This is a genomic window from Rhodococcus sp. GXMU-t2271 (assembly GCF_041414735.1).
Taxonomy (GTDB): domain Bacteria; phylum Actinomycetota; class Actinomycetes; order Mycobacteriales; family Mycobacteriaceae; genus Rhodococcus; species Rhodococcus indonesiensis.
The window spans coordinates 56,065-142,532 of record NZ_JAUIZP010000045.1 but is presented as its reverse complement, the minus strand read 5'-3'; the positions used below and the strand labels follow the sequence as shown (position 1 = coordinate 142,532).

89 protein-coding genes and 1 tRNA gene are annotated in these 86,468 nt (G+C 69.7%); 44 read left to right on the top strand and 46 right to left on the bottom strand.

What is annotated here, in order from left to right; all coding sequences use genetic code 11:
• The 4 genes from QYS60_RS18010 to QYS60_RS17995 form a co-directional block, all read right to left on the bottom strand.
• On the bottom strand, positions 1-309 hold a 309-nt coding region (locus QYS60_RS18010), incomplete at its 3' end, for a sigma factor (protein WP_371383821.1).
• 81 nt (positions 310-390) lie between these two features.
• Entirely contained in the window at positions 391-1,071 is a 681-nt protein-coding gene (locus tag QYS60_RS18005; protein ID WP_371383820.1) for a nitroreductase, read from the bottom strand.
• 37 nt (positions 1,072-1,108) lie between these two features.
• Positions 1,109-2,536 carry a flavin-containing monooxygenase gene (locus tag QYS60_RS18000; protein WP_371383819.1) on the bottom strand — a complete coding sequence of 476 codons (1,428 nt, stop codon included), beginning with the start codon at positions 2,534-2,536 and terminating at the stop codon, positions 1,109-1,111.
• Between the two features lie 90 nt (positions 2,537-2,626).
• The gene (locus tag QYS60_RS17995; protein WP_054373207.1) at positions 2,627-3,634 is read right to left on the bottom strand and encodes an NAD(P)H-dependent glycerol-3-phosphate dehydrogenase; all 1,008 of its coding nucleotides are present in this window, start codon (positions 3,632-3,634) and stop codon (positions 2,627-2,629) included.
• A gap of 188 nt (positions 3,635-3,822) precedes the next feature.
• Here QYS60_RS17995 and QYS60_RS17990 point away from each other — a divergent pair, with 188 nt between their 5' ends.
• A complete protein-coding gene (locus QYS60_RS17990; protein WP_003934535.1) occupies positions 3,823-3,993 on the top strand; it encodes a hypothetical protein in 171 nt (56 codons plus the stop codon).
• Positions 3,994-4,058: 65 nt separating this feature from the next.
• Here the strand turns inward: QYS60_RS17990 and QYS60_RS17985 are convergent, their stop codons facing one another.
• From QYS60_RS17985 to QYS60_RS17945, 9 genes are all read right to left on the bottom strand, one after another.
• Positions 4,059-5,315, bottom strand: a complete 1,257-nt coding sequence (locus tag QYS60_RS17985; protein WP_003934534.1) for a benzoate/H(+) symporter BenE family transporter — start codon at positions 5,313-5,315, stop codon at positions 4,059-4,061.
• 7 nt (positions 5,316-5,322) lie between these two features.
• Positions 5,323-8,007, bottom strand: coding sequence for an AAA family ATPase (locus QYS60_RS17980; RefSeq protein WP_371383825.1), 2,685 nt, complete (start codon positions 8,005-8,007; stop codon positions 5,323-5,325).
• Positions 8,008-8,018: 11 nt separating this feature from the next.
• Positions 8,019-9,365 (bottom strand): MFS transporter, encoded by a 1,347-nt coding sequence (locus QYS60_RS17975; protein WP_371383818.1) that lies wholly within the window; start codon positions 9,363-9,365, stop codon positions 8,019-8,021.
• Positions 9,366-9,474: 109 nt separating this feature from the next.
• On the bottom strand, positions 9,475-10,266 hold the full coding sequence (locus QYS60_RS17970; protein WP_289377464.1) for a 1,6-dihydroxycyclohexa-2,4-diene-1-carboxylate dehydrogenase: 792 nt from the start codon (positions 10,264-10,266) through the stop codon (positions 9,475-9,477).
• 14 nt (positions 10,267-10,280) lie between these two features.
• The gene (benC, locus tag QYS60_RS17965; RefSeq protein ID WP_003934530.1) at positions 10,281-11,888 is read right to left on the bottom strand and encodes a benzoate 1,2-dioxygenase electron transfer component BenC; all 1,608 of its coding nucleotides are present in this window, start codon (positions 11,886-11,888) and stop codon (positions 10,281-10,283) included.
• Between the two features lie 33 nt (positions 11,889-11,921).
• Entirely contained in the window at positions 11,922-12,425 is a 504-nt protein-coding gene (benB, locus tag QYS60_RS17960) for a benzoate 1,2-dioxygenase small subunit (protein WP_289377385.1), read from the bottom strand.
• 13 nt (positions 12,426-12,438) lie between these two features.
• Positions 12,439-13,818: a benzoate 1,2-dioxygenase large subunit gene (benA, locus tag QYS60_RS17955; protein WP_003934528.1), complete on the bottom strand. Its 1,380-nt coding sequence runs from the start codon at positions 13,816-13,818 to the stop codon at positions 12,439-12,441.
• 200 nt (positions 13,819-14,018) lie between these two features.
• Positions 14,019-15,017: a 2Fe-2S iron-sulfur cluster-binding protein gene (locus tag QYS60_RS17950; protein WP_289377386.1), complete on the bottom strand. Its 999-nt coding sequence runs from the start codon at positions 15,015-15,017 to the stop codon at positions 14,019-14,021.
• 26 nt (positions 15,018-15,043) lie between these two features.
• Positions 15,044-16,255, bottom strand: coding sequence for a cytochrome P450 (locus QYS60_RS17945; protein WP_371383817.1), 1,212 nt, complete (start codon positions 16,253-16,255; stop codon positions 15,044-15,046).
• A gap of 138 nt (positions 16,256-16,393) precedes the next feature.
• Here QYS60_RS17945 and QYS60_RS17940 point away from each other — a divergent pair, with 138 nt between their 5' ends.
• Entirely contained in the window at positions 16,394-17,359 is a 966-nt protein-coding gene (locus QYS60_RS17940) for an AraC family transcriptional regulator (protein WP_371383816.1), read from the top strand.
• Positions 17,360-17,424: 65 nt separating this feature from the next.
• On the opposite strand, the gene QYS60_RS17935 is transcribed toward QYS60_RS17940, so the two are convergent.
• The 3 genes from QYS60_RS17935 to QYS60_RS17925 all read right to left on the bottom strand — a co-directional run bounded on the left by QYS60_RS17935 (position 17,425) and on the right by QYS60_RS17925 (position 20,225).
• Positions 17,425-17,916 carry a hypothetical protein gene (locus QYS60_RS17935; protein WP_371383815.1) on the bottom strand — a complete coding sequence of 164 codons (492 nt, stop codon included), beginning with the start codon at positions 17,914-17,916 and terminating at the stop codon, positions 17,425-17,427.
• Positions 17,917-17,986: 70 nt separating this feature from the next.
• Positions 17,987-19,606: a 4-hydroxyphenylacetate 3-hydroxylase family protein gene (locus QYS60_RS17930; RefSeq protein WP_371383814.1), complete on the bottom strand. Its 1,620-nt coding sequence runs from the start codon at positions 19,604-19,606 to the stop codon at positions 17,987-17,989.
• A 55-nt stretch (positions 19,607-19,661) separates the two neighbouring features.
• Positions 19,662-20,225: a flavin reductase family protein gene (locus QYS60_RS17925; protein WP_371383813.1), complete on the bottom strand. Its 564-nt coding sequence runs from the start codon at positions 20,223-20,225 to the stop codon at positions 19,662-19,664.
• A 312-nt stretch (positions 20,226-20,537) separates the two neighbouring features.
• Between QYS60_RS17925 and QYS60_RS17920 the strand changes: the two genes are divergently transcribed.
• Positions 20,538-21,467: an AraC family transcriptional regulator gene (locus QYS60_RS17920; RefSeq protein WP_289377391.1), complete on the top strand. Its 930-nt coding sequence runs from the start codon at positions 20,538-20,540 to the stop codon at positions 21,465-21,467.
• 6 nt (positions 21,468-21,473) lie between these two features.
• Here QYS60_RS17920 and QYS60_RS17915 read toward each other — a convergent pair whose 3' ends face one another.
• On the bottom strand, positions 21,474-22,244 hold the full coding sequence (locus QYS60_RS17915) for an IclR family transcriptional regulator C-terminal domain-containing protein (RefSeq protein ID WP_371383812.1): 771 nt from the start codon (positions 22,242-22,244) through the stop codon (positions 21,474-21,476).
• A 197-nt stretch (positions 22,245-22,441) separates the two neighbouring features.
• On the opposite strand from QYS60_RS17915, the gene catA reads away from it, so the two are divergent.
• The 5 genes from catA (at position 22,442) to QYS60_RS17890 (ending at position 27,106) form a co-directional block, all read left to right on the top strand.
• Entirely contained in the window at positions 22,442-23,293 is an 852-nt protein-coding gene (gene catA / locus QYS60_RS17910; RefSeq protein WP_003934519.1) for a catechol 1,2-dioxygenase, read from the top strand.
• Between the two features lie 127 nt (positions 23,294-23,420).
• Complete coding sequence (locus tag QYS60_RS17905) at positions 23,421-24,548, top strand: muconate/chloromuconate family cycloisomerase (RefSeq protein WP_371383811.1); 1,128 nt, start codon at positions 23,421-23,423, stop codon at positions 24,546-24,548.
• A gap of 69 nt (positions 24,549-24,617) precedes the next feature.
• Positions 24,618-24,905, top strand: a complete 288-nt coding sequence (gene catC / locus QYS60_RS17900; RefSeq protein ID WP_010595761.1) for a muconolactone Delta-isomerase — start codon at positions 24,618-24,620, stop codon at positions 24,903-24,905.
• A gap of 24 nt (positions 24,906-24,929) precedes the next feature.
• Positions 24,930-26,063, top strand: coding sequence for an alkaline phosphatase family protein (locus QYS60_RS17895; protein ID WP_289377393.1), 1,134 nt, complete (start codon positions 24,930-24,932; stop codon positions 26,061-26,063).
• Positions 26,064-26,128: 65 nt separating this feature from the next.
• Positions 26,129-27,106, top strand: coding sequence for an alpha/beta hydrolase (locus QYS60_RS17890; protein WP_054373227.1), 978 nt, complete (start codon positions 26,129-26,131; stop codon positions 27,104-27,106).
• A gap of 134 nt (positions 27,107-27,240) precedes the next feature.
• On the opposite strand, the gene ygiD is transcribed toward QYS60_RS17890, so the two are convergent.
• The 3 genes from ygiD to QYS60_RS17875 all read right to left on the bottom strand — a co-directional run bounded on the left by ygiD (position 27,241) and on the right by QYS60_RS17875 (position 29,944).
• Positions 27,241-28,083 carry a 4,5-DOPA dioxygenase extradiol gene (gene ygiD / locus QYS60_RS17885; protein ID WP_289377465.1) on the bottom strand — a complete coding sequence of 281 codons (843 nt, stop codon included), beginning with the start codon at positions 28,081-28,083 and terminating at the stop codon, positions 27,241-27,243.
• 25 nt (positions 28,084-28,108) lie between these two features.
• Positions 28,109-28,945 (bottom strand): alpha/beta hydrolase, encoded by an 837-nt coding sequence (locus QYS60_RS17880; protein ID WP_054373219.1) that lies wholly within the window; start codon positions 28,943-28,945, stop codon positions 28,109-28,111.
• Positions 28,946-29,041: 96 nt separating this feature from the next.
• The gene (locus QYS60_RS17875; RefSeq protein ID WP_289377398.1) at positions 29,042-29,944 is read right to left on the bottom strand and encodes a LysR family transcriptional regulator; all 903 of its coding nucleotides are present in this window, start codon (positions 29,942-29,944) and stop codon (positions 29,042-29,044) included.
• A gap of 142 nt (positions 29,945-30,086) precedes the next feature.
• On the opposite strand from QYS60_RS17875, the gene QYS60_RS17870 reads away from it, so the two are divergent.
• From QYS60_RS17870 to QYS60_RS17785, 18 genes are all read left to right on the top strand, one after another.
• Positions 30,087-31,457, top strand: coding sequence for an NAD(P)/FAD-dependent oxidoreductase (locus tag QYS60_RS17870; RefSeq protein ID WP_003934510.1), 1,371 nt, complete (start codon positions 30,087-30,089; stop codon positions 31,455-31,457).
• Positions 31,458-31,580: 123 nt separating this feature from the next.
• Positions 31,581-32,333, top strand: coding sequence for an isocitrate lyase/phosphoenolpyruvate mutase family protein (locus tag QYS60_RS17865; protein ID WP_289377399.1), 753 nt, complete (start codon positions 31,581-31,583; stop codon positions 32,331-32,333).
• 79 nt (positions 32,334-32,412) lie between these two features.
• Complete coding sequence (locus QYS60_RS17860; protein WP_371383824.1) at positions 32,413-32,934, top strand: MarR family winged helix-turn-helix transcriptional regulator; 522 nt, start codon at positions 32,413-32,415, stop codon at positions 32,932-32,934.
• Between the two features lie 239 nt (positions 32,935-33,173).
• Complete coding sequence (locus QYS60_RS17855) at positions 33,174-34,733, top strand: aldehyde dehydrogenase (RefSeq protein WP_289377400.1); 1,560 nt, start codon at positions 33,174-33,176, stop codon at positions 34,731-34,733.
• Entirely contained in the window at positions 34,730-35,101 is a 372-nt protein-coding gene (locus tag QYS60_RS17850) for a RidA family protein (RefSeq protein ID WP_003934506.1), read from the top strand. Before QYS60_RS17855 ends, QYS60_RS17850 begins: the two co-directional genes overlap by 4 nt.
• 29 nt (positions 35,102-35,130) lie before the next feature.
• Positions 35,131-35,649 carry a cupin domain-containing protein gene (locus tag QYS60_RS17845; RefSeq protein WP_003934505.1) on the top strand — a complete coding sequence of 173 codons (519 nt, stop codon included), beginning with the start codon at positions 35,131-35,133 and terminating at the stop codon, positions 35,647-35,649.
• Positions 35,650-35,753: 104 nt separating this feature from the next.
• Positions 35,754-36,641 (top strand): PDR/VanB family oxidoreductase, encoded by an 888-nt coding sequence (locus QYS60_RS17840; protein ID WP_289377402.1) that lies wholly within the window; start codon positions 35,754-35,756, stop codon positions 36,639-36,641.
• 17 nt (positions 36,642-36,658) lie between these two features.
• Complete coding sequence (locus tag QYS60_RS17835; protein ID WP_371383810.1) at positions 36,659-37,657, top strand: VOC family protein; 999 nt, start codon at positions 36,659-36,661, stop codon at positions 37,655-37,657.
• Positions 37,654-38,421, top strand: a complete 768-nt coding sequence (locus QYS60_RS17830; protein ID WP_371383809.1) for an alpha/beta fold hydrolase — start codon at positions 37,654-37,656, stop codon at positions 38,419-38,421. Before QYS60_RS17835 ends, QYS60_RS17830 begins: the two co-directional genes overlap by 4 nt.
• A complete protein-coding gene (locus tag QYS60_RS17825) occupies positions 38,421-39,158 on the top strand; it encodes an SDR family oxidoreductase (protein ID WP_003934501.1) in 738 nt (245 codons plus the stop codon). Before QYS60_RS17830 ends, QYS60_RS17825 begins: the two co-directional genes overlap by 1 nt.
• 39 nt (positions 39,159-39,197) lie before the next feature.
• Entirely contained in the window at positions 39,198-39,983 is a 786-nt protein-coding gene (locus QYS60_RS17820; protein WP_371383808.1) for an SDR family oxidoreductase, read from the top strand.
• Between the two features lie 31 nt (positions 39,984-40,014).
• A complete protein-coding gene (locus tag QYS60_RS17815; RefSeq protein WP_371383807.1) occupies positions 40,015-41,700 on the top strand; it encodes a thiamine pyrophosphate-binding protein in 1,686 nt (561 codons plus the stop codon).
• On the top strand, positions 41,697-42,161 hold the full coding sequence (locus tag QYS60_RS17810) for an alpha/beta fold hydrolase (RefSeq protein ID WP_371383806.1): 465 nt from the start codon (positions 41,697-41,699) through the stop codon (positions 42,159-42,161). Before QYS60_RS17815 ends, QYS60_RS17810 begins: the two co-directional genes overlap by 4 nt.
• The gene (locus tag QYS60_RS17805) at positions 42,158-42,400 is read left to right on the top strand and encodes a recombinase-like helix-turn-helix domain-containing protein (protein ID WP_371383805.1); all 243 of its coding nucleotides are present in this window, start codon (positions 42,158-42,160) and stop codon (positions 42,398-42,400) included. Before QYS60_RS17810 ends, QYS60_RS17805 begins: the two co-directional genes overlap by 4 nt.
• Before the next feature lies 1 nt (position 42,401).
• Positions 42,402-43,496 (top strand): Rieske 2Fe-2S domain-containing protein, encoded by a 1,095-nt coding sequence (locus QYS60_RS17800; protein ID WP_054372036.1) that lies wholly within the window; start codon positions 42,402-42,404, stop codon positions 43,494-43,496.
• Positions 43,493-43,825: a hypothetical protein gene (locus QYS60_RS17795; protein ID WP_040781011.1), complete on the top strand. Its 333-nt coding sequence runs from the start codon at positions 43,493-43,495 to the stop codon at positions 43,823-43,825. Before QYS60_RS17800 ends, QYS60_RS17795 begins: the two co-directional genes overlap by 4 nt.
• Positions 43,822-44,226 carry a RidA family protein gene (locus QYS60_RS17790; RefSeq protein ID WP_371383804.1) on the top strand — a complete coding sequence of 135 codons (405 nt, stop codon included), beginning with the start codon at positions 43,822-43,824 and terminating at the stop codon, positions 44,224-44,226. The genes QYS60_RS17795 and QYS60_RS17790 overlap by 4 nt, the downstream gene beginning before the upstream one ends.
• A 52-nt stretch (positions 44,227-44,278) precedes the next feature.
• Entirely contained in the window at positions 44,279-45,562 is a 1,284-nt protein-coding gene (locus tag QYS60_RS17785) for an MFS transporter (protein WP_289377409.1), read from the top strand.
• A 53-nt stretch (positions 45,563-45,615) separates the two neighbouring features.
• Here the strand turns inward: QYS60_RS17785 and QYS60_RS17780 are convergent, their stop codons facing one another.
• From QYS60_RS17780 to pcaH, 6 genes are read right to left on the bottom strand one after another with little or no spacing between them, the layout of a single operon-like run.
• A complete protein-coding gene (locus QYS60_RS17780; protein ID WP_371383803.1) occupies positions 45,616-46,827 on the bottom strand; it encodes an acetyl-CoA C-acetyltransferase in 1,212 nt (403 codons plus the stop codon).
• Between the two features lie 28 nt (positions 46,828-46,855).
• Complete coding sequence (locus QYS60_RS17775) at positions 46,856-47,653, bottom strand: IclR family transcriptional regulator (protein ID WP_054372041.1); 798 nt, start codon at positions 47,651-47,653, stop codon at positions 46,856-46,858.
• Positions 47,650-48,816 (bottom strand): 3-oxoadipate enol-lactonase, encoded by a 1,167-nt coding sequence (pcaD, locus tag QYS60_RS17770; protein ID WP_371383802.1) that lies wholly within the window; start codon positions 48,814-48,816, stop codon positions 47,650-47,652. The genes QYS60_RS17775 and pcaD overlap by 4 nt, the downstream gene beginning before the upstream one ends.
• Complete coding sequence (locus QYS60_RS17765) at positions 48,813-50,153, bottom strand: lyase family protein (protein WP_371383801.1); 1,341 nt, start codon at positions 50,151-50,153, stop codon at positions 48,813-48,815. The genes pcaD and QYS60_RS17765 overlap by 4 nt, the downstream gene beginning before the upstream one ends.
• 13 nt (positions 50,154-50,166) lie before the next feature.
• Positions 50,167-50,763 carry a protocatechuate 3,4-dioxygenase subunit alpha gene (gene pcaG / locus QYS60_RS17760; RefSeq protein ID WP_371383800.1) on the bottom strand — a complete coding sequence of 199 codons (597 nt, stop codon included), beginning with the start codon at positions 50,761-50,763 and terminating at the stop codon, positions 50,167-50,169.
• The gene (pcaH, locus tag QYS60_RS17755; RefSeq protein ID WP_054372046.1) at positions 50,756-51,475 is read right to left on the bottom strand and encodes a protocatechuate 3,4-dioxygenase subunit beta; all 720 of its coding nucleotides are present in this window, start codon (positions 51,473-51,475) and stop codon (positions 50,756-50,758) included. Before pcaH ends, pcaG begins: the two co-directional genes overlap by 8 nt.
• A 169-nt stretch (positions 51,476-51,644) precedes the next feature.
• Between pcaH and QYS60_RS17750 the strand changes: the two genes are divergently transcribed.
• Together QYS60_RS17750 and QYS60_RS17745 are read left to right on the top strand one after the other, a co-directional pair.
• A complete protein-coding gene (locus QYS60_RS17750) occupies positions 51,645-52,391 on the top strand; it encodes a CoA transferase subunit A (protein WP_003934486.1) in 747 nt (248 codons plus the stop codon).
• Entirely contained in the window at positions 52,388-53,041 is a 654-nt protein-coding gene (locus tag QYS60_RS17745) for a CoA transferase subunit B (RefSeq protein ID WP_003934485.1), read from the top strand. The genes QYS60_RS17750 and QYS60_RS17745 overlap by 4 nt, the downstream gene beginning before the upstream one ends.
• An 81-nt stretch (positions 53,042-53,122) precedes the next feature.
• Here the strand turns inward: QYS60_RS17745 and QYS60_RS17740 are convergent, their stop codons facing one another.
• Positions 53,123-53,740, bottom strand: a complete 618-nt coding sequence (locus tag QYS60_RS17740; protein ID WP_238586263.1) for a carboxymuconolactone decarboxylase family protein — start codon at positions 53,738-53,740, stop codon at positions 53,123-53,125.
• Between the two features lie 26 nt (positions 53,741-53,766).
• On the opposite strand from QYS60_RS17740, the gene QYS60_RS17735 reads away from it, so the two are divergent.
• On the top strand, positions 53,767-54,270 hold the full coding sequence (locus tag QYS60_RS17735) for a MarR family winged helix-turn-helix transcriptional regulator (protein WP_371383799.1): 504 nt from the start codon (positions 53,767-53,769) through the stop codon (positions 54,268-54,270).
• Positions 54,271-54,376: 106 nt separating this feature from the next.
• Positions 54,377-54,928: a peroxidase-related enzyme gene (locus QYS60_RS17730; protein WP_371383823.1), complete on the top strand. Its 552-nt coding sequence runs from the start codon at positions 54,377-54,379 to the stop codon at positions 54,926-54,928.
• Between the two features lie 4 nt (positions 54,929-54,932).
• Here QYS60_RS17730 and QYS60_RS17725 read toward each other — a convergent pair whose 3' ends face one another.
• The 4 genes from QYS60_RS17725 to QYS60_RS17710 all read right to left on the bottom strand — a co-directional run bounded on the left by QYS60_RS17725 (position 54,933) and on the right by QYS60_RS17710 (position 58,917).
• A complete protein-coding gene (locus QYS60_RS17725) occupies positions 54,933-56,096 on the bottom strand; it encodes an AI-2E family transporter (RefSeq protein ID WP_371383798.1) in 1,164 nt (387 codons plus the stop codon).
• A gap of 204 nt (positions 56,097-56,300) precedes the next feature.
• Positions 56,301-56,377, bottom strand: a tRNA-Met gene (locus QYS60_RS17720).
• Positions 56,378-56,389: 12 nt separating this feature from the next.
• A complete protein-coding gene (locus tag QYS60_RS17715; RefSeq protein ID WP_371383797.1) occupies positions 56,390-57,142 on the bottom strand; it encodes a FadR/GntR family transcriptional regulator in 753 nt (250 codons plus the stop codon).
• A gap of 107 nt (positions 57,143-57,249) precedes the next feature.
• On the bottom strand, positions 57,250-58,917 hold the full coding sequence (locus QYS60_RS17710; RefSeq protein WP_003934479.1) for an L-lactate permease: 1,668 nt from the start codon (positions 58,915-58,917) through the stop codon (positions 57,250-57,252).
• Positions 58,918-59,104: 187 nt separating this feature from the next.
• Here QYS60_RS17710 and QYS60_RS17705 point away from each other — a divergent pair, with 187 nt between their 5' ends.
• The 4 genes from QYS60_RS17705 to QYS60_RS17690 are packed head-to-tail and all read left to right on the top strand — an operon-like array spanning position 59,105 to position 62,236.
• Positions 59,105-59,869, top strand: coding sequence for a (Fe-S)-binding protein (locus QYS60_RS17705; protein WP_003934478.1), 765 nt, complete (start codon positions 59,105-59,107; stop codon positions 59,867-59,869).
• Positions 59,866-61,368 carry a LutB/LldF family L-lactate oxidation iron-sulfur protein gene (locus tag QYS60_RS17700; RefSeq protein WP_371383796.1) on the top strand — a complete coding sequence of 501 codons (1,503 nt, stop codon included), beginning with the start codon at positions 59,866-59,868 and terminating at the stop codon, positions 61,366-61,368. Before QYS60_RS17705 ends, QYS60_RS17700 begins: the two co-directional genes overlap by 4 nt.
• Entirely contained in the window at positions 61,365-61,988 is a 624-nt protein-coding gene (locus tag QYS60_RS17695; protein ID WP_371383795.1) for a lactate utilization protein C, read from the top strand. Before QYS60_RS17700 ends, QYS60_RS17695 begins: the two co-directional genes overlap by 4 nt.
• Complete coding sequence (locus QYS60_RS17690; protein ID WP_289377419.1) at positions 61,985-62,236, top strand: WhiB family transcriptional regulator; 252 nt, start codon at positions 61,985-61,987, stop codon at positions 62,234-62,236. The genes QYS60_RS17695 and QYS60_RS17690 overlap by 4 nt, the downstream gene beginning before the upstream one ends.
• Before the next feature lie 70 nt (positions 62,237-62,306).
• On the opposite strand, the gene QYS60_RS17685 is transcribed toward QYS60_RS17690, so the two are convergent.
• Positions 62,307-63,932 (bottom strand): FAD-dependent monooxygenase, encoded by a 1,626-nt coding sequence (locus QYS60_RS17685; protein WP_371383794.1) that lies wholly within the window; start codon positions 63,930-63,932, stop codon positions 62,307-62,309.
• A gap of 28 nt (positions 63,933-63,960) precedes the next feature.
• Positions 63,961-64,923: an MBL fold metallo-hydrolase gene (locus tag QYS60_RS17680; RefSeq protein WP_289377421.1), complete on the bottom strand. Its 963-nt coding sequence runs from the start codon at positions 64,921-64,923 to the stop codon at positions 63,961-63,963.
• 125 nt (positions 64,924-65,048) lie between these two features.
• Between QYS60_RS17680 and QYS60_RS17675 the strand changes: the two genes are divergently transcribed.
• The 3 genes from QYS60_RS17675 (at position 65,049) to QYS60_RS17665 (ending at position 67,537) form a co-directional block, all read left to right on the top strand.
• Positions 65,049-65,588, top strand: coding sequence for a MarR family winged helix-turn-helix transcriptional regulator (locus QYS60_RS17675; protein WP_054372057.1), 540 nt, complete (start codon positions 65,049-65,051; stop codon positions 65,586-65,588).
• Positions 65,589-65,696: 108 nt separating this feature from the next.
• The gene (locus QYS60_RS17670) at positions 65,697-66,023 is read left to right on the top strand and encodes a DUF485 domain-containing protein (RefSeq protein WP_371383793.1); all 327 of its coding nucleotides are present in this window, start codon (positions 65,697-65,699) and stop codon (positions 66,021-66,023) included.
• Positions 66,024-66,028: 5 nt separating this feature from the next.
• A complete protein-coding gene (locus QYS60_RS17665) occupies positions 66,029-67,537 on the top strand; it encodes a cation acetate symporter (RefSeq protein WP_289377422.1) in 1,509 nt (502 codons plus the stop codon).
• Between the two features lie 59 nt (positions 67,538-67,596).
• On the opposite strand, the gene QYS60_RS17660 is transcribed toward QYS60_RS17665, so the two are convergent.
• The 8 genes from QYS60_RS17660 to QYS60_RS17625 all read right to left on the bottom strand — a co-directional run bounded on the left by QYS60_RS17660 (position 67,597) and on the right by QYS60_RS17625 (position 74,223).
• Positions 67,597-67,965 (bottom strand): hypothetical protein, encoded by a 369-nt coding sequence (locus QYS60_RS17660; RefSeq protein WP_040781050.1) that lies wholly within the window; start codon positions 67,963-67,965, stop codon positions 67,597-67,599.
• Complete coding sequence (locus QYS60_RS17655) at positions 67,962-69,182, bottom strand: WXG100 family type VII secretion target (RefSeq protein WP_371383792.1); 1,221 nt, start codon at positions 69,180-69,182, stop codon at positions 67,962-67,964. Before QYS60_RS17655 ends, QYS60_RS17660 begins: the two co-directional genes overlap by 4 nt.
• Entirely contained in the window at positions 69,182-69,967 is a 786-nt protein-coding gene (locus tag QYS60_RS17650; protein WP_371383791.1) for a hypothetical protein, read from the bottom strand. Before QYS60_RS17650 ends, QYS60_RS17655 begins: the two co-directional genes overlap by 1 nt.
• A gap of 163 nt (positions 69,968-70,130) precedes the next feature.
• Positions 70,131-70,751: an LON peptidase substrate-binding domain-containing protein gene (locus tag QYS60_RS17645; protein ID WP_371383790.1), complete on the bottom strand. Its 621-nt coding sequence runs from the start codon at positions 70,749-70,751 to the stop codon at positions 70,131-70,133.
• Complete coding sequence (locus QYS60_RS17640; RefSeq protein WP_003934465.1) at positions 70,751-71,224, bottom strand: DUF309 domain-containing protein; 474 nt, start codon at positions 71,222-71,224, stop codon at positions 70,751-70,753. The genes QYS60_RS17645 and QYS60_RS17640 overlap by 1 nt, the downstream gene beginning before the upstream one ends.
• Positions 71,217-71,975: an ESX secretion-associated protein EspG gene (locus QYS60_RS17635; protein ID WP_371383789.1), complete on the bottom strand. Its 759-nt coding sequence runs from the start codon at positions 71,973-71,975 to the stop codon at positions 71,217-71,219. Before QYS60_RS17635 ends, QYS60_RS17640 begins: the two co-directional genes overlap by 8 nt.
• Entirely contained in the window at positions 71,972-73,213 is a 1,242-nt protein-coding gene (locus QYS60_RS17630; protein WP_371383788.1) for a WXG100 family type VII secretion target, read from the bottom strand. The genes QYS60_RS17635 and QYS60_RS17630 overlap by 4 nt, the downstream gene beginning before the upstream one ends.
• A 407-nt stretch (positions 73,214-73,620) precedes the next feature.
• Positions 73,621-74,223 (bottom strand): TetR/AcrR family transcriptional regulator, encoded by a 603-nt coding sequence (locus tag QYS60_RS17625; protein WP_371383787.1) that lies wholly within the window; start codon positions 74,221-74,223, stop codon positions 73,621-73,623.
• A 109-nt stretch (positions 74,224-74,332) separates the two neighbouring features.
• On the opposite strand from QYS60_RS17625, the gene QYS60_RS17620 reads away from it, so the two are divergent.
• The 4 genes from QYS60_RS17620 to fabG all read left to right on the top strand — a co-directional run bounded on the left by QYS60_RS17620 (position 74,333) and on the right by fabG (position 78,431).
• Positions 74,333-75,478 carry an acyl-CoA dehydrogenase family protein gene (locus QYS60_RS17620; RefSeq protein ID WP_003934461.1) on the top strand — a complete coding sequence of 382 codons (1,146 nt, stop codon included), beginning with the start codon at positions 74,333-74,335 and terminating at the stop codon, positions 75,476-75,478.
• Positions 75,479-75,514: 36 nt separating this feature from the next.
• On the top strand, positions 75,515-76,732 hold the full coding sequence (locus tag QYS60_RS17615; protein ID WP_054372068.1) for an acetyl-CoA C-acetyltransferase: 1,218 nt from the start codon (positions 75,515-75,517) through the stop codon (positions 76,730-76,732).
• Positions 76,733-76,880: 148 nt separating this feature from the next.
• Positions 76,881-77,642, top strand: coding sequence for an SDR family NAD(P)-dependent oxidoreductase (locus QYS60_RS17610; protein WP_054372070.1), 762 nt, complete (start codon positions 76,881-76,883; stop codon positions 77,640-77,642).
• 27 nt (positions 77,643-77,669) lie between these two features.
• The gene (gene fabG / locus QYS60_RS17605; RefSeq protein ID WP_003934458.1) at positions 77,670-78,431 is read left to right on the top strand and encodes a 3-oxoacyl-ACP reductase FabG; all 762 of its coding nucleotides are present in this window, start codon (positions 77,670-77,672) and stop codon (positions 78,429-78,431) included.
• A gap of 81 nt (positions 78,432-78,512) precedes the next feature.
• Here the strand turns inward: fabG and QYS60_RS17600 are convergent, their stop codons facing one another.
• From QYS60_RS17600 to QYS60_RS17590, 3 genes are all read right to left on the bottom strand, one after another.
• Positions 78,513-79,922, bottom strand: coding sequence for an amino acid permease (locus QYS60_RS17600; RefSeq protein ID WP_040781002.1), 1,410 nt, complete (start codon positions 79,920-79,922; stop codon positions 78,513-78,515).
• On the bottom strand, positions 79,915-81,180 hold the full coding sequence (locus tag QYS60_RS17595) for a Glu/Leu/Phe/Val dehydrogenase dimerization domain-containing protein (protein WP_003934456.1): 1,266 nt from the start codon (positions 81,178-81,180) through the stop codon (positions 79,915-79,917). The genes QYS60_RS17600 and QYS60_RS17595 overlap by 8 nt, the downstream gene beginning before the upstream one ends.
• Before the next feature lie 208 nt (positions 81,181-81,388).
• Positions 81,389-81,898, bottom strand: a complete 510-nt coding sequence (locus QYS60_RS17590; protein WP_003934455.1) for an Lrp/AsnC family transcriptional regulator — start codon at positions 81,896-81,898, stop codon at positions 81,389-81,391.
• Positions 81,899-82,082: 184 nt separating this feature from the next.
• Here QYS60_RS17590 and hppD point away from each other — a divergent pair, with 184 nt between their 5' ends.
• On the top strand, positions 82,083-83,288 hold the full coding sequence (gene hppD / locus QYS60_RS17585; protein WP_003934454.1) for a 4-hydroxyphenylpyruvate dioxygenase: 1,206 nt from the start codon (positions 82,083-82,085) through the stop codon (positions 83,286-83,288).
• 18 nt (positions 83,289-83,306) lie between these two features.
• Here hppD and QYS60_RS17580 read toward each other — a convergent pair whose 3' ends face one another.
• The gene (locus QYS60_RS17580) at positions 83,307-83,750 is read right to left on the bottom strand and encodes an SRPBCC family protein (RefSeq protein ID WP_371383822.1); all 444 of its coding nucleotides are present in this window, start codon (positions 83,748-83,750) and stop codon (positions 83,307-83,309) included.
• 139 nt (positions 83,751-83,889) lie between these two features.
• Positions 83,890-84,333 carry an SRPBCC family protein gene (locus QYS60_RS17575; protein ID WP_054372077.1) on the bottom strand — a complete coding sequence of 148 codons (444 nt, stop codon included), beginning with the start codon at positions 84,331-84,333 and terminating at the stop codon, positions 83,890-83,892.
• A 142-nt stretch (positions 84,334-84,475) separates the two neighbouring features.
• On the opposite strand from QYS60_RS17575, the gene QYS60_RS17570 reads away from it, so the two are divergent.
• Positions 84,476-85,603 carry an NDMA-dependent alcohol dehydrogenase gene (locus QYS60_RS17570; protein WP_003934451.1) on the top strand — a complete coding sequence of 376 codons (1,128 nt, stop codon included), beginning with the start codon at positions 84,476-84,478 and terminating at the stop codon, positions 85,601-85,603.
• 108 nt (positions 85,604-85,711) lie between these two features.
• Entirely contained in the window at positions 85,712-86,332 is a 621-nt protein-coding gene (locus QYS60_RS17565) for a TetR/AcrR family transcriptional regulator (RefSeq protein ID WP_003934450.1), read from the top strand.
• Positions 86,333-86,468: the final 136 nt, after the last annotated feature.

Below are 86,468 nucleotides of genomic sequence, written 5' to 3'. Positions count from 1 at the left end.
TGTCACGGTGCGCGCGGCCTTGCGCCGGACGTCCGCGACCTTGTGCGTGGCGATGCCGAATGCGAAGCGCAGCAGCGACGCACCGCGATCCTGGTAGCGCGGGAGTGCCCGTGCCAGGGCGAGGCACACCTCCTGGGTGACGTCCTCGGCGGGGGTGTGCGCGCTGGTCCCCTCGTCCATGCGTGCGGCGCAGAAGTTCAGCACATGGGGGCGAACGGAACTCACCACCACGCCGACGGCGTGCGGTTCACCGGCGACGGCGCGCGGTACCCATCGGCGGAGCAGTTCCTCGGTTTCGACGCGGTGCACGGGGTGTCCTCTCGGGCGGCGGAAGGTGGGGAGTTCCACCATCCGTCGCCCGGGCGCCCCGGGCCAGGACCCCTGGGGTGGTTACTCCTCCACCCACCGCACGGTGTCGTCCAGGCTCGCGCGGTCGGTGCGGCAGGTGTTGGCGGGGTGGCTCTCGTCGGCGTATCCGAAGGAGATCGCGCACACGATGTCGCGCTCGGTGGAGATGCCGAGTTCGCGGCGGACGGCGCCGGCGGCCATCGCGACGGCGGCCTGCGGGACAGCGGCGATGCCGAGTGCCTGCGCGGCGAGGAGCAGGGTGGCGACGTACCCACCGCAGTCGACCGCGCCGTAGGTGCCGAGGGCCTTGTCGGTCGTGACGATCGCGATGTGCGGCGCTCCGAAGAAGCGGTAGTTCTCGAGCATCTGCTCGGTCCGGCGGGCGTAGTCGTCGCGGGCGATGCCGAGGCTGTTGTAGAGCGCGTACCCGGCGCCGCGACGACGCTCGGCGTACACCCCGCGGTACTCGGCCGGGCCGGGGATGTCCGGGTCGAGCCGGCCGGAGGCCGCCTGCTCGTACACCGCGGTCCGTAGCCGATCGACGGCGTCCCCGCCGACCAGGACGACCTCCCACGGCTGGGAGTTGCACCAGGACGGGGTGCGCTGCGCCATGCGCAGCATCGACTCGATGTCGTCGCGGGGTACCGGCTTGGACAGGAATGCCCGGCAGGAGTAGCGGGTGTCGAGCAGTGCCGAGAGCGAGGCGCGGTGGTCGATCGTCATGTGACCAGGGTCGCACAGGCGCTTGTATAGCGCTCGTTCAGGTCCGTCGTGCGGGACCGGCGGTGGTGTAGTTCTCCCGGTCGAACCGCCGGGTCCGGAGCCGGTATCCCCAGGACGAGGCCGGCCACAGCGACCGGTTGACCTCGCCGCGGTCCAGGTACCAGCTCCGGCACCCGCTGGTCCATACGGTGCCCGACGAGCGTCGGCGCATCTCGTCGGCGAACTCCCGCTGCGCGGCGGCCCGTACCTCGAGGGCGGCGCCCTCCCGGTCGGCGGCGTCCATCGCGGCAGCGACGTAGCGGAGCTGGCTCTCGATCATGAACAGCAGCGAGGTGTGACCGATCCCGGTGTTGGGACCGCCGAGCAGGAACGCATTGGGGAACCCGGCCACGGTCGTGCCCAGGTGCGCCGACGCACCGTCCCGGCCCCACCGCTCGAGCAGGGTGCAGCCGTCGCGACCGACCACGGGCAGTCCGGCGAGGGCGGCGGAGACCCGGAATCCCGTCGCGTACACCAGGACGTCGACCGCGTGGTCCCGGCCGTCGGCGGTGCGCACGCCGTGCGGGCGCAGTTCCGCGATCGGGCTGGTGACCACCGTGCTGGAGTCCCGGACGAGTGCGGGGTAGTAACTGTCGGAGAACAGGATTCGCTTGCAGCCGATTCGGTGCGGCGGGGTCAGGACGCGACGCAGGTCCGGGTCGGGCACCTGCCGGTGCAGGTGCCGCAGCGCCCGGGACTCCAGGCGAGCGAGTCGGCGGCCGGACCCGGTGAGCGCGGGGACGAGCGCTTCGCCGCGCCAGTACTCGACCGTCCGGCGCGCGCGGTGCGGCAGCGGCAGACGCTGTGCGCGCCGCGGCAGCACCCAGGCGGGCGTGCGCTGGAACAGGGTGAGGTGGTCGGCGACGTCGGCGAGGTGCGGAATCACCTGCGCGGCGCTCGCGCCGGTCCCGATCACGCCCACGCGCCGGCCGGTGAGGTGGGCGTCGTGGTCCCACCGGGCAGTGTGGAACGCGGGGCCGCCGAAGGAGCCGTCGAGGCGGGGGATCTGCGGGACGTTCAGGGCGCCGGTGGCCAGAACGAGGAAGCGGGCCGCGTAGACCGGGCCGTGGTCGGTGCGCACGTGCCAGCGGCCCGTCGACTCGTCCCACCGGCACGCGGCGGCGGCCGTGCGGTACACGATCCGGTCGTCGAGTCCGTTCTCTGCGGCGAACGCGTGCAGGTGCGCGAGGATCTCGGGCTGGGTCGCACGGCCGCGGGCCCAGGCGGCCTGGGGTGCGGACGAGTACGAGTACAGGGCGGGATGGATGTCGCACTCGCACCCCGGGTAGGTGTTGTCGCGCCACGTCCCGCCGAGGGCGGCACCGCGTTCGAGGACGAGCACGTCGCGGCCGCGTCGCCGCAGGTGTGCGGCGGCACCGAGCCCGGCGAAGCCGGCTCCGACCACGAGTGCTTCGACGTCGATCACTTGAACAGTGTGCAAGTTCGGGGCCCACCAGGCAAATCAGGAAATATAATGCTCTCTACCCCGTATCCGAGATTGCCGGATATCTTCCGATCAGACCACGTCTTCCTCGTTGCCCGGCGTGACCCGGCGCAGTCCCCGGTACGCGTCGGCGGGGGAGCGGCGGCCGGCCACGACGGCCTCGACCTCGGCGGCGATGGGCATCTCCACGTCGTACTCGCGCGCGAGTTCCATCACCGTCGGCGCGGTCTTCACGCCCTCCGCGACCTGGCCCAGCCGGGCCACCGCCTCGTCGAGGGTGAGCCCGCTCGCGAGGGCCTCGCCGATCCGGCGGTTGCGCGACGCGGGGCTCGTGCACGTCGCAATCAGGTCGCCCATCCCGGTCAGGCCCGCGAACGTCCGCGGGTTGGCTCCCATCACCTCGCCGAGCCGGGTCATCTCGGCGAGCCCCCGGGTGAGCACCATCGCCCGGGTGTTGTCGCCGACCCGCAGCCCCTCGGCCATGCCTGCCGCGATCGCGACGATGTTCTTCAGGACGCCGCCGAGTTCGCAGCCGAGGACGTCGGTGTTGCGGTACACGCGGAAGACCTTCGAGGCGAACAGCGGTTGCAGGGCCGCCGCGACGCGTTCGTCCGCGGTGGCCACCACTGCGGCCGCCGCCATCCCGTCGGCGACCTCGCCGGCGATGTTCGGTCCGGCCAGCAGTCCCACCGGGTGACCGGGCAGGCATTCGCCGATCACCTCGGTCGGCCGCAGGCGGGTGCCCGGTTCGAGTCCCTTCGCCAGCGAGAGGATCGGCACCCAGGCCCGCACCTCGTTCGATATCTCGGCGAGGGTGGCGCGGACGGCGTGGGACGGCACCCCGACCACCAGCACGTCGGCCTCGTGTGCGGCCTCGAGAAGGTCCGAGGTGGCGCGAAGATTGGCCGGCAGGGTTCGCTCGCCGAGGTACCGGGTGTTGCGGTGCTCCTCGTCGATCTCCCGGGCGGTGTCCGGGTTGCGGGACCAGAGCAGGGTCGGGGTGTTGCGGGCCGACAGTCCTGCGACGGTGGTACCCCACGAACCGGAACCGAGGACGACGACGCGAACCGGACGTGCCATGGGTTGGGGATCCTGTCTGCGAGGAGGAACGGTACGGCCTCAGGGTGTCAGTTCGCCCGTCCCGGCGCCGGATTTTCGCGGTATGTCCGTCCTCCGTCGCTGTCGTCCCGCATGTGCACACTGGCACGGTTAATACCCTAGGGGGTATATTGACCGCAGATTCCGATCATCCCCCGAGGAGGACGCCCATGTGTTACCCCGTCACCTGCTCCAAGTGCGGAAAGACCGGCTGGGGCGGCTGCGGCCAGCACGTCGACAGTGTGATGAAGTCCGTGCCGGTCGCCGAACGGTGCACCTGCGACCAGGACTCCGCTCCCCAGGCGAAGTCCGGCTTCTTCGCCTCGTTGTTCGGCCGCTGAGTTGTTCGGCCGCTGAGTTGTTCGGCCGCTGACGGCCGGCGGGTGCGCTCGCGCACCCGCCGGGGTCATCGGGCCCAGTCGCCGCGCTCGAGCAGCCGCGACACGAGCACCCCGGCCACCAGCCCCCAGAACGCCGCACCGATGTTCCAGAACGTCACGTTCGCGGCCGTGACGACGAACGCCACCAGCGCCCCCATCGTGTACTTCGAGGCGAACGCCGTCACGAACGCGCCCTGCAGCGCCCGCAGCATCGCCAGGCCGCCGAGGGTCGCGACGAACGCTGCCGGCGCAGCTGTCATCCACCGCACGAACAGCGGGGCGAACAACCCGAATACGATCGAGTAGAGCCCGAAGCACACGGCTGCCGTGTACTGACGGCTCCGCTCCCCGGACGCGGTGAGCAGTGCGTTCGTCGGGCCGGTCAGACACGTCGACACCGCACCCACGCAGGCCGCGCCCAGTGACCACACCCCGCACGCGATCGTGGTGACGTTGATCGGAGGCCGGTGCCCGGCCGCCGTGAGCACGGCGATGCCCTGCCCGTTCTGCACCACCAGCACGGTGATCGCCAAGGGAATCACCAACTCCAGCAACGCCGTCCAGGTGAACACGGGAGCGGTGAAGACGGGAGAGGCAAAAATGCCCGATCCGCCCGGCGCGGGCGAGAAACGCCCCGACGCGGACACCGCCACCGCCCCCGCGATCAGCGCCCCCAGGATCGGCGGCAACCACCGGCCGATCCGCCCGAACGCGCTCAATGCCAGGAACGTCAGCACCATGGGCGCCGCGATCGCGGCGTCCGCGCCGAGCGCGACCACCAGGTCCACGCCGAACTTCAGGAAGACACCCGCCACCATCGCCATGACGATCGGCATCGGCAGCGCCTCCATCACTCGCCGCACCAGTCCGGATGCTCCCAGCACCAGCACCAGCAGGCCGGTGACCAGGAACGCGCCGATCACCTCCGGCCAGGACAGGTGACCCAGCGACCCGCCGACGAGGATCGTGCCCGGAATCGTCCAGGCGAAGCCGAGCGGCTGCCGGTAGGCGACGCTCATCGCGACCGTCAGCACCCCGTTGAGAACGAAGATCCCGAAGATCCACGACGCGAGTTCGGCCGCGTCGAGCCCACCGGCCGCGCCGGCCGCGAGGACGACCGCGACCGGGCCCGTCGACGAGAACACCAGGCCGATCACGCCGTTCGCCGCATACTCGACGCCCAGATCCCGCAGCACCCGGCGGGGCCGGGTGAGAGGCCGCGCAGGCCGCTCGAGCAGGTCGGTATCGCCGGGGCCGGTGGTCTTCTCGTCGACTGCTGTCATCGCTTCCTCACTCGTCCTCGCGGAATCGGGCGGCGAGCTCGCTGCGTGAACGGATGCCGAGCTTCGCGTAGACCCGGGTCAGGTGGTACTGCACCGTCTTCACCGACAGGAACAGCTCACCCGCCACGTCCTTGTTGGTATTGCCCGCGGCCACCAGCGCGGCGACCGCCTTCTCCTGCGGCGTCAACGCCGCCAGGTCCATGTGTGTCCGGCGGGCACCGTCGCCGCTCGCCTTCAAGCCACCGGCCTTGAGTTCGCGGTCGCAGCGCTGCACGTACGACGTCGCGCCGAGCGTCGCATACAGTTCCCGGGCGGTGCGCATCACCGCGTCCGCCTCCCGCCGCCGACCGGCCCGCCGCAGCGTCTGGCCGTACGCGAAGTTCACCCGTGCCCGGTCGTACGGCAACGACAACGTCGCCAGGTTCTCGAGCGCGGCTTCGAACGTCTCGCGTGCGGCGTCGATGTCCCCGCGTGCCCCGTGGATCCGTCCGCGCACGTATCCGAGTCTCGCCCGCGCGGACAGGTGTCCCCGGGAGCCGGCCAGGTCCTCGAACGGACGGAGGAATTCGTCGGCCTCGTCGACGCGCCCCGTCATCACGAGGGCATTCGCATACAGGTCCGGCCACGGCCAGAAACCCGGCTCCACCAATGCCTGCCGTCGACGCGCGGTGAGCGGCGCCAGGTGCCGCAGGACGCCGTCGTAGTCGGCGGCGACCTCGGCGCACTGGGCGGCCGCGATGCAGGCCGGCACCACCATGACGGCATAGTCGGTGGCACCCGCGCGGCCACGTCGCAGGTGCTCGCGAGCCAGAGCCCAGTCGCCCCGCAGGGCGTGCACCTGGGCGCCGGTCCAATGCACCAGGGGCCGAAGCAGATCCAGACCCGCGGTGTCGAGCTGCGCGGCGGCCCGGTCGACCGTGCGGACAGCGTCGTCCCAGGCGCCCAGCGCGAACTCGGTGCGGGCCAGCCACGCCTGTGCCCACAGCGAGATCCGGATCGATCCCCCGCGGAAGACCGTCGGCTCCGCGCTCTCCAGTTCCGCTCGGGCCCGCTCCGGCTCGTCGAGCGCCAGCGCCAGCCAGCCCTCCGCCATGCGGATGCGCTGGCCCTGGGCGCCGAGCCGGACGTTCTCCGGCAGTGTGGCGTACGAGGCGCGGGCCTCGTCGACGTGGCCGGTCATGGCCAGGCCGAGTCCGCGGATCGCGGCCGACTCGACGGCGGCGGGGGTGTCTGCGGCCACGAGGGACGACGCGCGGTCGGCCCATTCGACCAGGCCTTCCCCGTCGAGCCGGGCCAGCGAGTGCAGCACCATGCGCTGGCAGATCATCGCCCCCAGGTCCGGGTCCCGGGCCGGGTCCGGGAGCAGTTGCCATGCGCGGGTGAGGAGCTGGGTGGCCTCGTCCTGCCGCCCGCGCTGGATGGCGAGATAGCCGAGCACCACGTCGCGCATGGCACCGTCGGGCGCGGTCTCGACGGCCGGAACGAACGTCAGCGCCTGGGGCAGATCCGCCGCGCCCGTGAGGGCGTCGACGCCGCGCATCAGCCGCTGCGCACGCTGGTCACGGTCGGGGCTGATGCCGCTCGCGACGATCAGGGCCTCGGCAGCATCAGACCACGCGCCGACGGCGGCGCGGCGCCGGCCGTACCGATCGAGGCGGTCCGCCAGGTCCGCGTCGGCGGTGGCGGTGGCGGAAACCAGGTGGGTGAGCGCAGCCCCCTCGTCGTCGACGAGTTCGGCGGCGCGGGCGTTCAGGTCGCGCCAGCGGGCGGGGCCGATGTCGTCGGCGACGGCGGCCCGGGTCATCGGGTCCGGGAAGACGAGGGTGACCGTGCCACGCTGCTCGCGTCGGCACAGCACTCCGGCGGTGTGTGCGGCGTCGAGCGCCGCGATCGGGTCCGCCAGACCGGCCAGTGCCGCCGCCTGGGTCAGTGTGCATTCCGAGCCGAGCACGGCCGCTGCCTCCACGAGTGCCCGGGTCTCGGCCGGACAGCGGTCCAGCGTGCGGCGCACGGCGCCCGCTCGTTCCTGCGGAGCCGGGAACCGGGCCCGCCAGTGCTGCCACTGGTCGCGGGGGATCTCGTCGAGCAGCTGCAGAACCGGACGGGGGGTGCCGTGGGTGTGCTCGAACAGCCGCCGCGCGGTCCACGGTGACAGGTCCACACCGATGCGGGCGAGGGCGAGCTGGGTGATGTCGTGGGGTCCGAGCGGCCCCACGTGCACGGCGAGGGCGCGGTGGTGATCGAGCACCTGCCGGGTGCTGTCGGGGATCGTGTCCGGCAGCGGATCCACGATCACCAGCAGGACGAGCAGCTGCCTGCCGTGGGCACGGCGGACGGTGGACGACAGGGCTTGCAGCGACTCGGAGTCGGCCCAGTGGGCGTCGTCGACGACGAGGACGGTGGGATCGTCCACCAGGGACAACAACTCGTGTGCCACTTCCACCGGATCACGTCCGGTGGCGGGGGCCTGCAGCAGTTGCTCGACGGTGCTCCACGCGCGCCGCGCCTCCCACGGGACGCCCGCGGACGTACGCACCTGCCAGCCGTCGAGCAGCTCGGTGAATCGTTGCACCAGAGCGGACTTGCCGATACCCGGCGGGCCCTCGACGAGGGCGAGCACGGGTGAATCGGCTCGCGCCTCGCCGAGGTGACGGTCGAGCTCGGAGAGCTCCCGGGTACGTCCGACCAACATGGTGGGCTGAGTCACACTTCCACGGTAGTGGGGCCGGCCGCCGCAGCCTCCGGGGTTCGGGCAACGTACTGCGCACCCCGCCGGACGGGGACGAACACCGTCACCAGGGCGCCGGCCACGGCGATGCCGGCGAAGATGTAGAAGCTCACGTCGTTGCTCAGCCCGGCGCCGATGAGCAGGCCGCCGATGATGGGGCCGAAGATGCCACCGAGCCGGCCGAATCCGGCGCACCAGGCGACGCCGGCGCCGCGCGCGGCCGTCTCGTAGTAGTTGGAGACGAACCCGTAGATGAGCACCTGGGTGCCGATCGTGCCGACCCCGGCGATCGCCACCGCGGTCAGCAGGACCGGCAGCGGGAAGCCGAAGGTGAGCAGGATCAGTGCCAGGCCGGCGAGGCCGAACGTGGTGGCGATGACCGGCTGGGGGCCGCGGCCGTCGGCGATCCGGGAGGCCAGGAGGCCACCGATGATCGCGCCGCCGTTGAGCACCAGCAGGAATGCGAGCGAACCCTTCGCGTCGTAGCCGGCGTCGGCCATGATCTTCGGCAGCCACGTGTTAAGCCCGTAGGTCAGCAGCAGCCCGGCGAAGCTCATCAGCCCGAGCAGGGTGGTGCCCAACGCGTAGCGGCGGGTGGCCAGTGCGGCGAAGCCGACCTTCTCGGCCGGGGCCGGAGCGGCCGTGGGCCGGGGGAGGCCGAACTTGTCGCAGACCGCGGCGGCCTCGTCCGTGCGTCCGCGCGCCTGCAGCCACATCGGGGATTCGGGCAGCTTGACCAGGGCCAGGGGCAGCAGGATCACCAGAGGCAGTGCACCGATCCAGAACAACCCCCGCCAGCCGATGGCGTCGCGCAGCACGATGGCGAGCAGGGAGGCGAGGACGCCGCCGGCGGGGACGCCGCTGTAGACGATCGCGTTGAACAGGTTCCGCTTTCCGGGCGGGGCGAACTCGGCCACCACGGCGCCCGCGGTGGCGACGAGACCGCCGACGCCGATGCCGGTGAAGAAGCGCAGGATGCCGAAGGAGGTGATGCTGGTGGCCATCGCGGCGGCGCCCATGCCGACGGAGAACCAGACGATGTTGATCAGCATCATCTTCCGGCGCCCGATCCGGTCGCCGAACGCGCCGCTGAGGAGGGCGCCGACCATGACGCCGATGAGGGCGTACGAGCCGAGCGCGCCGCCCTGCTGCGCGGAGATCGCGCCGATCTGGCTGGGGTCGGCCATCAATGTGGGCAGGATCGTCCCGTAGACGACGAGGTCGTAGCCGTCGAAGATGATCGCCAGCGTGGCGAGGGCGACGACCCAGATGACGCTGTTGCGGTGCCGGGGACTCGTCCAGGTAGTTGTGTTGTCGGCCATGTCGGCTCCGGTCTGTGAGTGCGGTCACAAGTGAAACGGGGCAGAAAGAGGGCCTCACCAGCAGGGGATCCCTGGCCTGCCGGTGAGGCCTGTGGCGGAGCTGGGGTGGTTATCCCAGGTCGCCGCCGGCGACGGGAAGGACCGTGCCGGTGATGTAGGAGGCCTCGTCCGAGGCCAGGAAGGTGATCGCGGCGGCCTGCTCGTCGAGCGTGCCGTACCGCTTGAGCAGTGAGGAGTCGACGGTCTGGTCCACGATCTGCTGGTACCAGGTCTTCTCCTGCTCGCTCTGCGCGGCGGGGCCGCGCGCCACCCGCCGGGCGGGGGCATCGGTGCCACCGGGAGCGGTGGCGACGACCCGGATCCCGTGCGGGGCGGCCTCGAGGGCGAGCGCGGCGGTGATCGCGTTGACCCCGCCCTTGGCGGCGGCGTACGGGACACGGTTGACGCCGCGGGTCGCCACGGAGGACACGTTGACGATCGTGCCCGACCGTTGCTCGATCAGATACGGCAGCACCGCGCGGCACGTCCACAGCGTCGGGAACAGCGAGCGCTGCACCTCCGCCTGGATCTGCTCGGGCGTGTAGTGCTCGTACGGCTTCGCCCAGATCGTCCCGCCGACGTTGTTGACGAGCACGTCGATGCGGCCGTGCTGCTGCCGGGCTTCGTCGATCGCGGACTGGGCTCCCTCGAACGTCTCGAGGTCGGCGGTGACGGAGTGTGCCTGGAAATCCTTCTCGCGCAGTTCCTTCGCCACCTCGTGCACCAGCTCGGAGCGGTCGACGAGGATCACGGATCCCCCTTCGGCCGCGATGCGGGTCGCGACCACGAGGCCGATGCCCTGCGCGGCGCCGGTGACGGTGACGACCCTGCCGTCGAAGCGGCCCGGGTACACGGTGCCCATCGGGAGGAGGACGCTCACGCGATCTCCGCCTTCGCGGAGTCCTCGATGGCGCGGCGCATCGTCGCCTTGGCGTGCTCGGCATGGCTGACGATGAGATCGCGCGCCGCCGCACGGTCCTTGCGTTCGAACGCCCGCACGATCTGCAGGTGGTCGTGCGGAACCTGCTCGTCCACCCACTGTGCGGTGCGCAGGACCTTGCGCATCAGCTGCGTCACCTCGAGACGGTTGTACGCCTCGAGCAGCACCGGGTTGCCGCAGCAGCGGAACAGGAACTCGTGGAAGGCGGCGTTGGTGTCGGTGAACGCGCCCGCATCGGTGAAGCGGTCGTGGTCGATCGACGCGGTCGACGCCTCGGCGAGGATCCGGAACTCCACGAGCTGCGCGTCGGTGAGCCGGCCGATGGTCAACTCCAGCGCGCCGAGCTCGAGCGCCATGCGCGCATCGAACTGGGCGTCGGACTCGGTGACGGGCGGGTGCTCCTCGCCGATCTCGTAGTTGTCCTGTGCCACGGCGTTCGCGGACCCGAGCGACACCGGCAGTCCGGTTTCGGCGGCGGCCTTCTCGGCCGCGATGCGCTCCGCCTCGGTCGGCTCGGGAGCCTGCTCGGCGGCGCCCGTCGCGGAGTTGTTGAACTTCTCGAAGAAGAAGTTGGCGGGCGTGAGGCCCTCGTTGTCGAAGTGCGTGCGCACCGCCTCGACCATCGGCGGCGGCCCGCACAGGTACACGTCGACGTCGCCGTCGTTGAGGTGCTTCGGCTCGAACAGCGACGTGACATAGCCCTTGTTCGCGGCCGAGGTGGCCGGGTCCGAGACGCAGTACTCGAACGTGAAGTTCGGCAGCGACCGCGTGTACTCCTCGAGCTTGTCGAGTTCGACGACGTCCTGATCGAACGAGGCGCCGTAGATCAGATGCACCGGCAGATCGCTGTCCTGCTCCTGCATCCTGGCGAGGATGGCCAGGATCGGGGCGAGTCCGGTGCCGCCGGCGAGCAGCAGCGCGGGCCGTGTGCGCTCGCGCAGGAAGAAGCTGCCGAGCGGACCGGTGAACTCGAGCGTGTCGCCGACCTGGGCGCGGTCGCGCAGGTACTCCGACATCAGACCACCCTCGGTGATCTTCACCAGGAACGACAGGTGCGGATCGTTGGGGCCGGTGCTGAACGAGTACGACCGGGTCTGCCCGGTGCCGGGCACCGTGATGTTGACGTACTGGCCGGGCAGGAACACCAGCTCGTCGCGGTTCGGGATCTCGACGGAGAACCCGACGGTGCTGTCGGAGAAGCGGCGGATGTCGGTGATCGTCGCCGTGTAGGTCGCGGCGGAGGTCTTCGCGACGTCGGAGGTCGTGGCGATCTGCAGCACCAGGTCCGACTCGGGCGTCATCTGGCACGGCAGGCAGTAGCCCTGCTCGGCCTCGTCGTCGGTCAGCGCCTCCTCGATGTAGTCGCCACCGTCGTAGGTGCCGGACTCGCAGAGTGCCTTGCAGGTACCGCACGCGCCGTCACGGCAGTCGAGAGGAATGTTGATGCGCGCCTTGTACGACGCGTCGGCGACCGTCTCGTTCGGTCCGCACTTGACGAAGCGGGTCACCCCGTCCTCGAAGCTCAATGCCACCTGGAAACTCACGGCACGGGCCTCCTTTCGTGAATCGGGGGTGGATCAGACGAGGTAGACGTCCACGATGTGGTGGATGTAGTCGTTCTTGAGCACGATCTTCTTCTTCTTGATCACCGGCTGGGCGCCCGAGACGTCGAGCGTGACGAAGGTCGTGCCGAAGTAGGTGTCGGTGGTGTTGTACCGGTAGTACAGCGAGAACCAGTTGTGGCGCAGGTCGATCTCGGTGCCGCGGCGCTCGAGGATCTCGACGTTGGTGATGTTGTGTCCGGTGCGCGGTTCGGGCAGCGACGTCGCGGACGAGCGGTCGGTGCGGATGCGGAACACCCGGTCCTCGAGGCCGCCCCGGTTGGGGTAGTAGATGAGCGAGATCTCGCGCTGCGGGTCCGTGGTGAGCTCACCGTTGTCGTCCCACGCCGGCATCCAGTACTCGGCCTGCGGGTGGTAGCACTCGAGCCACTTCTCGAACTCGCGGTCGTCGAGGAGACGGGCCTCGCGGTAGAGGAACTGCTCGATGTCGTTCTGGGTCAATTCCATTGCGGTGGTCATGTTCTCGTCTTCCTCAGCGCTCGTTCGCGGCGGTGGACTCGGCGGCGGCCTCGGCCGCGACGGCCTTGCGCATGCTGTCGAGCCAGAAGCCGTGCTGGATCGGGTACAGGCCCTCGTCCTCGGTCTTCACCCCGCTCGACAGCACGTTCTTCATGCCGAGATCGAGGGCGACCTGGTCCGGCCCGTTCAGCTGGTGGGTGGCGCCGCGGCTCAGGTCGTTCCACGGGGCTGCGGTGGCCAGGTAGGTCTTCTGGCAGGACCGGAACTCCTCGAGGTCGTCCGGGGTGGCCATGCCGGTGGCGTTGAAGAAGTCCTCGTACTGCCGGATGCGGTTGGCGCGGGACTCGGCGCTCTCACCCTTCGGCGCGATGCAGTAGATGGTGACCTCGGTCTTGTCCACCGAGATCGGCCGGAAGTGCCGGATCTGCGAGGAGAACTGGTCCATCAGGTACACGTTCGGGTACAGGCACAGGTTGCGCGACGCGCCGACCATGAACTCGGCCTTCTTCTCGCCGAATTCGGCGGCGAGTTCCTCCCGGCGCGGGTAGAGCGGACGGTCCTGCGGGTTGCCCCACCACATCCACAGCAGCAGATGACCGTTGTCGAACGAGTGGTAGCCGCCGCCCTGCTTGCCCCAGGTGCCGGCGTCCATCGCCTTGGTCTCGTTGGCCGACTCGCCGGCGGTACGGCGCGCGGTGGTGGCCGCGTAGTTCCAGTGCGTGGCCGACACGTGGTAGCCGTCGGCGCCGTTCTCGGCCTGCAGCTTCCAGTTTCCGTCGTAGGTGTAGGTGGACGAGCCGCGCAGCACCTCGAGGCCCTCGGGGGACTGGTCGACGATCATGTCGATGATCTTGGTGGTGTCACCGAGGTGCTCCTCGAGCGACTTGACGTCGGCGTTCAGGCTGCCGAAGAGGAACCCGCGGTAGCTTTCGAAGCGGGCGACCTTGGTCAGGTCGTGGCTGCCGTCCTTGTTGAACTGTTCCGGGTAGCCGGCGTCGCGCGGGTCCTTGACCTTGAGCAGCTTGCCGTTGTTGCGGAAGGTCCAGCCGTGGAAGGGGCACGTGAACGTCGTGCGGTTGTCGGTCTTGCGGCGGCACAACATGGCGCCGCGGTGGCTGCACGCGTTGATCAGGCAGTGCAGCTCGCCCTCCTTGTCGCGGCTGATCACGATGGGCTGGCGGCCGATGTAGGTGGTGAAGTAGTCCCCGTTGTTCGGGATCTGGCTCTCGTGCGCGAGGTAAACCCAGTTGCCTTCGAAGATGTGCTTCATCTCCAGCTCGAAGATCTCTTCGTCGGTGAAGATGTTGCGGCGCACCTGGTATCGGCCGGCCTCCGCGTCTTCGACGAGGGCGCCGTCGAGTTCGGCTCGCACGTGGTCCAGGGTCTCGGTCATGGGGATCCTCCAAAAGGGTGTCGGTCGGCCCCGGATGGCGAGCGGGGCTGTCTCCGCGTTGCATCCAGACTGCCAGCATGTGGCCGCAGTCACGCCAGGCAAATGCCTAGGCCTACCTAGGACCCTCGGCAGGAGGGTAAGAGGTCCTCAATCGCCCGGTGCGCCCTTCGGGCTGGGCAGCCCGAAGGACGCACCGGCGGCTATGCCGCCGAAGTGAACTTCTCCCGGCGGATCCGGCGCGGCGACATCCGTCGCCGCTTGAACGCCTTGACGGCGCTGTCGACGAACGCCTCGGACCCGCAGATGTAGCCGGTGTACTCCTTCGCCGACGCCACGTCCTCGACGAACGCGTCGGTCGCGTAGCCCTCGCGGTCGCCGCCGGTCGCGCGGCTCAGGCAGGTGACCAGCCGCAAGCCCGGGTGCTGGCCTTCCCATTCCCGCAGCAGCGCGACGTCGTACAGGTCCTCGGCCGTACGCACCCCGTGATAGACGGTGATCGCCCGGTGCGGGTCGAGCGCCAGGGCGTGCCGCACGATGCTCTTCATCGGGGCGAGTCCCGTCCCGCCCGCGAGGAGGACCATCGGTCCCGTCGATTCGGCATCGAAGGTGAAGTCGCCGAACGGTCCCGTGACGTCGACCCGGTCCCCGACCGAGACGGCCCCGAAGATCCATCCGTCGCTGGCCACCCCGCCGGGCCGGCGGCGGACGTGCAGTTCGAGCAGCTTCGGCTCGCTCGGCGGGTTCGCGAGGGAGTACTGCCGCCGGACATCCGTGCCGGGCACCGTGACCTCGACGTACTGCCCCGCCGAGAACTCGAGCGGGGCGTCCAGGGTGAGCAGGACGCGCCGGGTGTCGCGTGCGATGTCGCGGACCTCGGTCACCGTGGCGACGAGATCCCGCAACACGTGCGTGGCCGTGGTCTGCTCGCCCGCGGGAGGTTCGACGACGGTGTCCGCACAGACGGTCGCCTGGCAGGCCAGGGCGAATCCGTCGGCCCGCTCGGTCTGCGGCAGGGTGTCCTCGGGCGAGGCGTTGTGCTCGACCGAGCCGGAACGGACGCGGATCTTGCACGTGCCGCACGTGCCCTGGTTGCAGGAATTGGGCATCCACACGCCGCCGCGGAGGAGGGCGTCGAGGACGGTCTGATCGGGTCCGCACGGCACGGTGGTGGTGCCGACGGTGACGGTGTGCTGGGTCATGGCAGTTTCCTGATCGCTCGGCGAGGTCAGATTTCCCACGTGACGTGCAGCGCGGTGGGGCCGCGGAAACCCCAGCCCCAGAACTCCACATCGGCGTCGGTGTCACGCTCCAGGTTGGGGATGGTCTCGAGCAGCTCCTCGAGTCCGATGCGGCACACGTGGTTGGCGAAGTAGATGCCGGCGCACGCGTGCTTGCCGGCGCCGAACGCCAGGTGCGGCAGCGGGGGACGGGTCATGTCGTACGCGGTGGGGGCGTCGTACTTGCGGGTGTCGTGGTTGGCCGAGCCGTACGACAGGATCACCACGGTGCCCTCGGCGATGTCGATGCCGGCCACCGTCGTGTCGCGGGTTGCGATGCGCGCGGTCGCGGACCAGATCGGCGACGTCCAGCGCATGCCCTCGGCGATCGCGCGGGGAATCAGATCCGGGTCGTCGACGACGGCCTCGAACTGCTCGGGCCGGGTGAACAGGCCGGCGAGGGTCGAGCCCATCGCGTGGCCCGGTTCCTGCATGGCGCCGAGCAGGAACACGTACAGCGTCGGATAGATGTAGTCCCGGCCGCGGGTCTGTCCTTCCGGCATGCCGTCGTGCAGCCAGTGCGAGATCGCGCTGTCGTCCGGGTGCTCGATCCAATGGTCGATCAGCGGGTCCACGACGGCCTGGATCTCGGCCTTCGCACGGTCGCCGTCCGCGAACCGCTCCTGGTTGGCGAACCCGCCGTTCTCGTCGACCTCCGCATTGGTGAACGACAGCGACAGCCGGTGGAACCAGTCGCGCAGCGTGTCGGAGGAGACGTCCTTCAGGCCGAGCAGGTCGCCGAGCGCGCGGACGCTGACCGGCTCGCAGAACTGGGCCATGAGGTCGGCTCTGCCGTCGGACTCGAAGGCCTCGACGTACCGGCGGGCGATCGGTCGGACCAGGTCGTCGATCCACCGGTCCACCTCGGCCGGCTGCAGCGCCGGCTCGACCATCGAGCGCAGATCCTGGTGGATCTCGCCGTTGACGCCGATGATCGCGGGATGCCCGAAGGTGCGGCCCCCGGCCGGGGTGATGATCGCCTCGAAGTCGTCGCTGGTCGCGATGGCATGGCAGGCCTCGGTGGTCGAGGCGACGTAGGCGCCGAGCACCGGCACGTAGGCGATGGGTGCCTCGGCGCGCAGCCGCTCGTACACGGCGTACGGGTTGCGCTCGAGCTGGGTCATGGTGATCTCGTCGATCCACGAGAGGGTGCTCGTCATGGGTTCTGCTCCTGGATGTGTCGTCGGCCGGGACGCACGCCCGGGTGGGTCGTCGTCGTGTGACCTGGAACATATGACGGGGGTCACGCCGACGCCGAGACGATGTGCGCGGCGGCTGGACACATCGCGCGACTTTGTGTGATCGGGGTCTCGGATCCGTACCCTCGTGGTGTGAGCACGGCCGAGATCGGAGACTGGGACGCCGCGTCCCGGGCGGTGGCGGACGCGTACTTCCCGCACGAGCTGACCGATCTGTCGGGTACGGACCGGCCCGCGCTGTCGTTGCGGACGGTCGACCTGGGCGGGGTGACCCTCGGGCGCCTGCACTGGGGTGCCGACGTCGCGATCGCCTGCGACTACCCCGGCGCGTACGAGGTGAACATCCCGATCACCGGCCGGCTCGAGTCGCGTGGCAGCCACGGCGAGGTCGTGTCGGCGCCCGGTCAGGCCACCGTGTTCCGGGCCGACACGCCGAGCATGATCACCCGTTGGGGTGCAACGTGTTCCGTTCTCGGCGTCAAGTTCGACCGGGACCATCTGGAGCGGGAGGCCGACCGGATCCTCGGTTCGCCGGTGCGCACGAAGCTGGTGCTGCCCGACCAGCTGGACCTGTCCGGTCCGGCGAGCGAATGGCACGGGCTGGTACGGGCGCTGTCCGAACAGCTCGACGGTGGCCTGGAGATGGTGAGCAACCCGATCGTCGGTGCCCAGCTCGCCGGGGCGGTCACCGCGGCGTTCGTCCTCGCCGTCTCGCCGCAGGACGGGCCGGTCGCTCCGGCGCGGCCGGGCATGGTCCGTCGCGTCCTCGACGCCCTGAACGACGACCCCGCGCAGGCGTGGACCGCGGCCGACATGGCCGAGCTGGCCGGGACCAGCGTCCGGCGCCTGCAGGAGGCGTTCGCCGAGTACGTCGGGGCCAGTCCGTCGGCGTGCCTGCTCGACATCCGGCTCAGCCGTGCGCACGACGACCTGGTTGCCGGAGTCGGTGCCGGCACCGTCGCCGACGTGGCGTACCGGTGGGGGTTCGGTCACCCCGGACGGTTCGCCACGGCGTTCAAGCGGCGCTACGGGACGACGCCGGCGCAGGTACTGCGCGGCCGGTGACACACAGCGGACATCGACAACCGCCGAGACGGTTGTCGATGTCCGGGACCTGTGTCGCTGTGGGCCTACTCGACCCAGAACTGCGGGGTGGGCCGGTCGAACGACAACTCCGGGAAGTCGTCGTCGCAGATCGGTATCCGGGCGCGGCGCTCGACGTAGTCGTGGCCGAAGTCGCGCATGTAACCGAGGCACGCGACGGTGTATCCGACCGGATCGGGGTGGGCGGCGGTGAGCGGCCGGAAGAGATTGGGAAAACCGTTCTCCGTCAAGGTGGTCGATGTGCATCCTGCACCGTCGCGGCCGTACAGCGGGAGGGTGCCGTCCCCGTCGACGACGAACTTGGCCCGCGCGACGACGGTCGTTCCGTCGACGATCTCCCAGCGGTGGTCGACCTCGTCGTAGCGGGCGGCGGTGGCCTCGTCCGCCTCCAGCACGGCCAGGCGCACCTCGTCGCGCAGGCGGGTGGCCGCCCGCCGGGAGGCGAAGGAGTGCCCGAGGACCACGGCGTCGAACTCCGGTACCGGGGCGGGGACGACGAACTTCGAGGCAGTGGTCATCGGGGCACTCCTTCGCGGGTGGAACGCCGCGCGCGGGCGGCAGGGGATCGTCCGCGCGCGGCAGCTGGGGTTACTTGCGGTAGTAGGCGCTGACGTCGTCGTTGCCGATCAGGTCGGGCACGGTCCAGCCGTCGAGGTCGTACTCGCTCATGAACTGCTCGGCCAGGCCCTTCATGCCGGAAACGATGCCGCGGTTCTCGGCGGCGAACAGCAGCTCGGCCTTGACGTTCTCGTGGTTGCCGGAGTAGTTGCGCTCGTAGAGTTCGTGGCGGCCGCCGAATTCGGAGCCGATCGAATCCCACAGCGCCTTCATGACCTTGACCCGGTCCACCGCGGTGATGCCGTCCGAGCCGCGGACGTACTTGTCCAGGTACGGGCGCACCTCGGGGCTCTTGAAGTCCGCGGCCGACGAGGGCAGGTAGATCAGGCCCGAGGCGACGTCCTGCTCGATGATCTCCTTGATGCGCGGGTAGCCCTGGATCATGAACATCCGGTAGGTCAGGCCGTACTCGAGCTTGGGGATGACGGTGTCCCCGATCCACGGCTCGGGATCGCGGGCCATCGACTCGGTCAGCGACCAGAACAGGTTGCGCCAGCCGATGACCTCGCCGACACGGGTCTGCACGCCGCGGAACCCGCCGGCGCCGGTCGCGTCGAGCGCCTTCATCAGCAGGCCGGCGATGAAGTCGAGCTTGACCGCCAGGCGGGTGCAGCCCTGGAAGGTGAACCGGGGCAGGAAGCCGGACTGCGGGAAGAACGCGTTGATCTTCTCCACGTCGCCGTACATGAAGACGTTCTCCCACGGCACCAGCACCTTGTCGAAGATGAAGATGGCGTCGTTCTCGTCCATGCGCGAGGACAGCGGGTAGTCGAACGGGGAGCCGACGACGGCGGCGTTCTGGCTGTAGGAGGCCCGGGAGATCAGCTTGATGCCCGGGGCGTCCATCGGCACCGTGCAGATCAGGGCGAATTCCTTCTTCTTGATCGGCAGGCCGTAGTGGGCGATGAAGTTGTAGTTGGTGATCGCCGAGCCGGTGGCGACGACCTTGGCGCCGGAGACGATCAGGCCGGCATCGGTCTCCTTCTCGACCTTCATGAACACGTCGCCGACCTGGTCGGGCGGGAGCTGGCGGTCCACCGGCGGGTTGATGATGGCGTGGTTCCAGTACAGGACCTTCTCCTGCGACTCGCGGTACCAGCGCTTCGCGTTGTCCTGGAACGGGGCGTAGAGCTCGCTGTTGGCGTCGAGCGTGCCGAGGAAGGAGGCCTTGTAGTCGGGGGACCGGCCCATCCAGCCGTAGGTCATCCGCGCCCAGGTGGCGATGGCGTCACGCTCTTTCAGCAGGTCGTCGGAGGTCTTCGGGGTGCGGAAGAACGGCATGGTCACCCCGCCGTTGCCCGTGTCGGTGGGGCAGGTGAGGGTATCGACGTGCTCGCCGGTGTGCAGCGCGTCGTACAGCCGGGCGGTCATACGGATGGAGTTGCGGAACGCGGGGTGGTTGGTGAAGTCCTTGACGCGCTCGCCGTGCAGCCAGATCTCGCGGCCGTCCTTGATCGACTCGATGTACTCGTCGCCGGTCATCGGCCGCGTGGCGAAGTTCTGCTGCCGGTTCGCCGGGGCGTCGGCGGCGACATTGACCTTCGAACGGTCGATCGCATTCTCGTCGGGACGGGACTCGAGGGTGGTCATGGCTGTCTCCTTGCGACTGGGACGTGACTGGGATGAAAGGGTTCGGGGCTCGTGGTCAGCGGACGGCGGTGTCGACGTACAGCGGGGTGAACCGCGTCCGGGCGTCGAACCAGCTGCTGTGCGGGTCGTCCATCGACCCGTTCCACGCCGCGGAGGCGCTCGGTGCGCCGAGTTCGTGGAAGGTGCTGCGGTAGAACAGCAGCGGCTCGGTGTCGCGGCACTGCGCGTCGACGATCTCGCCGATGTAGATGACATGATCGCCGCCGTCGTACTCGCGCCACGGAACGCAGGACAGGGTTGCCGCTGCGCCGGTGAGCACCGGTGCGGTGGGTCCGTCCTCGAACACCGGGCCGGGGGTCTGCGGTCGGCCGGCGAAGTGCAGGGCGGTGTCGACCTGGTCGGCGGCGAGGATGTTCACCGCGAACGGCGCGCCGGAGAGGAAGGCACACGCCTTGGAAGTACGGGTCAGGGTGACCTGGCACAGGCGGGGCTCGAGGGAGACCGCGGTGAACGCGGTGACCGTTGCGCCGTGAGGTGTGCCCTCGTGATTGGCGCAGGTGATCACGGTGACGCCACTTGCGAACTGTCCGAAGATGTTTCGGAGACGACGCTGTTCCATTTCGGCGCTCCTTGCCGGTCGTTCCGTCCTGGTGTGATGTAGACCATAGGAGCGACCGGACGGCCTTCGCGATCCGCTGAGCGCGGTCGCTATCCGTTCGGCGCGGTCGTTGTGACGAACGATGCCGTTTGCCCGGGGACGTGTTGCCCATCACACTGGGTAGTAGGGTTCGCGAACACGGGCTGGAAGCCCCTCGGGGACACGGGCTGGAAGCCCCTCGAGGACACGGGCTGAAAGCCCCCGAAGACACGGGCTGAAAGCCCCCGAAGACACGGGCCGAAGGTCCCGAGAACGCACACGGGAGGTGCGCAGGTGGTGTCGACGCCGGAGCCGGCCGACTGGGACGAGGCCGAGCATGTGGTGTCCGACGCGTATTTCCCGCACACGCTGACTCCGCTCGCGCGAGGTTCGGAACCGCACGTCAACGTGCGCTCGCTGCAGCTCGGTCCGCTGCGGCTCGCCCGCATCGGTTGGGGGGCCGAGGTCGCCGTGGACTCGGATCATCCGGGTGCGTACGCGGTCAACATCCCGCTGTCCGGCCACATCGAGTCGGTGGCGGCGGGACGGGAAGTGAGTTCCGCACAGGGGCAGGCCTCGGTGTTCCGGCCCGACACGGCGGCGCGGATCACGCGGTGGACCGAGGACTGCGAGATCGTCGGGGTCAAGCTCGACCGCGACTACCTCGACCGCGAGATGCACCGGATCCTCGGTCGTCCCGACCTGGGGCTGCCCGACCAGGTGGACCTGACGAGCGAGGCGGGGCGGAGCTGGATGGCCCTGCTGCAGTCGGTGGTCGAGCAGCTGCGGGCGGACGAGGGACTGTGGCGCAACCCCCTCGTCGCCGACCAGCTTTCGGGGGCGCTGACCTCGGCGTTCGTGCTCGCCGTGATGCCGAATGCGGGTGCCGGTACGGCGGCGCGGCCTCGGATCGTCAAGCGCGTTCTCGACCGTATCCACGAGGACCCGGCGCAGCCGTGGACCACCGCGGACATGGCCGAGCTGGCGGGCGTGAGTGTGCGACGGCTGCAGGAGGGCTTCCGCGAGTACCTCGGTGTCTGTCCCCGCGACTACCTGCTCGATCTGCGGCTCGAGCGGATCCACGAGGAACTCGCGGCCGGCGACCCGGCGACGACGTCGGTCACGGATGTGGCCCTGCGCTGGGGGATGACCCACACCGGTCGATTCGCGGCCGCCTACCGCCGCAAGTACGGTGTGGCGCCCTCGGCGACCCTGCGCGGTTGACGCGCCCTATCCGCGGTATCCGAGGTCGGCGCCCAGGGCGTGCGCGGACTTCATCAGGCATTCCGCGGCGAGCTCGCGGAACTCTCCGGGCGTGTGCCGGGCCGTCGACGTCGAGCAGGCGAGCACGCCGACCACGGTGCCGGTGGCGTCCCGGACCGGCGCCGCGGCCGAGATCAGCCCCTCCTCGAGCTCGGCGGAGGTGAGCGCGTAGCCCTGGGTGCGCACGCGCGCGAGCTCGGCGCGCAATTCGTCGGCGTTGCGCACGGTGGCCGTGGCGAGTTTCTCGAAGCGGGTCTCGGCGACGACCTGCTCGACGATCTCCTCGGGTGCCCACGCCAGCAGCGCCCGGCCCATCGACGTGGCGTATGCCGGGACCCGGGTGCCGACCGAGACGTTGATGCTCATGATGCGGCGCACGGGCACGCGGGCGGCATAGACGACCTCCGCGCCGTCGAGCACGCCGAGGGAGGCGGATTCGCCGGTGTGCTCGGCGATCTCCACCAGCCTCGGCATGGCCGCCTCGACCAGGGCGTGGGAGGCGGAGTAGTGCTGGCCGATGCTGAGTACACGCGGGGTCAGCGTCCAGCGGCTGCCGTTGCTGTTCACGTAGCCGAGTTTCTGCAGGGTGAGCAGGATGCGGCGCACCGCAGGTCGGGACAGGTCGGTCTTTGCTGCCAGTTCGGCGAGGGACGGATTGGGGTGCCGCTCGTCGAACGCGAGCAGCACCGCGAAGCCCCGCTCGATGCTTTGGACGAAATCCCGGTCCTGACTAGGCATTGTGGTCTCCTACCTGCGGTTTCGGGCCATTCGGACACCCGGGTGTTGACAATCACCTGTGACTGGACGCACAGTATGTGTACGCACTGCGATATGTAAGTACGCACAGCGTACAACCCGAGTGGCGAGAGCGCCAGCCCCGCGATCACCACCCACAGCTTTCGCGACCACCGTTCGAGCCTCGCCGAGGAGGACACATGACCACCACCGAAAACCCCACCGCCCACGCCTCGGGCAACGCCGCCACCGACAAGTTCAAGAGCGAGCGGGTCTCGTCTGACACGTCGGTCGAGCGCGCCGCTGCCATCTACAAGGACGTGCTCGGTGCGTTCGCCGAGATCATCCACAAGCACCAGGTCACCTACGACGAGTACCGGGTGCTCAAGCAGTGGATGATCGACGTCGGCGAGTACGGCGAGTGGCCGCTGTGGCTGGACGTCTTCGTCGAGCACGAGATCGAGGAAGTGCACTACAACCGCAAGCACTTCTCCGGCACCAAGGGCAGCATCGAGGGCCCCTACTACGTGCCGGACTCGCCGAAGCTGCCGGCCAAGTGCACCATGCCGATGCGTGAGCAGGACAAGGCCGCCAAGGCGCTGATCTTCAAGGGCCAGGTCACCGACCTCGAGGGCAAGGGCCTGCAGGGCGCCACCATCGAGCTGTGGCACGCCGACGAAGAGGGCTACTACTCGCAGTTCGCCCCCGGCATCCCCGAATGGAACCTGCGCGGCACCATCGAGTGCGACGACGAAGGCAACTTCGAGATCACCACGCTCAAGCCCGCGCCCTACAAGATCCCGGCCGACGGCCCGACCGGCTGGTTCATCGACTCCTACGGCGGCCACCCGTGGCGTCCCGCCCACCTGCACCTCATGGTGAAGGCCCCGGGCAAGCGCGCCATCACCACCCAGCTCTACTTCCAGGGCGGCGAGTGGGTCGAGGACGACGTCGCGACCGCGACCAAGCCCGAGCTGATCCTGGATCCGCAGCCGAACGCCGACGGCGTCGACGAAGTGACCTACAACTTCGCGCTCGACCCCCAGGCCTGAGCACTCCTGTGAACCGGGTCCACGTGTGGTGACGAATGCCGGTGTCCGCCAAGGGCACCGGCATTCGTCGTCGCGGAGGCCCGACTGTTACCCGCATCACCGCCGAAATCCGATTGTGAGCTGTTCGATGTCCGACCCCGACCTGAAGATCGTCTCGATCGATACGACGATCGTCGACGTACCGCTGGTGCGTCCCCACAAGTTCGCCACCACCACCGCCGAGAAGCAGCCCATCCTGCTCGTGGCGATCACCACCGCGGGCGGCGTCACCGGCCACGGCGAGGGCGTCGTCCCCGGCGGTCCGTGGTGGGGCGGCGAGTCCGTCGAGACCATGAAGGCGATCGTCGACCGCTACATCGCCCCCTACATCACCGGCCGCGGCGTCGACGAGATCAGCGGCATCATGGTCGACATCGAACGCGTCGTCTCCGGTGCCCGTTTCGCCAAGGCAGCCGTCGACGTAGCCCTGCACGACGCGTGGGCCCGCGCCCTGGGCGTCGGGGTGCACACCCTGCTCGGTGGCGCGTTCCGCACCGGCGTCGACGTGCGGTGGGCGCTCGGGGCCGCGCCGGTCGACGAAATCCTCGAGGAAGTCGAGGAGAAGATGGCGGCACGGCTGAACTTCGCGTTCAAGCTCAAGATGGGCGCGCTCGACCCGAAGGTCGACACCGAGCGTGTCGTCACGATCGCGCAAGCCCTCGAGGGCAAGGCCGGCGTGAGCATCGACGTCAACGCCCGCTGGGACCGGTTCACCGCGCTGCGATACGTTCCGCAACTCGTCGACGGCGGTGTCGAACTCATCGAGCAGCCCACCCCCGGGGAGCAGCGCGAAGTGCTCGCCGAGATCAACCGGCTCGTGGCTGCCCCGGTGATGGCCGACGAGTCCGTGCAGACCCCGCACGACGCCCTCGAGATCGCCAAGCTCGGGGCCGCCGACGTCATCGCCCTCAAGACCACCAAGTGCGGTGGCCTGCAGCGCAGCAAGGAGGTCGTGGCGGTCGCCAAGGCCGCCGGAATCCGCTGCCACGGCGCCACTTCGATCGAGGGGCCCATCGGCACCGCGGCATCCGTCCACTTCGCCTGCGCCGAGCCGGGAATCAACTACGGCACCGAACTGTTCGGGCCGCAGCTGTTCGCCGTCGAGCTGCTGCAGACTCCACTGGACTACTCGGAAGGCCAGCTGCACCTGCCCCAGGGACCCGGCCTCGGTGTCGAACTCGACATGGACGTCGTCAAGCATCTCGCCCGCGACTGACCACCCCCGTGCGCGGTTCCGGTAGCACCCGCTACCGGAACCGCGCACGGCCCGAAAGGAGTACCGACCATGGCACTGTTCCACGTTCGCATGGACGTCGACATCCCCCGCGACCTCGACCCCGAGGTGCGTGCCGAGACCGTCGCGCGGGAGAAGGCATACAGCCAGGAACTGCAGCGCGAGGGCAAGTGGCGGGAGATCTGGCGCATCGTAGGCAAGTACAGCAACATCAGCATCTTCGACGTCGACTCCGCCGACGAACTCCACGAGATCCTCTGGAACCTGCCGCTGTTCCCGTACATGAACATCGAGATCATGCCGCTGACCAAGCACGGGTCCGACATCAAGGACCAGTGACGCCCGGCAGGCCATACTCGGGTAATGGACCTGCCGCTGCACGACGTCTACGCCGAACCCACCCTCGCGGATCTGATGCCGTCCGTCCTCGCGTCCGCGGGGGTGCCCGGTGAGGCCAACCGTCTCGCCCTGCCCGAGCAGTCCCGCACCGTCGTGCTGCTCGTCGACGGCATGGGATGGAACCTCCTGCGACGGAATGCGGCCGCCGCGCCCTTTCTCGCCGGACTCGACGGCCGGCCGCTCCGCGCCGGATTTCCCACCACCACCGCGGTGAGCATCGCCTCGCTCGGCACCGGGCTGGCCTCCGGCGCCCATGCCGTCACCGGCTACCAGTCCTACGTCGAGGAGATCGACGCCCCGTTCAACTGGCTCCGCTGGACCCTCGCCGGGACCGCCGTCGATCAGCGCGAGCGGTTCGTCCCCGAATGGATACAGCCCCACCCGACGGTGTTCGAACGAGCCGACGCGGCCGGGCTGACGGTGACCACCGTCGTTCCCCGCAGTTTCGACGGCAGCGGCCTCACCCGGGCCGTGCTCCGCGGCGGCAACTTCGTCGGTGTCTCCGCCTACGGCGACCTGCTCGCCCACGTCGTCGCCGCCGTCACCACCGGCGACCGCACCCTCGTCTACTGCTACCTCGGTGAGGTCGACACGATCGGGCACCTGTACGGACCCGAGTCCCCCTCCTGGATCGCGCAGCTGACCGTCGTCGACCGGTTCGTCGAGCAACTCGTCGCCGCCCTACCCACCGGGACACGGCTGCTGATCACCGCCGATCACGGCATGGTCGACGCCTCCCGGGGCCGACGCGCCGACTTCGACCACCTGCCTGCTCTCTCCGAGGACGTCGACGTGATCGCCGGTGAACCGCGCTGCCGGCACGTGCACACCCGGCGACCGGACGCGGTGCTCGAGCGCTGGCGCAACGAACTCGGTGACGACCTGTGGGTCGGCACCCGCGACGACGTGATCGCCGGCGGACTGTTCGGCCCGGACCCCTCGCCCGCCGCGTGCCGCCGCATCGGTGACGTCGTCGCGATCGGACTCGGCGAGTCCACGGTGATCCGTACCGACGGCGAGCTGGTCATGTCGCAACTGCCCGGACAGCACGGTGCGCTGACCGACGAAGAGCTGTTGGTGCCGTTGTTGCAGGTCTGAGGCAACGGATACGTGTGACGGAGAGTACCTCGACCCGGTGCCGGACCCGTCCTATCGTGGCGTACATGCGCACCCACGGATCGACGATCTGGCACTGGACGGTGAGCCTGCGGGCGATCCTCGTCTTCTGGTTCGTGCGGATCTTCGTCAAGCCGCTGTTCGCCTACTGGCCGGCCACCGACCGCGGGATCGAGACCCTCAGCCGGCTCGACCGTCGCGTCGACAAGATGCTGCCCCGCCCGCGCAACGTCGACATCGATCCCCTCACTCTCGGCGGGGTGCCCAGCGAACGCATCGAACCGCCGCGTCCCGCCGAGGACTCCCTCGCCGGCGCGACGATCCTCTACTTCCACGGCGGCGCTTTCGTCTTCTGCGGGCTCGCCACGCACCGCACGGTGTGTTCCCTGCTCGCCACCGAATCGGGGGTGCCGGTGTACTCCGTCGCCTACCGGCAGCTACCTGTCGGTTCGATCGGGACGTCCGTCATCGACGCGATGGCTGCGTACACCGCGCTGCTGGAGACGGCCGAGGACCCCACGCGCATCGTCGTCGCCGGCGACTCGGCCGGGGGATATCTGGCGATGAAGGTCGCCGAGATCGCCGCGCTGCGCGGCATGATCCGCCCGGCCGCGGTGATCGGGTACTCACCGCTGCTCAACCTCGATCTCGAGGAGCACGATCCCGACTTCATGAAGCGCGACGCGTACCTGCCGATGCGGCAGGTGGAGAAGCTGCGCGACCGCTGGCTCGCCGGTCCCGATTACATCGAAGGTGCCCAGTCGCCGGTCCGCGCCGATCCGGCACTGTTCCCGCCCGCGTTCTTCTCCGTCGCCGAATACGAGATCACCCGTCCCGACGTCGAGATCATGACGGAGGCGTTCGACGAGGTGGGCACGACGGTCGAGACGCACCTGTGGGCGGGCCAGGTGCACGCCTTCCCCGTCATCGGGCAGGTGCTGCCCGAGGCGCGGACACTGCTGCAGCACAGCATCGACTTCGCGCGGCGCACGGTCGTCGCGGAGGAGCGTCGCCACACGGCATGACCCTGCCCCTCGGGATGGCCGCACCCGGGGTGGCCGCACCCGGGGTGGCCGCACCCGGGGTGGCCGAATGTCACATTCGGTCGACTGCATCGACGCGATGTGACATTCGGCCACAATCACGATCACGATCACGATCACGCGTTGGTGTTCACCGGGTCCGGGGTGGCGGGGAACCCAGCGGACGGGGGACCGCCGTCACCGGCCGTGCACGTGAGACCGAGGGTGTAGGCGCTCATCGACAGCGACCCGTACGCGAAACCGTCGATCAGCGGTTCGACGAGGTCCTCGCCCACGCCCGCCAGGCCCGCGAAGTACAGCAACGGCAGGAAGTGGTCCGGGGTGGGAACCGCGTGGTCGAAGTCCGCGTGCCCGTCGAGACCTGCGACTCCCTCGGGGCGGTCCATGACCATGACCCGGGCGGCCGCGTCGAACCGGTGCGCCCAGTCGAACCCCTCGTCCGGGCGGCGACGGTCCATGCCGGCCAGGTTGTGCACGATGTTGCCGCTGCCGACGATCAGCACGCCGCGGTCACGCAGCGGGGCGAGCTTCGCGCCGAGCTCGAGGTGGTAGTCGAAGTCGCGGTAGGCGTTCAGGCTCAACTGCACCACCGGCACGTTCGCCTCGGGGAAGGCGTGGGTGAGCACCGACCAGGTGCCGTGGTCGACACCCCACGAGTCGACGTCCGCACCCACCCACGTCGGATGCACGACGTCGGCGATCTCCTCGGCCAGTTCCGGCAGCCCGGCCGCGGGGTAGTCGACGTCGAACAGCTCCTGCGGGAATCCGTAGAAGTCGTGGATGGTGCGCGGGTTCGGCATCGCGGTCACCGCGGTGGCGTTGATGTACCAGTGCGCCGAGATCGCGAGTATCGCCCGGGGCGTCGGCACCGCGGAACCGAACTCCCGCCACGCCCTGGTGTAGCGATTCGATTCGAGCGCGTTCATCGGGCTGCCGTGGCCGACGAACGCGGCCGGCATGCGCGCGGGCGGAGCAGCCGCCACCTCAGCCGAGCCTCGGCCGGAGCCATTCCACCAGGTCGTCGAGGACCTGCTTCTTCTCCGGCTCGTTGAACACCTCGTGGTAGAGGCCCTCGTACATCTTGAGCGTCACGTCCTGCGACCCGACCAGCTCGGCGACGAGCCGGCTGCCGGACGGCGCGGTGAGCCGGTCCTCGGTGCCGTGCTGCAGCAGGATCGGCAGATCCAGTGCGGGTAGCCGGGCCGGCAGGCTCTCGCCCGTGGTGACCAGCGCGCGGGCGATGCCGGCAGGTACGAGACCGTGGTGCACGAGGGGATCGGCTTCGTACCCGGCGACGACGTCGGGGTCGCGCGAGATGCCCGCCGAGTCGAGTTTCTGCACCGGCAGCTGCGGTAGGACGCGCCCGATCACCTTGCCGAGTGCGACGACGGGCCGCGGCGTGCCGGAGGTGACGTCGACGGCGGGACCGGACAGGGCGAGGGCCGTGAGCTCGTCGGGGTGCTCGAGCGCGTAGGCCAGGGCGATGGCTCCGCCCATCGAATGGCCCAGCAGGACCCGCGGCAGGCCGGGCTGATCGAACGCGGTGATGCCGACCAGGCGATGCACGTCGCCGGTGAACTGGTCCATGTCCCGCACGAACACCCGTCGTCCGCCCGAGCGACCGTGCCCGCGGTGGTCGAGGGCGTAGACGACGAGACCCAGCTCGCCGAGGCGTTCGACCACGTGGTCGTACCGGCGGGCGTGCTCGCCGAAGCCGTGGCAGAGCACCAGCACGCCTGTGGGGTCTGCGTCGGGCGACCACACGTCGTACACGACGCGGGTGCCGTCGGCACTGGTGAACGAGGTCTCGGTTCGCTGCATGATCGCTCCTCACCGCGTGGGTCCGCCGTCGGCTCGGTCATCCTTCCACGAAAAGGCACCGGATCGGTACGCATTGCGACGACCGGGTGGCGGTGTTCAGCTCTCCGATCCCGGTGGTGCCGGGCTGGTCATCGACTGGCGCAGCGCGAGGATCAGACTCGACATGGCCGACGACCGGGGGGCGTCGTTGCGGAGCACTCCGCACACCGGGATGCTGAGCCGGTTGCGCGCCTCGCGCATGTAGGCCAGGCCGGTCCTGGGGGTTTCCGCGGCGGTGCTCGGGTACAGAACCGTCCACGCCCGCGGGTTGGTGATGACGTCGAGGGTGGCGGTGTGGTCGCTCGCGATCGAGGGTCCGAGCTGCACCCGTCGTCCCACCGCCCGGAAGGCGTCCTCGATCACCGTGTGGATGAGCACCTGGCTGTGCCGGGGCGGCAGGAGCAGCGGATAGGGCGCGAGATCGCCGAGGTCGACGGTGGAGAATGCGGAGAGCGGGTGCCGGCTCGATGTGACGATGACCAGATCCTCGATGCCCAGTTCCACGGTCTCGAGTCCGGGACGGTCGACCTCACCCCGGATCAGGGCGATGTCGGCGTCGCCGCCGGCGACCGCGTCGATCCGGTCGGCGAAGCTCTTGATGACGAACTCGATGTCGATCGCCGGGTACTGCTCCCGAACATGCGCGATGGCGTCGAGGCTCTGGGACGCGAAGGTCATGTTCGCGGCGATCCGGATGCGGTTGCGCGGCTCGCGTGCGACCGAGAACGCCTGCGCTTCGAGGCTCAGCACCTGCTGCGCGATGGGGACCAGGCGCGAGCCGGCCGGGGTGAGCCGCACCATCCGCGTCGACCGCTCGAACAGCGACGCGCCGAGTTCCTTCTCGAGCCGGGTGATCTGGTGGCTGATCGCGGACTGGGAGATGAAGCACTTCTGGGCGGCCTTGCTGAAGCTCAGCTCCTCGCTGACGGCGAGGAAGTACCGCAGCTGCCGGAAGTCCATACCCCCATCCTACTTATGAGCGATCGAGATAAGAGCTCCCCGACTTCGGCAGGTTGGTGGTCTTCACGGCCTCCCGTCCATACGGTGGGTGTCATACATCGACTTCAGTGTGGAGGTAGAGGTAATCGTGAGTAGCACAGCAGTGACCGACCGGACCGAGGTCGTCGTCGTCGGTTCGGGCTTCGGCGCGCTGGCGACGGCGAAGAAACTCGCCAAGGCCGGGACGCCGTTCGTCCTGATCTCCGAGACCACCGAACATCTCTTCCAGCCCCTGCTGTACCAGGTCGCCACCGGTGTCCTCTCGGCCGGGGAGATCGCTCCGTCGATCCGCTCCATCCTCGCGAAGTACCCGAACGCGGACGTGCGGCTCGGCCGTGTCGTCGACGTCCGGCCCGACGAGCACGAGGTCGACTACGTCGCCGGCGGCACCGTGCACACGGTCGGCTACCGCTCGCTCGTCGCAGCGACGGGCGCCCGGCAGGCGTACTTCGGCCGCGACGAGTTCGAGAAGGTCACCTACGCCCTCAAGACCGTGGAGGACGCCGAGCGGCTGCGCCGGCAGATCCTGCGGTGCTTCGAGGAGGCGCACACCACCGCCGATCCGGAACGCCGTCGCAACCTCCTGAGCTTCGTGGTCATCGGTGCCGGTGCGACGGGCGTCGAGCTCGCGGGCCAGATCAAGGAACTCGCGGGCCGCTACTTCGAGCAGTCGTTCCACGACATCAGTGCCGACGACGTGTCCGTCACCCTCGTCGAGGGCGCGGGCGAGGCTCTTCCGGCCTTCGGCGGCAAGCTCAGCGAGTACACCAAGCAGTCGCTGCAGAAGTCGGGCGTCGACGTCGTGCTCGACACCTTCGTCACCGACATCGACGAGCACGGTGCCACTCTGAAGGCGAAGAACGACGAGGAGCGCCGGATCACTGCCGAGACCATCATCTGGTCGGCCGGGGTGCGGGCCAACGACTTCGCCGGCGTCCTCGCGGAGCGCACCGGCTGCGCCACCGACCGTGCCGGCCGGCTGCTGGTCAACCCGGATCTCACCGTGGGCGGCTACGCCGACGTGTACGCCATCGGCGACATGACGTCGCTGAACAACCTGCCCGGCCAGTCGCCCGTCGCGATGCAGGGCGGCCGCCACGTGGCCCGGACCATCCTCGGGAAGCAGGGCAAGGGCACCCCGTTCAAGTACCGGGACAAGGGCAGCATGGCCATCATCAACCGCTTCCGCGCGATCACCCGCGTCGGAAAGATCGAGCTGAGCGGCTTCGTCGCGTGGGTGCTGTGGCTGGCCGTGCACCTGGTCTACATGGTGGGCTTCCGCAACCGCTACGTCGCAGTGATGTCGTGGTTCGGATCCTTCCTCGGTCACCGTCGCCCCCACTTCCACTACGCGCAGGAATCGGTGACGCTCGACGCGGACGTCCCCGACGACATGACCGTCGCCGCTGTACCGCCCCGGGTGGACCGCGCTCCCGAGAAGGAGCCGGAACCCGAGAAGGTCAGCGTCCGATAGGGCGGCTCGACGAGAAACCGGGCCCCGGGCCGTTCGTCACGAACGGTGCGGGGCCCGGTTTTCTCGCACCCGGGGGTGGGCCGTTCGGCGGAAATGCTGCGGGTGGGTGTGGTTGGATGCGGCATGACGACTCTCGCCGAGAAGGCCGTAGCCCTGAAGTCCCTGCATGTTCCGGGTGACCCGGTGGTCCTGCCGACCGTGTGGGACGCCTGGTCGGCGAATCTGGCGGTACAGGCCGGCTTCTCCGCGTTGACGATGGGCAGCCATCCGGTGGCCGACTCGGTCGGCAAGCCGGACAACGAGGGAATGACATTCGAGGAGCTGCTGACTCGGGTACGGCAGGTCACCGCGGCGGTCGACGTCCCGATCTCGGTGGATGTGGAGGCCGGTTACGGTGAGGTCCCTGCTCGGATCGTCGAGGGGCTGCTGGGCGCGGGTGCTGTGGGGTTGAACATCGAGGACACCGTGCACAGTGAGGGCGGCCGGCTGCGCGAGCCGGCCGAGCACGCCGAGTACGTGGCCGGGTTGCGTGCCGCTGCGGACGCCGCGGGTGTGCACCTGGTGGTCAATGCCCGTACCGATCTGTTCGTCAAGAAGGTCGGGGCCGAGTCCGATCGGGCGGACCGGGCGATCGACCGTCTGAAGCTGGCCGCCGACGCAGGGGCCGATGTGCTCTATCCGGTCGGCTTCCACAGCGACGAGATTCAGCGGCGCCTGACGTCGGAGCTGCCGTTGCCGGTCAATGCGATCGCCCACCCGGCGAAGAACGATCTCGCGTCGTTCGCTGCTCTCGGCGTCGGCCGGATCAGCTTCGGCCCTCTGCTGCAGGCCGCTCTGGCCGAGCGGGCGGGTCAGCTGCTGGAGCAGTGGCGCTGAACGATTCCGCAGCGCGCGTTCGCGAACGCGCCACGGGTAGACTCCCGGCATTGTGGGAGAGCCTGGAGAACGCGACGCCGTGGACGCCATCGTCGCGCACTGGGCGGTGGCCCGTCCCGAACTCGACGTCTCGGGACTGAAGGTCTTCGGGCGTCTGCATCGGAGCTTCCTCGTCTACAAGTCCCGGATCGCGCCCACCTTCGAGGAGCACGGGATCAACGATTCGGGATTCGACGTCCTCGCCTGTCTGCGCCGCGCGGTACCCCGTCATCGGCTCACCGCGGGGGAGCTCGCCGAGCAGACGCTGGTCACCACGGGCGGGCTGTCGCTGCGGGTGAACCGGCTCGAGGAGGCGGGCCTGGTGACCCGATCGAAGGACAGCCAGGACGCCCGCGTCGTGTACGTCGAGCTCACCTCTGCCGGCGCCGCGCTCGTCGACTCGGTCGCGGACGCGCACTTCGCCAAACTGCGCGCGATGCTCGGTGACCTCGACGCGACGGAGCGCGAGACGCTGGCGCGCCTGCTCGCCCGCCTGGAGTGCTCTGCCCGCGCGGCCGAGTTCGATGCCGACGCGGATTCGGGTGTCGATCGTCGGGTCTGACGGTCCGGCCGGAAAAAACTTCGAGAAATTTATGACGCCCGCCACACCGCTGTGACCTGCGTCTCCTCCGTTTCACGGCCGTAAATGCGGCGTAACGACCGGCTGATCTGGGCATTCGAGCCTTGACCTCTTAGCGCTAAGACGCTACAAATCTCTTAGTGCAAAGATATCGATCCGGCGCGCACCACCCTCCACGAGCACCGTGGTCCGCGTCCCTCCCCATCGAACGGACCCCCCTCATGCCCATTGCGTACGCGTCCCCGCTCCAGGCGGGAACCGCCGAGCACGCCGAGCCCGTCGACACGGTCGACGAGATCTTCGTCGCCGGCCGCTGGCAGCGTGGACTCGGAGAGTGCCTCGAATCCGTCGACCCCGCGACGGGCCGGGTCTTCGCCGGCCTGCACACGGCGACGGTCGACGACGTCGACCGCGCGGTCGCCGAAGGTCTTCGGGCCGCGCACGGCGGATGGTCGTCGCTGCTCCCGCACGAACGGGCCCGCGTGCTGCACCGCATCGGAAACGCCCTCGACGACGAGGCCGAACGCGTCGCCCGGTTGCAGACCCTCGACACAGGCAAGACCCTGACCGAGACCCGGGCACTGGTTGCCAGCGCCGCCAACACCTTTCGCTACACGGCTGCCGCCCTCGAGACAATGGACTCGGCGGTGACCACGCCCCGGGGTCCGTGGCTGACCATGTCGACGTACCAGCCGATGGGTGTCGTCGCCGCGATCACGCCGTGGAACTCCCCGATCGCGTCCGACGCACAGAAGATCGCCCCGGCCCTCGCCGCCGGCAACGCCGTCGTGAGCAAGCCGCCGGTATGGGCCCCGTGGGTGACCCTGCTCCTCGCCCGCATCTGCGAGGCGGCCGGTCTGCCCGCCGGCGTCCTCTCGGTCCTGCCGGGCTCGGGGCGCACAGTCGGCGAGGCGCTGGTCCGGCACCCCGACGTCGCCAAGGTCAGCTTCACCGGTGGCACCGCCACCGGCCGCCACCTCGCGCATCTCGCCGCCGACAAACTCATGCCGATCACCCTCGAACTCGGCGGCAAGTCCCCGACGATCGTGTTCGAGGACGCCGATCCCGAACAGGCCCTCGCCGGCGTGCTCTACGGCATCTTCTCCTCGGCCGGGCAGAGCTGCATCGCCGGATCGCGGATCTTCGTGCACCGCAGCATCGCCGAGACCTTCACCGCCGAACTCGTCCGGCGCGCAGCGGCGCTGCGCCTCGGGCCCGGCACCGACCCGCACACCCGGGTGGCCCCGCTGGTCACCTTCGCCCACCGGGACCACGTCGCTGCCATGGTCGACGACGCCGTCGCCGCCGGAGCCCAGGTGCTGTGCGGGGGCGCGATCCCGACCGGTGAGCGGCTCGCCTCCGGCGCGTACTACCCGCCCACGGTGCTCACCGGCGTCGACAACTCCGCGACGATCTGCCGCGAGGAGGTCTTCGGGCCGGTGGCCGTCGTGCTGCCCTTCGACGACGAGGAGGACCTGATCGCGCAGGCGAACGACTCGGTGTACGGGCTGGCCTGCGGCATCTGGACCGCCGACTACCGACGCGCGTGGCGCGTGGCCGGTGCGGTGAAGGCGGGCACCGTATGGATCAACACCTACAAGCAGTTCAGCATCTCGACCCCCTTCACCGGTCTCGGCGACAGCGGTCTCGGCACCGAGAAGGGACGCGACAGCATCCGCCAGTACTGCGATCAGAAGAGCATCTACCTCGACCTGTCCGGCGAACCGATCGCCTGGGCCACCCCCGGCCCGACCGAAACCCGAAAGGACCCCTCCCGGTGACCGATTCGATTGCCGTCACGCACGAACCCACCGCCCATCCGTACAGTCCCGCCTACGCCGTCGCCGGCTTCGGGTTCGTCTCCGGCGCCCTGTCGGTCGACGAACACGGCATCGCCGTCGACGGCACGACCGCCGCCCTCGACGCCGCGATCGCCCGCCTCGGCGAGCGCCTGGCCACCATCGGCATGACCCTGTCCGACGTCGTCAAGACCACGTACTTCGTGACCGACGTGTCGCTCCGCGACCAGGCGAACCGCCACTACGAGAAGATCTTCGCCACTCCCCGGCCCGCCCGCTCGTTCGTCGAGGTCGCCGCCCTGCCCTACGGCGCCACCGTCGAGATCGAAGCCGTCGCCTACCGCGCCTGAACCACCCACCGCACGAAAGGACCACCGACATGGCCGCACCCGAGAAGACCACCGTCGACCTCGAAACCCTCATCGACTCCTGCATCGCCAGCCGCGACAGCCGCTACGAGGACTGGGACACCCTCGGCTTCCAGGCGGCCAAGGGCGGAGACCGCTTCAAGCGCGCCCAGATCCGCTACATCGGCTCCGGCGCCACCGGCAACCACGAGGGCGACGCCCGCACGCTGCCCGCCGAACACTTCACCCTGTCCAACATGCGGCTGCCCGCCGGTGCGGTCGGACCCGAGCACACCCACCACGACGTCGAGGAGGTGTTCTTCGTGCTCGAGGGCGAGCTCGAGGTCGCAGTCCACGACGTCGAGGACGGCACCCGCAAGGCCGTCCGCCGGCTCGGCTACCGCGACATGATCCGCGTGCCCGCCGGCGTGCCGCGCAGCCTCGCGAACGTGGGCGACACCGACGCGCTGTTCTGCGTGATCATCGGCGCCGCCAAGCCGCAGCTGCCCACCTACCCGCCGAGCTCGGAGATGTACGGCGTCACTCGCTGACGCCACCGAGAAGACCCGCCGACAGGGAGATCCCGATGGAGCAGTCCGTCCGACGTCGCCTCCGCGTCCACCAGAAAACTTGGGAGGCAGACGGAGTCACCAGCGTGACGTTCGTCGATCCGACCGGTGCCGCGTTGCCGCAGTGGCAGCCGGGTGCGCATCTCGCCCTGCACCTGCCGAACGGTGTGGTGCGCGAGTACTCGCTGTGCTCGGATCCGCGGGACACCACGCGCTGGACGGTCGCCGTGCTGCGCGCCGAGCGCTCCCGCGGCGGCAGCGCCTACGTGCACGAATCGTTGCAGATCGGCGCGGAGATCGACGTCGACGGACCGCGCAGCGCCTTCGCCCTCGACGACGCCGCGACCGAGCACGTCCTCGTGGCCGGCGGTATCGGCATCACCCCGATCGTCGCGATGATGCGGCAACTGCAGGCCGAGGGGCAGCAGTGGCGCCTGCTCTACGCCGGACGCTCCCGGGCGGCGATGGCGTTCGTCGACGAGATCGCCGCCGGACCCGCCGGGCAGGTGACCGTCCACGCCGACGACGAGGCCGGTGGTCTGCCGGACCTGGCGGGGGCGCTGTCGGGCCTCGCCCCGACCGCCGTCGTCTACTGCTGCGGGCCGGCACCGCTCATCGATGCGGTCACGGCCGCGGCCCCGGACCCCGGCCAGGTACGCACCGAGCGGTTCGCGGCCCCGGAACCGGCGCCGCGCGCGGGCGAGGACACCGCTTTCGACGTGATCGTCGAGAGCACCGGCCGGCGCATCCCGGTGCCGCCGACCGTGTCGGTGCTCGACGCCCTCACCGCCGCCGGTGTGCCCGTGCCGAACTCGTGCACCGAAGGTATCTGCGGGACCTGCGAAGTCAAGGTGCTCGAGGGCGACGTGGACCACCGCGACTTCCTGCTCACCGAGTCCGAACACGCCGCCGGATCGACGATGTTCCCGTGCGTGTCCCGTTGCCACTCTGCCGAACTCGTGCTGGACCTGTGAGAAGGGAACCGGAACGCATGTACCACCACCAACTTCCACGCTACAGCGACTCGCCCGCCTGCCGGCTGCGCGCACTGCGCTCGGTGACCCTGTCGGTGCCGGATCCGGCCGCGTCGCGGGACTTCTACCACGAGGCCTGGGGATTGACGACCGTCGAGGCCGACGGGGATCGATTCTGGCTGCGCGCCACCGGACCCGAGCACCACGTGCTGACGGTCGAACGAGGGGAGACCAACGCGCTGGGACGGATCAGCTTCGCCGTCGCCACCCCGCGTGAGATCGACGACGCCGCACTGGCCCTCGACCGGTTCGGCATCCCGATGCTGCGCACCCCGGGACCCCTCGACGATGCCGGGGGCGGCTACGGGCTGCAGCTCGTCGATCCGGAGGGTCGCTGCGTCGAGCTGTCGGCCGACACCCACGCCGTCACCGAGCAGGAACCGGCGGGGCGTCGCGCCGTCCCCCGCAAGATCGCCCACGTCGTGCTCAACACGACCGACATCGAGCGCACCACCGCCTTCTACACCCAGGTACTCGGCATGCGGGTCTCCGACTGGTCGGAACGGCAGATGTCCTTCCTCCGCTGCAACTCCGACCACCACGTCATCGCCCTCAACCGGGCGCCGTGGCCCTCGCTCAACCACGTGGCGTACGAGATGCAGAGTCTCGATCACTTCATGCGCGGCATCGGCAGCCTCAAGGCCCACGGCATCGCACCGCAGTGGGGACCGGGCCGGCACGGTCCCGGCGACAACACCTTCTCCTACTTCACCGATCCGTCGGGCCTGGTGTGCGAGTACACCTCCGAGGTCGCCCAGATCGACGAGGACGCCTGGCTGTGCCGCACCTGGAAGCGCACCCCGGAACTGTCCGACCAGTGGGGGACGGCCGGGCCGCCCACCACGACCGTGCGCTCCGCCATGGCGGGCAGCCCCGACCCGGGTCACCGCGACCGCGTCGAAGCCCGCGACGCCGGCTACTTCTACGGGGCCGTCGCGGCCGGTGCGCTGTCGTGACCGGGCACCTGCACGTCGAGCGGCTCGGGACGGGAGATCCGGTGCTGCTGCTGCACGGCATCGGCGGGAACGCGAACTCGTGTGCACCGCTCGCCGCGGAACTCGCGGCCCGCGGACACGCGACGTACCGGCTCGACGCCGCGGGGTACGGCCGCTCCGCCGACCCGGCCGACGTCCACCACGACCACGCGACGGACGTCCTGACCGTCCTCGGCGACATCGACCCGGACCGGCCCGTGCATCTCGTCGGAACGTCCTGGGGCGGAGTGGTCGCGCTCGAGGTCGCGCGCCGTCGGCCCGGCCGGGTCCGCACGCTCGTCCTCGCCGACAGCACCCGGGGATCGGGCACGTCGCCCGCCCGCGCTGCCGCCATGCGTGACCGGGTCCCGGCGCTGCGCACCGCCGGCCCCGAACGTTTCGCGGCCGAACGCGCACCGAAACTGACCGCGCCGGACGCAGCCGAGGACGTCCGGGCTCGCGTCGCCGCCGACATGGCTGCCGTCCGGCCCGCCGGGTACGCGGCCGCCGCCGAATGCATGGCGTCGACCGACCACGGGCCCATCCTGCACAAGCTGGCCGTCCCCACCCTCGTGGTGGTCGGCGAGCACGACCACGTCACCGGCGTCGCCGAGTCACGCCTCCTGGCGGACGCCATTCCCGGCGCGCGGCTCACCGTCGTCGCCGGTGCGGGTCACGCCGCGATCCAGGAGCAGCCCCGCGTGGTCGCCGGCGAACTCGTCCGATTCTGGGAAGAGGTGGCGTGATGAGCGGAACCGTCGTGGTGACCGGCGCCGGTCGCGGACTCGGCTACTGCATCGCCGAACGGCTGTGTGCCGACGGACGACGCGTGGTGATCGCCGAGCGCAACGCGGAGAACGCCGAAGCCGCCGCCACCGCCCTGCGCGCCCGCGGTGGCGAGGCGGTCGCAGTGGTCACGGACATCGCGGACGCCGCGTCCGTGCGCGCTCTGGCCGCGCGCGTCGCCGAGGAGGGGCCGCTGGTGGGCCTGGTCAACAACGCCGCCGTCGCCGACGGCGTCGGCGGGGACACCTTCTGGGAGCTGTCCGAGCCCGAATTCGACCGGATCACCTCGGTCAACGTGCGCGGCACGTGGCTCGTGACCAAGCACCTGTGGCCGCTGCTCGCCGCCACCGGTGGCGCGATCGTGAACATGGCCTCCGACGTGGCGTTCTACGGATCACCGCGGCTCATCCACTACGTCACCTCCAAGGGCGCAGTCGTCGCGATGACCCGTTCGATGGCCCGGGACGCCGGCCCCCACGGGGTGCGGGTCAACGCCGTCGCCCCCGGACTCGTCCGGGTCGAGGCCACCGAATCCGTTCCGGCCGCCCGCTACGCCACCTACGCGCAGGGCCGCGCCCTCCCGCGCGACCAGACCCCCGAGGACGTCGCCGGGGTCGTCCGGTTCCTCCTTTCGGAGGACGCCGCCTTCGTCACCGGCCAGACCGTCGTCGTCGACGGCGGCTTCGTCCTGAACTGACCTGCTCGCCCGGCGAGCACCCGAACCCACGGAGATTCAATGGACCTGCACCTCACCGGACGCACGGTGATCGTCACCGGCGCGAGTTCCGGGGTCGGCCTCGCCACCGCCCGGATGCTCGCCGCCGAAGGTGCCCGCGTCGCACTGTGCGCACGCGATATCGCACGCCTGCGCGCCGCCGCCGGCACCCTGGCGGCCGACCCGGCCGACGTCCTGACCGTCGCGTGCGACGTCACCGACCGGAATTCCGTGCAGACCTTCGTCGATGCGGTCGTCGACCGGTTCGGCGGGATCGACGGGGTGGTGTGCAACGCCGGGCGCTCGCTGATGTCGACACTCACCGACACCACCGACGAGCAGATCCGGGACGAGTTCGAGCTCAAGATCTTCGGCGCGCTGCATCTGATCCGCGCGGCCCGGCCGGCGCTCGCGAAGTCCGATGCGGCCTCCGTGGTGATCGTCAACGCGATCCTCGCGCGGCAACCCGAACTGCGGCTCGCCGTCACCTCGGCCGCCCGCGCCGGACTGCTCAACCTGGCGCAGTCCCTCGCCGGGGAGCTCGCCCCCGAGGGCATCCGCGTCAATTCGGTGCTGCTCGGCCTCGTCGACACCGGGCAGTGGCAGCGCCGCCACGCCGAATCCGGTGACGGCCGCGACTTCGACGAGTGGAGCGCCGAGATTGCCGCCGATCGCGGGATCGGACTGGGCCGCTTCGGAACTGCGGACGAGGTCGCCTTCCCCGTCACCACCCTGCTCTCACCCCGCAACAGCTACGTGACCGGCGCGACCGTCGACGTCGGCGGCGGAGTCGGACGCTACGTCTGACCCCCCAGTGGTCATCTGCAACGGAGGAAACATGGACATCCCCTCGACCGAGCCGGCTCGGCGCACCACCGGCGGCGACGTCCTCGTGTCGGTCATGCGCCGGCACGGCATCGACACCGCGTTCGGCGTCGTCAGCATCCACAACCTGCCCCTCGTCGAGGCCGTCGCCCGCGACCTGACCTTCGTCGAGGTCCGGCACGAGGCCGCCGCGGTCAACGCCGCGGACGGGTACGCCCGCGCCTCGGGCCGCATCGGCGTGGCGCTGACGAGCACCGGCACCGGCGCCGGCAACGCCGCCGGGTCGATGATCGAGGCGCTCACCGCCGGCAGTCGCGTCCTGCACGTGACCGGTCAGATCGAAAGCGAATTCCTCACGCCCGAACCGGCCTCGTCGAGCCGCGGCGTGATCCACGAATTCCCCCGGCAACGGCAGATGCTCGATGCCGTGTCCGCCTACGCGGCGACGATCACCGACGCCAAGGACGCCGAGGCGGAACTCGAGGCCGCCATCGCCTGCATCCTGTCGGCACCCCAGGGGCCGGCGAGCGTCGAATGGCCCACCGACCTGCAGTATCTGGCGTCGCCGCAGGAGCAGCGGACCGCCGACGTCCGGAGCGTGCAGCCGCCGGCCCCCGCCGCCGCGGCACTGGACCGGGCCGCCGCTGTGCTCGCCGCCGCCGAGCGGCCCCTGCTGTGGCTCGGCGGGGGAGCGGCCGGCGCGGGCGACGAACTGCGCGTCCTCGCGCACCGGCTCGGGGCGGGGATCCTCACCAGCAACTCCGGGCGGGGCATCGTGCCCGAGGACGACGGCCTCGTCGTCGGGAACTTCGCGGCGTCCCCCGAGGTCGCCGGTCTCCTCGCCGATGCCGACGTCCTGCTCGCCGTCGGAACCCACTTCCGGTCCAACGAGACCAAGAGCTACCGCCTCGCGCTGCCCGGCACGCAGGTGCAGATCGACGTCGATCCCGCCGCGATCGGCCGGGTGTATCCGGCCACGGTCGGGATCGTCGCCGACGCCCGCACGGCACTACACGGCCTCCTCGACGCGCTCGAGGGCGCCGGCCGGCGCGACGACTGGGCGGCCCGGGTGCAGGCGGTGCGCAAGCGCAGCCGGGCCGCGCTCACCGAGTACATCGGCGGCTACGCCGAGATCTGCGAGGGCATGCGCCGCGTGCTGCCCCGCCGGTCCGTGGTCGCCCGCGACGTGACGATTCCGTCCAGCCAGTGGGGCAACCGCCTGCTGCCGTTCTACGAGCGGGGGACCAACATCTTCCCGCTCGGCGGCGGCATCGGGCAGGGCCTGGCCATGGGACTCGGCGCCGCCCATGCCCGCCGGGACGTGCCGACCGTGGTCATGGCCGGGGACGGGGGTCTGGCGGTGCACCTCGGCGAGCTCGCCTCGCTCGCCGGCACCGACGCGTGGTGCGTCGTGCTGGTGTTCAACGACGGCGGCTACGGTGTGCTGCGGAACATGCAGGAAGCCAACGGGTTCCGACGATCCGGCGTGGACCTGCACACGCCGCGGTTCGATCTGCTCGCCGCGTCCATGGGCATGCCGTACACCCTCGTGCAGCGGCCCGGCGTCTTCGAGGCCGCATTGGCGGAGGCGGTCGCGGCGCGCCGGCCCGCCCTGGTCGAGGTCGACGTGACCGCCCTCGACCCCCCGCCCGGACCGTTCGTCCCACCGGTGCACGTGCCGACGGGAGGTGCGCGATGAACTCGCCGGCCGAGGCGCTGTGGTGGGCCGACGGGCAGGCCGAGGCGGCGTTGCGCGACGGCCGCGCGGTGCACCTGTACGCCGCGGGTACCGATGCCGGACCCGCCCTGCGCGCGGCCGACCGTCACGGCACCCTGCTGCGCAGCCTGATCCTGGCCGATCCCGTGCTCGACGTCGACACCGTCGGCGGCGTCCTCGGCCGGATCACCGTCCCCACCCTGGTGGTGGCCTCCGCGCTCGGCGACGACACCGATCTGTCCGTACCGCAGCGCCTCGCGGGCGAGATCGACAACGGAGTCTTCGTCGTCGTCGACGGATGTCCGGCGCCCGTCCACCTCACCCGGCCCGAGTCGTTCGCCGAATGGGCGAGCGCCTTCGCCGCCATCGCCGAGGGATTCGCCGCCCGCTACCGATCCGGGCTCGCCGCCCCCACCCCCCACATCGAAGGAGTTCTCGCGTGAACCGCACCGCGACGGCACGATCCGCCGAACCGTACCTGGAATCTCGACAGACCCATCCCGATCCGCTGACCCCTTACGAGGACAAGCTCGCCGGTTCCCTGATGGAGATCTTCGGGACCGGCACCCACGACCTGCCCGGTGTCGTCGAGGGACTCAACGGCCTGGGGCTGCACGGCCCCGACGGCCGGCCCTGGACCGAGGACACCTTCCGCGCCGAGATGCGACGACTGGGGAGATGAGATGACCACCTTCGAGACCACACAGACCACCACCGGCGGCCCGCGCCCGGCCGGACCCCGATTCGCCGTCGGCACCCGTCGGCCGATGGATGCCGACGAGATCGCCGCGACCGGCCTGCGCGACCGCTGGTACCCGATCCTTCCGTCGCGGATGGTCGAACCGGGCGCCATGGTCAAGGTCACCCGCCTCGGCGTGGACTGGCTGCTGTTCCGCGACGCGCGGGGCGCGGTCCACATGCTCGAGGACCGGTGCCCGCACCGCAGCGCCCCGCTGTCCGTCGGGCAGCATCTCGGTGACCGCGTCGCCTGCCTGTACCACGGCGTGCAGGTCGACGGCACCGGCACCGTCGTCTCCGTGCCCGGCATGCCCGGGTGCGCGCTCGAGGGCAAGCGCGCCACCGCGTCGCTGTCGGTGGTCGAAGCCGCCGACACGATCTTCGCGTTCGTGCCCCTGACCCACGACTCCGTCCCCACCCCGTTCGTGCTGCCGGACCGGCTCGCGGACGACGAGGTGTCGTGGTTCCCGAACTACGCGGAGTGGGCCGGGCCGTGGCGGTTCTACATGGACAACGTGCTCGATCCGATGCACGGGGCGTTCCTGCACCGCAATTCGCACTCGATGTTCGGCGGCGACACGTCGGCGCGGTTCCGGATCCGTGAGACCGACCGCGGGTTCTTCTTCGAGAAGACCGACCAGCGCGGCGTGAACTTCGACTGGGTCGAGTTCGTGCGCGGATCGATGGACTACGTGGACCTCGAGATCCCGTACGCCCCCAACGCCGGTCCCGGCGGGGTGTTCGGCATCGTCGGGATGTGCACCCCGATCGACCGGGACCACTCCGCCATCTTCCACTGGCGCACCCGGCGGGTGTCGGGCTGGGAACGGGAGGCGTGGCGCTTCCTGTACCGGACCCGGCTCGAGGAACGGCACTGGGAGGTCCTCGAACAGGACCGGGCCGTCCTCGAGGCGCTGGCCGCGGACGCCGACGTCGAGGAACACCTCTACCAGCACGACCTCGGTGTCTCCCGGATCCGCCGGATCTACCGGGCCGACGCGAAGCAGCAGGCGGCCGTGCTCGCGGGAGTGCCGGCATGAGTGGCGGGACCCTGATGCTCACCGTCGTCCTGCGGCACGACCAGAGCCGGAACCTCGAACAGTTGCAGGGCCGGCTCGACGACGCGGACTGGTGGCACGGGTTCCCGCCCGAGGGATGCGAGGTCGTCTCGTGGGTCGTCGCGATGGGGATCGGACAGATCGTGACCCTGCGGCTGCCCGCCGATCGGCTGGCCGCCGTCAACGTCGAACTCGAACGTCGCGCGTGGGGGGTGTTCCACACCGAGTGCTATCCGACCTACGACTTCGTGCCGGTACGGGAGCGGCTGACCCGCGAATCCGACGCTCGTCGCGGTGCGGTGCTCCGATGAGCCGGGTCGGCCACCCCACCGTTCCGGAACCCCCGCGTCCGGGCATGTTCAGCAACGCCCGGGTCGTCGGCCGGCACTTCTTCGTCTCCGGCATGCACGCCGGCACCCCCGACGGTCCCGTCGGCGGCGGCGACGTCTACCGGCAGGCGCGGGAGGCGTTCCGGCGCACCCGCGTCCTGGTCGAAGCCTGCGGGGCGCAGGTCGACGACATCCTCGCCCTGCGGATCTACGTCACGGACATCGCGGACAAGGCCGCCGTCGGGCGGGCCCGCGCGGAGGTGTTCCGCGGCGACTTCCCGTGCTCGACCCTGGTCGAGGTGTCGGCCCTGGTCGAGGGCGGCCTCGGTGTCGAGGTCGAAGCACAGGGAATCATCTCAGCGACCGCGACGGCGGACGCGTAATCTTCTTTTTCGACGCCCTTGGCAGGGCATCGACCGACCCGAGGACGCCACCATGCGCGGAACCGACAGCACACCGTCCCTCACCCGAACCGACGAGGCCTCGCCCAACTGGCTGGTTCTCGTCCTGACCTTCGTCGCCGTCGTCCTCGACGGCTACGACACGATCGCCCTGGGACTGTCGGTCCCGGCACTCGCGAAGGACTGGGGCGTCGCCCCGTCCCACTTCACCCCCGCGCTGTCGCTGACCAGCGTCGGCGTCGCCCTGGGCTATCTGGCCTGCGGCCGCCTCGTCGCCCGGTTCGGTGCCCGCCGCGTCGTGCTGGCGGCCGTGGTGGTGTTCACCGTCGGTTCGCTGCTGACCGCGTTCGCGTCGACAATCACCGAACTGACCGCCCTGCGGGTGCTCACCGGACTCGGACTCGGCGCGGTACTGCCCGCCGCGGTGTCGCACGCGACGGCGCTCAACCCGCCCCGGCTGCGGCAGTCCATCGCGGTGTTCGTCACGATGGGCATCTCGCTCGGTGCGCTGCTCGCCGGTCTGGTCGGCACGCGCCTGATCGCCGCGTTCGGCTGGGAGTCGGTGTTCCTCGCCGGCGCCGCCGCATCCGCCGTCCTGCTGCCGCTGCTGTGGATCGGACTGCCCGACGGGCGCGCCGCCGCCGGTGAGCCCGCACCGGATGCCACCTCGTCGGCGGCGCGGCAGGCCTCCGTCGCGCGCCTGTTCGATCCCGGCCTGCGGAGCCGCACGCTGCTGCTGTGGGGCTTCTCGTTCCTGATGTTCACCGTGTTCTACGTCTTCTCGTCGTGGCTGCCCACGCTGCTGACGAGCTACGGGTTCTCGACGAGCCTCGCGCCGCTGGGGTCGGCGGCGCTCGGTATCGGCAGCATCGTCGGCGCGGCGGTCCTGATGATCGGTGCGCTGCGGTTCCGGATGCCGTCGGTGCTCGTATTCACGACATCGCTGGCGATCGTCTTCCTCGTCGTGTCCGCCTTCCTCGGCGCCGACAAGGTGCTGCTGCTGATCGTCTTCGGTGGAGTGGGGCTCGGCATCCAGGCGGGCATGATCGGCCAGACCGCACTGTCGGTCTCGATGTACCCGCAGGCCACCGCGACGACGGCGGTGGGCTGGTCGGCGTCGATGGGCCGGCTCGGTTCCGTGGTCGGCCCCGTCCTGGGCGGCGCACTGATCGGCCTGGGCGTTCCCACCGGCACCATCGTCCTCGTGGCCTGCGTCCCGGTCCTCGTCGCCCTGGTCCTCATCGCGGTGCTCGGTCGGATCACCGCACCGAACGCGCTCTCGACGACGGAACCGGCCGCTGTGCCCGCCCGCCGCTGACGTGACCGGTGTGTCCTTCGGGCTGCCTTGGCCGCCCGAAGGACACACCGGGGCTACGCCACCTTTTCGAAGACCGCGGCCAGGCCCTGGCCGCCGCCGATGCACATCGTCTCGAGGCCGTAGCGACCCCCGCGACGGTCCAGTTCGCGCAGCAGCGTCGCGAGGATCCGGCCGCCGGTCGCGCCGACCGGATGGCCGAGGGAGATGCCGGAGCCGTTGGGATTGAGGCGGGCGTCGTCGGGCTCGAGGCCCCAGCTGCGGGTCACGGCGAGGGCCTGCGCGGCGAACGCCTCGTTGAGCTCGATCACGTCCATGTCGGCCAGGGTCAGGCCGAGCCGGCCGAGGGCCTTCTCCGAGGCCGGGACCGGGCCGATGCCCATGGTGCGCGGCGGCACTCCCGCCACCGCCCAGCTCGCCAGGCGAGCCAGCGGACGCAGTCCCAGCTGGGCCGCCTTCTCGGCGGTGGTGACGATCGCGACGGCCGCACCGTCGTTCTGGCCGCTGGCGTTGCCGGCGGTGACGGTCGACTCCGGATCGATCTTGGCGCGGATCGGGCGCAGCTTGGCGAGCGATTCGACGCTGGTGTCGGCGCGGGGGTGCTCGTCGGTGTCGACGACGAGCGGCTCGCCCTTGCGCTGCGGCACCGCCACGGGAACGATCTCCTGCGCGAAGACGCCGTTCTTCTGCGCGGCGACGGCGCGCTGGTGCGACTGCACCGCCAGGGCGTCCTGGTCCGCGCGGCTGATGGAGAACTCGGCCCGCAGGTTCTCGGCGGTCTCGATCATGCCGCCGGGCACCGGGAAGTCCCGGCCGCCGGCGGTGACCCGCGCCCGGGCCAGCCGATCGGACAGGGCCACGGCCTCGCCCTTGACGCCCCACCGCATGCCGGTGGCGTAGAACTCGGCCTGGCTCATCGACTCGGCGCCACCGGCGAGGATCAGGTCGCTGCCGCCGGACTGGACCTGCATGACGGCCTGCAGGATCGCCTGCAGGCCGGAGCCGCAGCGGCGGTCGACCTGCAGGCCCGGAACCTCCACACCCAGACCGGCGTTCAATGCGGCGACGCGACCGAGTGCGGGAGCTTCGCCGTTGGGTGAGGCCTGACCGAGGATCACGTCGTCGACGTCGGTGCCGGCGAAGCCCGTGCGCGCGACGAGCTCGCGGATCACGGTGGCGGCCAGGTCTTCCGGCGCGACGTCCTTCAGGACGCCGCCGAAGCGGCCGACGGGGGTACGGAGGGGTTCGCAGATCACGACGTCGCGCATGGCACTTCCTTGTCGGGGAATCGGGGGGTCAGTGGTTCTGGGTCCGGGCCAGGTCGGCCGAGATCGCCGCCGCGGTGTCGACGACAGCGGGCACGAGGTCGCTGTGGACGGCGTCGAGGCTGTAGCGGGCGGCCTGGGTGGAGATGTTCACGGCCGCGACGACGGCACCCGAGGCGTCGCGGATGGGTGCGGCCAGCGACCGCAGGCCCTCCTCGAGCTCCTGGTCGACGATGCAGTAGCCGTCCCGCCGGATCCGGTCGAGTTCGGCGCGCAGGTCGTCGGGAGTGACGAGGGTCCGCGACGTGAGGGGCTCGAGCGTCGCGGTGGCGAGGTAGGCGTCGAGGTCGGCGGGGGACAGGCCGGCCAGCAGCACCCGGCCCATCGATGTGGCGTGCGCCGGGAAGCGGGTGCCGATGGTGATGGAGACGGTCATGATGCGGCTGACCGGCACCCGCGCGACGTACACGACGTCGCCGCCGTCGAGCACGGACACCGACGTCGACTCGTGGACCTTCTGGGCGAGCGCCTCGAGGTGCGGGCGGGCGACGTCCGGCAGCGTCAGGCTCGACAGGTAGCTGTAGCCGAGTTCGAGCACGCGCGGCGTCAGCCAGAACTGGGAGCCGTCCGTACGTACGTATCCGAGCTCGACCAGGGTGAGCAGGAACCGTCGCGCGGTGGCCCGAGTCAGGTCCGTGGCCTTGGCGACCTCGCTGAGGGTGCGCCGCGGATGCTCGGCGTCGAATGCCTTGATGACGGACAGGCCGCGCGCGAGCGACTGCACGTAGTCCGGCGATGCCGCGATCGGTTCGCCGTCGGTCATCGTCATGCGGTGCTCCCCTCGCCGTCTGCGAGTGCCTGCCTGCCGAGCGCGAAGGCCCGGTTGCTGTTCGGCACTCCCGCGTAGATCGCGGTGTGCAGGAATACTTCCACGAGCTCGTCGGGGTCCACACCGGCGCGCAGCGCGGCCCGGATGTGCATGTCGAGTTCGTGGTCGTTGCCGACGGCGGTGAGGATCGCCAGCGTCAGCAGCCGGCGGGTGTGGTGGTCCAGGCCCGGCCGGGACCAGATGTCGCCCCACGCGGTGCGGGTGATGAAGTCCTGGAACGGCCGGGTGAACTCGGTGGCCGACGCCACGGCCCGGTCTACGTGGGCGTCGCCGAGGACCGCGCGTCGCACCCGCGTGCCCTGCTCGAACGCGGCGGTGCGCTGCGCACCGGCGGGCGTCGCACGGGTGATGTGCTCGCGGACGAGCGCGGTGATCCGGCCGGCCTGCTCGACATTGGCCAGGTGCGCGCCCGGGCCGACGACGTGGAAGTCGGCGTCGGCGATGCCGTCGGCGATGAGCTGCATGGTGGCCGGCGGGGTGGCCGGATCCTGCTCGCCGGCGACGACGAGGGTGGGCGCGACGATGCGGGCCAGGTCGGGGCGCCCGTCCCACGTCGCGAGCGCCTCACAACAGGCGGCGTAGCCCTCGTCGCTCGTGCCGGAGACCATCTGGACGTGCCGTGCGACGAGTTCCGGGTCGCGCTCGGCGAGTTCGGGGGTGAACCAGCGGCCGACGATCGACTCGGCGATCGATGCCAGGCCGTCGGTGCGGACGGTGGCGGCGCGGTCGAGCCACGGCTGGGGCGGGGCGAACGCGGCGGACGTGCACAGCAGCGTGAGGGTGCGGATGCGCTCGGGACGGTGCGCGGCGAGCCACTGGCCGACGGCACCGCCGAGCGACAGGCCCACGAAGTGCACCGAGTCGAGGCCGAGGGAATCGAGGAGCGCGACGACGTCGCCGCCGAGATCGGCCACCGTGTAGGGCCCGTCCACGACGGGTGACTTGCCGTGCCCGCGGTGGTCGACGGCGACGACGTTCGCGATCGGGGACAGCGCGGTGATCTGCGGCGTCCACATCGACAGGTCGGAGCCGAGGGAGCCGAGCAGCACGACCGGCGGGGCCGAGGGGTCGCCGTACTGTTCGTAGTTGAGCGTGACGGTCATGCTTGTCCTCCGAGGAGCCGGTCGTGGTGGGCGAGGGCACGGTCGACGAGATCGCCGGCGTGGCCGAGGTAGCGGGTGGGGTCCAGCAGGGTGCGAACCCGATCGGCACCGAGGTGTCCGGTGATCGCCGGGTCGTGGTCGAGCGGGGTGCCGGCCTGTGCGGCGGCGGTGACGAGGTCGCGGGCATCGTCGGTGTGCTGAGCCAGGGCGGCGGTGACCTTCTCGGCGAGGATCGCGCCGCCCGTGCGGTCGAGGTTGCGGGCGAGTGCGTCCGGGTGGACGTGCAGTCCGCCGATGCTGGTCGAAAGCTGATGTGCTGCACCACCAGTCAGGCGAAGCAGGTCGGTGAGCGGCTCCCATTCGGCGTGCCACGCGCCCGCGGCGCGGGCGAATTCGTGGTCGGTCGATGCGAGCACGGTCGCGACCAGGCCGGGTACCCGGCGGGCGGCGGCGCGTGCGGTGATCGCGGCGACCGGGTTGCGCTTGTGCGGCATCGCCGACGATCCGCCGGGCGCGTCCTCGCTCACCTCGCCGAACTCGGTGGCGGCCATGAGCACGACGTCGGTGGCGGGTTTGGCGACGGCGCCCGCAGCGACTCCGAGCGCCGTCGCGAGCCGGGTGATCGGGGTGCGGGCGGTGTGCCACGGCACGAGGGGCCGGGCGAGGCCGAGCAGGTCGGCGAGGGTGTCCGCGAACGCGAGTCCGTCAGGGTGCACTGCCGCGAGAGTTCCTGCCGCCCCGCCGTACTGGACCGGCAGGGCGCTCAGAGCGCGGTCCAGTTCGAAGGTGGCGTCGTCGAGTGCGACGAGCCACGTCGCGGCGAGGGCCCCGAAGGTGGTGGGCAGCGCCTGCTGGCCGAGGGTGCGCGCGACCGTGGGGGTGTCACGGTGCCGCCGGGCCAGGTGCGCCGCGGCGTCGGCGGCGGCGCGTAGCTCGGCGACGACGTGCCGGCCGGCCTCACGGGCGAGCAGCATCAGCGCGGAGTCGAGCACGTCCTGGCTGGTGGCTCCGACGTGCACCGCGGCGGCGGGGACGCCGGCGCGCTCCCGCAGGATCTTCACCAGCGGGATCACCGGGTTGCCCCCGGCCGCCGAGAGCCGGCCCAGTTCGGCCGGGTCCAGGTCGCGGGCGAGGTCCTCGGCCGCGGCGGCGACGCCCGCGACGTCGGCGGGGGTTGCCCGACCGTGCTTCTCGGCGGCGCGGGTGATCGCCACCTCCACCTCGAGCAGGGCGGTGATCCAGGCCCGGTCGGACAGCAGCGGTGCGAGGTCGCCGGCGCCGAACACGGGGTCGAAGAGGGCACCGCGGGTGGGGTCGGACTGCGCCGGCACGGTCAAGGCACGCTCCCGTCTAGATCGCGAAGAACGGTGTCTCCACACCGTTCGGATCGAGGTCCTGAACGTACACGGTCCAGGTGTACCCGTCGTCGGACTTCTCGGCGATCAGCTTGCGCCGCTGCGCTTCCGGCAGCGCGGTGAGCACCGGGTCGGTCGCGTGCGCGGCGAGGTCCTCGGGGAAGTACAGGCGGGTGTAGAGACGATCGAGCATGCCGCGGGCGAAGATCCCGATGTTCAGGTGCGGCGCCTCGTCGGCGTCCGTGTCGGACTCGTGGGCGCCGGGCTTGATCGTGTGGACGGTGGCGGTGCCGCTCTCGTCGGCGGCGCTGCGGGCGAAGCCGCGGAAACCGTCGGTGCCGAACCGGCCGTCGGCGTCGGCCTGCCAGGTCTCGAGCATCGCGTCGGCGATCGGCGTACGGTCGCCGTCGATCACGGTGATCCGCACGGTGATCCGGCCCGGGGTGTCGGCGGGGACGACGTTCTCGCCGTCGGCGCCCCAGTCGAGGCCGATCTTCCAGTACGGGCCGACGGTCTGCGACGGCGTCGGGCCGAACGGGGCCGTGCTCTGGTCGCCGGGGGTGACGGGGTAACGAGGAGCGAACTCACTCATCGTCGTCCTCCTCGTTCTCGAAGGGGGTGGCCTCGCGGCCGCGCAGGACGATGTCGAAGCGGAACCCGAGGGCCCAGTTGTCGACGGTGGCGTCGTAGTCGAAGACGCTGACCATGCGATGCCGTGCCTCGGCGGGTACCGAGTTGTAGATCGGGTCCTGGAAGAACATCGGGTCGTCGGGGAAGTACATCTGGGTGACGAGCCGCTGGGTGAACGCCGTGCCGAACAGCGAGAAGTGGATGTGGGCGGGGCGCCACGCGTTGTGGTGGTTGCGCCACGGGTAAGCGCCGGGCTTGACGGTGGTGAACCGGTAATTGCCCTGGGCGTCGGTGACGCACCGGCCGACGCCGTCGAAGTGCGGGTCGAGCGGGGCGGGCCAGTTGTCGTTCACGTGCCGGTACCGGCCGGCGGCGTTGGCCTGCCACACCTCGACCAGCGCGTGGGGCACCGGCTTGCCGTCGCCGTCGAGAACCCGGCCGTGCACGATGATGCGCTGCCCGGCGGCTTCGCCTCCGTGGGCGAGGGTCAGGTCGGCGTCGCCCTCCTGGACGCGGTCCTCGCCGAAGACGGGTCCGGTGAGTTCGCCGAGCCGCTGCGGGATCAACGTCAGCGGCTGGGCCGGGCGGCGCAGCGCGGTGGTCCGGTAGTCGGGGAAGTCCAGCGGCGGGTGTGCGCCTTCGGGGCGCGCAAAGCGGGGCGGCAGATGAAGCATGAGACCTCGGTGTTCGGCGCGTGTTCGCGATATGGACGGAGGGACGCTATGCGTACAAGGCTAGTGGCTCCCTCGGCGCGAATCAATATTCCAAAATGAAACAGTGTCGAAATGGTTCGTATGACGGACGAGGGTTCACATTCCGCACGATTATCGCTATCGTAGAGGCATGGACAAAGTCGTTGCCACCGCCGCCGAGGCCGTAGCCGACATCCCGAACGGCGTCACCATCGCCGTGGGTGGATTCGGCCTGGTCGGCGTCCCGGAAATCCTCATCAACGCGCTGCTCGAACAGGGCGCCACCGACCTCGAGACGGTCAGCAACAACTGCGGCACCGACGGCTTCGGCCTCGGCGTGCTGCTGGAGAAGGGGCGCATCCGCCGCACCATCTCCTCCTACGTCGGCTCCAACAAGGAGTTCGCCCGCCAGTACCTCGCCGGCGAGCTCGAGGTGGAACTGACCCCGCAGGGCACCCTCGCCGAGCGGCTGCGCGCCGGGGGTGCGGGCATCCCCGCGTTCTTCACCCCGGCGGGCGTCGGCACCCAGGTCGAGGAGGGCGGGCTTCCGCTGCGCTACGACGGCAACGGCGGCATCGCGGTCGCGTCGCCTCCGAAGGAGGTCCGCGAGTTCGACGGCGAGACCTATGTCATGGAGCGCGGAATCGTCGCCGACTACGCCCTGGTCCACGCCTGGAAGGGCGACCGGCACGGCAACCTCGTCTATCGCGCGAGCGCCCGCAACTTCAACCCGCCCGCCGCCACGTCGGGCCGCATCACCATCGCGCAGGTCGAGCACCTCGTCGAACCGGGCGAACTCGACCCCAACGAGATCCACACCCCCGGCATCCACGTCCAGCGCGTCGTGCCCGTCGGACCTGTCACTGTCGGCATCGAGAATCGGACGGTTCGTTCATGACCCAGACCGCCACCACCGTGAAGAAGCTGACCCGCGAGCAGATGGCCGCGCGCGTGGCCCGGGAACTCTCGGACGGGCAGTACGTCAACCTCGGCATCGGCATGCCGACCCTGGTGCCCAACTACCTCGACCCGGGCGTCGAGGTCATCCTGCACTCGGAGAACGGCGTGCTCGGCGTCGGCCCGTACCCGACCGAGGACGAGCTCGATCCCGAACTGATCAACGCCGGTAAGGAAACCATCACCACCATCCCCGGCGCGTCGTTCTTCGACTCGGCGCAGTCGTTCGGGATGATCCGCGGCGGCCAGATCGACGTCGCCGTCCTCGGCGCGATGCAGGTCTCCGCCAAGGGCGACATCGCCAACTGGATGATCCCCGGCGCGATGGTCAAGGGCATGGGTGGCGCGATGGACCTCGTCCACGGTGCCAAGCGCGTCATCGTGATGATGGAACACGTCACGAAGAAGGGTGACCCGAAGATCTTCGACGAGTGCACCCTGCCCCTCACGGGCAAGCGCTGCGTCCAGCGGATCATCACCGACATGGCCGTCATCGACGTCACCGACGAGGGCCTGAAGCTCGTCGAGACCGCGCCCGGCGTGAGCGTCGACGACGTCGTCGCCGCGACGGCCGCGACCCTTCTCGTCTGACCTCACCGTCCCCGAAAGGCTCACGAGCCGAACACCCTACGGGCCGAACACCCTACGGGCCGAACACCTACGGGCCGAATGTCACACCGCGTCGATCTGACCGACCGAATGTGACATTCGGCCCGTCGGCGTCGGCGTGGGAGCGGGAGCGGGGTGCCACGCGAACGGGGCGAGCGGCGGGTCCAGTTCGGCACCGGTGAGGCGGTTGGCGAGCGTCGAGAGGGTGAAGGTGCCGACGCCGAGGACGACGTCGAGTGCATGGCGGGTGGTGAAGCCGGCGGCGGTGAACGTGGCCCATCGGTCGGCCGGGACCGCGCCCGCCGAGTCGATTACGGCGAGTGTGAATGTCCGCAGGGCCTCGAGTCGCGGATCGGTGAGCGGCCGGCCGGCCCGCAGGGCGTCGACGAGGTTGCCCGGCGCGCCCATCCGTGTCAGCGCGGCGGTGTGCAGTGCGACGCAGACGTGGCATTCGTTGCGCGTGGCGATCGTCAGCACCAGCACCTCGCGCTCGAGTTCGTCGAGGCTGCTGCGCTCGAACAGCGCGCCGGCGCGGGTGAAGGCGGACAGCAGTTCGGGGGATTCCGCCATGAGCGCCACGGCTGCCGGCACGTAGCCGAACTTCTGCTCGATCGCTGCCATGGTGGCCCGCGACGCCGGGGGTGCGGTCTCGGGTCGATGGTGGAGGAATGCTGTGGACACGGGTGACCTCCGATACGATAGACAACGTGGTTGACGAAATAGTAAACCGAGTTGTCGAAACGGCGCAAGACCCGGCCCCGGGCTACGAATTGCCTCTTCTCCTGTTCGCCGGATTCCGTTCGCTCGTCGACGCACTGCATCGACGGCTGGCCGAGGAGGGTCACCCGGACGTGCGGCCGGCCCACGGCTTCGCGATACAGGCCGTCGGGGCGACCGGCGCGTCGGCGAGCGAGATCGGACGCCGCCTCGGCGTCTCCAAGCAAGCCGCCGGCAAGACCGTCGACCGGCTCGAGCGTCTCGGTTACGTTCGGCGCGAGCCGGATCCGTCGGACGCGCGGGCGCGGATCGTCGTGCTCACCGACCGTGGCCTCGACTGCCTGCGGCGGTCGGCGGTGATCTTCGACGACCTGCGGGCGGAGTGGGGACGCACGCTCGGCGCGGACCGGCTCGAGCGCCTGGAGGGCGACCTGCGCGCCGTCACGCGCGGTCAGGACGTCCGGCTCGACGCGCAGGCGTGGTTCGACCGGTAGTCGTGCCGCGAGCCGGGCGATCTGGACAACTCGGTTAACAGCGATTAACTTCGAGGTTCGTTGTCGCGACGGACCAGGAGGCCCCGTGAGTACGCGCTTTCCCGCCATGGAACTGAAGGACCTGCCCGAGGACATCGCCACCCGGGTGCTCGAGGTGCAGGAGAAGTCGGGCTTCGTGCCCAACGTGTTCCTCACCTTCGCGCGACGTCCCGCGGAATGGCGAGCCTTCTTCGCCTACCACGACGCGATCATGCTGCGCGAGGACTCCGGCTTGACCAAGGGTGACCGCGAGATGATCGTGACGACGATCTCCGCCGCCAACAACTGCCTGTACTGCGTCGTCGCGCACGGGGCGATCCTGCGGATCTACGAGAAGAAGCCGACCGTGGCGGATCAGGTGGCGATCAACTACCGCACCGCGGACATCACTGCGCGTCAGCGCGCGATGCTCGACTTCGCCACCAAGGTCAACGAGCGGGCGTACGAGATCGACGACGCGGACTTCGAGGCTCTGCACGCACACGGCTTCACGGACGAGGACGCCTGGGACATCGCCTCCGTCACCTCGTTCTTCGGTCTGAGCAACAGGATGGCCGGTGTCGCCGGCATGATGCCCAATCCGGAGTTCTACCTGATGGGCCGGATCCCCCGGGCGTAGCCGCTCAGCGGTCGCCCGGTTCGGGGCCGGGTGCGGCGTCGTCCGGGTCGCCGGTGTCGACGGTGTCGCCGGTGTTGCCGGTGTCGACGACGAGTTCGTAGCGCCGGCCGTACGTTTCCACCAGAGCCTGGAGGACAGCGACGACCGGGACCGACACCAGCGCGCCGATCGCACCGAACAGCGACGCCCCCACGATCACCGATCCGAACGCGACGGCCGGATGGATCGACACGGTCTTCGACGTGATGCGCGGGTGCAGGACGTAGTTCTCGACCTGCTGGTAGGCCGTGCCGAACAGCACCACCCACAACCCGTCGATCGGCTGGTTGGCCGCGGCGATGATCGCGGGCAGCGCGATCGCCAGGTACGTCCCGAGGGTGGGCACGAACTGCGAGACGATCCCGGTCCACAACGCGAGCGGCAGCCAGTACGGCACGCCGATGATCATGAGGAAGATGCCGGTGCCCACGGCGCTGACCGCACCGAGGATGAGGCGGGAGACGACGTACCCACCGGCCTTCTCGACGGAGATCTCCCACACGGTCGAGATGACTCGTTGCTGCCGGGCCGGGAACCAACTCGAGATCGTGCGGCGCATCGCCGGGCCCTCGGCCGACATGTAGAACACGAACAGCAGCATCGTCATGGCTTGGAAGACCACGCCCACCACCGACGACACCACGCCCAGCACGCCGGGGGTGAACCGCTGGACCAGGTCGCGCACCGTCTCGGGGGTCAGCCGCAGCAGTTCCGGGCCCGTGGTGAAGTTCGTGTCGAAGACACGGTTGGCCCATTCGGTGACCGAGGTCAGCGCGTCCGGCAAGGCTTTCAGCAACTGGCCCAGCTGTTCGGCGAGCAACGTCCCGAACAGAGCGACGAATCCGACGGCGAACGCCAGCAGTCCGAACAGCACCAATCCGGTGGCCGCTCCCCGGCGCAGGCCGTAACGCTCGAGCCGGTCGACGACGGGCTCGAGCGTGATGCTCAGCAGCCATGCGAGAAACAGCAGTCCGAGGAAGCCGCGCAGATTGTGGAACAGCCAACCTGACAGCTGGTAGGCGGCGACGGCAAGGAGGACGTACAGGATCGCCGGGCGAAGCCACTGTGGAGCCCGGGGTCCGTTGCGTTTGCGGTGTGCCGGCAGCGGGGCCGGCCCGTCCTCGCTCATCGCACTCTCCGCGGTCGCCCGACAGATCCGTTCACAGCCGGAATCTACCCGTCCGCGCCGCCCGGACAGAGCGAATGTATCGGTCGCCACCACTATCGAGACGGACGATGCCTCCGCTCGACGAGGCCGGGACGAGCGCGAGGCGAGCCGAACTAGGCCGATACGACGAAACCGGCCCGGACTCGTGAGAGTCCGGGCCGGCGGTGGTAGCGGGGACAGGATTTGAACCTGCGACCTCTGGGTTATGAGCCCAGCGAGCTACCGAGCTGCTCCACCCCGCGTTGCATCACCGACTATACACGAGGCGGAGAGTGCTCCGTTCCGGGGTCGTCCGGACGGGTGTGGTCACGCCCGAGGCTCTCCGCGTAGTAGCCGCGGATGTGATCGACGATGCGGGAACGGGCGAGGTCGGCGTCGCCGGTACGGACCGCCTCGAGCAGTCCCCGGTGCTCGCACCGCAGCCGGGCACACGTCGTGGGCCAGGTGACGAGCGGAGCGCCGGCGAGCACGTAGCTCTCGATGGAGTCGCGCAGTCCGGTCATCATCGCCGCGATCACCTGGTTCCCGGCTGCGTCCGCCATCGCGATGTGGAACCGGGCGTCGAGCACCAGGAACTCGTGGGCCGCGAGCCCGGCGTCGTCCATCGCGTCGAGCAGTTGCTCCGCGTGGGCAAGGTCGGGCGCCGGATCACTCTCGGCCAGGGCGCGCATCACCTCCGTCTCGAGGACGAGTCGGGTCCGGACCACGTCCGCCACCGGGAAGCTCTGCGCCGCCACCTGCATGCGCATGAGCATCGACATGCCCCCGGTCGGACGCGAGACGATCATCGCGCCCGCCGTCGGCCCGGATCCGGTCTGCGCGCTGAGCAACCCGAGTGCCTCCATGACGCGCAGGGCCTCCCGCACCGACGAGCGGCCCACGCCGAGATCGGCAGCCAGGATGCGCTCCCCGGGCAACCGCTGGCCGGGCGCGAGTTGTCCCGAGACCAGTTGCTGCTCGAGGTGGTTCAACACGGTCTCCCATGCGCGGGGCTCGGAGTGCGGCATGGTGTGAGCCTATGCCGGTCGCCGGACCCGAACGCCCGGCGGCCGGGCGCGCGACGTTCCGGCGTGCGGCAGAGCCGGCCCCGTGCCGTGCCCGCCCGGGGGACGACTCACGGCAGCATCCACGACAGCACCGGAGTCGACTGGAGGTAGACCAGCACGCACAGCAGGGCCAGCATGCCGACGCTGTAGCCGACGACCTTGCGCAGCAGCAGCGGCTCGCTGCCCGGCCGGCCGACGGCGGTCGCCGCGATGGTGAGGTTCTGCGGGCTGATGAGCTTGCCCACGACACCGCCCGAGGTGTTCGCCGCGACCAGCAGCGTCGGGTCGATGCCCGCGGCCTGTCCCGCGGTCTGCTGCAGCCGGGCGAACAGTGCGTTCGCGGAGGTGTCCGAACCGGTCACCGCGGTGCCCAGCCAGCCCAGGATCGGCGACAGCAACGCGAAGATCGCGCCGGTCCCGGCGAGCCACGTGCCGATGGCGACGGTCTGCCCGGAGTGGTTCATCACGTAGGCCAAGCCGAGTACCGTGGCCACGGTGGCGACGGAAAGCCGCATCTTCCACAGTGTCTCGGGAAAGGTGCTGAGGGTCAGGCGCAGGGTCATCGGGAACCGGCCGCCGCCGCTGAACACCGTGTACACGATGCCGACGACGATGCCCGAGAACAGCAGGAGAGTGCCGGGATTCGACAACCACGGCAGTGTGTAGATCGCGCCGGTCGACGGATCGCCGCTCGCGGTGAGCAGATTCCCGTACAAGCCCGGCCATTCGATTTTGATGTCGGTGCTCGCCAGCCACTTCGGCACGTCCACGCCGAGCGTCCACAGCTTGGCGATCCCGAACACGACGATCACGAGCAGGTACGGGAACAGCGCCATCGCCGTGCGCGCGGCACCGATCGGTTCCGCGGTCACGTGCGAGTGCTGGTCGTCGGGGGTGCTCGGCCGCCAGAAGCGCAGCATGACCACGGCTGCGGCGAGGCCGACGAGAGAGGCGACGACGTCGGTGAGCTCGTACGAGAAGTGGCTCGAACACCAGTACTGCGCGATCGCGAACGCGAAGCCGGTGACCAGCGCAATCGGCCACACCTGACGGACGCCGCGCCGGCCGTCGACCAGCAAGAGCAACAGGATCGGCACGAACCAGGCGAGCACCGGCGTCTGCCGGCCGACGACGGCAGCGATCTCGGTCGCCGGGATACCGGTGAGGTTTCCGGCGGTGGTGATCGGAATTGCCATGGCGCCGAATGCGACCGGGGCGGTGTTCGCGACGAGTACGGTGACTGCGGCGCGGATCGGCGGCATGCCGATCGCGATGAGCATCGCACCGGTGATGGCGACCGGTGCCCCGAAACCGGCGAGCGCCTCGAGCATTCCGCCGAAGCAGAAAGCGATGAGCATCGCCTGGATGCGCATGTCGCCGTGGCCGACGGAGTTGAACACGTGCCGTAGGTCTTCGAAACGTCCACTGACGACGGTGAGTTCGTAGAACCAGATCGCGGTGACGACGATCCACATGACCGGGAACAGGCCGAACGTGAAGCCCTGCAGGGCGGACAGGCCGGCCAGCGGCGCCGGCATGCCGAAGCCGACGACGGCGACGACGAGGGCCACGGCGAGCGCACCGAGTCCGGAGTACCAGGCCTTGAGTTTGAGGCCGGCGAGGAGCACGAAGAAGGTCAGGAGGGGGACCAGGCCCAGCAGGGCCGTCGCGGTGAGGTTGCCGGCGACGGCGGTGGTCGACGGTGTGTACGTCACCGCGAGCAGTTCGGTTTCCACATGAAACTCCAGGTTTGCGCCGCGGACCGCGACGGGATCTGTGGTCAGACCACAGGACCGTACACCATGACCTCGGTCACAATCCAGGGCCGTAGGGGATTCGGAAGAAAATCGGACAGGGGGTGACGCAGGGCACCTACCATGGGTTACTGTGGTCTGACCACATACACCCGATGCGGAGATCCACATGCGAATCGCCCTGTTCGCGACGTGCCTCGGGGACACGATGTTCCCCGACGCCGTCTCGGCCACCGCCCTCCTCCTCACGCGGCTCGGCCACGACGTCGTCTTCCCCGACGGCCAGACCTGCTGCGGTCAGATGCACGTCAACACCGGCTACCAGCCCGACGCGTTGCCGCTCGTCGAGAACTACGCCGATGCCTTCGGCGACAACGGCATCGACGCGATCGTCGCCCCGTCCGGATCCTGCGTCGGGTCCGTACGGCACCAGCACGAGATCGTCGCCGGTCGCTACGGTTCGCCGGCGCTGTGCAGCCGCGTCGACGAGGTGAAGGCCAAGACGTACGAACTCTCCGAGTTCCTCGTCGACGTCCTCGGGGTCACCGACGTCGGGGCCTACTTCCCGCACCGCGTGACCTACCACCCCACCTGCCATTCGCTGCGCATGCTGCGGGTGGGAGACAAACCGCTGCAGCTGCTGCGCGCCGTCCGCGAGATCGACCTCGTGGAACTGCCCGAGGCCGACGCCTGCTGCGGATTCGGCGGCACGTTCGCGCTCAAGAATGCCGAGACTTCCACGGCGATGCTCGGGGACAAGCTGCGCAACGTCACGTCGACGGCCGCCGAGTACTGCAGCGCCGGCGATTCGTCGTGCCTCATGCACATCGGTGGCGGACTGTCGCGTCTGCGCACCGGAACCCGCACCATCCACCTCGCCGAGATCCTCGCCGCGGTCGAACCGGCCGTCTCCCCGAAGGGAGTGCCCGCGTGACCGCTCTCGGCATGCCGCCCTTTCCTCCGCGCGGCTCCGGAAATCTGCGGGGTGCCGTGACGTTTCCTGCCGCGGCGCACGAGGAACTCGCAAACACCCAGCTGCGCCGCAACATCGGCAAGGCCACCCACACCATCCGGGCCAAGCGCCTGAGCGTGACCGGTGAGCTCCCCGACTGGGAGCAGCTGCGCGACGCCGGCGCTGCTGTCAAGACCGACGTGCTGAACCGGCTGCCGGAGCTGCTCATCCAGTTCGAGGCCGCGGTGACCGCCCGTGGCGGCGTCGTGCACTGGGCGGCCGACGCCGCCGAGGCCAATTCCCTCGTCGCCGAGCTGGTCCGCGCGACGGGCTCCGACGAGGTCATCAAGGTCAAATCGATGGCCACGCAGGAGATCGGGCTCAACGAACACCTCGAGGAGCAGGGTATCGCGACCTACGAGACCGACCTCGCCGAACTGATCGTCCAACTGGGGCACGACAAGCCCTCGCACATCCTCGTTCCCGCCATCCACCGCAACCGGGCCGAGATCCGTGAGATCTTCCTGCGCGAGATGCCGGGCGTCGACCCCGACCTGGACGACAATCCGCGGCATCTCGCGGCTGCGGCCCGGAAGTTCCTGCGCCACAAGTTCATGACCGTGCCGGTCGCGGTCTCGGGTGCGAACTTCGGAATCGCCGACACCGGCACGCTCGCGGTCGTCGAATCCGAGGGCAACGGCCGCATGTGCCTGACACTGCCCCAGACCCTGATCACCGTGATGGGCATCGAGAAGCTGCTGCCCACCTACCGGGACCTCGAGGTGTTCCTGCAGCTGCTGCCCCGCTCGTCCACGGGCGAGCGGATGAACCCGTACACGTCGATGTGGACCGGCGTGACCCCCGGCGACGGTCCGCAGGAGTTCCATCTCGTGCTGCTCGACAACGGGCGCACCGCCGCGCTCGCCGACGAAGTGGGACGTGAGGCGCTGCACTGTATCCGGTGCTCGGCGTGCCTGAATGTGTGCCCGGTGTACGAGCGCACCGGCGGCCACGCCTACGGCTCGACGTACCCCGGGCCGATCGGGGCCGTGCTCAGCCCGCAGCTCGCCGGGATGGATGCCCCGGGCGATCCGAACGCGACCCTGCCGTTCGCCTCGAGCCTGTGCGGGGCGTGCTACGACGCGTGCCCCGTCAAGATCGACATCCCGTCGCTGCTCGTCGAACTGCGACACCAGAAGGTCGAGCACGCGTCGTTCGGGATCGAGGCGGCCGCGATGAAGGCGGCGTCCCTGGCGATGTCGTCGTCGCGTCGCTGGACGGCGGCGCAGAAGGCGGCGGGACTCGGCCGGCTCCTGGCCGGGAAGAAGGGGAAGATCACCTCGCTGCCGGGTCCGCTCGCCGGCTGGACAGAAGCCCGTGACATCCCGGCGCCACCCAAACAGACCTTCCGGCAATGGTGGAACTCCGACGAGGGACGTGCCGCGCTGGCGCAGGCGCGCGAGAAGGGACGGCAGCAGTGAGCACCCGCGACGTGATCCTCGGCCGGATCCGCGACGCCCGGACACTTGCCCCACCGGTCCCGGTGCAGGTGCCGCGGGACTACCGCACCGGACGCACCCTGCCGGACGCGCAGCGGCGGGAACTGCTCGTGGACCGGCTCGTCGACTACAAGGCGCACGTGCACGAGTGCGCGCCGGCCGAGCTTGCCGGCGTGCTCGCCCGGGTGCTGACCGAGCACGGCGTGCGCCGCGTGGGGGTTCCCGCGGGATTGGATCGGTCGTGGCTCGCACGGTTCGACGGCGACGTGGTGGTGGACTCGTCCGAGATCCCCGCCCCGGACCTCGGCGGCCTCGACGGCGTCGTCACCGCCTCCGCGGTCACGTGTGCCGAGACGGGCACCATCTTCCTCGACGGCGGCCCCGACCAGGGCCGGCGTGCGCTGACCCTCGTGCCGGACCTGCACGTGTGCGTCGTGCCCCTCGCCGACGTCGAAGTGGGGGTGCCGGAGACGCTGATGCGCCTGGTGCCGGAACGCCCCACCACCATGATCAGCGGCCCCTCCGCGACGTCCGACATCGAACTCGAACGGGTCGAGGGGGTGCACGGGCCACGGACCCTGATCGTGGTGATCGTCGGATGACCGCCACCCGCACCCGGCCGGGGTTCGGGTGGCAGTTCCGCGGCAGTTGCCGCTCCCTCGGCGAGTTCTACTTCTTCGCCCCGGACGGTGAGGACCCTGTCCTGCGGCGACGGCGTGAGGCAGCTGCGAAACGGATCTGCTCGAGCTGCCCGGTGCTGACGGAGTGCCGGACCCACGCGGTCCTCGGCCGCGAGCGGCACGGGGTGTGGGGCGGGCTGTCGGAGCGGGAGCGCCGCCCCGGGCGGTGACGGCGAGGCGCTCCCGCCCCGCTGGACGGGAGCGCCTCGCGGCCGTCTCACCCCACGGCCGCGAGCGGCCTCACCCCACGGCCGCGAGCGGCGTCGCAGTCCGGCCGGCGGCAGCCTGGACGGCGGCGACCAGAGCCTCGGGGTCCGTGCCGTCGACGACGGCGGCGATGTGGGCGTCGGGCCGGATCACCCACACCTCGTGCGGCGCTGCGGACAGACTCTCGGCGAGCGCTGCGCTCGGGTCGAGATCGTCGATGCCGTGGATGCGCACCGGCGCTCGGGTTGCGCCCAGCGCGAGCGTGCGCACCGACTCCGGGTCCACGGCGCTGCCGTGCAGGAGCAGGAATCCCTCGCGCGCCAGCGCCCGCAGCCGCACGGCCCGCCCGGCGCGGACCGGCATGTCCGGCAGCAGGACGCCCGGAACCGGTTGCGGAGCGACACCCTTGGCGGGTCGCCCGGTGAAGGGCCGGGTCGGGTCCGGGGTGGTCAGCGGCGAGTCGACGTACCAGAACGGCTCGGCGAGGCGACCCGAGTCGACCTGGGCGCGCGCGTCCGGGTCGCCGGCTGCCGCGCCGAGGATCCGGACGCGGCGCGCACGCAGCTCGTCGGTCTGCGGCACCAGGAAGTCCATCGTCGCGGAGGTGACCTCGATGTTCTCCAGGGCCGCGGCGCGCCGCTCCGTGTCGTAGGTGTCCAGGAGCGACTCGTCGGCCCAGCCGCGCAGCACGAAGGCGAGCTTCCACGCGGCGTTCTCGGCGTCGCCGACACCGGAGTTCAGGCCGCGGGCCCCGAAGGGGGAGACGAGATGCGCGCAGTCACCGGCGACGAGGACCCGGCCGACGCGCATCCGGTCGACGAGCCGAGCGTGGAAGCGGTACACAGACTTCCACACGATCTCGTAGTCGAGATCGTTGCCGATGATCTGCCGGATGCGGCGGTCGAGAGCACCCGAGGCGGCCTCGGCGTCGAGGTCGTAGTCGCCGGGGACCTGCCAGTCGATCCGGAACGTCGAGTCGGGGCACGGATGGATGAGCACCTGGCGTCCGGGGTTCCACTCCGGATCGAAGTAGAACCGGCGTTCGTGTGCCCAGTCGGGGATGTCGGTCTTGATGTCGCAGATGAGGAACTTGTCGTCGAACGTGCGTCCTGCGAAATCCAGACCGAGGTGCCTGCGGAACGCGTCGGCCCGGGCTCCCATCGTCGCGACAGCGTAGTCGACCGGCACGACGGCCGGGCCGTCCGCCGTTGTGCACAGCACGCGTACGCCGGCCTCGTCCTGGTCGATGCCGTCGACGTGATGCCCCCAGCGGACCTCGATCAGCGGTTCGGCCGCGATGCGCTCGTCGAGGAGTTCCTCGGTGCGGGCCTGGGAGATGTTCACGAACGGCGGGAACGCCGAGCGGCCGTTGTCGACGAACGGCTGGGTGAACAACTTCTCGTTGCGGTAGAAGGTGCTTGCGGTGTCCCAGGTGACGCCTTCGGCGGCGACCTGCTCGCCGACCCCTACCGCCGCCCACACCTCGAGCACGTCACGCTGCTGGCAGATCGCCTTCGACCCGATCGGGTCGCGCTCCGGGCGGCCGTCGAGGACGATCACCCGGATGCCCCACCGGGCGAGCAGCAGAGCCGTGGTCTGACCGACGGGCCCGTTACCGAGCACCGCAACGGTGCCGTTGTGAATATTGCGCGCTGTCATCATCTTTCCCTCTCGTGCCGTGGCAGGCTCAGCCCTGCAGCTGGGCCCACACCTCGCGGTCGCGTTCCGCGGTCCAGATCACGGGGCGTTCGATGCCGGCCAGCTCGTCCCACACACGGGAGACGTCGAAGGGCAGGCAGTGCTCGAAGATCGGCCAGTGGCCGTACTGCTCGTGCAGGGCGGCGTGCGTGGCGTCGAAGGCCTCCTTCAGGGTGCCGCCGCGGCGCTGCACCGCTCCGACCTCGTCGAGCATCACCTGCAGGAAATGGCGGGTCTGCTCGATCGCGGCATCGACTGCGGCCCGGCCGTGGCTGACGGCGCCGCGTCCGCCGACCAACGCTTCGGCGCCGTACGCCTTGATCCGGTCGAGGGTGCCGGTGGACCAGTCGCGGTGGAAGGCGTCGCCGGTGTAGAGGGCAGCCTGGGCCTCGACGAGGTCACCGGCGAAGAGGATCTTCTGCTGCGGCAGCCACGCGACGAGGTCGCCTTCGGTGTGGCCGCGGCCGACGTGTTCGAGCACCAGTTCCCCACGGTCGCCGCCGAGGTCGATGGTCATGCGGTCCGCGAACGTCGCGGTGGGCCACGTCAGCCCGGGCACCGAGTCGGCGCCCTTGGCAAGTCGCGGCATCCGGCCGAATTCGGAGGCCCAGTCCTCGAGTCCGCGTTCGGCGATGAGCGCGGCGGTGGCCTCGTGCGCGACGATCGTCTGCGCATCGAATGCGGAGGCGCCGAGCACCCGCACCGCGTGGTAGTGCGAGAGCACCAGGTACCGGACGGGCTTGTCGGTGTGCTCGCGCAGCTTCGCCAGCCATTCGCGGGCCGCGACGGGAGTGGCGAGCGCCTCGAAGCAGACGAGGAAGTCTTCGCCCTCGATGGCTCCGAGATTGGGATCGCCCTCGGCGGTGAGGGCGTACACGCCGTCGGCGAGAACTTCCAGAGTCTGCGTCTTCTCGCCCAGATCGGCGGAAGAGGCGAAGGACAGTGAGGTCATGTGGAACCACCTTTGATCAAACGTTTGAATAAAACTGGATCCAATGTAAGTGGCGTCACACCGAATGTGCAAGCCTTTGACCACTTCGTGCCCGTATCCGGGGTTGTCGTCTCTACGCTGGCAGCGTGACCGAGCCTGCCGAGAACGTCGACGACCTGGACTTTCTGAGCTTCGTGGACTTCGCCGTGCGCAAGACGACGCGGGTCATGCCGGAGGTGGACCCGCAGGCGATGCGACTCGTCCTCGAGCTGACTCGCGTTGCCAGCGCCCTCGTCTACGACCTCGAGTCCAGCGTCCATCGCCCCCAGGGTTGGAGCTGGCCGGGGTTCCGGGTGTTGTTCATGCTCTGGCTCTCCGGGCCGAGCGACGCAAAGCGTGTCGCCAAGCTCTCCGGAATGAGCCGCGCTGCGGTGTCCGCCCTGGTCAACACCCTCGAGCGGGACGGCCTGGTAACGCGGCGGCGTGCGGAGCACGACCGTCGCGCGGTCGAGCTGGCTCTGACCGAAGCCGGCGTCGACGCCATCACCAGCACCTATGCCGCGCACAACAGGCGCGAACAGACGTGGACCGGTGTCCTGAGCAAGCCCGAGCAGACGATCCTGATCGGTTTGCTGGAGAAGCTCGCAACCGCCGCGGACGAGTTGGAGATCCACACCCGCGACTGAGCCACACCCGCACCCCCCTTGCGCTTTGTGATGGTCCTCACTTACCGTAGGAGCAGCCAATCAATCAAACCATTGATTGATTGATACCGTCTTCGCACCGAGGTGATCATGTCGCTCGATATCTCTGCACCCGCCGACGGCGTCGCAGCCCGGCCGGCCGGGGCCGACCTGGACGCGGTCCTCGCCCTGGCCCGGCAGCGCCGGCGCCGCTCGCTCGGCTCCGCGGCCGTCCTGCTCGTCGTGTTCATGGGCTACATCGCCCTGACCACGTCGACCACCCTCCTCTCGGGCCGCCTCGGCGGGCTCGGCCTCGCCTACTGGGTCGGCTTCGCCGTCTTCGGCGTGATCCTCGTCGTCGCGCAGGTCTACACCCGCTGGGCACGCCGCATGGACGCGGTCGTCGACGCCCATCTCGCCGCGCTCGAAGGGCGGTGACCGGGATGGGACTGAGCGTCACGATCGTCGTCGCCATCATCGGCGTCACCCTCGGCATCACCTACCTCGCTGCCAAGCGCAACACCTCCACCGACTCGCACTACGTCGCCGAAGGACAGGTCGGGCCCGTCGGCAACGGTCTCGCCATCTCCGGCGACTACGTCTCGGCCGCTTCGTTTCTCGGCATCACCGGCATGATCGGCATCGCCGGTTTCAGCGGCTTCTACTACGCGACCGCCGTGCCTCTCGCGTACCTGCTGGTACTGCTCATCATCGCCGAACCGCTTCGCAACCTCGGCCGCTTCACCCTCGCCGACGCCGTCGCCGCCCGGTTCGACGGCCGCGGACTGCGCGCCGCCCTCGCCGTCACCACGATCGTCATCTCCGCGATGTACATGGTGATCCAGTTCGTGGGCGCCGGTCTGCTCGTGCAGGCCCTGCTCGGCATCAAATTCTGGGTGGCGGTCGTCGTCCTGGGCATGCTCATGGTCGTCTACACCATGTTCGGCGGCATGCTCGCCACCACGTGGGTGCAGGTTCTCAAGACCGGGCTGTTACTCACCGGCACCGCCCTGATCCTGTTCCTGGTCCTCGCCAAGTACGGTCCGAGTCCCTTGCACGTCGTCGAGTCGTTGCCCGACGCGTCCACGTCCTCGCAGCCGCAGACCACGACCAAGACGTTCGACATCATCTCCCAGCAGCTCGCGCTCGCTCTCGGCGTCATGGGTCTGCCACACGTGATGGTCCGGTTCCTCACCGTCAAGGACGCCCGTGCCGCACGCAAGTCCGGCGTCGTCGCCCTGTGGATCTTCAGCGGCTTCTACCTCGTGCTGCCCTTCATCGGGTACGGCGCGATCCGGGCCCTGGGCTCCGACACCATCGCCGCGGCGCATCCGCAGGGCAACCTCGCCGTCGTCCAGCTCGCCGGCACCCTCGGTGGTCCCGCCCTCGAAGCGGTGATCATCGGCATCACGCTCGCCACGATCCTCGCGGTCCTCGCCGGCGTCGCCATCGCCACGTCCGGCGCGTTCGCCCACGACCTGTACACCCATGTGATCAAGGGTGGAAAGGCAACGGGGGAGCAGCAATTGAAGGTTGCTCGGCTCTCACTGCTCGGCATCGCCGTTGTCGCCATGTTCCTCGCGCTCGGTGCCAAGGGGTTCAACCTCGGCTTCCTGGCCAACGTCGCGTTCGCCGTCGCCGCGAGCACCAGCCTGCCCGTGCTGCTGCTGAGCATCTACTGGCGCGGCTTCAATCGCGTCGGCGCCACCTGGGCGCTCGTCGGCGGCCTCGCCGTCAGCCTCGGTCTCGTCGCGATCAGCCCCAACATCCTCGGACCCACCGGCCTGATCCACGGAATCGACCCGCTCTTCCCGCTGACCATCCCTGCTCTGGTCTCGGTACCCGCCGGCTTCCTGCTCGCGTACGTCGGCTCGCTCGTCGGGCGGTCCCGTCCGGAGGCGGCCGGCACCGACTTCACCGACATCGAACGCCTGGCCCTCCTCGGCCGCTGACGCGGCCGGTGTGTCCTTCGGGTTGCCCTGGCAGCCCGAAGGACACACCGCCGTGGACGTTACGATTGCCAGGGGATCCGGTAGGGCTCCTGCTCGGCTGCGGGCGCGGAACGCGGCGACTGCGGGAACCACCGGAGCCGGGGGTCCGCCCTCAGTTCGGCCACCTCCGGCGGAACCGGACGTGCCACCATCTCGATCTCGAACCAGTGGCATTGTCCGGCAGCAACTCTCGCCGCATACCGGCGCAACTCGGGCGACGCGTCCTCACCTGCCGCGAGTTGTTCCAGTAACGCCTCGTCGACCTCGATACTTCGGTCCCGGCCGGCACCGGCGAATCGTTGCGCGCGGATCACCGCGCTGTCGAGGTCCGTCACGGCCCGGTGGATGCGCCGGAGCGGACCGTCGAGGTGCGCGGGCACGTCCCTCACGGCGCATCCGCCCACGGGTCCCCGCCGACCGAATACGCTTCGGTGGGCCTGTTCGTGGGGCCGCTCACGTCTGCGACGCCGGCGAGATCGACGGCCACCGCCGCCCGGTGCCCGGTGCGCTCGTACGCCTCGGTCAGCGGCGCCAGATCTTGCTCCACCCGCTCCTGCAGGGCGTTCGCCGGCGACGCCAGAGCGTCGAGAAACATCGTCAGCGCGTCCGTGAGCTCCCGGATGCGGGCCACGACGTCGTCGACGAATTCCATCGTGTCCCGGACGATCCTGGCGAGCGTGACGATCTGTACGGCCGTGCCGGCGAACGGGACCTTCTTCAGCGCGAACTTCAGCTTCTGCACCCCGTCGTCGAACGCTACCTCTTCCTCGAGCATCTCCCTCAGCGACCGAACCGCGGTGACGATCCCTTCCCGGATCTTGTCCGCAACCAGGTGGCACGTCTCCTCGATCACTCGTCCGACCGGTCCCTCCCATCGGAGGGCATCGACGATCCGGGCGGCGTAGTCCGTGAAGGCCCGCGCAGCCTGCCCGTCCCAGTGGGGATCCAGTGTCCCGACGACGGCGGCAAGGTTCTCACCGCTCGTCTCCACCGCCTCCCCGGCGACGCGGTATGCGTTGCCGAGGCGCTCCAGTTCGTTCCAGTTTCCGCCCAGCGGTTCGAGCACCTGCGCGATCGGACTCCACCCGGTCAGCATCTCGATTGTCTTGTCGACGTCGCCGAGCCAGCCGGCCGCCTCCGCGACGACCTCACGGACGTCCTCGTCGGGGGTTTCGGGGTGGGGGAGTTCGATCCTGCGCGCACCCCCGTGCCGCACGGGACCGGGGTACGGTCGGGCCGGCCCTGTGGCCGGTGCCTCGGGACCGTGTGCGTCGATCGATTCCGGAAAGAGGAGGTTGGCGTTGAGCCGTTCGTAGTTGCGTTTCTCCGTGTCGTAGTAGATCCACGCGCAGCGGTTCAATTCGATGCCGGTCTTCAGGCAGAGGTCGGCAAGGACGAAGAATCGAGACTGAGCCGACGGCAGAACCGCCCGGAACCCGTCCTGGATCGTCCGCAACAGTGCACCGTCCAGTGTGCCGGTCGGCTCACCGTGGACGGCGAGGTACCGGTTGGCCCACAACACATCGTTGCCGATCTCCTGCGCAGCGACGGCAGCGCCGGCGATCTGATTCGCGGTGGCACTGAACCTCTCGTATGTCTCGGACATCACGACCTCCTCAGCGACTCGACGAGGCCGTCGATGGAGTCGTCGTCGAGCTGGCCGGCCACACCGCGATCCGTCTGCACGACGAAGACCACGACCTCCGCCGAGGCCAGACCGGTGGTGGCCACGAAGTCCCACCGTGCTGCCGGCGGGGCACATTCGTGGACGGGAGGAATGTCGGATACCAGCGCCGTGATCCGGACCGCCGGATTTCCGTCGATGTCGAAATGGACCGGGTCCGAATACTCGACCTTCGGCGACTGTTCCCCGCCGGAGTACATCCACTCGACTGCTCGAACCTCGTGAGCAGCCACGGTCAGCAGGTCACCGGCGGACCGCCCCGTGACACCCACGGACGCCAGCGTGGACGTGTCTTCCGCGGCGCAGTACCCCTTCCCGAGAGAGGACGCCGAACCGATCACCAGCATTCGACCGTCACGGCCCTTCCACCCCATCACGGACTCTCCCCCGAACCAGCCGGGTGGCGTGGTGTACGTGAGTCCGAACTTCGTCGGTACCGGTTGCGGTGCGCCCTCGGGAACGTCGGGCAGGTCCGGAGCCCGCTCCATCGACGGGAATCCCGGTGGCAGTTCACGTCGTGGCGTTGTGGCAGTGGGTGACTCGGTCCGTGACGTCGTGACCGGTGGGGCCCACTCCGGCACCGCCTCCGGAACATCCGGAGCCAGCAGGCTCCCTGCTGCCGATATCCCGCCGATGGCGAGCGCACCCGCCACACACCACAACACGACTTTGCCCAGCTCGAAGACGACGACGCCCCACTTCGACATTTCTCGACCCCCCTTGTCGACAGCGGAACAATACCAGTTGATCTGGTCCACAGGGGTTTCCGTGCTCCGAGGGTGTGGACAACTCGGCCCGCCGGATGGGCAGCGGCCGTCGGACGTGGGCGAACGGGGGCTGTGTGGTCCGGGGGACCGGTCGATCTCGACCTCACATGCTGTCGAGACGCCACTGTGCGAGCTGGACTGCGTTCGAGACGCATTCGGTCACCACCGCCGACCGTTCGGCGGGGCCGGGTGCCGTGAGTATCTGCAGGCGATCCGCTTCACCTATCGGAACGAATCGTGCCAGCGAGAACAGCCGCGCGCCGGGCTCGTCGGGCAGTTCGGTGATGCTCGGCGGTTCGATCCGCCCGTTCGACAGCCGGTCGAGCAGACCGTAGAGCCGGCCGAGCCCCACGCTCAGTCCGGCGAAATCCACCGGGCCGGAGTCCGTGTCCGGCCACGGCTCGACCTCTGCGCGCGGATAGGGATCGTCCGGAAGCCAGTTCTTCACCCGGATCCGCTCCTCACCGATGCACTCCAGGACGTATCGACCGTCGTCGAGTTCGGTGTCCATCACGATCCGCGCGACCGTGCCGACGTCGTGGCGGGTCTCGCCGCCCCCCACCTCGTGTCCTCGTTCGATGAGCACGACGCCGAACCGCGGCCCGTCCGGATCTGCGAGGCAGTCCTGGACGAGACGGCGATAGCGCGGTTCGAAGACGTGGAGCGGAAGGGCGTCGCCCGGAAGCAGGACGGTTCCCAGCGGGAACATCGGGAGCACGGGCATCAGGGCAGCCGCAGCCGGGGAATCGGCGGTGCCGGAATCGGCTCGCCGCGTTCGATCTCGGTCAGCAGGTGCTCGGCCCACGCCGCCAGGCCGTCGATGTCCAGCCCGTGCGGCGGCTCGTCCTCGTAGTGGCGGATCCGAGCCTCCCCCTGCCGCAACAACGATGCGGCGCCGACCGGATTGCCCCGCAGCAGGTGCGTCAGTCCCACGGCGAGCTGCGCCAACCCCTGCCACAGGGGCCGCTCCTCGACCGGCGCCGATTTCCACGTGCTCTCCAGCACCTCGTGCGCATGAAACGGATGGCCGTGGTCGAGCAGCCGCTGGGCCTCGGTGATCGCCTCGTCGGGCTCGAGGTCCAGGTCCTCCGGGACCCGCTCGACGCCCTCCTCGCCGTAGGGCAGGGGGCGCCCCAGCGCGTCGCGCGGACGGGCGTTCTGCGGTTTGCCGTCGACGGTTCGATCCCGTTCAGCCATGAACCCAGCGTAAACCGGTATCGCCGACCCGACTCCGCTTCTCGCGGGCCCCGTCGACGGCGAGGGCCAGCTCGTCGCGCAGCAGCGCCGGCGTCGCGGGACAGACGTGAGTGTGGCGTCCGGTGCGGAACAGGTACCGCCCGTCGCCCACGACGTCGAACCAACCGAGATCGGTGACCGGCGTGAAGGTCAGACCGTCGGGTGAACACAGCACCCGCAGGTTGCCCGTCCCGGACCGCGGATCGGTCAGCAACCGTCGCAACCGGACCGCCGGCGGCGCCTGCGCGGTCCGCAGGATCTGCGTCGGGGTCGAGAACTCGGCCACCTCCGCGGTGGGTGCCGACAGCGCCGGCGCCGTGCCTGCAGGCGCGTCGGGCAGACACTGCACGACGGCGTCCGCCAGGGCGTACGCCGCCGAGGTCGTGACGACGAAATCGCCGGCACGTCCCGGTTCCTGTCGCACCAGAACTGCGGCGTCGTGCCTGATGCAGCCCCGGAGGCGCAGCTCGGAGTCGCCCGAGACCTGCCCGTACACCTCGACGGTGACCTCCGCATGCCGCATCGTCGCCATCGCCGCGGTGAGCTGCTCGTCGGGATTCGCGCGCCGCCACCGCTGGGCCGCCTCCATGTTCGCGGCGTGCTCGTCCTCCCACAGTGCGGTCGAGCGGTAGCGCAGGGGAAACGGGATCTCGTCGAGTCCTGTCGCCGTCCACAGCGCGAGGAACCGGTCGGGTGTGAGCCGCCACGTCATGCCGGATCGACCCCCAGCACCGGCGGCGCGGTGAGCGGCATCGGACCGATCAGCTCGTTCCCGTTGTCGACGCCCACCAGGTAGCTGGGCACCGTGCGAGCGGCTTCGTCGTCACGCGCCGGACGTGCGGGGGCGCCCAGCATGCCCGGGTACATGCCGCTCGCGCGGGCGGAACCGGCGCGGGTGCCGGGACCCGACGTCGCCGAACCGGTCGTTCCGTTCGCCGTCGGCACACCCCCGACGGGACCGGGTCCGCCGAGTCCCGGAGCGCCGGCGCCGCCTGGACCGACCCCCACGCCGCCACCCCCCGACGTCGCTCCACCGGGTCCGCCCGGGACTCCGCCGGGGTAGCGCTCCGGGGCCGTGGCCGTGGCCGTGCCGGCCGTCGTCGTCGCCGCCGGGACGGTCGTCGCGGACTCGGCACCATCCGTCGCCGGGCCGCTCGGCGCTGCGGGACGGTCTGTCGCAGGAGCATCGGTGGACGGGGTGCCCGTGGCCGGTCCGCCCTCGCTGTCGGCTCCTGCGGGCTCGGAACCGCCACCTGGGCCGTCCGCGCCGTCCGCGGTGTTCGTGGCGTCCGCGGCGTGCCGGACCGGGCTCGATCCGGCCGGTCCCGATCCTGCCGTCGCCTCGTGCGGGGACGGCAGGATCGGGACCGCCGTGCCGGATTCACGGTAGTGCGGGACGTAGAGCGACTCCATGACGCGCACGGCCTCGGTGCGCGCAGCCTCCGCCGCCCGCGCGAACTCCGCCGCGTCCTGGGGCACCACCACGCCCGACGGCAGCGGGATCCGTGCCGGCGGCGGTTGCACATTGGTTCGCACGGCCGTGGCGATCTCCGACGCCGCAGCGAGCTTCGTCGACACCGACAGCAGGGCCGCCACCAGTTGTTCGGTCGACTTCGCGAAGGAGCGGGTCGCCGCGACGGCCTGCCGCGCCGCCTCACCGTCCCATCCCTCGGCAATCCTCTTGCAGATCATCTGGGTTCCGAAGATGAAGCCGACGCTCATGTCGGTCGCGATCGTGCGCCAACTCTCCGCCAGGCTGCGCATCGCCCCCGGGTCCATTGTCTGCACGTCCCGGTAGATGGCGTCGTGTTCCATGCCGTGGAAGTTCTCGAACACGGTGGCGTAGTCCGGGTCGAAACTGCCGTCGAGCCGTGCCACCAGGCTGGTGTGCCAGTTCGTCAGCGCGTCGACCCGATCCGGTACCGCGGGATCGAGCAGCGGTGCGAGCATCGATTCGATCGGATTCTCGTTGTGCGACAACTTATCCGGAACTTCCACTCACGATCGCGGCCGGCCGCGTCGTGCGTCTTCCGGTGCCGTGTGAATCCTCGACTGACATGCCCATGGAGTCCCCCCGATTCCGTGGTCGTGCGCAGGATGCTAGCGGACCGGGCAGTCTGTGGCGAGTCGTGCCGGTGGTGCCGGGATCGTTCTCCTTCCCATTCGCGCGTTTCCCAGTCGTACGCTGCCTCGATTGCGTTCGCGGGTGACTGGCGCCCGCGCGGATACCGCACGACTCGGGAAGCCGTGCGTTCTCCGATCACGCCCGACACCGGTTGCGTGCGCGGACGGCCGATCGCCGCGCGAAAACGTGCCCCCGCTCATGGACCCCCCGATCCGTCGTGTGGGGGCAGATCCTAACGGACGGCGCCGACGAGGCGCAGGGCCAGATCGGAATAGAGGTTCGCGATGGCGTGGGGCTCGTTGTAGCGGCCGGAGGGGTACCAGCGGCAGATGTCGACGCACAGCGACATCAGGGCCAGGGTGACGCCCTCGGTGTCGGGGACGGTGAACTCACCCGAGGCGACGCCGGCGTCGACGATGGTGCGGACGACCTGCGTGGTGCGTCGGCGCAGACCGGTGATGACGCGGTAGTGCTCCGGGGTGAGGGCGGTCAGCTCGTACTGGACGACGCGGGCGCGGCGATGGTGCTCGGCTTGCCACTCCGCGAACCGGGCGATCACGGTGGACAGGCGCGTCGTGGCGTCCTCGCCGGGCAGGTCGGCGGTGCGCACCACCTCGAGGGCCAGGTCGTGGCCCTCGTAGCTGATCGCATAGAGCAGTTCTTCCTTGGACTTGTAGTGCGGGTACATCGCGGCCGGGCTCATGTCGAGACGAGCGGCGATCTGCCGGGTGGTGGTGCCGCCGTAGCCGTTCTCGGCGAACACCTCGACGGCTGCCTCACGCAGCCGGGCCGCGGCCTTCGATCCGCTGATCACCGCGTCCCTGGATGTGCTCACGTCGTGCTCCCGTTCCTGCTACGGCCTGGTTGACAAGATAGCGGCCGCGGTTCACTATAAGCGCACGCTTAGAAAATAAGCAGATGCTTACAGATTTGAGGAGCGGTTGATGCGACGCACCCTGTACGGCCCCGATCACGAGGCGTTCCGCGAGTCGGCGCGCGAGTTCGTGAACCGGTTCGTCATGCCCCGTGCGGAGGAGCTCATCGAACGTCACGAGATTCCGCGTGACATCTGGATCGAGGCCGGCAAGGCCGGCTTCCTGGGACTCGAGATCCCGGAGCGCTTCGGTGGCATGGAAGCGAACGACTACCGCTTCAACGCCATCCTCGGTGAGGAGTTCGCCCGCGCGAACATGGCGCTGTCCTCGTCGATGGGGATCCACTCGGACATCACCGTCCCCTACATCGTCCACCTGGGCAACGAGGAGCAGCGCGAGCGCTGGCTGCCGCGCTGCGCCACCGGCGAGCTCATCTGCGCCATCGGCATGACCGAGCCGTCGGGCGGCTCCGACCTCGCCAACCTGAAGACCACCGCCGTGCGCGACGGTGACGACTGGATCCTCAACGGCGCCAAGACGTTCATCACCAACGGCTACAACTGCGACCTCGTCGTCGTCGCGGCTCGCACCGACCCGTCGAAGGGCGCGAAGGGCATCTCCCTGTTCGCCGTCGAGCGCGGGATGGAGGGCTTCGAGAACGGCCGCAAGCTGGACAAGGTCGGCCAGCCCGAGGCCGACACCGCAGAGCTGTTCTTCAAGGACGTTCGCGTCCCGCACGCCAACCTCATCGGCGAGGAGGGCATGGGCTTCATCTCGATGATGAAGATGCTGCCGCAGGAGCGACTCGGCTCCGCGGTCAACAACGTGCACCACGCCAAGCACATTCTGCTCGAGACCATCGAGTACGCGAAGGAGCGCAAGGCGTTCGGCCAGGCCATCGGGGCCATGCAGTACAACAAGTTCCTGCTGGCCGAACTGGTCACCAAGATCGAGGTCGCCGAGGCGTACGTCGACCAGGCCGTCGAGGCACATGCCGACGGCAAGCTCACCGCAGTGGATGCGGCCAAGGCGAAGTGGTGGAGCGCGCAGACGCAGTCCGAGGTCCTGGACGCGTGCGTGCAGATCCACGGTGGCTACGGGTTCATGAACGAGTACCGTGTGGCTCGTGCATGGAAGGACGCCCGCGTCACCAAGATCTGGGCCGGCACCAACGAGATCATGAAGGAACTCATCGGCCGCGATCTGGGCCTGTAGAGACTCGAAGCGTCAACACCGAACAAGGAGCGCGTGATGCCCGAAGCTGTGATTGTCTCCACCGCCCGTTCTCCCATCGGGCGAGCGATGAAGGGGTCGCTCAAGACCGTGCGCCCGGACGACCTGGCCACCCAGATGGTCGCCGCCGCCCTGGCGAAGGTGCCGGAGCTGGACCCGACCCAGATCGACGACCTGCTGCTCGGCTGCGGTCAGCCCGCCGGCCAGTCCGGGTTCAACATCGCCCGCGTCGTCGCGGTGCAGTTGGGCTACGACTTCCTGCCCGGCGTCACCGTCAACCGCTACTGCTCGTCGTCGCTGCAGACCACCCGCATGGCACTGCACGCGATCAAGGCCGGCGAGGGCGACGTGTTCGTCTCCGCGGGTGTCGAGTCCGTGTCGAGCTTCGTCACCGGCAACGCCGACGGCCTGCCGAACACCAAGAACCCGCTCTTCGCCGACGCCGAGGCCCGCACCGCCACGCTCGCCGAGGGCGGCACGGCGTGGACCGATCCGCGCAGCGAGGGTCTGCTGCCCGACGTGTACATCGCGATGGGGCAGACCGCGGAGAACGTCGCGTCGATGACCGGCATCTCCCGTGAGGACCAGGACCGGTGGGGTGTGCGGTCGCAGAACCGGGCCGAGGAAGCCATCAAGTCCGGCTTCTTCGAGCGCGAGATCAGCCCCGTCACCCTGGCCGACGGTACCGTCGTCACCACCGACGACGGCCCGCGGCCCGGCACCACCTACGAGGCCGTGAGCCAGCTCAAGCCGGTCTTCCGCCCCGACGGCACCATCACCGCGGGCAACGCCTGCCCGCTCAACGACGGCGCCGCGGCCCTGGTGATCATGTCCGACACCAAGGCCAAGGAACTCGGTCTGACCCCGCTGGCGCGGATCGTCTCGACCGGTGTGTCCGGTCTGTCGCCGGAGATCATGGGTCTCGGCCCGATCGAGGCGGTCAAGAAGGCCCTCGCCCACGCCGGCAAGACCATCTCCGACATCGACCTGTTCGAGATCAACGAGGCGTTCGCCGTGCAGGTGCTCGGCTCCGCCCGTGAGCTCGGCATCGACGAGGACAAGCTGAACGTCTCCGGTGGCGCGATCGCCCTCGGTCACCCGTTCGGCATGACCGGCGCGCGAATCACCGCCACGCTGCTCAACAACCTGCAGACCCACGACAAGCAGTTCGGCGTGGAGACCATGTGCGTCGGCGGCGGTCAGGGCATGGCGATGGTGCTCGAGCGCCTGAGCTGATCCCTTCCGACCGGAACGCGAACGAGGCGCGGCCGCGGGCCCGAAAGGGCTTGTGACCGCGCCTTTTTCGAAAACTACATATTGAACTCGAGCGCGAATTCAACTATACAAGTCGCGTAGGTACCAATTTTCGGAGGAGACTACCCCCATGTCCGTACTCGACAAGTTCCGCCTCGACGACCGCGTCGCGATCGTCACCGGCGCCTCCTCCGGGCTCGGCGTCGCCTTCGCCCAGGCCCTCGCCGAGGCCGGAGCCGACGTGGTGCTCGCGGCCCGTCGCGCGGACCGACTCGAACAGACCGCCGAACTCGTCCGTGCGGCAGGCCGTCGCGCGCTGACCGTCGAGACCGACATCGCCGAGCCCGAGCAGGCGCAGAGGATGGTCGACGCCGCGGTCGAGCACTTCGGAAAGGTCGACATCCTCATCAACAACGCCGGTATCGGCACGGCCGTCCCGGCCACCAAGGAGACTCCGGACCAGTTCCGGCGCGTCATCGACATCAACCTGAACGGCTCGTACTGGGCAGCGCAGGCCGTCGGGCGCGTCATGCAGCCGGGCAGCGCCATCGTCAACATCTCCTCCGTCCTGGGCCTCACCACCGCAGGACTGCCGCAGGCCGCCTACGCCGCGAGCAAGGCCGGCGTGATCGGCCTGACCCGCGACCTGGCCCAGCAGTGGGGGGCCCGCAAGGGTATCCGCGTCAACGCCATCGCGCCGGGATTCTTCGCGACCGAGATGACCGACGAATACCAGCCCGGTTACCTCGACAGCATGAAGCCGCGAATTGTTCTGGGCCGCACCGGTGATCCCGCCGAGATCGCTGCCACCGCCGTGTGGCTCACCTCGGCGGCCGCCGGTTACGTCACCGGACAGACGATCGCGGTCGACGGCGGCCTGACCATCAACTGAAGTTTCCAACCACACCGGAGGTAAGCAGTGAGCGAAGCAAGCACCCGCACCGCCATCGTCACCGGCGCCGCGCGCGGCATCGGCGCCGCAGTCGCCAAGCGTCTCGCCGAGGACGGATTCCAGGTCGCGGTTCTGGACCTCGACGAGTCCGCCTGCGCCGACACCGTCTCGGCCATCGAGGCGGCCGGCGGCAAAGCCCTCGCCGTCGGCGCGAACGTCGCCGACGAGCAGTCCGTCGCCGCGGCCGTGGAGAAGGTCGCGAACGAACTGGGCGACCCCACGGTGCTGATCAACAACGCCGGCATCACCCGCGACAACCTGCTGTTCAAGATGACCGTCGACGACTGGGACGCCGTGATGAACGTGCACCTGCGGGGCGCGTTCCTCATGTCCCGTGCGACGCAGAAGTACATGGTGGAAGCCAAGTTCGGTCGCATCGTCAATCTGTCGAGCACCTCCGCGCTGGGCAACCGCGGCCAGGTCAACTACTCCGCGGCCAAGGCCGGCATGCAGGGCTTCACCAAGACCCTCGCGATCGAGCTCGGCAAGTACGGCGTGACCGCCAACGCGATCGCCCCCGGGTTCATCGAGACCGAGATGACCGCGGCGACGGCCGAGCGGGTCGGGATGTCGTTCGAGGACTTCAAGGCCGCCGCGGCCTCGCAGATCCCCGTCGCCCGCACCGGAAAGCCCGAGGACATCGCGCACACCGCGTCGTTCCTCGCGAGTGAGGGTGCGGGCTTCGTCTCCGGCCAGGTCATCTACGTCGCCGGTGGTCCGAAGGACTGACGGCGAGGACCGAACCACGACGACGCCGTGCGTCCTTCCCCCCCTGCGGGAGGACGCACGGCGTCGTCGTCTGTACGGTCGTTACGGCTGCCGGGCCGCCTGCCGGCGGTGCAGGAGCCAGCACGCGCCCGCGATCGTGGCCGTGAGGGCGCCGGTCGCGACGAGCTGGGTGCGCGCGGCCGAGTCGAACAGTGCCAGCACGGCGATGCCGGCGAGCAGTCCGAGCGTCGCGTACGACAGGTACGGGAAGCCCCACATCTTCAGCGGCAGAGCGTCTTCGGTGCCGTCGCGACGTGCCCGCTTACGCAGCACCAGGTGCGAGACCGCCACGAACGTCCACAGCACGAGGATGGTCGAGCCGACCGCGTTGAGAAGCAGCGGCAGGACCTTGTCGGGACGCACGTAGTTGAGTGCGACGGTGACGAATCCGAACGCCACCGAGGCCAGGACCGCGTTGCGGGGCACGCCGTTGGCGGCCACCCGGCCGAACACCGGGTACGCCGAACCGCGCTGCGAGAGCGAGTAGATCATCCGGGAGGCGCTGAAGAGCATCGCGTTGAGCGAGGACAGCAGCGCCACCACGACAATCACGGTCATCACCGCGGCCGCCCCCGGCACCGAGCCGGCGTTCAGCACCGCGACGAACGGTCCCGTGACGAGATCCTCAGACGTCCACGGCAGCACCGTCACCATGATCAGCACCGAGCCGATGTAGAAGACCAGGATGCGCCAGATCAGCGTGCGCACAGCGCGGCCGACGTTGCGGCGCGGATCCGAGGTCTCGGCGGCTGCGATCGCGATGATCTCGGTGCCGCCGAACGCGAACACCACGATGAGCAGGCCGGCGGCGATGCCGGCGATACCGGTGGGGGCGAAGCCTCCGTGTGCGGTCAGGTTCGCGAACCCGGTGCTGTCGAAGGCCGGCACCCACCCGGCGATCATCGCGACGCCGATCGCGAGGAAGGCGACGATGGCGACGATCTTCAGTGCCGCGAACCAGAATTCGACCTCACCGAACCGGCGCACGCCGACGAGATTCACCCCGGTGAGGACGACCATGAAGAACAGGGCCGCGGCCCACTGCGGGATCCCGGGGATCGAGGCGGCGGTGATGGCGGCGGCGCCGGTGGCCTCCGCCGCGATCACGATGACCACCTGGATCCAGTACAGCCAGCCGATGGTGCGACCGGCGACGGAACCGAGGGCGTTCTCCGCGTGCACCGAGAACGCACCGCTGGCGGGGTTCGCGGCCGCCATCTCGCCCATCATCCGCATGATGAGGACCACGAGGGCGGCGGCGGCGAGGAACGAGACGAGGATGGCCGGGCCGGCGACCGCGATACCGGCGCCGGAGCCGACGAACAGGCCCGCACCGATCGCGCCGCCGAGACTCATCATCACCAGCTGCCGCGGTCGCATCGCCTGGTGCAGCATCGCCCGCGGTGCGGGCGCGGTCGTGGTGACCGGTGGGGTGGCCAAGGTATCAGTCATCGATGCGCTCCCCGGCCGGCACCAGCTGGTCGAGGGCGATCTCGAACGCCGTGGCCGCGACGCCCGTATGGTCGGCGCTGCGATCGTGGCAACGCTGCAGCGCACCGGCGACGGTGTCGGAGACGTCACCGAAGATCGCGGCGTCGGAGACCTCGACGTCGCCCTCCATGAGCTGCGCGAAGGCGCGGGCCATGCCGCTGTTGGCGATGAAGTCGGGGATCACCGAGACGGACTTGTCGGCGTGCTCGTAGGTGGGACCGTAGAAGATCTCGTCGTCGGCGAAGGGGACGTTCGCTCCGCTGGCGATCACCTCGAGCCCCGCCGCAACCATACGGTCGACCTGCTCACGGGTGACCAGCCGGGACGCGGCGCACGGGAGGAAGACCTCGGCACCGAGGTCCCAGATCGCGTCGTGCACCTCGGTGAACGGGCGCATCCGGTCGCTGCGGAGCGCGTTGCCGTTCTTGGTCAGCAGCAGGGTGCGCACCTCGTCGAAGTCGAGCCCGTCCGTGTCGAGGATGCCGCCGTCGCGGTCGATGATGCCGACGACGCGGGCGCCGGCCTGCGCCAGGTAGTAGGCCGCGGCCGCACCGACGTTGCCCCAGCCCTGGACGATCACGCGCTTACCGGCGAGCTCGCGGTTGCCGGCCGCGTCCCCGTAGATGCGGTAGTGGTGGCGCACCGACTCGGCGACGCCCCAGCCGGTGATGAGATCGGCCACCGTGTACTTCGCGTCGGGGGCGGGGGTGAAGCGGGTGTCCTCGACGACCTTGGCCACACCGAGCCGCAGCTGCCCGACCCGCTGGATGCGCTCGCGCTCGTCCGCGGCGAAGTGCCCGTTGACGACGCCCTCCTGGGGGTGCCACAGACCGTTGCTCTCGGTGAGCGGCACGACCTCGGTCATCTCGTCGACGTTCAGGTCGCCGCCGGTGCCGTAGTAGGCGCGCAGCAGCGGCGCGACGGCCGCGAACCAGCGGCGCAGCACCCCGTCCTTGCGGGGGTCGGACGGATCGAAGTCGATGCCGGACTTGGCGCCGCCGATGGCCGGGCCGGAGACGGTGAACTTGACCTCCATCGTCTTGGCCAGGGACTCGACCTCGCGGCGGTCGAGGCCGCGGCGCATGCGGGTGCCGCCGCCGGCCGCTCCGCCGCGCAGGGAGTTGATGACGACCCAGCCGCGGGCAGTGGTCTCGGTGTCGTGCCACTCGAAGACGATCTCGGGGGCCTTGTCCTCGAAACGGGTCAGCAGGTTCTTCATGTCTTCTCTCGGGAGTCGGGACGGTGCGGTGCCCGGTGCGGGCGAATGAAGAAGACTGTGACCGTGGTTACAAAGGGCGCGCAAGTGCGGCCTGCGCTACTGGTCAGCCTGAAGAGCTGTAGTGCAGCGGGCCGCTGATTTTCTGTGCAGTGTGCAGAGCTGACTCGCCGTTTTCGGCGGGGGCGGGCTGGTGGTCCGGATTTCAGCTCTACCGGCGGTAGGCGGGCGCTTTGGCAGTTCTGCCCGGTTGGAGCGTGCGCAGCAGCGGCATGGCCCGGTAGCGGACCACCTCCGACAACACCATGACGCTGGTCGACCGGGCGACGATCGACGAGCGGTTCAGTTCGATCAGCGTCTGCTGCAGCCCGAGGTGGGAGTCCGCGGCGATCCGGCACAGGATGTCGCCGGCACCGGTCGTCGCGAACGCCTCGAGTACCCCCGGAATCGCTTCCAGCACATCGGTTATCGCTTCGAGCGCGCCCTGGACGATCTCCATCGTCACGAACGCCTGGACCTCGAATCCGGCGGCCGCCAGGTTCAGGCGCGGTTCGTAGCCGGCGATGACGCCGGACTCTTCGAGCCGGCGCAGCCGTGCCGAGACCGTCGCGCGCGCCACCCGTAGCCGCCGGGACAACTCCAGCGCGCCGATCTTCGGATCGGTGTGCAGCGTCTCCAGGAGCGCGAAATCCAACTCGTCCAGCTGCACGGCGTCACGCATAGCCGTTCCTTCCGAAGAGGCGGCGGAAACTGTGCCGATTGTATAGCGGCACGCCCGGCTTCCCTCGTTTTCCAGTCAGGTCGGCCAGCTGGAATGGGGGAGATTGCGCTGCCCTCGCGACAGGTTTTTCCTGGTGACACACGACACACCGATGGCGCCGCGTCCGGCGGCAGGAGGAATCGCCATGACTCTCGAGTTCACCCTTACCGACAGCGAGAAGCTCGCCCAGCTGAACGCCGAGGAACTGCGGCAGCTCGTCGGCCTCGTCGAGTACGACGCCGAGCGGGACCCGTTCCCCGTCAGTGGCTGGGACGCGGTGGTCTGGGTAGTGGGTAACGCCACGCAGACCGCGCACTACTACCAGTCCGCGTTCGGAATGGAACTGATCGCCTACTCCGGTCCCACCACCGGCAACCGCGACCACCACGCCTACGTCCTGCGGAGCGGGGCGGTGCGGTTCGTCGTCAAGGGTGCGGTGGATCCGGACAGCCCGCTCGTCGAACATCACCGCCGGCACGGCGACGGGGTCGTCGACATCGCGCTGCAGGTGCCCGACGTCGACAAGTGCGTCGCGCACGCCCGGGCCCAGGGCGCGACGGTGCTCGAGGAGCCGTACGAGATCAGCGACGAGCACGGCACGGTCCGTCTCGCCGCGATCGCCACCTACGGCGAGACCCGGCACACCCTCGTCGACCGCTCGCGGTACTCCGGCACGTATCTGCCCGGCTACGTGGACAAGTCGTCGACCTACCGCAAGCGCGACGGCGCTCCCAAGCGGATCTTCCAGGCGCTCGACCACGTGGTCGGCAACGTCGAACTCGGCCACATGGACGAGTGGGTCGACTTCTACAACCGCGTCATGGGATTCACCAACATGGCCGAGTTCATCGGCGACGACATCGCCACCGACTACTCGGCCCTGATGAGCAAGGTGGTCTGCAACGGCAACCACCGCGTCAAGTTCCCGCTCAACGAGCCGGCCGTGGCGAAGAAGCGCTCGCAGATCGACGAGTACCTCGACTTCTACCGCGGTCCCGGCGCGCAGCACCTAGCGCTGGCCACCAACGACATCCTCACCGCCGTCGACCGGCTCCGCGAGGAGGGCGTGGAGTTCCTCGCCACCCCGGACGCCTACTACGAGGACCCCGAGCTGCGGGCCCGGATCGGCGAGGTGCGGGTGCCGATCGAGGAGCTGCAGAAGCGCGGCATCCTCGTCGACCGCGACGAGGACGGCTACCTGCTGCAGATCTTCACCAAGCCGATCACCGACCGGCCCACCGTCTTCTTCGAACTGATCGAACGGCACGGTTCGCTCGGCTTCGGCAAGGGCAACTTCAAGGCCCTGTTCGAGGCGATCGAGCGGGAGCAGGAAGCGCGCGGCAACTTCTGACACTTCCGCGCTGCGGGATCAGGCGTTCCGGACGACCTGGTCCCGCAGCGCGTTCTCGGTCCGCCGCACGATCGTGCCCACCAGGGGCTCGATGAGCAGCCCGGCCGCACGCCCGGCCAGACCGCCGGGCAGCTGGTAGCCGAAGTCGACGGCGAGCCGCATGTCGCCGTCGCCCAGGTCGTCGAACTGCCACGCCGACCGGGTGCGGAACCCGGAGATCGAGCTCAGCACGATCCGGTGGTTGTCTTCCCACTCGACGATCTCGAGCCGGGAGTCGAAGGTGGCCGGCCCGATCCGCATGCACGCGTCGAACACCGCGCCCACACCGCGGACCTGCCTGCCCACGGGCTCGAAGCGGGTCACGCCGTACATCCACTCCGGGACCGTGCGGTGGTCGGCGACATACGCGAAGGCGGTGTCGAGTTCGACGTGCGCCACCCCGTCGTGGCGCACGTGGATCATGTGACGGGCGTCGGGCATCGGGCACCTCCGCCGGGAACCTAGCGGACATGCTCGCGCCTTCGGAATCCGCCCGTGCCACAGGGCGGGCGAATTCCGGACGAGCGGGCGAATTTCCCTGCTCGCAGACAGCGCGCGCCGCTCAGGCGACGCGGCCGAGATTCGAGCGCAGCGCCTGTTCCGTCTGGCGGATCGCGGTACTCACCACCGGTTCGACGAGCTTGCCCAGTGCCCGTCCGGCCAGCCCGCCGGGGAGCTGGTAAGCGAAGTCGACATCGAGGCGGACCCGGCCGTCGCCGAGATCGGCGAGTTCCCACCACGAGGAGGTGCGGAACCCGGCGATGGAGTCGAGGACGATCCTGCGGTCGAGTTCCCAGTCGACGATCGCCAGGCGTGAATCGAGGCCCTTCGGGCCGATCTGCATGGTGGCGTCGAAGATCGCGCCGATGCCGTTGACCTGCGATCCCACCGGTTCGAAGCGGTGGACGCCGTACATCCATTCGGGGACCGTGCGGTGGTCGTCGAGGTAGGCGAACGCCACGTCGACGGGGACCTCCGCGACGGCGCTGTGACGGATGTGGATCATCTGTACCTCCGTGGGGACATTTCTGTTACCCAAAGTATCAGGTAACTCGCGTCCTGGGGAGATCCTCAAAGCGGTCCGTTCGGACGCTCGTCCTGCTCTACTCATGGTGACACAGTTCACAGTGGATCCGGTGGGAGGGTTCGTGAAGACCAAGGCTGCGGTGATCAAGGGGCTCAATCAACCGTGGGAGATCGAGGAGATCGACCTGGGCGATCCGGTCGCCGGCGAAGTACAGGTGCGTCTGGCTGCGTCCGGACTGTGCCATTCCGACGAACATCTGCGCACCGGCGCGACGCCGATGGCGTCCTTCCCCATCCTCGGCGGGCACGAGGGTGCCGGCGTGGTCACCAAGGTCGGACCGGGCGTGACCAACATCCGGGAGGGCGACCACGTCGTGCTCGCCTTCATCCCGGCCTGCGGACGGTGCCGCGCGTGCGCGAAGGGCCTGCAGAACATCTGCGACGAGGGGGCGAACCTCCTCACCGGGCAGGCGATCGCCGACAAGACCCACCGGGTGACGCTCAACGGTGACCCGGTGATCCAGATGTGCCTGCTCGGCACGTTCGCGCCCTACGTCACCGTGCACGAGGCGTCGGTCATCAAGATCGAGGACGACATCCCGCTCGACAAGGCCGCCCTGCTCGGCTGTGGCGTCGCCACGGGCTGGGGCTCCGCGACGGCGATCGGCGGCACCAAGGTGGGTGACTCCGTCGTCGTGATCGGCATCGGCGGCGTGGGCATCAATGCGGTACAGGGTGCTGCGCACGCGGGTGCCCGGCACGTCGTGGCCGTCGATCCGGTGGAGTTCAAGCGCGATCAGGCCAAGAAGTTCGGGGCGACCCACACCTTCGCCTCGATCGAGGAGGCGCTGCCGGTGATCGGCGAGATCACCTGGGGTGCGATGGCCGACGTCACGATCATCACCGTCGGCGAGATCCACGGCGACATCATCGCTCCGTCCATGGCGCTGACGGGCAAGGGCGGGCAGGTCGTCGTGGTCGGCATGGGTAGCGCCGCCGACACCCAGGTCACGCTGAGCCTGTTCGAGCTGACCCTGCTGCAGAAGCGGCTGCAGGGTGCGATCTTCGGTGGCGTCGGCCCGCGATCGCAGATCCCGAAGCTGCTCGACCTGTACCGGAGTGGACAGCTCGAACTCGACAAGCTGGTCACCAAGACGTACCGGCTCGAGGACATCAACGAGGGCTACGCCGACATGCACGAGGGTCGGAACCTGCGCGGCATGGTGCTCTACGGCGACGACGACTACTGACGAGAGCGAATACCGGCACCTCGCTCCGTGGCCGGCCGGCGGGGACGTTCGGCCGGCCCGCCGGCGGTGACGTTCGGCCGGCCCCGCAGGGTCGCCTACGGTGATGCCATGGAAACGCGTGAGGAAGCCGTCGAACCGGGGACATGGCGGCAGTACGGGCCGTCGACCCTGCCCAAGCCGCTCGAGGCTGCCCTCGAGGCGTTCGCCGAGCGGGGCTACGACGGCACCTCGATCCGGGAGGTCGCCGCCCGGGCCGGGTTGTCGGTTCCGGGTCTGTATCACCACTATCCGTCCAAGCAGGCGCTGCTGGTGTCGTTGACGACGCTGGTGATGCGTGATCTGCTCGACCGGAGCAGACAAGCCCTCGAGGAGGCCGGACCGACACCGTCCGAGCGGTTCGACGCCGTCGTCGAGTCGCTGCTGCGGTACCACATGTTCCGGCGCAACCAGGCGTTCGTCGCCTCCACCGAGATGCGCAGCATGGAACCGGACAACCGGAAGGCCTACATCGCGTTGCGCGACGAGCAGCAGCGAATGCTCGACGAGATCGTCCGGGACGGGGTGGCGAGCGGCGAGTTCGGTACCGAGTTCCCGGAGGATGCGAGCCGGGCGGTGACCACGATGTGTGTGGCCGTCGCCTCGTGGTACCGGCCGGACGGACCGCTGTCTCCCGACGAGGTCGTCCGCCGCTACCTCGCCATTGCGCGCTGCGCCGTAGGCGCTCGGTAGGCACGGCGCCGTAGGCGCTCGGTAGGCACGGCGCCGTAGGCGCTCGGTAGGCACGGCGCCGTAGGCGCTCGGTAGGCACGGCGCCGTAGGCGCTCGGTAGGCACGGCGCCGTAGGCGCTCGGTAGGCACGGCGCCG

Coding starts and splice junctions, on each gene's coding strand:
- QYS60_RS17800 (WP_054372036.1), top strand. CDS start 42,402: ATGACCACCTTCGAGACCACACAGACCACCACCGGCGGCCCGCGCCCG.
- QYS60_RS17645 (WP_371383790.1), bottom strand. CDS start 70,751: ATGCCCGTGCTCCCGATGTTCCCGCTGGGAACCGTCCTGCTTCCGGGC.
- QYS60_RS17595 (WP_003934456.1), bottom strand. CDS start 81,180: ATGAAGAACCTGCTGACCCGTTTCGAGGACAAGGCCCCCGAGATCGTC.
- QYS60_RS17845 (WP_003934505.1), top strand. CDS start 35,131: ATGGCCGCACCCGAGAAGACCACCGTCGACCTCGAAACCCTCATCGAC.
- catC (WP_010595761.1), top strand. CDS start 24,618: ATGGCACTGTTCCACGTTCGCATGGACGTCGACATCCCCCGCGACCTC.
- QYS60_RS17780 (WP_371383803.1), bottom strand. CDS start 46,827: ATGCGCGACGTCGTGATCTGCGAACCCCTCCGTACCCCCGTCGGCCGC.
- QYS60_RS17725 (WP_371383798.1), bottom strand. CDS start 56,096: ATGAGCGAGGACGGGCCGGCCCCGCTGCCGGCACACCGCAAACGCAAC.
- QYS60_RS17915 (WP_371383812.1), bottom strand. CDS start 22,244: ATGCCTAGTCAGGACCGGGATTTCGTCCAAAGCATCGAGCGGGGCTTC.
- QYS60_RS17990 (WP_003934535.1), top strand. CDS start 3,823: ATGTGTTACCCCGTCACCTGCTCCAAGTGCGGAAAGACCGGCTGGGGC.
- QYS60_RS17890 (WP_054373227.1), top strand. CDS start 26,129: ATGCGCACCCACGGATCGACGATCTGGCACTGGACGGTGAGCCTGCGG.
- QYS60_RS17945 (WP_371383817.1), bottom strand. CDS start 16,255: ATGACGAGCACCCTCTCGTGGATCGACGAGATCACCATGACCCAGCTC.
- QYS60_RS17715 (WP_371383797.1), bottom strand. CDS start 57,142: ATGCCGCACTCCGAGCCCCGCGCATGGGAGACCGTGTTGAACCACCTC.
- catA (WP_003934519.1), top strand. CDS start 22,442: ATGACCACCACCGAAAACCCCACCGCCCACGCCTCGGGCAACGCCGCC.
- QYS60_RS17820 (WP_371383808.1), top strand. CDS start 39,198: ATGGACCTGCACCTCACCGGACGCACGGTGATCGTCACCGGCGCGAGT.
- QYS60_RS17750 (WP_003934486.1), top strand. CDS start 51,645: ATGGACAAAGTCGTTGCCACCGCCGCCGAGGCCGTAGCCGACATCCCG.
- QYS60_RS17775 (WP_054372041.1), bottom strand. CDS start 47,653: ATGACGATGACCGACGGCGAACCGATCGCGGCATCGCCGGACTACGTG.
- QYS60_RS17895 (WP_289377393.1), top strand. CDS start 24,930: ATGGACCTGCCGCTGCACGACGTCTACGCCGAACCCACCCTCGCGGAT.
- QYS60_RS17610 (WP_054372070.1), top strand. CDS start 76,881: ATGTCCGTACTCGACAAGTTCCGCCTCGACGACCGCGTCGCGATCGTC.
- benB (WP_289377385.1), bottom strand. CDS start 12,425: ATGACCACCGCAATGGAATTGACCCAGAACGACATCGAGCAGTTCCTC.
- QYS60_RS17835 (WP_371383810.1), top strand. CDS start 36,659: ATGTACCACCACCAACTTCCACGCTACAGCGACTCGCCCGCCTGCCGG.
- QYS60_RS17685 (WP_371383794.1), bottom strand. CDS start 63,932: ATGACAGCGCGCAATATTCACAACGGCACCGTTGCGGTGCTCGGTAAC.
- QYS60_RS17935 (WP_371383815.1), bottom strand. CDS start 17,916: ATGACCACTGCCTCGAAGTTCGTCGTCCCCGCCCCGGTACCGGAGTTC.
- QYS60_RS17670 (WP_371383793.1), top strand. CDS start 65,697: ATGTCGCTCGATATCTCTGCACCCGCCGACGGCGTCGCAGCCCGGCCG.
- QYS60_RS17855 (WP_289377400.1), top strand. CDS start 33,174: ATGCCCATTGCGTACGCGTCCCCGCTCCAGGCGGGAACCGCCGAGCAC.
- QYS60_RS17790 (WP_371383804.1), top strand. CDS start 43,822: ATGAGCCGGGTCGGCCACCCCACCGTTCCGGAACCCCCGCGTCCGGGC.
- QYS60_RS17825 (WP_003934501.1), top strand. CDS start 38,421: ATGAGCGGAACCGTCGTGGTGACCGGCGCCGGTCGCGGACTCGGCTAC.
- QYS60_RS17815 (WP_371383807.1), top strand. CDS start 40,015: ATGGACATCCCCTCGACCGAGCCGGCTCGGCGCACCACCGGCGGCGAC.
- QYS60_RS17615 (WP_054372068.1), top strand. CDS start 75,515: ATGCCCGAAGCTGTGATTGTCTCCACCGCCCGTTCTCCCATCGGGCGA.
- QYS60_RS17590 (WP_003934455.1), bottom strand. CDS start 81,898: ATGCGTGACGCCGTGCAGCTGGACGAGTTGGATTTCGCGCTCCTGGAG.
- hppD (WP_003934454.1), top strand. CDS start 82,083: ATGACTCTCGAGTTCACCCTTACCGACAGCGAGAAGCTCGCCCAGCTG.
- QYS60_RS17620 (WP_003934461.1), top strand. CDS start 74,333: ATGCGACGCACCCTGTACGGCCCCGATCACGAGGCGTTCCGCGAGTCG.
- QYS60_RS17785 (WP_289377409.1), top strand. CDS start 44,279: ATGCGCGGAACCGACAGCACACCGTCCCTCACCCGAACCGACGAGGCC.
- pcaH (WP_054372046.1), bottom strand. CDS start 51,475: ATGCTTCATCTGCCGCCCCGCTTTGCGCGCCCCGAAGGCGCACACCCG.
- QYS60_RS17950 (WP_289377386.1), bottom strand. CDS start 15,017: ATGACCCAGCACACCGTCACCGTCGGCACCACCACCGTGCCGTGCGGA.
- QYS60_RS17930 (WP_371383814.1), bottom strand. CDS start 19,606: ATGACCACCCTCGAGTCCCGTCCCGACGAGAATGCGATCGACCGTTCG.
- pcaD (WP_371383802.1), bottom strand. CDS start 48,816: ATGACCGTCACGCTCAACTACGAACAGTACGGCGACCCCTCGGCCCCG.
- QYS60_RS17680 (WP_289377421.1), bottom strand. CDS start 64,923: ATGACCTCACTGTCCTTCGCCTCTTCCGCCGATCTGGGCGAGAAGACG.
- QYS60_RS17600 (WP_040781002.1), bottom strand. CDS start 79,922: ATGACTGATACCTTGGCCACCCCACCGGTCACCACGACCGCGCCCGCA.
- QYS60_RS17795 (WP_040781011.1), top strand. CDS start 43,493: ATGAGTGGCGGGACCCTGATGCTCACCGTCGTCCTGCGGCACGACCAG.
- QYS60_RS17970 (WP_289377464.1), bottom strand. CDS start 10,266: ATGGGCACCGTGTACCCGGGCCGCTTCGACGGCAGGGTCGTCACCGTC.
- QYS60_RS17640 (WP_003934465.1), bottom strand. CDS start 71,224: ATGGCTGAACGGGATCGAACCGTCGACGGCAAACCGCAGAACGCCCGT.
- QYS60_RS17985 (WP_003934534.1), bottom strand. CDS start 5,315: ATGACAGCAGTCGACGAGAAGACCACCGGCCCCGGCGATACCGACCTG.
- QYS60_RS17580 (WP_371383822.1), bottom strand. CDS start 83,750: ATGATCCACGTGCGCCACGACGGGGTGGCGCACGTCGAACTCGACACC.
- QYS60_RS17565 (WP_003934450.1), top strand. CDS start 85,712: ATGGAAACGCGTGAGGAAGCCGTCGAACCGGGGACATGGCGGCAGTAC.
- pcaG (WP_371383800.1), bottom strand. CDS start 50,763: ATGAGTGAGTTCGCTCCTCGTTACCCCGTCACCCCCGGCGACCAGAGC.
- QYS60_RS17705 (WP_003934478.1), top strand. CDS start 59,105: ATGCGAATCGCCCTGTTCGCGACGTGCCTCGGGGACACGATGTTCCCC.
- QYS60_RS17980 (WP_371383825.1), bottom strand. CDS start 8,007: ATGTTGGTCGGACGTACCCGGGAGCTCTCCGAGCTCGACCGTCACCTC.
- QYS60_RS17865 (WP_289377399.1), top strand. CDS start 31,581: ATGACGACTCTCGCCGAGAAGGCCGTAGCCCTGAAGTCCCTGCATGTT.
- QYS60_RS17995 (WP_054373207.1), bottom strand. CDS start 3,634: ATGGCACGTCCGGTTCGCGTCGTCGTCCTCGGTTCCGGTTCGTGGGGT.
- QYS60_RS17745 (WP_003934485.1), top strand. CDS start 52,388: ATGACCCAGACCGCCACCACCGTGAAGAAGCTGACCCGCGAGCAGATG.
- QYS60_RS17665 (WP_289377422.1), top strand. CDS start 66,029: ATGGGACTGAGCGTCACGATCGTCGTCGCCATCATCGGCGTCACCCTC.
- benA (WP_003934528.1), bottom strand. CDS start 13,818: ATGACCGAGACCCTGGACCACGTGCGAGCCGAACTCGACGGCGCCCTC.
- QYS60_RS17630 (WP_371383788.1), bottom strand. CDS start 73,213: ATGCTCGCACCGCTGCTCGATCCCGCGGTACCGGATCGGGTCGACGCG.
- QYS60_RS17655 (WP_371383792.1), bottom strand. CDS start 69,182: ATGTCCGAGACATACGAGAGGTTCAGTGCCACCGCGAATCAGATCGCC.
- QYS60_RS17690 (WP_289377419.1), top strand. CDS start 61,985: ATGACCGCCACCCGCACCCGGCCGGGGTTCGGGTGGCAGTTCCGCGGC.
- QYS60_RS18005 (WP_371383820.1), bottom strand. CDS start 1,071: ATGACGATCGACCACCGCGCCTCGCTCTCGGCACTGCTCGACACCCGC.
- QYS60_RS17925 (WP_371383813.1), bottom strand. CDS start 20,225: ATGGAACAGCGTCGTCTCCGAAACATCTTCGGACAGTTCGCAAGTGGC.
- QYS60_RS17575 (WP_054372077.1), bottom strand. CDS start 84,333: ATGATCCACATCCGTCACAGCGCCGTCGCGGAGGTCCCCGTCGACGTG.
- QYS60_RS17880 (WP_054373219.1), bottom strand. CDS start 28,945: ATGCAGCGAACCGAGACCTCGTTCACCAGTGCCGACGGCACCCGCGTC.
- QYS60_RS17905 (WP_371383811.1), top strand. CDS start 23,421: ATGTCCGACCCCGACCTGAAGATCGTCTCGATCGATACGACGATCGTC.
- QYS60_RS17975 (WP_371383818.1), bottom strand. CDS start 9,365: ATGGCCGACAACACAACTACCTGGACGAGTCCCCGGCACCGCAACAGC.
- QYS60_RS17810 (WP_371383806.1), top strand. CDS start 41,697: ATGAACTCGCCGGCCGAGGCGCTGTGGTGGGCCGACGGGCAGGCCGAG.
- QYS60_RS17650 (WP_371383791.1), bottom strand. CDS start 69,967: ATGTCGAAGTGGGGCGTCGTCGTCTTCGAGCTGGGCAAAGTCGTGTTG.
- ygiD (WP_289377465.1), bottom strand. CDS start 28,083: ATGCCGGCCGCGTTCGTCGGCCACGGCAGCCCGATGAACGCGCTCGAA.
- QYS60_RS17875 (WP_289377398.1), bottom strand. CDS start 29,944: ATGGACTTCCGGCAGCTGCGGTACTTCCTCGCCGTCAGCGAGGAGCTG.
- QYS60_RS17730 (WP_371383823.1), top strand. CDS start 54,377: ATGGAACTGAAGGACCTGCCCGAGGACATCGCCACCCGGGTGCTCGAG.
- QYS60_RS17635 (WP_371383789.1), bottom strand. CDS start 71,975: ATGACGTGGCGGCTCACACCCGACCGGTTCCTCGCGCTGTGGACGGCG.